Below are 88188 nucleotides of genomic sequence, written 5' to 3' on the forward strand. Positions count from 1 at the left end.
CACAAAATCTCGTTGGGGGGGGGGCTCTGGGGGGGGCACTTATGGTGGGGGGGGGGGGGGGCCCCCCCCCGGGGGGGGGCCGGGCCCGGTTGCGCGGGGCCGGGCCCCCACCGCGTACGGCCGTGACGGCGGCCGCTCCGGTGTGTGAACGGGTCAGATCCCGCGACGCGGCCCCGGGGGCAGCGCCGGCCGGTCGGTCCTGGCCATGTGCTGCTGGCGGGGATCCCGCTGCCAGGACCCCGGGTAGTGCGTCTGCGCGGGACCGAAACCGCTGTGGCCGCCGTAGACGTGGTGGGGTCCGTGCAGCCCGGTGCCGAACGCCGTGAAGCCGAGGTTCTCCTCGTTGCTCCGGTCGCCCGGCAGCGCTCTGAAGGACCTGCGGAACTCGGAGTAGAGCGCGTCGTAGATCGGGGTCGTCGAGAACCCGTCCGCTCCGTCCTGCGCCGGGCGCATCGAAGGGATCTGGCTCTGGTACTGCGGGCGCGAGGGGTCGTATGAGTGCACGTACGTGCCAACGACCCCGCCGTCCGTCGGATGCGGGCTGCCCGGGGAATTCGCCGGCCCCGGGAAGGGGCGCAGCCGGCGGGTGGGGCGCGTGGCCTCGTTCACGTGCCGGCCAGCGGCATCAGGGCGGCGACCAGGTTCCCGTTGGCGGCGGCCTTCTCCAGGGCGTCGCGCAGCAGGTCCTCGCGGGGCTGCTGGCCGATGGACCCGACCGGCGCGGCGAAGACCAGCACGCGCTGCGACTTGTTGGCCGCCGTCCGCCACCCCTCCGTGACCTGGAGCGGCTGGTGGGCCTGCCACCAGGCGGTCGGGGAGCCGCCGCCGGTACCGGGCTGGAGCACGGCGTGGAGCTGGCCCATGGCGAGCAGCACCGACCAGCCCGGGTTCTGCGCGGGCACCGACTCCAGGGTGTTGACCGGCTGGAAGCCCTGCTCGATCAGGAGCGACAGGAACTCGTCGGTGGCCGAGTCGGAGCCCGGCCGGGCGATCGGGGCCGTCGGCTCGACGACGAGGGCGGGGTGCAGGTCGTCCTCCAGCAGCACCAGACCGCTGGTGACACCGAGTACGGCCTGCCCGGGAGCGGCGCTGGGGGCGGCGGCCCGGGACGGCTGGGGCTGCTCGCCGCCGGTGATCGACCGGACGGCGCCCTGGAGCTGGTCCTCGGCGACCTGGACGACCTGGGAGGGGATGCAGGTGGCGTGGGCGAAGGCGAGAACCGCGGTCTCCTCGCCCACGAACAGAACGGTGCTGGTCCGCTCCTGTTCGGAGTCGCCGGGGGTCCGGCAGGAGGTGCAGTCGTAACTGCCCGGGGAGTTCTCGCCGGCGAGCAGCCGGTCGGCTTCCTCGTCGCCGATCTCGGCGCGGACGTCCTCGCTGACATCGAGCATGCGCGGCACGGGTGGCTCCTCGAACTCGGTGCGTGGGCCGGGCTGTTCCCGGCTCGTACAGAGACAACGGGTGAGCCGTGGCCCGGGTCACGCGCCCAGGCGTACAGAATCGAACCGTCCGGCGCGCCGCCCTGGCGGGTGGCCGGAACCGGTACGCCCCGGCCGGACCGGGTTACCGGCACGCCCGTACCCCGGTCCGGACAGCTCCCAGGTCAGTGCGTGGATGAGTCGACAAGTCGGGATGGCGGTGCGTCGTGGTGGTGGCCGGATCCTGTTGCTGCTTCCGGTGGCCTCCGCGGCCACGGGCCCCGGCCGGGCGTGGGCCGGGCGGGCAGCGGGCGCCGGCCGGGCACGGGGCGGCTCGCGTGCGGGGGGTGCGGGGAAATCGTGAATTCGTCCGGCATGCCCATGGCGCCCCCATTGTGTAACGCCGGTTTGTGCCCCTCTTATTGAGAGGAATTCACGGAGCGAAATTCATGCGATCTTCAGGGCTTCGGAATTATCGACGCGTGCGAGGTGACTGGTCCGTAAGAGTGAAGCCGTTCACGCTCGGAGAGTGTCGGGAACCTGTGACACAAGCGTGACCGCCGGGCGACGCGCACGTTCCTCTCCCGGTATCGGACGGCTTCCGGTCACCTTCCGTTCCGCTTCCTTCGGGGCTCCCCGGCGCCTACGGTGAGTGGTATGGCACCCATACCGACTCCCCCCCGACAGCCCGACGACGCACCCGAGTCCTATGTCGGACTCGACGCCGAGAGCGCCGAGCGGCAGGCTCGCGGGCGCGGCTGGACCCATCTCAGGGCGCTGCCCCCGGGCTCGATCATCACGATGGAGTTCGTCGTCGGCCGGCTCAACTTCGAGGTCGACGGCGGCAAGGTCGTCCGCTGCTGGGCCGGCTGAGCGCCACGGACCCACCGGTACGACGAAGCCCCGGCCTGAGCCGGGGCTTCGTCGCGTCGCGGGGGAGACGGCCTGTGCGTACCGCCCCCGTGAGGGCTCTCAGCCGCCCGTCAGGGGCCGGGAGCGGGGTGGGCGGCGGCTGCCGCCCACCGGGGTGACCGGGGTCCGCTCCGAGCGCACCGCGTGCTGCCGGGGCTGGGCGGTGGTGAGCTGTACGGTGCTCCGGCCGCCCGTGGTCCGGCCACCGTGAGCCGGTCCGATCGTCTCGCAGGGCGTGCCCTCCACGGCCTGCTGCGCGCCCTGGGGCACCGTCTCGGGGCGCCTGGGCAGCCCGGTCTCCGTGCCCGGTCCCGTCACGGGGGCGGTCGGGGTCGGGCCCCGGCGCACGCGCCAGCGCTCGCGGACCGCGAAGACCGCCTGCTCGGCGCGGCCGATCAGCGGCTCCGCCCACGGCAGCCCCAGCAGGATCAGCAGACCGGCGGCCCAGCCGAGGAGCACATCGCTCAGCCAGTGCGTACCGAGGTAGACGGTCGTCGCGCCGACCCCGAGCGCCACCAGCGACGACATGACCGAGAGATAGCGTCTGGCCCGGGGCGTGGTGGCCAGATAGGCCAGGATTCCCCAGGTCACCACGGCGTTCGCGGTGTGGCCCGAAGGAAATATATCGCCGCCCGCGAAGAGTTCGGCCGAGCCGATCTGCGTCGCGTAGTGGGGGCCGAGCCGCCCGAGGCCGAGCTTGACCGCGCCGACGGTCACGTTGAGCAGCAGCAGCGCGGCGCCGAGGGTCAGCAGCGGGCGCAGGGTGTGCTGGCGCCAGGAGCGCCAGCCCAGCCAGGCCGCGATCATCACGGCCGTCGGGCCGCGCTGGCCGAGCACCACGAAGTAGTCCAGGTAGGGGTGCACGGCCGGCCACTGCTGGTAGGGCCGGAAGAGCATGATCTTCCAGTCGATGATCACCAGCGAGGACGAGACGAGCACGGCGATGACGATGGCGAGATAGAACGCCAAGGTCCCGCCGAAGAGAACCTTACGAGTGCGGCTCATCCGCGGGATCTCTATCTTCGGCGGTTCCGGCTCCCGGTCCAGGCGGGCAAAGATGTCGGTACGCACGTAAAAGACGTTACAGCGAGTGAGTGTGTGACCCGGCCGATCCGGTCCCTTCGTGATGACGATGTGATGTGGACTATGTCTCGGATCACATTTCCGCAGGAGTCGTTCCTGAAATCGCCAGGGCCCTTCGGCCCTATTCATCGGGACGCCGTTCCGGGGAGTGTCTTTCCGCGGAACCGAATTAGTTCACCGAGGCGTCGCGCGGAATTTCCCTCACGCTCGTGTCGCGCCCGGGGCCCCCTCCTGGCGCGGGCGACGTGGCGTACGCCACACTCCCTGGTCAGAGCGGTGAGAGATGCACCACGCGCCACGCGGGAACACTCGCGTACGCTGACGGCTCACTCGCCCGTCGATGCCGGGCCACCCCGAGGGACCCGTGTCCCCGTTGGCCCGCCGAGCGCGAGGGACGCATTGGGAGGTACGCAGATGTCCGGGACCACCACGGCCGGAGCGCGGGCGCGTGCGGCCGGTGGCGGTGCGAACCGCTGGATCGTCCTGCTGATCCTGTGCGTCAGCCTGCTGCTGGTCGCGCTGGACGCGACCGTGCTGCACGTCGCCGTACCGGCCGTCACCGCCGATCTCCGCCCGAGCGGGGTCGAGCTGCTGTGGATCGTGGACGCCTACCCGCTCGTCTGCGCGGCGCTGCTGATCCTCTTCGGCACCCTCGGCGACCGGATCGGGCGCCGGCGGGTCCTGTTGACGGGATACGCGCTCTTCGGGGTCGCCTCGGCGCTCGCCGCCTTCGCCGACACCCCACTGATGCTGATCGGGGCGCGCGCCCTGCTCGGGGTCGGCGGCGCGATGATCATGCCGGCCACCCTCTCCATCCTGCGCGCGGTCTTCCCCGACCGGCGTGAACGGGCCATGGCCATCGGGATCTGGACGGCGGTCGCCGCCGTCGGGGCCGCGGTCGGCCCGGTGCTGGGCGGCTTCCTCGTCGAACACTTCTGGTGGGGCTCCGTCTTCCTGGTAAACCTCCCGCTGCTGGCGCTCCTGCTGCCGCTCGGCCGCTTCGTACTGCCGGAGTCCAAGGGCGCCGGTGACGGCCCCTGGGACGTCCTCGGCGCGCTGACGGCCGCGGCCGGGGTGCTCGGGGTGGTCTTCGGCGTGAAGCGGCTCGGTGCGGGGGAGGGGCCGCTCGGGCCGATGACGCTCGCCCCGCTCTGCGTCGGGGTCGCGCTCCTCGTCCTCTTCGTCCGGCGGCAGCGGCGCAGGGCCCATCCGCTGATCGACGTCCGGATGTTCGCCAGGCCCACGTTCTCCACCTCCGTCGGCTGCATCGTCCTCGCCATGCTCGCGCTGGTCGGCCTGGAACTGATCGCCGTCCAGTACCTCCAGCTCGTGCTGGGACTCAGCCCGCTGGAGACCGGGCTGCGGCTGCTGCCCCTCACCTTCGCCGCCATGGCCGCCGGGGTCACCGGCTCCGTCACCCTGCGCCGGGTGGGGCCGCGCCGGATGGTGGCCTGGGGGTTCGTCCTCACCGCCGTCGCCGTCCTGCTGCTGGTCATGATGGGCCAGCACGACCGGCCCGCGCTGCTGACCACCGGGTTCGTGCTGCTCGGCTTCGGGCTCCAGACCACGCTCTTCGGGGCGTACGAATCGATGCTCAGCGAGGCCCCGCCGGAACAGGCGGGCGGCGCGGCGGCGATCGGCGAGACCTCGTACCAACTGGGCGCGGGCATCGGGATCGCTCTGCTCGGCAGCGTGATGAACGCGGTGTACGCGCCCGCGGTGACATCGCTGAAGGGCGTCCCGCCGGCCGCGAGCACGGCCGCGTCGGACTCGCTCGGCGAGGCGTACCAGGTGGCCACCCGGCTGGGCGGGCCCGCGGGGCAGGCGCTGCGGGCGGCGGCGCGCGAGTCGTTCGTCCACGGTCTCCATGTGACGCTGCTGGTCAGCGCCGGTCTGCTGCTGCTCGGCGCGCTGGCGGCGCTGCGGCTGCCACGGGCCATGGAGTGCCCGGCGCCCGCCACCGCCGAGAAGAAGGCCGCCGAGGAGCAGGCCGGCAAGGAGAGGGCGGACAAGGGGGAAGGCACGCACGCCGTGGCCTCCGGGCCCGCCGCGTCCTCCGCGCCCGAGGGGCGCCCGCCCGCGCGCGGCGCCGAGCGGCCCCGGCCGGCCGATCACCGCCCGCCCCGCATGCGCACCTCACCCGAGACGGGCGTGCCGGCGGGCCGGGGACCCGCCCGGGCCGGGTCTGGACGGGCTCCACGCTGAGCCGTAACGTTCGGCGCCGATGCGGTGTGTCGTGATCGACTCACCGTCCGTTCCGTGCGAGCCGCCGGAGGCGTGCCATGTCCGTACCGTCAGCCGCCGAGCCGCCGCCCTTCGACCCGGGCGACCCCCTCGGTCTCGACGATCTGCTCGATCCGGAGGAGCGGGCGATCCGGGACACCGTGCGCGCCTGGGCCGCCGACCGGGTACTGCCGCACGTCGCCGGGTGGTACGAACGCGGCGAGCTGCCCGGCGTCCGTGAACTGGCCGAGGAACTCGGCTCCCTCGGCGCGCTCGGCATGTCCCTGACGGGGTACGGCTGCGCGGGTGCGAGCGCCGTCCAGTACGGACTGGCCTGCCTGGAGCTGGAGGCGGCCGACTCCGGCATCCGCTCCCTGGTCTCCGTCCAGGGCTCGCTCGCCATGTACGCGATCCACCGCTACGGCTCCGAGGAGCAGAAGGAGCGGTGGCTGCCCGGGATGGCGGCGGGCACGACCATCGGCTGCTTCGGCCTCACCGAGCCCGACCACGGCTCCGACCCGTCGGGCATGCGGACGTACGCCCGGCGCGACGGCAGCGACTGGGTGCTCGACGGACGCAAGATGTGGATCACCAACGGCTCGGTGGCGGGCGTCGCCGTCGTCTGGGCGCGGACCGGCCCCGAGGGTGACGACGGCGGGAACGGCGCCGGAGGCGGCGGGGTCAGAGGGTTTCTCGTGCCGGCCGGCACCCCCGGTTTCTCCGCCCCCGAGATCCGTCACAAGTGGTCGCTGCGCGCCTCGGTCACCAGCGAACTGGTCCTGGACGGCGTACGGCTGCCCGCCGACGCCGTACTCCCCGGGGTGACCGGGCTGCGCGGGCCGCTGAGCTGTCTGAGCCACGCGCGCTACGGCATCGTCTGGGGCTCCATGGGCGCCGCGCGCGCCAGTTTCGAGGCCGCGCTCGGCTACGCGCGGACACGGGAGCAGTTCGGCCGGCCGATCGGCGGCTTCCAGCTCACCCAGGCCAAACTCGCCGACATGGCGCTCGAACTGCACAAGGGGATCCTGCTCGCCCACCATCTGGGGCGGCGGATGGACGCGGGCCGGCTCCAGGCCGAACAGGTCAGCTTCGGCAAGCTGAACAACGTACGGGAGGCGATCGAGATCTGCCGGACCGCGCGGACGATTCTCGGCGCCAACGGGATCTCGCTCGAATACCCCGTGATGCGCCACGCGACCAACCTCGAATCGGTGCTCACCTACGAGGGCACCGTCGAGATGCATCAGCTCGTGCTGGGCAAGGCGCTCACCGGCCTCGACGCGTTCCGGTGAGCCGCCCTGCTCAGCTCTGGTTGAAGAAGCCGTCCTGCGGGCGGCCGACGGCGTCACCGGTGACGATCTCGGTGTCGGCCGGGCTGAGCAGGAAGACCCGGGTGGCGACCCGGTCGATCGAACCGCGCAGACCGAAGATCAGTCCCGCGGCGAAGTCCACGACGCGCTTGGCGTCGCCGGCGTCCATGGAGGTGAGGTTCATGATGACCGGGGTGCCGGCCCGGAAGAGTTCGCCGATGGCCCGGGCGTCCCGGAAGGACTCCGGGGAGACCGTGGCGATTCTGCGGTCCTGCTCCTGGGCGGGAGACTCGGGGGCGACCCGCATACGGGGCTCGCTCCGCCAGGTCTCGCCGTTCTCCGAACCTTCGGCGTACTCGTCGTCGTAGTAACGCTCGTCGTTGTCCTCAACGAGGCCCAGCCAGGCACTCGCCTTGCGCACCGATCCCATGGACGCCTCCTTTCACCGCGGTCACTTGAAGTTCCCTATCCCTATCGTCGTCCATCATGCGGATCGTGCGCCAAGGGGATAGTCGGCGCGCAGGCGATTCGTGACGGTACTGGTGCAGAAGATGTGGCGATTCGTCAAGGTTCTTCCAGGATACGGGCCCTGAGATGGTGCAAAATATTACGTTCCGGCCAGATGGGTGACGTTGACGTCGTCCGGGTGAACGGGCCGCTCGATGCGATGCTTCGCGCACAGCGGAACGGCACCCGGGGGAACGTCGTGTTCGGAATCGTCGGGCCCCGCACGCATCGGCTCGGCAACGGTCTCAAAGCGGAGTGGACGGCCCATCTCTGTGGACTCTGCCTGGCACTTCGCGCCGATCACGGGCGGCTCTCCCGGGTCGTCACCCACGACGACGGCCTGATCGTCCCGGTCCTGACGGAGGCTCAGACCGGTCCGGCCCCGGAGCCGCGCCGCACCGCCGGGCCCTGTCCGCCGCGCGGCACGCGGACCGCGCCGGTCGCGCGGGGCGAGGGCGCGCGGCTCGCCGCCGCCGTCTCGCGCGTGCCGGCCTCGGCGAAGATACGGGACCACGTCGCCGACGGGGACGGGCCGTTGCGGCGCGGGCCGCCGGCCGCCGCCGCGCGCCGGGTCGCCACCTGGACCGGGCGGGCGCGCGGACCGGCGCGGAGCTCGGCTTCGACACCGCCGTCCTGGTCGACGCCGTCGACCGGCAGCCGGGCATCGAGGCCCTGGCCCGCCCCGGCACCCCGCTGCTCACCGTGACCGAGCCGGCCGAGACCGCGACCGCCGCGGCCTTCGCGTACACCGCCGTCCTGGCCGGGCGGCCGGGGAACAGGGCGCCGCCGGCCGAGGCGGGGCGGCTCTTCGGGCGGCTCGCGCACCTCCTGGACGCCGTGGAGATCAGAGAACTGACGCGGTATCAGGCGCGTGGAACCCGCTCACCGCGACCGGCGCCTCGCGCGCGCGGGCCCGCCGGCTCGCCGACGACGCCGTGCACGGCATCCGGCTCGCGCTGCGCGACGCGGAGTTCACCGACGACCGCCTGGCGCACGTCCTGCTCACGCACGAACTGCGCGCCTCGGTCGACCGCGCCTTCGGCACGACACGGTGCGCGCACACCGGGAGCGGCGCCCCGCACGACGCCCCGGGCGGGCTCCCGCCGGGTTTCCCCGAGGGCCCCGGGAAGCCGCCCGGGAAGCGCGGGTTCCCGGCCGGCTGCGCGGTCTTCACCGGGCTTCTCCGCACCTGCCGGATGTGCTGCGCGAAGGAGTACGAGGGTCCCTGGTCGCGGCGGAAGCGCGAAGGTTCCTGCCGCGACGCCGATCGCTGTGAGTGCTGCGACTGCTGTGAAGGGTGCGGTAACTGCTGTGAGACCTGCGGGAACTTCTGTGGCTGCTGCGACCGCGGGGGCGTCTGACGGCACCTGAGGGCGCGCGTCGGACGACCGTACGGGCGGGCACGAGGGGAGGGGAGGAGCCTGGAGCGCTGCGTGTGAAGGCACGCGGAAAACGGCGCGGCGAGCGCCGGGAGAACACGGGGCGGAGCAGGGCGTCAGCTCAACAGGAAGAGGACCACACGCGACCGAAGTCGATGTGGGAGCGCTTGACCAGCCACTGCTGCGAGTACATGAACCCAAGTGGAACAGGCATCCGTTTCCGAGTCAACCGGCCCCGTGCCGGGCTGAGACGGTTGGCTCACAGTACGGACAGGCTTGACAACAGGCCGTACGGGCCGCATAGCCTCATCCCCGCAGACGGACCCCGCTGAGGGGCTCGGTCCGTCCGCGTTCCGCGTGAAGGCACCTCCCGTGTTCGATCTCTGCATCCACGGAGCCTTCCCATGCCCGCGTCACCGGATCCGGACCCCGTCCGCACACCTCCCGTCACCCCGTCCGTCGTCGTGGTCGGCGCGGGCCCGCGCGGCACCGGCTTCCTGGAGCGGATCGCCGCCAACGCGCCGTCCCTGTACGGCGGTCTGCCGCTGGACATCCATCTCGTCGACCCGTTCCCGCCCGGCGCGGGGCGGATCTGGCGTCGCGACCAGTCCCCGCTGCTCTGGATGAACTCCATGGCCGAGGACGTGACGATGTTCACCGACGACTCGGTCGTGCTGGAGGGCCCCGTACGCCCCGGCCCCGCCCTCGACGCGTGGGCCCGCGACATCACGGCGGGCCGCACCCGCCTCGCCGTAGCGCCCCCGGCCGATGCCGCCGTGTCCCCGTCCGAGGACGGCGGGGGCCGGGCCGGGCTCCTCGCCGAGATCGCCGCCCTCACCGGGCAGAGCTTCCCCAGCCGCCGGGTCCAGAGCGCCTATCTGAGCTGGGTGTACGAGCGGACGGTGGCCGCCCTGCCACCCGGCGTCCGGGTCCATCTCCACCCCACCCACGCGCTGCGCGTCTCCGGGGAGCGCGGCGGCCGTCAGCGCGTGCTGCTCGCCGGGCGGGCCGCACCGCTGGAGGCCGATCTCGTCGTCCTGACCCTCGGCCATCTTGACGCCGAACCCGACCCGGAACAGGTGGAGCTGGCCGGATTCGCACGCCGCCACGGGCTGCTCCACCTGCCGCCGGACTTCACGGCCGACAGCGACCTCTCCGCGCTGCCCGCCGGTGAGCCCGTCCTCGTGCGCGGCTTCGGGCTCGCCTTCGTCGATCTGATGGTGCTGCTCACCGAAGGGCGCGGCGGCCACTACACGGGCGGCGACGCCCCGTCCGACGAGCTGGTCTACCACCCCTCCGGGCGCGAACCCGTCCTGCACGTCGGCTCGCGGCGCGGCGTCCCGTACCACTCCAAGATCGGTTACGGGCTGGCCGGTGACCGCCCCCCGCTGCCGCGTTTCCTCGGACCCGCGCAGATCGACGCCCTGCTGGCACGGACCGAGCGGCCCGACTACGCCCGCGACATCCGGCCCCTGGTCGAGAAGGAACTCGGCTTCGCCCACTACCACCGGCTCTTCACCGCCCACCCCGGGCGCACCCTCGTCGGCTGGGCCGACTTCGAGGAGAAGTACGCGGCGGCCGACCCCGGGAGCCCCGAACTGGACGCCCTGGTCGGCGCGGCCGTCCCCGACCCCGCCGACCGGCTCGACCTCGCCGCGCTCGACCGGCCGCTGGACGGGGCGCGCTTCGCCTCGTACGACACGCTCCAGGGCGGCCTGCGCACCTACATCACCGGTGACCTGGCCCGCCGGCACGACCCGGCCCACAGCGCGGACCTCGGGGTCTTCCTCGGGCTGCTCTCCGTCTACGGCCAGCTCGTCCGCCTCGGCGACCTCGGCGACCCCGGCGGGCGGTGGCACGGCTTCTTCAGCCATCTCGCCTCGGGACCGCCGGGGCCCCGGCTGCGGCAGCTCCTCGCGCTCTCCCGGGCCGGCGTCGTCCGCTTCCTCGGCGCCGGCACCACCGTCGAGGCCGACGAGCGCCAGGGGCTCTTCCGGGCCGGCAGCGCCTCCGTACCGGGGGAGTACGTCGAAGCCCGCGCCCTGGTCGAGGCCCGGCTCCCCGACCCCTCGCCGGAGCGCACCCTCAGCCCGCTGCTGCGCGCCCTGTACGACGAGGGGGCCGCCGCGATCTCCCCGGGCGGGCTGGTGCGGGTCGACCCCGGGGACGGCCGGCTCGTGGAACGCGACGGCCGCCCGCACCCGCGCCGCTTCTCGCTCGGCCCGTACACCACGGCGCGCTCCAGCGGGGCGTTCACCCGGCCGCGTACCGGCGGGCCCGCGTTCCGCCAGAACGACGCCACCGCGCGGACCGTCCTCACCCTGCTCGCCGAGGCGTCCGCCGGCCCGGTCCGCGCGCCCTCCCCGGACGCCGCGCGCCGTCCCCTCACTCGACGGACGGGCCCGACCAGCCCGTCGGAAGCCGGAAGGTAGGCCCGTCATGACCGCCACCCGCCCCCTGCACCTCGCCGCCGAGATCGGTGGCCCGCCCCGGTACGACGCCGCGTCGTACGTGGACCTCGCCCGGCTCGCCGAGCGCGGCTCCCTCGACTTCGTGACCCTCAGGGACTCCTTCGAGCGGCCGGGCCCCGACGCGCTCGCCGTGCTCGCGCGGGTCGCCCCCGCCACCGAACGCGTCGGCCTCGTCCCCACCGTCACCACCACCCACACCGAGCCGTTCCACCTCTCCACGGCCCTCGCCACCCTGGACTGGGTGAGCCACGGCCGCGCGGGATGGCTTGTCGACGTGTCGACCAACACCGCGCAGGCCCGGCTCTTCGGCCGCCGGCCCGCCGCGCCCCCGTCCGAGCTGTGGCGGGAGGCGGGCGAGGTCGCCGACGTGGCCGCCCGGCTCTGGGACAGCTGGGAGGACGACGCCGAGATCCGCGACACATCGACAGGACGCTTCGTCGACCGCGACAAGCTGCACCATGTCGACTTCCAGGGCGCCACGTTCACCGTGCGCGGCCCGTCCATCGTGCCGAGGCCGCCGCAGGGGCACCCCGTCACCGTGGTCGACATAGCGACCGGACGCGCCCCCGCCCTCACCGAGACCGCCGCCCGGCACGCCGACGTCGTCCTGATCAGGGCGGGCCGGCCCGGGGAGGCGGCGGCCCTCCGCGAACGGCTGCGGGCCCGCGCAGCCCTCCACGGCCGTGACCCCTCCACCCTGCGGGTTCTGGCCGCGCTCACCCTCGACTTCCACGACGGCGAACACCCGCGGGAAGCGGGCCCCGCGAACGGGGCGCACACCGCCGCCGGCGCGGCGGGCGCGCACTACCGGGGCGGGCCCGTCGACCTCGCCGACCTCATCACCCGCTGGCACGGCGGCGGCGCCGTCGACGGCTTCCACCTGACCCCCGTCGAACCCCACCGCGACCTCGAACGCCTGGTCAACGGCACCGTCGCGGTCCTCCAGCACCGCAGCCTCTTCCGTACCTTCCACCCGGGCGGCACCCTCCGCGAACACCTGGGCCTCGCCCGGCCCGCCAACCAGTACACGACCGCCGGGGGAGCGTCATGACCACAGAGCCGACCACGCCGACCGGGGCGACCACGCCGACCGGGGTGACGCCGCCGACCGGGACCACCACGCAGCCGACCGGGACCACCGCCCCGGCCTCGCCCGCGCGCCCCGGGGCGCGCAAGCGGATCCATCTCGCCGCGCACTTCCCCGGCGTCAACAGCACCACCGTCTGGGCCGACCCCCGCTCCCGCTCCCAGATCGACTTCTCCTCCTTCGAAGCGCTGGCCAGGACCGCCGAACGCGGCACCTTCGACTTCTTCTTCCTCGCCGAGGGGCTGCGGCTGCGCGAACACAACGGCCTCATCCACGATCTGGACGTCGTCGGACGCCCCGAATCGCTCACCGTCCTGAACGCGCTGGCCGCCGTCACCGACCGGCTCGGCCTCGCCGCCACCGTGAACGCCACCTTCAACGAGCCCTTCGAACTGGCCCGCAGGCTCGCCACCCTCGACCACCTCAGCGCCGGCCGCGCCGCCTGGAACGTGGTCACCTCCTCGGACGCCTTCACCGGGGAGAACTTCCGGCGCGGCGGCTACCTCGACCGGGCCGACCGCTACACCCGGGCCGCCGAGTTCGTCCGTACCGCCCGCGAGCTGTGGGACTCCTGGACGCCGCCCGCGCCGGGCGCCCCGTACGGCACGCCCCGGCCCTTCGCGCACTCCGGGCCGCAGTTCGAGATCGCGGGCGAGTTCACCGTCCCTCGCTCCCCGCAGGGCCACCCCGTGATCATCCAGGCGGGCGACTCCGACGAGGGCCGGGAGTTCGCCGCCTCCGCCGCCGACGTGATCTTCACCCGGCACGGCACACTGGACGCGGGCCGCGCCTTCTACGCCGACACCAAGGCCCGGCTGGCCGCGTACGGCAGGAAGCCGGACGACCTCAAGATCATGCCCGGGGTCACCGTCGTCCTCGGCGACACCGACGCCGAGGCGCGCGAGCACGCCGCCGAGATCCGCGCACAACAGGTCTCCCCGCAGAACGCGCTGCTCGCCCTGGAGCAGGTCTGGGGCCGCGACCTCTCCGGGTACGACCCGGACGGGCCGCTCCCCGCGATCGACCCCGACCCCGACTCCTCCCTGGTCCAGGGCCGGGTACGGGTCGGTGACCCGCTCGCGGTGGCCGCCAGGTGGCGGGCGCTGTCCGAGGCCAAGGGGCTCTCCATCCGCCGGACCGTCATCGAGACCACGGCCCGGCAGTCCTTCGTCGGCGCGCCGGAGACCGTCGCGCGGGAGATGGACACCTTCGTCTCCTCCGACGCGGCCGACGGCTTCATCCTCGTACCCCATCTCACCCCGGGCGGGCTCGACGACTTCGTCGACCGGGTGGTCCCGCTGCTCCGGGAGCGCGGAGCCTTCCGCACGGAATACGAAGGCACCACCCTGCGCTCCCATCTCGGGCTCCCCGACCCGGTATGGAAAGGTTGAACAGCATGACAACGGAAAACCCGCCCGTACCCGCCCAGGAGTGGGCGAGCTGGCACGAACACCGCACCGCCACGGTCTCCGCCCCGTACGGACCGCTCGCCCTCACCGGCACCCACTGGCTCGCCGACCACTCCGACGGCGCCCTCCCCGGCCTCCCGGGGAGGTGGCGCGAGGACGGCGACACGATCGTGCTGAGCGCGGCGGCCGGGGACGGACTGACCGCCGACGGCGAACCCCTCACCGGTGAGATCGGGCTCGGCGCCGACACCGGCCCCTTCGCGGAGTCCCGGATCGCGGCCGGACCGCGCAGGCTGGTCGTGCTGCGCCGCGAAGGACTGTGGGCCGTAAGGGACTTCGATCCGGAGTCGGCCGCGCGCCGCGCTTTCCGCGCCATCGACGCCACCCCGTACGACCCGGCCTGGACGCTGCCGGGCCGCTTCCGGCCGTACGAGGCGAGCCGCACCGTACGGGTCGAGAACGCCGACGGCCGGGAGCGGGGGCTCGGCCTCGGCGGGGAGATCGCCTTCACCGCCGGCGGTACGGAACACACACTCCAGGTCGCGGTGGAGCCGGACGGCGCGCTGTGGGCGGTCTTCGCGGACGCCACCAGCGGCCACGGCGGCTTCCCCTTCCGCTTCCTGCGCCCCGCGGCCCCGGCCGCCGACGGGACGGTCACGGTCGACTTCAACCGGTCGCTGCTCCCGCCCTGCGCCTTCGCCGACCACTTCATCTGCCCCTTCCCGCCGCCCGGCAACACCCTTCCCATCGCCGTTCCCGCGGGCGAGCGCGCGGTCCTCACGGACTGACACCGGCGTGTGTCCGCCGCCCGGGTGCCGCACCCCACGCGGCGCCCGGGCACCGTACGCCCCACTGGTCATCCGAGCGGCCAAAAGCCGCCCTTGCGGGGGGAGTTGAGGCCGCCAATACTCCCGTGCAGCGCCGGTCGAGGCGCGGCGCGTCCCGGGGATCGCCCCGGACGTCCCGCGCCGCCGACCGCGCCTCACGGGCCCCTGAACCCCACCAACGGGCCCCCGATTCCCTTCGGGAGGAACGACCAGTGAGGATCAAGCGCACCAACCCCCTCAACGGCGTGGCAAGACGCATACGTCTGATCGCCGTCACCACCGGAATAGCCGCCGCGGCGGCCCTCGCGATACCCACCGCGAACGCCGCCCAGGCCACCACGTTCAGCGCGAGCCAGCTCACCGCGGCGAGCGAGGCCGTCCTGGAGGCCGATGTCGCGGGCACCGCCTGGGCCGTCGACCCGGCGAGCAACTCCCTCGTCGTCCAGGCCGACTCCACCGTCACCCAGGCCGGGATCGACTCCCTGAAGCGGGCCGCAGGCGCCAACGCGGGCGCGCTGCGCGTCGAGCGCACCACGGGCACGCTCTCCAAGCTCATCTCGGGCGGTGACGCCGTCTACGCCACGAGCTGGCGCTGCTCGGCCGGGTTCAACGTCCGCAGCGGCAGTACGTACTACTTCCTGACGGCGGGCCACTGCACCGAGGGCCTGCCGGCCTGGTACACCAGCTCCGCGCACACCACGAGCATCGGCCCGTCGGCCGGCACCAGCTTCCCCGGCAACGACTACGGCCTCGTGCGTTACTCGAACACCGCGCTGGCCCACCCGGGCACCGTGGGCAGTGTCACCATCACGGGCGCGGCCAACGCGACCACCGGGATGTCCGTCACACGCCGCGGCTCCACGACCGGCATCCACAGCGGTTCGGTGACGGGCCTCAACTACACGGTGAACTACGGCAGCGGCGACGTCGTGAGCGGCCTGATCCGTACCACCGTCTGTGCCGAGCCGGGTGACAGCGGCGGGTCGCTCTACTCGGGCTCGCTCGCCATCGGGCTGACCTCGGGCGGCAGCGGTAACTGCACCTCCGGCGGTACGACGTACTTCCAGCCGGTGACGGAGGCCCTGAGCGCCTACGGGGTCACACTCGTGTAGACGACACGCTCGTCCAAGCGCGGGGCGAGTCTCCGTCCGGTCGCCGGACGGGGGCTCGCCCCCTGTCTCTGAGAGAATGCCAGGGTGTGCGCCGCAGAGGGACCGGGGGGGCCGTGAAGCAGTGAAACGCATCGGAGTGACCGGCCACCGGAACATCCCGGCCGAGGCGTACGCGCACATCAGGGGCGCCATCGCGGCCGTACTGCACGGCCAGGGGGGATCCATGGAGGCGCTCTCCAGCCTCGCGGTGGGCGCGGACCAGCTCTTCGCCGTTCTCGCGCTGGACCACGGCGCCGAGCTGACCGTGGTCATCCCCAGCGGCGACTACGAGGACGATTTCGAGGACCCGGCCGAACTCGACGGCTACCGGCGGCTCAAGGACCGGGCCACCCTGGAGGTCCGGATGGCCTACCCGCACTCCACCGACGAGGCGTACTACGCGGCGGGCACCTACATCGCCGACAACTGCGACCGGCTGCTCGCGGTCTGGGACGGCCGCCCGGCCCGCGGTCCCGGTGGTACGGGCGACATCGTGCGCTACGCGCGCGAGCGCGGGAAGCCGGTCACGGTGATCTGGTGCGAGGGCGTGGAGCGGGCCTGAGGCGACCTGCTCCACGCCTTCGCCCCGGGTTCAACTCCGGTGGCGTACGAGCCAGTCGGTGTGCTGCGGGGAGACGATGCGCTCGGTCTCGTACACCGCGTTCGCCCACTGCTCCTCGGTGACCATCGTCTCCATCGCCGTGTGCATCGCCGCCAGGTCCTCCTCCACCAACGAGTGGGCGGAGATGAGGGGCTGGTGCCGGCGGATCTCGCTCCACGCCAGACAGGCCGCCGCCGACGCCGACAACAGTCCCAGTACCGCACCGGAGTCGGTGACCGAGAACGTCCGCAGGACGGTGAGCAGCAGGGCCAGCAGGGTCAGCAGCGCGATGGTGGCCGACCAGAGGGTGGTGGCCCGGCGCGAGACGACCGTTCTGCGGTGGTACCAGTTCCGCTGCTCGATCAGCCGGTCCCTGACATACGTCTCCTTGCGGGCGCCGAAGGGCTTGTTCCGCAGCATCCGCATCGCGGGTGTGATCAGGTCCCCGGCGGCGCCCCGCCCGGAATCCGCCGCCTCCGGCGGGCTCTCCCGGGGGTCCTCCCAGCCCACCTTCCGCAACTCCGCGAGCCCCGCCTCCATACGGCCGGCGAACAGTTCGGCGGCTCCGGCGACCCCGGAGTCGAAGGGCGCGCCGTGCACCGCGTACCGCCAGGAGAGGGACTTGATGAACTCCGCCGCCGAGCGGTTGAGTTGCCAATGCGACTTTGCTCGCTGGCCCGCGGAGCGGAACGTGACCAGAAGCACACCCGCGTACGCCAACGCGCCGAAGGCGCTCACGAGTTGGAATGAACCACCGATCTTCCCCTGCCAGGGCAGCGACGTCAGCAGCGCACCCAGTACCAGCAGCAGGAGCTGGCGGCGGGTGGCGTTGACCGCTTCGCGCTGGCGGCGGATGGCGATCGCGTCCGCGTGATGGAAGAGAACCGGCAGATCAGCGTTTCGGAAGACCATGCTGTGCAGTGGTCCGCGTAAGTCGGCCATGCGCGCCCCCGTCTGCTGTTTTGTTGTCACTCGATCAGGTGTCACTCGATCAGCGGAACGGTCGGTCCCGCACCCGTTCGTGAACCCCCGGCAACGCTTTCGTCTCGTCCCCACGCGCCGAGTTGCCGCACGAGTTCATGAGAGTAAAGTCGAGCCGCTGACACTGCAACGGTGCGGTGTCTCCTGTACGACCGACATGACCAAGGACGGCCGCCGTGACCTCTCAGACCTCTGTCGTCTTCGCCACCGCGAAGAAGATCCGTGTCCCTCTCGCAGAGATCGATGTACGCGACGCCGGTGTCGCCAAGAAGCTCGGCCGTGTACTGCCCATGCCCAGCGGCCGTGTCGCGCGTGTGTCGAGCTTCAACTCGGCGCTCTAGTCGGCTCACTGACGGCGCTTCCGGCGGCGCTCCCGACTACGGAACGCGCTCTAGACTGGCGGAATGACAGGACCCCTGGTCCCCTTCCGCGAGATCGTTCTGAAGGTCCACAGCAGGTGCGATCTTGCGTGCGACCACTGCTACATCTATGAACACGCGGATCAGAGCTGGCGTACCCGCCCCAAAGCGATCTCTGACGAAGCGATGACCCGGACAGCTCAGCGACTGGCCGAGCATGCCACCACCCACGCCCTGCCCTCCGTGTCAGTGATCCTGCACGGAGGGGAGCCACTGCTCGCCGGCCCCGCCCGGCTCAGGCGCGTGTGCGAGGAACTGACCGCCGCCCTCGACGGCGTCGCCGACCTCGACCTGCGCATCCACACCAACGGTCTCCAGCTCTCCCCCCGCTACCTCGACCTCTTCGCGGAGTTCGGCGTCCGGGTGGGCATCTCCCTCGACGGCGACCGCGCGGCCAACGACCGGCACCGCAGGTTCGCGGACGGCCGCAGCAGCCACCCCCTGGTCCTCAAGGCCGTCGAACTCCTCCGGCAGGACCGCTACCGCCCCCTCGACCTCGGCCTGCTCTGCACGATCGACGTCGCCAACGACCCCGTCACCGTGTACGACGCGCTGGCCGCGCTCGATCCGCCGCGCATCGACTTCCTGCTGCCGCACGCCACCTGGGAGGAGCCGCCGCCGCGCCCGGACGGCTCGCCCACCGCGTACGCCGACTGGCTGCTCGCCGTCTTCGACCGCTGGGACGCACAGGGCCGGCCGATGCCCGTACGCCTCTTCGACTCCGTGCTCTCCACCCTGACCGGCGGCCCGAGCCTCACCGAATCGCTCGGCCTCGCCCCCACCGATCTCGTCGTCGTCGAGACCGACGGCACCCTGGAGCAGGTCGACTCCCTCAAGAGCGCCTACGAGGGCGCCGCCGCCACCGGGTTCGACGTCTTCACCCACACCCTCGACGAGGTCGCCGCCCACCCCGGCGTACGGAGCAGACAGCTCGGGCTCGCGGGCGTGAGCGAGGAGTGCCGGCGGTGCCCGGTCGTCCGCTCCTGCGGCGGCGGCCTCTACACCCACCGCTACCGGCCGGGGCCCGGGGCGGCCCCCGGCGGCTTCGACAACCCCTCCGTGTACTGCGCCGACCTGACGGCCCTCATCGGCGGGATCGAGGCACGGACCCGCGCCGAGACCGTCTCGCCCGCCCTCGGCCACCCCGCCGAACTGGTCGACGCGCAGCACGAGTTGACCCGTTCGATGCTGGCCGAGCTGCACGCCGCGCTGGACGGCCGGGGCGGCGGGCCCTGGCAGGAGGCGTGGGAGCTGGCCAACGCCGTCGAACGGTGCTCCGACGGGCTCGACGCGGTCTTCGCCCACCCCTACACCCGCACCTGGCTGGCCGAGGCGATCGCCGCCGCGCGCGACGGGCGGCCCGACGCGCCCGGCCTCGCGCACCAGGCGCGGAGGTACGTCGCCGCCGCGGTCCTCCGGGGCGGCCTGGACACACCCGTACGCGTCCACCACCGGGACGGCGTCCTCGTCCTGCCCACGCTCGGCGCGCTGCGGCTCGGCCCGCCCGGCGCCGACGGCGAGGCCGAGGTGCGCCTCGCCGAGAAGGGGTTCGTGGTGCGTACCGGCACCGCGGAGCTGCGGGTCGTCCGCGCCGACGAGACCACCGGGCCCTGGCGGCCCGTGCGCCGCCTCGGCCGGGACGGGGCGCCCGACCTCGCCCTGGACGACATCGACCCGTACCGCGACACCTTCGACGCCCCCGCCCACCCGGGGCTCGGCCGGGGCGAGGCCGCCGACTGGAGCGGCCGGCTCGCGGCGGCCTGGTCGCTGCTGCGCGACGCCGTCCCCGACCAGGCCGCGCAGGCCGCCGTCACACTGACCACACTGACGCCCCTCGGGCCGCCCGCGCCCACCCGGCGCCGGACACGCGCGGGGAGGCCCGCGTACGGCTACGGGGCCCTGGGCGTCCCCGTGGCGGGCGAACCCGGGGACCTGGCGCCCGTACTGCTGCGCGGCTTCCGCCGGGCCACCCTGCGGGCGCTGACCGAGGTCACCGACCTCTACGCGCTGGACGGCGCGTGGCACCGCCCCGCGCCCTGGCAGGAGAGAACGGTGCCCCTCTCCGAACTGCTGGCCGGGGCCCACGAACGCGTGGGCCTCGCGGCCTACGACCGCCGCTACCGTGACCACGCCCTGCGGGCGCTGGACACCCTTCAGGACGCGGCGGAACTCACGGTCGGCGGGAAGAGCCTGCTGACCACCTTGCACGCGGAGGCCGACCGTGTCTGACACCCCCCGTGATACGGAACCCCGTCCCACCGCCGAGGAACTGGCCCGCGAGCTGGCCACCCTCGGGGTCGTCCCCGGGACGACCCTGCTCGTCCACGCCTCCCTGCGGGGCACCGGTCTGGACGCCGACACCCTGCGCACCGCCCTGCTGACGGCGCTCGGGGAGGACGGCACCCTGGTCGTACCGGCCTTCACCGAGGAGAACTCCGACTCCTCCACCGCCCACCGGGCGCGGATCGCCGGACTGAGCCGCCACCAGGCCGCGGAGTTCCGCTCCCACATGCCGGCCTTCGACGCGCGGACCACCCCCTCCACGGGGATGGGCCGACTGGCCGAGTCCGTACGCACCAGCGAGGGAGCCGTACGGAGCACCCACCCGCAGAGCTCCTTCGCCGCGCTCGGGGCGCGCGCGGCCGAACTGCTGGCGGACCACCCGCTGCACAGCCACCTCGGCCCGGAATCCCCGCTCGGCGCGCTGGCCGAGGCCGACGCGCGGGTGCTGCTGGTCAACGTGGGGTACGGCGCCTGCACCGCGTTCCATCTCGCCGAATACCGGCCCGGCGCGACCACACGTTCTTATCACTGTGTGGTGAAAGCGCCGGACGGATCACCGCGCTGGGTGGAATATGAGGATGTGCACCTCGACGACAGTGATTTCGGGGCGATTGGAGCCGCGTTCCCTTGGGGACTTGAGCAGAAGGGACAACTGGGAGGTGCGGTCGGGCGCCTTTTCCCGATGAAGGACGCGGTGGCGCACGCCACGGTGTGGATGGCCGCAAAAAGGCGTTGAACGACGTGGGTGTTCACCACAGGACGGGGGTCGTGTGCACGCGTCACCGCAGCAGCGAGCGGCCGACCATCGGCCGTATTTCTTCCTGAGCTACGCGCATACACCCAGGGACGGCGCCTCCGGAGCCGACCCGGACATGTGGGTGCAGAAGCTCTTCCGGGACCTGTCCGAGCACGTGATGGCCATGACGGACCTGCCGGCCGGGGCCCAGGCCGGGTTCATCGACCGGGAGATGCGGTCGGGGGAGGGCTGGTCGGAGCGGCTCGCCGATGTGCTCGCCACCTGCCGGGTGTTCGTGCCGCTGTTCTCGCCGCGCTACTTCGCCAGCGAGATGTGCGGCAAGGAGTGGTACGCCTTCGCCCAGCGCGTCATCTACGAGCAGGCCAAGAACAACACCACGGCCGAGGCGATCGTCCCGGCCCTCTGGGTGCCCGTACCGGCCCGCCAACTCCCTGGCCCCGCCGAGCGGTTGCAGTTCAACCACCGGGACTTCGGGGACCGCTACGTCACCGACGGGCTCTACGGGCTGATCAAACTCCGGATCTTCGAGGACGAGTACCAGCGGGCCGTCTACGAACTCGCCAAACGCATCGTCAGCGTCGCCGACACCGCCGCGATAGGCCCCGGGCGCCCCGTCGACTACCGCAGCGCGCCCAGCGCCTTCGGTGCCAGCGGCGGACCCCGCCCGATGCAGGTCACCGTGGCCGCGCCCACCCGGCACGGCCTGCCGGAGGGCCGTACGGCCGACTACTACGGGGGCATGGCCCAGGACTGGAACCCCTACCACCCCGACTCGGCGAGGCCGTTGGCGTATGTCGCCCGGGACCTGGTGCGCTCCCTCAACTACCAGGCGGACATCGTCTCGTTCGACGAGGTCTCCGTACCCCACGAAGGCAAACAGGCCCCCGTACGGCCGGAGATACTGCTGGTCGACCGGTGGGCCCTGAACGACGAGGAACAGCGCGAGCGGCTCGCCGCGTTCGACGCCGAACACCGGCCCTGGGTGAGCGTCGTCGTCCCGTGGAACCGCGAGGACGAACAGAGCCGTGCGGCCCAGGCCGAGTTGAGCGAGAAACTCGAACGGACCATGCCCAAGAAGATGGGGCAGGGCCGCGCCGCCTGCCGGGCCGCCGCCAAAGGCGTACCCAGCATGGAGGCCTTCGGCCAGATCCTGCCCCAGGTCGTCGAAGCGGCGGCCCAGCAGTACCTGCGGCACGCGGAGGTCTATCCGCCGGCCGGCGGCAGCCACATCGAACGGCCGCGGCTGCGCGGCCCGATGGCCGCCGAGTACGCCACGACGCACTACGTTCCCCAGACGCACGACCTGGCGCCCGATGCGGAGGACACGGATGACAGCACGTCGTGACGGACGCATCGTCACCTTCTACTCGTACAAGGGCGGTACGGGCCGCACCATGGCCCTGGCCAACACGGCCTGGATCCTGGCCGCCAACGGAAAGCGCGTCCTCGCGGTCGACTGGGACCTCGAAGCGCCCGGCCTGCACCGCTTCTTCCACCCCTTCCTCGACCCCTCGACCCTCGGCGCGACCACCGGGGTCATCGACGTGATCACCGAGTACGCCTGGGCCGCGACCAGCCCGGCGGAGCGCCCCGACGACTGGCACCGCGCGTACGCGCGGATCCAGCCGCACGCCGTCTCGCTCACCCCGGAACACCTCGGCTGGGAGTTCCCCGACGGCGGCACCCTCGACTTCGTCTCCGCGGGACGGCAGAACCGCGAGTACTCCGCGACCGTCTCCACCTTCGACTGGGACAACTTCTACGACCGGCTCGGCGGCGGCCACTTCTTCGACGCGCTGCGCGAGGACATGAAGGCCCACTACGACTACGTCCTCATCGACAGCCGCACCGGCCTCAGCGACATCGCCGACATCTGCACCGTCCACCTGCCCGACGTCCTCGTCGACTGCTTCACCCTCAGCGACCAGTCCATCGACGGCGCCGCCGCCGTGGCCCGCCAGATCGACGAGCGGTACGCCGGCCGGGGCATCCGGATCTTCCCCGTACCGATGCGCATCGACGAGGGCGAGAAGGAGAAGGCGGACGCCGGACGCGCCCTGGCCCGGCTGAAGTTCGACCGGTTCCCCACCGGGCTCACCGGGGAACGTCTCACCGCCTACTGGGGCGCGGTGGAGATCCCGTACCGCCCCTACTACGCGTACGAGGAGACCCTGGCGACCTTCGGGGACGAGGCGGGGCTCTCCAACTCCCTGCTCTCCGCCTTCGAACGGCTCACCGCCTACGTCACCGAGGGCGCCGTCACCACGATGCCCGCCGTCGGCGACGAGGCCAGGCTGCGGATCAGGGACGCCTTCACCCGGCGCAGGCCCGCGCTCCCCGCCGATCTCCACCTCAGCTACGTGGCCGAGAACCGGATGTGGGCCGACTGGATCGAATCCGTCCTCAGCCGGGCCGGGTTCCGCGTCGTACCGCGCGACGTCTCCGCCGAACCGCCCGCCGCGCCCCGGGCCGGCGACACGGGATCGCTCTCGATCCACCACGACAGCGCCAGCCGTACGGTCGTCCTGCTCTCCGCCGCCTACCTCAAGTCCGCCCGCGCCGTGGAGGTCTTCTCGCGCTCCGCCTCCGAGGACCCCGGCGGCGCCCGGCGCCGGCTGCTGCCGGTGCGCGTCGGTGACGTACGGCTCACCGCCCCGTACATCGACCGCAACCCCGTGGACCTCTTCCGCCTGGACGAGACGCAGGCGACTACAGCGCTGCTGCGCGCCCTGGAACGCCCCGTCCAGCTCGCCGACGCCGTCGCGCCGGGGCCGCGCTTCCCCGGCACCGTCCCCAAGATCTGGAACGCGCCGGCCCGCAACCCCGGCTTCACCGGACGCTCCGCCGTACTGGAGCGGATGCGCGACCAGCTCGGCGGCGGCATGGCCGTCGTCCTGCCGCAGCCGCAGACCCTGTACGGGCTCGGCGGCATCGGCAAGACCCAGGTGGCGCTGGAGTACGTGCACCGCTTCATGGCCGACTACGACCTGGTGTGGTGGATCTCCTCGGAGCAGACCGCCGACGTGGTCGCCTCCCTCGCGGAGCTGGCCGTACGGCTCGGCGCGCGGGGCGGCGACGACATGGCGGCCGCCTCGATGGAGGCCGTCGACCTGCTGCGGCGCGGAGTGCCCTCCACCCGCTGGCTGCTGGTGTTCGACAACGCGGACGACCCCGAACTGGTCCAGCGCTACTTCCCGCCCGGCGGGCCAGGCCACGTCCTGGTCACCTCCCGCAACCAGACCTGGTCCCAGTACGGTGACGCGCTGCCCGTCGACGTGTTCCTGCGCGAGGAGTCCGTCGAACACCTCCAGCGGCGCGCCCCCGGGCTGAACCTCGTGGACGCCGACAAGGTGGCCACCGCGGTCGGGGACCTGCCGCTCGCCGTCGAACAGGCCGCCGCGTGGATCGCGGAGACCGCCACACCCGTCTCCGAGTACCTGGACCAACTGGGCCAGCAGGCGGCCGGGGTACTGGCGCTCAACCAGCCGGCCGGCTACCCGGAGCCCGTCGCCGCGACCTGGAACATCTCCATCGACCGGCTCAAGGAGCGCTCACCGGCCGCGGTGCGGCTGCTCCAGCTCTGCGCCTTCTTCGCCCCCGAGCCGATCTCCGCGAACCTCCTCTACAGCAAGGAGATGATCGAGGCGCTCAAGCCGTACGACGTCTCGCTCCAGGAGACACTGGTGCTGGGCCGGGTCATCCGGGAGATCGGCCGGTTCGCGCTGGCCAAGGTGGACCAGGTCGGCAACAGCATCCAGGTGCACCGGCTGGTCCAGGCGATCATCCGGGCCCAGCTCACCGAGGAGGAGCAGCGGGACGCCCGGCACGCCGTCCACCGGATCCTCGCGGGCGCGCGCCCCGACGGCGACGAGCCGATCGACAACCCCGGCACCTGGGACCGGTTCCAGACGATCTGGCCGCACCTCATCACCTCGGAGGCGAGCCTGTGCCGGCGCCCCGAGACCCGCAGGCTGCTGATCGACCGGGTGCGCTACCTGTGGAAGCGCGGCGATCTCCCCGCCGCCTTCGAACTCGCCGGCGAGCTGCGCGAACTGTGGCGCGAGACGCTCGGCAACGACGACCCGCAGTATCTGTACCTGCGTTTCCATCTCTCCAACATCTTCCGCTCGCAAGGCCGTTACGTGGAGGCCCGGGAGCTGGACGAGGAGACCCTGACCCGGCAGCGCAGGGTGCTCGGGGCGACCCATCCGCACACGTACATGACCACCAGCGGACTCGCGATGGACCTCGGCACGCTCGGCGAGTACGCCAAGGCGATGGAGCTGGCGACCGAGGCCCACGAGGGGTTCAGCGGGATCTTCCACGAGTCCCACCCGAGGACGCTCGCCGCCGCCAACAACCGGGCGCTGAACCTGCGCATGGTCGGCCGGTACGCCCAGGCGCGCGAGATGGACCAGGAGGTCTTCGACCGGCGGACCGAGGTGCTGGGCCCCGAGCACCCGTACACACTCTCCTCCGCCACCAGCCTCGGGCGCGACCTGCGGGAGATCGGCCGGTACGAGGACTCGGTCGCGGTGCTCAGCCGGACGTACGCCCTCTACAAGGAGCGGATGGGGCGGGCGTTCCCCGGCACCCTCGCGGCGGCCAAGAGCCTGGCGGTGTCGCTGCGCAGGGCGGGGCTGCTGGAGGACGCGCGGCGGCTGACCACGGCCACCAGGAACCGCTACCGGGCCAAGTACGGCGCGGACACCAACCCGGACACCCTCGCCTGCGATCTCAACATGGCCGCCGACCACTTCGCCGCCGGGGAGCCGGTGGCGGCCAGGGACCTGACGCAGGAGGTCGTCGACCAGTACCTGCGGGTGCCGGGCGCCCGGCACCCGTACACCCTCGCCGCGATCAACAACCTCGGCGTCTTCCACTGGGGGTGCGGGGCACCGGAGTTGGCGCAGCAGCTGCTCCTCGGAGCGCTGCGGACGATGCGGGAGGTGCTGGGCGACGAACATCCGCACACGCTCTTCTGCAGGGTCAACCTCGCCAACGCCAAGGCGGACCTGGGCGAGTTGGACGAGGCGCTGGTGACCGAGCGGAGCGCGGTGGCGGGGCTGCGCGTCTCGCTGGGCGCCCGCCATCCGGAGACGCTGGCCGTCACCTCCAACATGTGTGTCACGCTCGGCGCGTTGGGCCGCAAGGGCGAGGCGGCGCAGCTCCGGGTGGAGACCGTGGAGGAACTGGTCAGGCTGCTGGGCGAGGAGCACGCGCTGACCCGCTTCGCGCGGGACGACCGGCGGGTCTACCGGGACCTGGAGCCGCTGGCGGTGTGAGGCGTACGGGTACGAGTACGGTGCCGGGCCCGCGCCCGGCACCGTACCGGCGGCTCCTCAGTCGGCCAGGAGCCAGGTGAGGCTTCTGGGCAGGGCGTGCAGGGAGGCGAAGTGCGCCGCGGCCGGCTCCAGGACGACCGTCGCGCCCGGGATGCGCTCCCCGAGCCAGCGGGCGTGGCCGACCGGCGAGAAGACGTCCTTCTCGCCGTGCCACAGCAGCACCGGCGTGCGGATGTCGGCGGGGTCGAACCCCCACGGGCTGGCGAAGGCCACCGCGTCGTCGATCCAGCCGTACGCCGAATCGCTCAGCCCCTCCTGGTAGTTGCGCAGCAGCATCCTTCTGAGCCCGGCGTCCGAGACGACCATGCGGTCCGAGTCGGTCAGCTCCCTGCGCAGATCGTCCAGCAGCTGTACCGGGTTCGCACGGATGGCGTCCGCGCGCGGGATGAGCCGGGCCGCCACGCCCGCCGGGTCCTTGGCCGCGGTGGTGTACGCCGCGACGTTGGAGGCGGCCATGCCCTCGAACCAGTCGAGGCCGTCCGCGTCCCACGGCGCGAGCGGCACCAGCGCGGCCGTACGGGTCACCCGGTCCGGCAGCAGCGCCGCGCACGCCAGGGCGTGCGGGGCCCCGCCGGAGCGGCCCGCGACGGCGAACCGGTCGAGGCCGAGGGCGTCGGCGATCGTCGCCACGTCCTGGGCCACATCGGCCACACTGCGCCCTTCGAGCCGGTCGGAACCGCCGTAACCCGGCCGGTCGTAGGCGATGAGCTGCATGCCCCGCTGGTACAGCACCATGCCACGCGGCGCGGGGCCGAGCCTGCTGCCCGGCGTGCCGTGCAACAGGAAGACCGGTCTGCCGCGCGGGTCCCCCAGACGCTCCACCATCAGATGCCGCCCGTCCGCCGCGCGCACCCGACGTCGCAACCCCCTGCCCCTCTCTTCCGGCGTGCTCCGATGTACATGCCCCATGCAGGCACCGTGACCCTGCATTCCCCGCCGTTGTGGTGCTTACCCCTCGGCGGGCCATGACCGGCTCGAATCCTCCGTAGGAGAGCCCGGTTCAGGACGATTGTCCCGGGTCGGAGCTGATTGCGTAAGGGCGGCCTGAGCGAACGCGCCGGTGGTACCGGCGCGTTCGGCGCACGGGTGGCGCGGGAGCCGTTTCGGTGGGACGGGAGCTGTTTCCAGACAGGTCCAGACCTTATCCATGGGTGATATGGGGGTTGCGTCAGGTGTTCGCGAAACGGAACGGGGAGGCCGGGGCATATGTCATGCCCCTGCCATAGAGCGTCCATGCCCACGCGCGCGCGCGACGCCGTTGACCGCGCATTCGGCCATGGCCGAATGCGCCGGAGTGCGATGTGTCGGTCATGTGAGCGTCCTGAAGTCGACCTTGTGTGCGACTGGTGGCTCTAGGAATAGTGGGCGGCTCGTCCTCCGTGCCAGGACACCCCACATGTACCGGCACGGTCCCCACAGGAGGTTGACGTTGAACCATCGGCGCATGTCCAGGAAGCGCACCACGATCGCGGGCGGCGCGGCGATCGCCGTGATCGCCGCGGGATTCACCTTGCAGAATGCGAACGCCAGCGAGGGCACTCCGGAGTTCACCGTGAAGACCCTCACGGCGACGGCGGCCGGAAACCTCGGCTCGACCCTCGGCAAGGACCTCGGTGACGCCGCGGCCGGCTCGTACTACGACGCCGCCACCAAGGCGCTCGTCGTGAACGTCGTCGACGAGCGGGCTGCCGACAGCGTCCGTCAGGCGGGCGGCAAGGCGAGACTGGTCCAGAACACCCTCGCCGACCTGAAGAGCGCCCGGCAGACCCTCACCGCCGACGCGTCCGTCCCGGGCACGTCGTGGTCGGTCGACCCGGTGGCCAACAAGGTGGTCGTCACGGCCGACCGTACGGTCAAGGGCGCGTCCTGGGAGAAGCTCGGCGGCGTTGTGGAGAAGCTCGGCGCCAAGGCCGAACTGAAGCGGACGGCGGGGGAGTTCAAGCCCCTCGTCGCGGGCGGCGACGCCATCACGGGCGGCGGCTCGCGCTGCTCGCTCGGCTTCAACGTGGTCAAGGACGGCGAGCCGTACTTCGTGACCGCCGGGCACTGCACGGAGTCCATCCAGAGCTGGTCCGACACCGGTGGCGCGCAGATCGGGACGACGGAGGAATCCACCTTCCCGGGCAGCGACTTCGGCCTGGTCAAGTACACCGCCGACGTGGACCACCCGAGCGAGGTGAACCTGTACGACGGCAGCAGCCAGCAGATCACCGGCGCGGGCGACGCGACGGTCGGCCAGGAGGTCGTCCGCAGCGGCTCCACGACCCAGGTGCACGACGGTGAGGTCACCGGGCTCGACGCCACCGTGAACTACGGCAACGGCGACATAGTCAACGGCCTCATAGAGACCACCGTCTGCGCCGAGCCGGGCGACAGCGGCGGCTCGCTCTTCGCCGGGGAGACCGCGCTCGGCCTCACCTCGGGCGGCAGCGGCGACTGCTCCTCGGGCGGCCAGACGTTCTTCCAGCCGGTGACGGCGGCGCTCGCCGAGTACGGCGCCGAGATCGGCTGACCGTACGGCACCGCACAGCACGGCCTGTCGGAGGGCCCGGCGCACCGGAGGGTGCGCCGGGCCCTCCCGCTTTCGGTCAGGCGGAGGCTGACGGCCCGGCGGGGCTCGCGCCCTCGGTGCCGGTGCCGGTGCCGGTCCTTGGGGCGGTGCCTGGTCCGGAGCCAGGGCGGGCGCCGGTGCCCGGTCGTCCTTCCGGGCGGTCCTTCGTACGGAACGCCGACCTGACCAGTGTGACCGCCGTACCGGCCACGGCCCAGGCGGAGAGCACCAGCAGCGGCGCCGTGACCGCGTTGCCCCGGAAGTACGCGATCGACCGCGCGACCCAGGTGGCGGCGCCCGGCGGCAGCGCGGGGCTGATCGCCCGCCAGAAGTCCGGCAGCATCGGCGCCGGGTAGGCGCCGCCCGAGCTCGGATTCCCGGCGATCACCACGATCAGGACGGCCAGCCCGATCCCGACCACACCGCAGAGCGCCTGGAGGGCCAGGGTGAGCGCGCCGACCGCGAAGACGGTGAGCGCGCCGAGCCCCCACAAGGCCGCCACACTGCCGGGCAGCGCCCCCAGCACCGGACCGGTGATCACCGCGCCGAGCAGCCCGCCGACGATCGCGTACACCGCCAGCAGGGCCAGCCGGATCACGGCCCTGCTGAGGTTGGCCGGCCGGGCCCCGTGGCTGATCGCGAGGGCGGCGGCGCAGAGATAGCCGCCGACGCACCAGCCGATCACCAGGTAGAAGGACGAGAGGCTGCCCGCGTCCCGGACGGAGGCCGGCGCGATGTCCGTGAGCCTCAGGGAACGCTGCTGCTGCGACTCCAGGGCCTCGAAGATGTTCACCAGGGCCCGGGTCTCGTTGGTCCCCTGGCCGGTGGCGACCAGCAGGGTGTCGCTGATCGACCTCGGCCGCACGATGAGCGCGGCGTCGATGTCGCGGTGGAGCATCTGCTTCCGCGCGGTCTTCTCGTCGGGGAGTGTGCGCGGGGACAGCGGTGTGCCCGGCAGCCCCTTCAGCGCGGTGGTGAGCTGGGCGGCGCTCTGACCGGGAGCGACGACGGCGACCTTGATCTCCGTGGGCTTCGGGCTGTGCAGCGCGCCCACGTAGGACGTGATGAACAGGAGCTGCAGCGCGAGCACCCCGAGGACGAGCAGGGCGGCCCGTACGGAGACGGCGTTCTTCACCTCGTCGACGAAAGTCATGCCCTCACGCTCCGGGCCCGGCGGGGTGCGCGCAGGCGGGAGGGGGCTGAATGGCCGAGGGCCGGGCCGGCGGCCGGGACGCCGTGCCGAACGGGCGGAAGGCGCGGGCGGCGGTGCGGACGGAAGGCACCGGCGAATGGCGTGGACGGAAGGCGCGGGTGGCGGTGCGGACGCCGCTGCGGACGGCGCCGCGGGCGGCGGTCTGGTGCGCCGTCATCTTTTACTGACGCGTAACTTCCTTCTTCACCTTACTCCTGCGTAACTTGACGGTAGTTCACCCCTCAGTGTGGTCCGGGCCACAGGGCTGACAGTCTCGCCATTCCCTTGAGCCGCAAGGAGATCGCCCGATGCTGCCCTGGAAACGCTTGTTCGGACCGCTGGCCACGCTGCTGCTGGCCGCGACCGTCACGGTCACCCCCGCCGTGGCCGCCACCCCCACCGCCGTACCCGCTGCCGCCGCCGTCAGCAGTGGCTGGAACGACTACGCGTGCAAGCCCTCCGCCGCCCATCCCCGCCCCGTCGTCCTCGTCCACGGCACGTTCGCGAACTCCGTCGACAACTGGCTCGGACTCGCCCCGTACCTGGTGAACCGCGGATACTGCGTCTTCTCGCTCGACTACGGCCAACTCCCCGGCATACCGGTGCTCAACGGCCTGGGCCCCATCGACGCCTCGGCCGCACAGCTCGCCACGTACGTCGACAAGGTGCTCGCGGCCACCGGCGCGCCGAAGGCCGATCTCGTCGGCCACTCCCAGGGCGGCATGATGCCGCGCTACTACCTGAAGTTCCTGGGCGGCGCGGCGAAGGTGAACGCCCTCGTCGGGATCGCGCCCTCCAACCGGGGCACCACCCTGCTCGGGCTGACCAAACTGCTGGAGTACTTCCCGGGCGCGGCCGACCTGCTGACCGAGAAGACCCCCGCGCTCGCCGACCAGATCGTCGGATCGCCCTTCCTCACCAAGCTCAACGCGGGCGGCGACACGGTGCCCGGAGTCCGCTACACCGTCATCTCCACGCGGTACGACGAGATCGTCACGCCGTACCGGTCCCAGTTCCTGACCGGCCCCGACGTACGCAATGTGCTGATCCAGGACCTGTGCGCGGTCGACGTGTCCGAGCACGCGACGCTCGGACTGGTCGACCGGATCGCCTTCCACGAGGTGGTCAACGCACTGGACCCGGCCCGCGCGACCCCGACCACCTGCGCCTCCGTGCTCGGCTGACCTCGTCACCCGTACGTTCGGTACGGGCGGGCGGTCCGGCGGTACGGAGGCGCGGGCGGTACGGGCAGTGGCTCAGCGGCCGTGTCGTCCGGGCGTGGCCGTCCGGCGCCGCACCGTACCGAACGTCACCGCGGCGCCGAGGGCGAGGGCCGCCGCTCCGCCGACCGCGAGGTACGGGGTGGCGGTGCTGCCGCCGGTCTCGGCGAGGTTCTCCTGGCCGCCCGCGGGCTGTTCGGCCGACTGGGCGGACGGGGCGCCGGCGGCCTTCACCTCGGGGGCGTCGTCGGCGTCGTCGGAGTCCGCCTGCCCGGCCCCGTCAGCTGCGGCCTCGGTGGCCGGGGCGGCGGCGTCCTGGGCGGGCGCCTTCTCGGGGGCGGCGGTGTGACCGGCGTCCCCGCCATGGCCGTTGTGGTCGACGGTGGACTTGCCCGTACCCTCCTCGATCGTCGCGTCCGTCGGCGCGGAAGCGGCCGGGGCGGCGGTGGGGGCGGTGCCTGCCGCGCCGCCGTTGTCCTGGCCGAAGACCACGTCGGAGCAGGTGTAGAACGCCTCCGGGCTGTCCGAGCGCTGCCACACGGAGTAGAGGAGGTGGCGGCCCGACCGGTTCGGTACGACACCGTCGAAGACGTAGGCGCCGTCCTCCAGCTTCGGGTCGGTGACCGTCAGGAAGGGCTTCTCCTCCAGGTCCGACCACTTCAGCGGCTGCGTGGGGTCGTAACCGTCCTTGGTGAGGTACAGCTCGAAGGAGCCCTTGTGCGGTGCGGTGGCCTTGTAACGGAAGGTGCGGTTGCCCGCGTTCACCGGGGACGACGGCCAGTCGGCGCGTGCCAGGTCGAGCCCCTTGTACTTGTCGCGGCCCGCGGAACACAGCTTGCCGTCCGGGATGATCTGCTGGTGGTTCCCGGCGGCGTCCGCGATGTTGACCTCGTTCCAGTCGTAGAACGCCTGCGTCCCACTGGCCGCGACAGCCGCCTTGCACGCCTCGGACCGCGGACTCTCGGGCCCCTCGGCGAAACACGCGGCGACCCGGCTCACCGGATCCGTCATCGAACCGTGGGCGGCGGCCGGTGCGGCGGTGAGACCGGCCAGCGCGAGCGGGGCGAGGCCGAGGACGACGATCCCGGTGGCCGTGCGTCGAGCGGTCATGGATGGATCTCCTTCAAAGGGGGACGAGCGTGAGACCGCCGGAGCGGCAGGCGGCCTCCCCGCCCCCGTGCCGCTCCAGCGCTCAGCAAGCTAGCCGCTCGAAACCCCGGAATCGCCGGTGAGAGGGGCACGGAGCCCATCCTTATGCCGCAATTAAGGTGCGGCTAAGAGGGGCCTGAGAAAGAGCCCCCGCGCATCCCCGCGCGGCCCGGGGCCGCCTCGGGTAGGGTGACCGACGCACACAGTGACGTACCCGTCGACCACCGAAGGAGGCGAGACCCATCACCGCTGTACCAGGTCGGGCGCTCCTCTCCCACGGCCGTGCGGTCCATCAGGCATAGGTGACCGCCGGGAGTGCCCATCGGCATCCCGAAAGGCTCCCCGTGTCCACTGCCGCTTCCTCCGCTTCCGCTTCCCCGGCGTCCTCCGCTTCCCCGGCGTCTTCCGTCGTCCCGCCGTCCGACGTCGTCGCCAGGCTCCGGGCCGCCGGCTGTGTCTTCGCCGAGGACGAGGCGCTGCTGCTCGTCTCCGCCGCGCGTACCCCGGACGACCTCGCCGCCCTGGTCGACCGCCGGGCCGGCGGGCTGCCGCTGGAACACGTCCTCGGCTGGGCGGAGTTCCACGGGCTGCGGGTCGCCGTCGACCCCGGGGTGTTCGTGCCCCGCCGCCGTACGGAGTTCCTCGTCGACCGGGCCGCCGCGCTCGCCCCGCCCGGTGCGGTCGTCGTCGACCTGTGCTGCGGATCGGGCGCGCTCGGCGCGGCACTGGCCGCCGTGCTCGACGGGGCCGAGCTGTACGCCGCCGACATCGACCCCGCCGCCGTACGGTGCGCGCGGCGCAATGTGCCCGCAGGGGCCCGGGTGTACGAGGGTGATCTCTACGCGCCGCTGCCCGCCGCGCTGCGCGGCCGGGTCGACGTCCTCCTCGCCAATGTGCCGTACGTCCCCACCGAGGAGGTCGGACTGCTGCCCCCGGAGGCCCGGATACACGAGGCGCGGGTGGCGCTCGACGGCGGCGCGGACGGGCTCGACGTGCTGCGCCGGGTCACGGCTCGGGCGCCCGGCTGGCTGGCCCCCGGCGGCTCCCTGCTGGTCGAGACGAGTGAGCGCCAGGCGGCCGGCGCCGCCCGGACGTTCGCCGGGAGCGGGCTGGTCCCGCGGGTGGCCACCTCGGAGGAGCTGTACGCCACCGTGGTCATCGGGACCCGGCCGTAGGCCCCTCGCACGGCGGCTGTGAACCATCGGCGGCGGATACGGGCCCGCCCAGTATCCGCCGCTCACCTGTGGTGGAGGTCCGCTCAGCGCAGCTTTCCGGCGCCCGCCCCGGAGTCGACCACGCGCGGCACCGCGCGCGGGGAGTCCACGGCGGTGCGCAGGGTGGGCGTCCAGCCCGCGTCGGGGCGCAGGGTCTCCTCGGGGATCCCCGCGTTGTGCACGGCGAGGAGGTCCACCGGCCGCCCGTTGACGTGGTTGTCCGCGGTGGTGACCGGCGCGTCGCTCCACTTCTTCAGGATCTTCGCCGGGTTCACGCCCGCCGCCAGCGTGAACGCGTTCTTCTCCGCGACCAGTTGGGACTCGAAGCCGACACCGAAGGAGTAGCCGTAGTCCGCCGGCTTCTCGGCGACGTAGTGGTTGTTGTACGTGTCCACCTGGCCGAAGCGGACCCGGGGCGCCCGTTCGGTCACATTCCTGAACTGGTTGTGGTGCAGGGTGACCTTGAGCTTGCCCCGGTCGGTGGCCGCCGCTCCGTCGCTGTTGCCGATCAGCATGGTCTTGTCGTGGTCGGTGAAGACGTTCCACGAGACGGTGACCAGATCGGCGCCCCGGACGATGTCCAGCTCCCCGTCGTGCTGCTGGTACAACCGGCCGAAGTAACGGGGCTGTTCGCTGTCCGGGTGGCGGCCGTCCGTGAAGGTGTTGTGGTCCACCCAGACGTGTGTGGTGCCGTACACCACCATGTTGTCGTACTCGGAGTTCCACTCGCCGACATCGCCGTCGGTCGGGTCCCACTGCGGGAAGCAGTCGTAGGTGTCCTCGAAGGTCAGATTGCGGACGATGACGTTGTCGACGTTCCTGACCTGGAGGCTGCCGCCGAGGATCCGGGCGTCCTTGCCGACACCGATCACGGTCGTGTCGGCCGGGACGTACGCCATGATCTGCGCCGACTGCCGCTTGGCGGACGCGGCCCGCAGATCCTCCTGCTCGCCGCTCACCGGGTTCTCGTAACCCCAGACCGCCGGATCGTAGTCGGCGAGGTACTGGTCGAAGGAGTAGCCGGGCGCCGCGTAGTCGGCGCAGGTACGGGCGTTGCCCTGCTCGTCCGAGAGCGCGTCGAGGGTGCCCTTGACCCGGATGATCGACGGGGCGTCGGCGGCCTTCGCCAGCGCCGCTCTGAACTGGGCCCAGGTGGTGACGGTGTAGACGTGCTCGGCGTCGGCGGCCCGGCCGCCGGTGGTGCCGGAGCCGGTGGAGGCCCAGCCGTCACCCGGGGCGAGGGCCGCGCGCTCCGCGGAGCGGCCCGCCGGGCCGCCCGTTCCCGTGCCGGCCTGCGCCGGTGCGGCGAGCGTGGCCAGGGCCAGGGTCGTACCGCACACCGCGGCGGTGGCGGCGAGCCGTGCATGACGTCCAAAGGTGCGCATCACTGCTTCTCCTCGATCGGGGCCATGTCAGTCAGGTTCAGGTCGAGTGGTGGGGCCGGGCTCAGTCGTCGAGCCAGGTGAGCCAGGATTCGGGGACCTCCTCGTGGAGGCGGCGCACCTCGCGGGGCGCCAGCACCCGCTCGTCCCGCAGCGCGCGGGCCACCAGACGGGCCACCGCGACGGCGCCGCGCGGCCGGAAGTGGGTGTTGTCCGACACCCCGTCGGGGTAGTTCGGGGACTCGCCCGGGGCGAGCCAGTTGAAGTGCGGCTTCGTACCCTCCACGCCGAGGCGCTGCCACAGCGCCAGCGTCGCGGCCTGGAGGTCCAGCAGCGGCACCCGCTCGGCTGCCGCCAGCGCACGCACCGCGGCCGGGTAATCCCCGTGCGTGGGAACGGAGTTGCCCGCCGCGTCGAACCTGCGGCGTTCCACGGACGTGAGCAGCACGGCCCGCGCCCCGGCCGCCTCCGCGCCCGTCACGTAACGCCGCAGGCACTCCTGGTAGGTGGACCAGGGCTCGGTGTGGCGCGTGGGGTCGGTGACCTTCTCGTCGTTGTGCCCGAACTGGACGAGGAGCAGATCGCCGGGGCGCAGGGCTTCGAGGATCGGTGTCAGTCGCCCCTCGTCGAGGAAACTCTTGGAACTGCGGCCGTTCACCGCGTGGTTGGCGACCGTGAGGTGCTTGCCGAGGAAGAACGGGAGGGCCGTGCCCCAGCCGCTCTCGGGGGCGGCGCCGAGGTATTTGTCCGCGGCGGTGGAGTCGCCCGCGAGGTGGACGGCCCGGCGGCGGTCGGGGTGGGGAGTACGGGACTCCCCGGCCGCCGACGGCGTGGCGGCGGCGGTCCGGGGGAGGGCGGCCAGCGGGAGGACGGAGAGGGCCGCCGCGGCCTGTCTCCTGGAGATCGGCATGACGGTGTGCCTCGCTTTCCTGGTGCGGAAGAGTCCGTGCGGAAGAGGGGGAGGCGGTCGGCGGCGGGGCCGGTGGGTGAACGCGCCCCACCGCCGGACCGGTTGCCGGCTCGGCGGCCGTGTCTCAGCTCCTGCCCTGCTCCTTCCACTCCGCCTGGGCGTCGTTCAGCTCCTTGGCGATCTTGTCCGCGAACTCCTTCGCGGTCATGTCACCGAGCAGCACCTTCTGGAAGTTCGGCTCGTTGCCGCTCTTGCTGATGGTGTTCCAGTCCGGCAGGTAGTACGGCAGGTTGACGAGCTTGGTCGAGCCGTCGCTGAGCGCCTTCATCGCGGTGGCCGTCGGCACGGCGTCCTTGATCCAGGCGTCGTTGGCGGCGTCGGTGTTCGCCGGGATGGAGCCCGCCGACGAGTTCCACGCGCTGTTCGACTTGTGGGACGCGGCGAACTCGATGAACTTCCAGGCCGCCGCCTTGTTCTTGCTGCCCTTGAACAGCCCAAGGCCGTCAACGGGGTTGGACACCTGGACACGCGTGCCGTCCTCCTGCGCCGGGTAGGGCAGCCCCTTGAACTTCTCGTTGCCGAGCGCCTTCACATGGTCCTGGTACGAGGCCAGGTTGTGGGTCAGCATCCCGATCGAGCCGTTGTCCCACTGCGCGACCATCTTGATGAAGTCGTTGTTGACGTCGGCCGACGGCGTCACCTTCTTGTACAGGGCGACGTACTTCTCCAGCGCGGCCACGTTCTTCGGGTCGTTGACCGTGGTCCTGTCACCGTCCCAGAAGGAAGTGATGCCGGACTGCCCGTACATCGCGTCCATCGCCGGCGCGATGGACCCCGCGCCGCCACGGATGGTGTAGCCGAACCGGTTCTTGTCGGCCTTGGTCAGCTTCTCCGCCGCTTCGTAGAACGTCGCCCAGGTGGTGGGCGGTTGCAGACCGGCGGCCGAGAACAGGTCGGTGCGGTACCAGAGCGTGCCGTTGTTGGTGGAGGTCGGTACGGAGTACATGCCGTCCCGGCCGCCCGCCGCCTTGACGCTGTCCACCATGGCCGGGACGAGCTTGCCCTTGAGCGCGCCGCCGTCGATGCGCTGGTCGACCGGGTCCAGGACATCGCGTACCACCAGGTTGGAGAGGTACGCCGTACCCACCCCGCCGACGTCCGGGAGTCCGCCGCCGTCGATCGCCGTGTCGTACTTCGCCTGGACCTGGTCGATCGGGAGACCGACGTACTTGACCTCGATGTCCGGGTTCTGCGCCTCGAAGTCCTTGATGATCTGCGCCCAGATGTCCCGGCGCTCACCGGTGTTGTTGTCCCAGAGGGTGATCTCACCCTTGCCCGAGCCCTCGTCGCCGCTGCCGCCGCCGTCGTCGCCGCACGCCGTCGCCGTCAGGGCGAGTACGGCGGTCAGGGCCACGGCGGCGGAGGTCCGTCCTCTGCCGCCGGATGCCAGGGGGATTCTCATGTCAGGCTCTTCTCTCTCGTCGTTGAGCGGAGGATGGAGGGTGGAGTTCAGTGCCGCGTCGGCAGCGGGGTCCGGTGCGGCGCCCAGCCGTCCTGCCCCGCGAGATAGTCGGCGACCTGGTGGCGGGCCGCGTCGGCGTCCGGCATCTGCGGACGGTCCGGTGTGACGGCAGCTCCAGGACCGTAGGTGTGGTACTCGGAGAAGCGGGCGTCCTTCCACGGGAAGCCGCTCATGTCCGTCCAGGGCGAGGACTTGATCGCCGCGGGCAGCTCGGTGTCCCTGATCAGCACCTGCGCGATCGCGTCCGGCTCCCCGCCCGGGTGCCAGGGCCGGCCGAGGTGGAAGGACTGCGCGGGGGCGTCGCTGACGATCCGGCTGCCGGTGATGAGGAAGCCGTACGGATTGCCCTTCCACGTCGAAGCGGCCGTCACATAGCCGTTGTTGGTGGCGGAGCCCCGGCTGAGCGCCCGGATCAGGGAACGCTCGATGACGGTGGTGGCCCGTCCGTAGATGAAGTCCACATCGCCCTCGATGTAGCTGTCACGGACGTAGACCCTGCTGATCCGCGTCAGTTGGGGACTGTCCGTCATCAGGGTGTCCTGGTTGCCCTTGAAGGCGGTGTTCTCGAAGACGATCCGGTCGCCGGTCGTCTTCATCGCCAGCGCCTGCTCGCTGTTCAGCTCGTGCGCCGCCTCGTCGAAGTCGTTGACGAAGGTCAGGTTGCGGGCCGTGACGTCGTCGGCGGCGATCAGGACCGTGGCGCTGCCGCTCGAACCGCCGTACTCGTTCGGGGTGTCGTGGACGATCACCGCCTTGGACCGGTCGCTCCCCGTGCCCTGGAAGACCAGCAGGGGCTTGGTCGCCGGCACCCGGACCTGCTCCCGGTAGGTACCGGGGGCGACGGCCACGGTGATCCGGCCGTCGTTGCCCGCGGGGACGGCGTCCACGGCCGACTGTACGGTCCGGTAGTCGGCGGGCACGTTCAGCACGGTGTCCGTACCGATGGACGCCTGCGGTCCCGCGTACTTCTTCACCAGCGACGGCACGGCCGCCGCCGGGTCCAGCCGGTACGGGTAGAAGTCGCGCGGCCGGAAGGCGGCGCCCCACGCGTCCCGGCGGCCCGTCGTGTTCCTGAGGATGGAGCCGCGCTGCACCAACTCGGCGGTGGCATCAGCCTGGTAGGGGTGCTGGACGTCCTCGTAGAAGCTGTTCTCGATCACCATCTTCGTCCGGCCGCGCGCCCAGTTGCCGTAACTCCACACCGGGTCGCCGTCGGCCACCTGCGCGGAGAGGTAGTTGTTGTAGAGGTGGGCGTAGGCGCAGTTGTCGGCGGACGGGTTGCGCTGCTTCGTGCCGCTGAACCAGTTGTGGTCGATGGTGATCTGGGTCTTCGCGTTCTCGGTCCAGCCGATCCCGAACGCCTTGTTGTGGTGGTCGAAGCGGTTGGAGGAGACGGTGATGTACTCGCTGTCCTTGCGGATGTCGAGCAGCCCGTCGCCCATGTGCGTGAACCGGTTGTGGTCGATCCAGACGTGGTGGACGGAGTCCATCTGGATGCCGTCGAAGTCCTGGGTCTTGCCGTCCCAGTCGCCCTCGACGTACGAGTCCCTGATGGTGAGGTTCCGGATGATCACGTTGTGGGTGCCCGGCTTCAGACGCAGCTCGCCGTGGACGATCTCGCCGGCCGTCCCGACCCCGACGATCGTCTTGTCGGAGGCGACGACGACGTCCGAGCCGAAGGGCGCGACCTCGATCGCCCCGGCGACCCGGATGATGTACGGCTCCGCCGCGGCGGCGTAGCGGGCCAGGTCGGCCTGGGTCCGCACGGTGACGACCTGGCCGCCCCGGCCGCCCGTGGTGGAGCCCGCGAGGGAGGCGAAGCCGTGCGGCTCCTCGGAGAGCCGGTCCGAAACCCGGCCGAGGGCGCCGGGGGAGGGGGCTCCGGGGACGGCGGCGGGCGTCGCGACGGCGGGGGCCGTGGCGACCCCCGCGAACAGGGTGAGCAGGGCGGACGCGAAGGCGGCTGCCCCGATGCGAAAGCGCTTACGGCGGTGCGTCATGTGCGGCTCTCTCCTCACGGGCTTGCGTCGGAAGGCGGATCGGGCGGATCAGATGCGTCAGGCGGTTCAGACGGTTCAGGCGGTTCAGACGGTTCAGGCGGATCGGGCTGTTCAGGTGCGTCGGGCGGTTCGGGCGGTTCGGGCGGTTCGTGCGGGTCAGGCGGTGGTGCGGAACGCGGAGAAGGCGGCTGTCCCGGCCGGTCCCGCTCCGGAGGCCGTGGCCGGGGCCGTGGCGAACAGTCCCAGCAGCGCGCCCACCCAGCGCCAGGGCGTGGCCGCGAAGACCTGGCCCGACGGGCGGAATCCGTCCCCCGTATCGGCGGCGAACCGGCAGCGCGCGCCGGGGCCGACCTCGATCCGCAGCGTGGCACGTGCGCCGGGCGCCGGGCGCGGGGCGGCGGCGTCCCGTTCGTGGGGCGCGCCCGTCTCCGCGAAGCGGTGCACCAGCGCGACCGCGCCGTCCGCGCCGCGTTCGAGACCGATCCAGGAGAAGGCGTCGCCGAGCACGGCGAGCCCCGCCTTCGCTCCGGACCCGGCGCCGGCGGCGTCCTCCGTAACCTCCAGGGAGAGCGCGACGGTGACGGTGAACGACTCGGCCGGCAGCCGCTGCACCAGCACGCTGGGAAGCAGCCGCAGATCGTGCGCGTCCGCCGTCCGCAGGCAGGCCAGCCGCAGCCCGTCACCCGGGTGCGGGAGCGTCCAGCCGGACCCCGGGTTCGCGGTCCACTGCCACTGCGGCCCGAAGCGACCGCCGGGGAAGTCGTCGTCGGTGGCGGGCGCCCGTACCGCCGGCGGGTGCGTACGGGCGGGGACGGCGGGCTTCGGGTGGACGGGGACGGGCTCGCCGTCGGCCCCCACGACCGGCCAGCCGTCGTCGTCCCAGCGCATCGGCTGGAGGTGCACGACCCGTCCGTACGCGCCGCGCTCCTGGAAGTGCAGGAACCAGTCGCCGTCGCCCGTGGCATCCGTCACCCAGGCGCCCTGGTGCGGCCCGTTGATCTCCGTACGGCCCTGGGCGAGGACGACCCGCTCCTCGTAGGGTCCGAAGAACTCCCGTGCCCGGAACGCTCCTTGCCAACCCGTGGTGACGCTTCCGGCGGGCGCGAGGATCCAGAACCAGCCGTCGCGCTGGTAGAGCTTGGGCCCCTCCAGGGTGAACCAGCCGGGCAGCAGGTCCCCGTCCACCACCGTCCGGCCGTCGTCGAGCAGTTCCCGCCCGTCGGGGCTCATCCGGTGTCCGGTCAGCCGGTTCTTCACCCCGGAGCGGGACTTGGCCCAGGCGTGCACGAGATACGCCTCGCCGGTGGCCTCGTCCCACAGCGGGCAGGCGTCGATCAGGCCCTTGCCCGCCTTGAGGAGGTACGGGCTGCTCCAAGGTCCGTCAATACCCGGCGAGTTGATCTGGAAGATGCCGTGGTCCGGATCTCCCCAGAAGATCCAGAACCGGCCGTCGTGGTGCCGGAGCGCGGGCGCCCACACCCCGCAGTCGTGCCGGGGCACGGCGAACGCCTCGGCCGGTTCCAACCGCTCCAACGCATGCCCCAGCAGCGACCAGTTGACGAGATCGCGGGAGTGCAGCAGCGGCAGTCCCGGAACCCGGCCGAAGCTGGAGGCGGTGAGGTAGTAGTCGTCCCCGACCCGGATCGCGTCCGGGTCGGACCAGTCGGAGGCCAGCACCGGGTTGCGGTACGTGCCGTCGCCGAGGTCGGCGGTCCACGGCAGGCTCATGCCGCCACCGCCTTGCGGGCCAGGGCCGCCGCGTCCCGGCGGCCGAGCCGGCCGTCCGCGACGACCGTGACGATCCGCCGCGACAGACTGCCGCCCGCGGCCAGCGGCAGCCGCCGCCCCCAGGCCAGCGAGGAACCCACCCCGGGGTACTGGCCGGTGCGGACGAACCAGGGGTCCTGCCGGGTCTCCTCGTTGGCCCCGGCGAAGACCAGCGTCCACTCCCGTCCCGCGAGCGCCACCCACTCCGCGGTGGTCCCGTGCACCGCGGCCTCCCCGGTCGCGGCCCGGGTGAACACCTCGGGCTCCGGGTCCGCCGCGTCCTCCTTCGGAGCCCGCCAGAAGAAGCCGCCGTACCCCGCCCCCGGACGCCCGTTGGTGGCCGGGCTGCCGAACGAGAGGTCCCCGCCGGACACATTGGTCAGCGCCGAGGTGAAGTCGAGGGCCCACGCGTCGGCGGAGAGCGCCAGCACACTGATCGTGCGCCGCTCCTTGAGGAGTTCGCGCCCCTCCCGCTTCCAGGACAGCTCCTGCACACAGCCGTCCGGGTCACGCAGCAGCCAGCCCGTGTGTTCCTGCGCGCCGTGGTTGTCGAGCGCCACCGGGCCCTGGTCGCGTACGTACGTCCGCCCGCCCCAGAAGTTGACGCCCGACACGTCCGGTACGGCCATCGACACCCCGAGGTGGTGTGCGTGGTCGGCGGGGCGCAGCTCGGTGACGGTGACACCGCCGAGGGTCCGTACGGGATGCAGGTACGGGCGGGGCGCGAGCGCCGCCGGCAGCGCCCCGGGACGGTGGTGGTAGCCGGCCACCGGGCGGGCGTCACACCGCAGTGTGGTGACCGCCGGGGCGCGGGAGACCTGTGGCTCGCTCATCGGGGGCGCACCTCCGTCGGCGGCGCGGCCCAGCCGGCGCCCAGTTCGGAAAAGGTGGAGAGGGTGTCCGCACTCGCCGCGACCAGCGCGTCGATGCCCTTGACGACCCGGCGCGGTGCCTTCTCGCCCGGCACGCCGTACCAGGCGTCCGCCGGCAGGGGGGTGGGCAGCGGGCCGGTCCTGATGGCCTCGACGATCCGCATGAAGGCGCCGGTGCGCGGCGCCGGTACGAGCAGTTCCGCACCGTCCCGCAGATGTGCGACCAGGTTCTCCAGCAGGTCCGTACGGCCGTGGACGGACCCGGCCGCGTCCATGGTGTCCGCGCCCGTCCGGCCGTCCGCGCCGCTGTCCGCGTTCTCGCCGCTGTCCGCGTCCGCGTCGCCGTTCCCGTCCGCGCCACCGTCCGTGCGCTCCACGAGGACCCGGTCCTCCTTGTACCAGAAGGTGATCCGGCCCCGGCTGCCGTGCACCACGACGTACGGCTCCCCGGCCTGCTCCGCGCAGAGCGTGACGGCGACCGTGATCCGGGTCCCCCTGGCCGTCCGTACCCGCAGACAGCTCGTGTCGTCGGCCTCGATGTCGTTGGCCCGGAACTGCTCCAGCTCGATCTCCGCGATGTCCTCGGCCCGTTCGCTGCCGTCGAGGCGCAGCGCGGTGGCGACGGCGTGGGCGAGCGGGTTGGTGAGCACCCCGTCCACGACGTCCCGCCCGTTCAGGGAGCGCCGCCCGGCCCACGGCACCCGGCGGTAGTACGCGTCGTCGCGCACCCACGCCCCTGCCGCGCCGATCCCGCGTACGGCACCGATCGCGCCGTCCGCGACGAGGTGGCCGATGGCGTCGAGGGCGTGCGAGCCGAGCGACTGGAACCCGACCTGGCAGGCGGTGCCCCGCTCGGCCAGCCCGGCGAGGAGCCGCTCGTACTCCCCGTACGACGGTGTGGTCGGCTTCTCCAGCAGGGTGTGCACCCCGTGGTCGGCGGCGACGAGGGCGAGTTCGGTGTGCGTGTGGATGGGGGTGCACAGCACGGCGATCCGCGCGCCCGTGCGCTCCAGCAGCCCGGCGAAGTCGTCGGACTGCTCGGGGGTGCCGAACCCGGCCAGCTCCTCCTCGCTCAGCGGCTTCAGCTCGCAGATGCCCACGAGCCTTACCAGACCTGCCTGTTCGAGCCGGCGGATGTTGACGAGATGGGTACGGCCGTGGCCGCGCGCGCCGGCCAGTACGACGGGCAGCGGGACCAGCGGCGGGGGTGCGGGGTGGCTCATCCCTTCACCGCCCCCGCGCTGAAGCCGCTGATCAGCCACTTCTGGATGAACGCGAAGACGATGACCACCGGCACGGCCGAGATCACACCGCCCGCCGCCAGCGCGCCGAAGTCCACACTGTCCGAACCGATGAGGGTGGAGAGCCCGACCGGGATCGTCTGCTTGTCCTGTTCCATCAGGAACATCAGCGCGAACAGGAAGTGGTTCCAGCTGTGCACGAAGGCGAAGGAGCCGACCGCGATCAGCCCCGGCCGCAGCATCGGCAGCACGACGATACGGAACGCCTGGAGCCGTGAGCAGCCGTCCACCCAGGCCGCCTCCTCCAGGGAGTACGGGACGTTCTTGATGAACCCGCTGATCAGGATGATCGACAGCGGGAGCTGGAAGACCGTCTCCGCGATGACCACACTCACGGGTGAGTTGATGAGCTGGAGGTTCTTGAAGATCTGGAAGAGCGGTACGAGCATCAGCGCGCCCGGGATGAACTGCGAGCAGAGCAGCGCCAGCATGAAGCCCTGCTTGATGCGGAAGTCGAAGCGGGCCAGGGCGTAACCGCCGGCCAGCGCGACCCCCGTCGTGAAGATCAGGGTGAAGACGCCGATCAGCGCGCTGTTCTGGAAGAAGACGGAGAAGCTGCGCTCGTTCCAGACCTTCTCGAAGTGGTCGAAGGTCATCGGCCACGGCACCAGGGAGGTGGATCCGGCGGGCCGCAGTGAGAACAGCACCATCCAGTAGAACGGCACGAGGGTGAAGAGGAGGTAGAGGCCGAGCGGCAGGTAGATCTGCCACCGGGGGACCTCGTCGAACCGGCGCTCGCGGCGCCGGCGCCGGGAGGGCGGGGGCACAGGGCCGTCACTCGCGGACACGTCGCTCAGGCCTTTCTCGGCGATGGCGGTGGTCACTTGTGATCGCCTCCGAACTTGCTCAGGCGCAGATAGAGAATCGAGCAGAAGAGGAGGATCGCGAAGGCGACGGTGGTCAGCGCGGTGGCGTAGCCGAAGTCGTGTGCCTCGAACCCGGTGACCGCGACGTACAGCGGCAGTGTGGTGGTGGCACCGGCGGGACCGCCCTTGGTGAGGGTGAGCAGCAGGTCCACGTTGTTGAACTCCCACACCGCCCTGAGCAGGGTGGAGAGGATGATCGCGTCCCTGAGGTGGGGCAGTGTGATGTGGGTGAACTGCTGGAACCGGTTGGCGCCGTCGACCGAGGCGGCTTCGTACAGATCCCCCGGGATGGACTGGAGGTCCGCCAGGATGAGGATCGCGAAGAACGGTACGCCGCGCCAGAGTTCGGCGAGGACGGCCGCCCAGAAGACGGTGCCGGTGTCGGAGAGCACGGACGAGCCGTAGTCGCCGATGCCCGCGTCCGCGAGGTAACGCCCCACGCCCGTCGAGGGGTTGTAGAGCAGCAGCCAGATCGTGGTGGTCAGGACGCCCGAGACCGCCCACGGTGAGAAGACCAGCGCACGGGCCGCGGCCCGGCCCAGGAACGTCTGGTTGACCAGCAGCGCCAGGATCAGACCGAAGGCCAGTTGGAGAGTGACCTCGGTGACGACCCACTTGCCGCTGAAGATCAGGCTGTCCCAGAACAGCGGGTCCTCGGTGAAGATCCGCCGGAAGTTGTCGAGGCCCGCGAAACCGTTCCGCCAGGGCTTGGTGGCGTTGTAGTTCTGCAGGCTGTAGTAGAAGACGCTGAGCATCGGATAGGCGATGAAGCCCAGCATCAGCAGTACGGCGGGGGCGATCAGCAGATAGGGGAGGCGGCGTGGTGTCGCTCCCGTACGGCGTCCCGGCTTACGGGGCCGGGGGGCCTGGGGCGGCGCCCCTGAGTCCTGCGCCACAGCAGAGGCCATGACTTGCTTCTCCGTTCGGTGGGTGAAGCGCTTCGCAGACCGGGGCCGACGGATCGGACCCGGCGGTGTGCGGGGAGGGTCGCGCGAGGCGACGTGGTGGCCGGCTCGGAGTCACCCGGCCGGCTCTCAGCCGACGTACGGGTCGGGCACCTCGCCCGGCCTGGCGAGGAAGGCGAAGTCGCAGCCGGTGTCGGCCTGCGTGATCTGCTCGTCGTAGAGGGCGCCGTAACCGCGCTGGAAGCGGGGCTCGGGCGCGGTCCACTCGGCCCGGCGCCGCGTCAACTCCTCTTCCGGCACGTCCAGATGGAGGCTGCGGGCTTCGACGTCCAGAGTGATGGTGTCGCCGGTGCGGACCAGGGCGAGCGGCCCGCCGACGTACGACTCGGGTGCGATGTGCAGGACACAGGCGCCGTAACTCGTGCCGCTCATCCGGGCGTCGGAGAGCCGCACCATGTCCCGTACACCCTGCTTGAGCAGGTAGTCGGGGATCGGCAGCATCCCGTACTCGGGCATCCCCGGGCCGCCCTTGGGCCCGGAGTTGCGCAGCACCAGCACATGGTCGGGGGTGATCGCGAGCGCGGGGTCGTTGATGGTCCGCTGCATGGTCCGGTAGTCGTCGAAGACCACGGCGGGACCGGTGTGCCGGAGCAGTCGCGGCTCGGCGGCGATGTGTTTGATGACCGCCCCGTCGGGGCAGAGATTGCCTCGCAGCACCGCCACCCCGCCCTCGGACGCGAGCGGCTTCTCCCGGGGGCGGATCACCTCCGGATCGTGGACGAGCGCGCCGGCGAGCTGTTCCCGCAGTGTGGCGTGGGCGACGGTCGGCCGGTCCAGGTGCAGGACGTCGGTGAGCCGGCTCAGGAAGGCGGGCAGCCCGCCCGCGAAGTGGAAGTCCTCCATCAGGTACTGGCCGCCCGGCCGGAGGTTCGCGAGCACCGGTACGGTCCTGGCGATCCGGTCGAAGTCGTCGAGGGTGAGCCGCAGTCCCGAGCGGCCCGCCATCGCGATGAGATGGATCACGGCGTTCGTGGAGCCGCCCAGCGCGAGCACCGTGGCGACCGCGTCCTCGTACGCCTCCCGGGTCAGCAGCTTCGACAGCCGCAGACCGCTGCGGACCAGTTCGACGATCTGCCGCCCGGAGGCGGCGGCCATCCGGTCGTGCCCGGAGTCGACGGCCGGGATCGAGGAGGCCCCCGGCATCGTCACCCCGAGCGCCTCGGCGGCGGCGGTCAGTGTGGAGGCGGTGCCCATCGTCATACAGGTGCCGGGGGAGCGGGCGAGCCCGTTCTCCAGCTCGGCCATCTCGGCGTCGCCGATCAGCCCGGCCCGCTTGTCGTCCCAGTACTTCCACATGTCCGTGCCGGAGCCCAGGACTTCGTTGCGCCAGTGCCCCGGCAGCATCGGCCCCGCCGGGACGAACACGGCCGGCAGATCCACACTCGCCGCGCCCATCAGCAGCGCGGGCGTCGACTTGTCGCAGCCGCCGAGCAGCACCGCGCCGTCGACGGGGTAGGAGCGCAGCAGCTCCTCCGTCTCCATGGCGAGCATGTTGCGGTAGAGCATCGGCGTCGGCTTCTGGAACGTCTCGGAGAGCGTCGCGACGGGGAACTCCAGCGGGAAGCCGCCCGCCTGCCACACCCCGCGCTTCACCGCCTGGGCGCGGTCCCGCAGATGGACATGGCACGGGTTGATGTCGGACCAGGTGTTGAGGATCGCGACCACCGGCTTGCCCAGGTGTTCCTCGGGGAGGTAGCCGAGCTGGCGGGTACGGGCGCGGTGGCTGAACGAGCGGAGCCCGTCCGTCCCCCACCACTGGTGACTGCGCAGCTCATCGGGGCGTACGACGGCGGCTTCCCCGGCCGGTTCCCCGACGGCTTCCCCGGGGACGGGTCCGTTTCCGCGTGTCATATCGCCCACCCCGCGACCAGGGAGGCGACCGCCGCGCGCCGCTCCTCGGGCAGGGCCCGGCTCGGCGGGCGGATGTCGCGCCGGCACAGGCCCAGCGCGGCCAGCGCCTCCTTGACGACGGTCACGTTGTCGGCGGACTGGTGCGCGGCCCGCAGGTCCTCGAAGGGCCTGATCTGTTCCCAGACCTTCATGGCGCCCGCGTAGTCCCCGGCGCGCAGCGCCTCCAGCATCCCCAGCGAGACCGCCGGGGCGACATTGACGAGGCCGGAGGTGAAGCCGGTCGCGCCGCCCGCGAAGTACGAGGGGGCGTACAGCTCGGCGAGGCCCGCGACCCACACGAAGCGTTCGAGCCCGGCGTCGCGGGCGAAGGCGGCGAACCGCGCCGCGTCCGGCACCGCGTACTTCGCACCGATGACATTGGGGCACAACTCCCCGAGTCTCGCGAGGGTTTCGCCGCTGAGCAGCGGATTGCGGATGTACGGTACGACGCCCAGCTCCGGTACGGCGTCGGCGATCGCGCGGTGGTAGTCGATCCAGCCGTCCTGCGAGACGTAGGGGTGCACGGGCTGGTGGACCATCACCATTCCGGCGCCCGCGGCCCGCGCGTGTTCGGCGGCGGCCACGGCGGTGGGCACTTCGAGGCCGATGCCGACGAGGATCGCGGCCTCGCCCGCGGCCTCCTCGATGGTCAGCTCCGTGACGGCGCGCCGTTCGTCGGGGCTGAGCGCGTAGTACTCGCCGGTGTTGCCGTTCGGTGTGAGGGTGCGGACGCCGCCGTCGAGCAGCCTGCGGAGCAGGGCGCGGTGTGCGGCGGTGTCGATGGTGTCGTCGGCGGTGAACGGTGTCACGGGGATCGCCACGACATCGGCGAGCGCGTCCCGTGACGATGTGAGATCAGGGCTCTTCATGCGTGGTCTCTCCTTCGGGGAACGCCCGGTGCAGGAACGAGGCGATGTGGTCGTGGAGGGCGCCGGCCGCGCCGTCGATGTCACCGGCGAGGGCGAGCCGCAGGATCTCGCGGTGCTCGCCCGCCTCCCGCTCCCAGGACGGGACGGTGGCCCAGGCCACCGTCGAGACGAGGGCCGCCTGGTCGCGCACCTCGTCGAGCATCCTGGCCAGCAGCGGATTTCCGCAGGGCAGATAGAGGGACCGGTGGAACTCCCGGTTGGCCAGGGAGCGTTCGGCCCGGTCGGCCGCCTGGTCCGCGCGCAGGAGGGCTTCCCTGGCGGGCTCCAGCGAGGCGCCCCGGCCCAGGGAGCGCCGTAGCGCCGCCGGTTCCAGCAGCAGCCGTACGTCGTAGACCTCGTGGGCCATCGCGGCGTCGACCGTGCGGACGGTGGCGCCCTTGTACTGGCTCATGACGACCAGGCCCGTGCCGGCCAGGGTCTTGAGCGCTTCCCGCACCGGTGTCTTCGACACCCCGAACCGCGCGGCCAGTTCGGTCTCGACCAGGGCCTGACCTGGACTGAGCCCGCCGGTGAGGATGGCGTGCTTGATCGCTTCCTGGACGTACTGGGTGCGGGAGGGGATCGGACTCGGGGCGAAGGCCATGGGCGCTCTCAGATCTCGCGTCTCATATATGACGTACGAAGTACGACGCGATGAAGCTAGAGCGGTCGTTCATGTTTCGTCAATGCTTCGGACCGAAGTGGAAAGCGCTTCGACAGATGTCGTCCGAACCATTGACGTGCGGCCCACAGGTCCCTAATTTCTAGCGGCAAGCGCTTACCTAAAACGATTCAATTCCGGAGTGAGGGGCGAGCTATGCCTACGTCGGGGAGCGTCGACAGACGCGGCCTGCTCAAGATCGCGGGTGGCTCACTCGCCGCACTCGGCCTGACCGCGGCGGGCTGCGGCTCCGGAAGTGGATCGAGTGGCGGGAACGTCACCCTGCGGTACGCGTGGTGGGGGTCCGAGGACCGCGCGAAGCGGATCAACCGGACCATCGCCCTCTTCGAGGAGAAGTACCCGAAGATCAAGATCAAGACGGACTTCCAGCCCTACGCCGACTTCTGGAAGAAGTTCAACACCCAGGCCTCCGGCGGCAATCCGCCCGACGTCTTCCAGAACGCCGTCGGCTTCCTGCGCAAGTACGACCAGAAGAACGTCCTGCTCGACCTGAAGGGGCAGGTGAGCGCGGGCAACCTCAGCATGGACGGCTTCCGGGCCGGCCTCGCCACCTTCGGCGAGGTGGACGGCAAGCTGCTCGGGGTGCCGGTCGGCAGCAACTCCATGGCGCTGGTCATCGACGAGAAGGTGTACGAGAAGGCAGGCGTCGCCCCGAAGCCGGGGTGGACCTGGGACGACTTCGACGCGGCGATGCGCAGGATCCACGACACCCAGGGCGTGGCGGGCGACAGCGGGATGTACGGCGTCATGTACCTCTACGACCTCTACCTCCGCCAGCACGGCAAGGCGTTCTTCACCGCGGACGGGCTCGGCTTCACCGAGGCCGACCTCACCCAGTGGTGGACCAAGGCGCATGCCGGGGTGAAGTCGGGCGTCTACACGGACCCGAAGAAGATCGCGCAGGTCAGGCCCAAGTCCGCGGTGGCCGCCGAGATCGCCGCCGGCGAGTTCACCTGGGACAACTTCACCGTCCGCTACACCGCCGAGGGCAAGAGCGCCTACGGCCTCGCGCCGATCCCGACCACCGACGGCAGGAAGACGGGCCAGTACCTCGGCTCGCTGATGCTGAGCGGTTCCCGGCGGACCCGGCATCCGGCGGAAGTCGCCCAGTTCATCGACTTCATGGTGCACGAGCCCGAGGTCGCCAGGATCATGGGTTACGACCGGGGTGTGCCCACGACCACCGCCCAGTACGAGGCGTTCAAGCCCACCGACGAGGTGAACCGGCAGATCGCCGCCTACGAGCAGCGGCTCGTCGACACCGGTGTGCTGGAGCCGATCACCCCGCATCCGGCCGGCGCGGACGTCGCCGAGTCGGCCTTCCTGCGGATCGCCGAGGAACTCGCCCTGGACAAGCGGTCCGTGGACGACGCGGTGAAGCAGTTCTTCACCGAGTCGAAGACCGCGCTCGGCTCCTGATGGTCCCCACGGCGGTGAGCGAGGCACCCACCGCGGGGGAGCCCCGTGCGAGGGGCGCCACCCCGGGAGCCGGCCAGGACCGCCCCGGACCCCCCGCCGCCGGACGGCGGGGCCGCCGGGAGAACCTGGCCGGCTATCTCTTCATGTCGCCCTGGATCGCGGGCTTCCTGATCCTCACCGCGGGGCCGATGATCGCCTCGCTCTACTTCGCCTTCACCGACTACAACCTCTTCGACACGCCGAAGTGGATCGGGTTCGACAACTTCACCGAGATGTTCGGGGATTCCCGCTGGCGCCACTCGGTCTCCCTGACGCTCTGGTACGTGGTCGTCGGCACCCCGCTCAAGCTGGCGGCGGCGCTCGGGGTCGCGCTGCTGCTCAGCCAGAAACGCCGCGGACAGGCCTTCTACCGGGCCGCGTTCTACGCCCCGTCCCTGATCGGGGCGAGCGTCTCCATCGCCATCGTCTGGAAGGCGATCTTCTCCGACGACGCCGTGGTCGACCGGGCGCAGCGGCTCTTCGGCCTTCCGGCGGGCGGCTGGGTCGGCGACCCGGACATGATCGTATACAGCCTGGTGGCCCTCACCGTCTGGCAGTTCGGCGCACCCATGGTCATCTTCCTCGCGGGGCTGAAGCAGGTACCGGTCTCGCTCCACGAGGCGGCGGAGGTCGACGGCGCGGGACCACTGCGCCGGTTCTGGAACATCACCCTGCCGATGATCTCGCCGGTGCTCTTCTTCAACGTCCTGCTGGAGACCATCCATTCGTTCCAGATCTTCGGCTCGGCGTACATCCTCGGCGGAGCGGGCGGCACCTGCGGCCCGGCCGACGGCACGCTCGTCTACACCTGTTACCTCTACATCCAGGGCTTCGAGAACAGCCGGATGGGGATGGCCTCGGCCATGGCCTGGATGCTGCTGCTCGCCGTCGGACTGGTGACCGCGGTGCTGTTCTGGTCCCAGAGACGCTGGGTGCACTACGAGGAGGCGACCCGATGAGCAGGGAGCGTACGCAGTCCTCCCCGGCACCGGCGGCCGGGCCGCCCGTACCGGCGCCGGTACGGCTCCCGGACCCGGCCGGGGCGGTACGGGCCGCCTTCCGCCGCCGGAGCGCCGGCTCGCTGGCCTGGCACCTCGGCTCGCTTGCCGTCCTCGCGGTCGTCCTCTACCCGGTGTTCTGGGTGATCGGCGGCTCGTTCAAGCCGAACGACCAGATCGTGGGCAGCCTGGACCTCTTCCCGGTGGCCCCCATCACCGAGAACTACACCCGCCTCGCCGACGGCATCGCGGACATCCCGATCACCACCTTCTTCGTCAACTCGACCGTGCTGGCGCTGGGTTCGGTGGCCGGGGTGCTGATCTCGTGCTCGCTGGCGGCCTACGCCTTCGCCCGGATCCGGTTCGCGGGGCGCAATCTGCTCTTCGCGCTCATGATCGGGACGCTGCTGCTGCCGTACCACGTCCTGCTGATCCCGCAGTACGTGCTCTTCCAGAAGCTCGAACTCATCAACACCTACACGCCGTTGCTGCTGGGCAAGTATCTGGCCACGGACGCCTTCTTCGTCTTCCTGATGATGCAGTTCATGCGGAATCTGCCGAGGGAGCTGGACGAGGCGGCGCGGCTGGACGGCTGCGGGCACGCGCGGATCTACTGGTCGATCGTGCTGCCGCTGTGCCGTCCCGCCCTGATCACCAGCGCGATCTTCACCTTCATCAACGCGTGGAACGACTTCATGGGCCCGCTGATCTATCTCAACGAGCCCGAGAAGTACACGGTTTCCCTCGGGCTGAAGATGTTCGTCGACCAGGACGGGGTCGCCAACTACGGCGGCATGATCGCGATGTCGCTCATCGCCCTGCTGCCCGTGCTGCTCTTCTTCCTCGCGTTCCAGCGCTATCTGATCGACGGCATGGCGACCTCCGGACTGAAGGGCTGAGCCGCTGCGATGAGCCAGACCGCCAACCTCGCCGAGGCCAGGGCCGAGCGGCGCCGTGCGGCCCGGCAGGACTCCTCCTTCCTGCGGGCGTTCACCGTGTTCGCCGAGGCCCTGCTCACCGGCGTGTGGATCGCGCTGGCCTCGCTGCCCCTGCTCACCTTCCCCGCGGCGTTCGCCGCCGGCGCCGCGCATCTGCGCCGGACGCTGGACCACGAGGTCGCCACCTGGCGGGAGTTCCTGGCGGACCTGCGCTCCGCCGCCCGGCGCGGCTGGCTCGTCGGGGCGGCCGGCTGGGCGGCCCTCTGGCTGCTCCGGGCGGACCTCACCGTCGTACGGGCCGGGCTGCCCGGCGGCGCCTTCGCCGGCACGGTCGGGGTGCTCGCCTTCCTCGGCGTGTGCGTCGCCGGGCTGCGGGCCGCCGCGTGCTGGCGGCCCGGGGCGTCGTGGCGGATTCTGCTGCGTGCGGCGGCCCGCCGCACGGTCGCGGACCCCGCCGGGTCGCTGCTGCTGGTCTGCGGTCTCGCCGTCGTACCGGCCTCGGCGTGGTTCGCCACCCCACTGGCGGCGCCCGCGCTCGGCGTGGTGGCGGCCTCGGCGCTGGCCGTGGAGCGCCGCCACCGTACCGACTGACGCTCCGCCGTACCGAGTGACGCTCCGCCGCATCCGGGCCCGCACCCGCGCCCGGCCGTCGCGGGGCGCGCCTCCTTTCATGTCATGTGCATGTAAATGCTTGCAGGTAAATACCGAGGAAGGGTTGCCGATGTCACCGATCCCCCGCAGGTCCCTGCTCAAGGCCGCCGCCGTCGCGGGCGCGGCCACGCAGTTCAGTTGGGCGCTCGGCCGGGACCAGGCCCAGGCCGCCGACGCCACCACCGCCGCGGCCGACGCCCCCGTCACGGTCCGCTGGCTGGAGGACGAGGGCCCCGGGGCCGCGCCCGGCTCCACCTTCGGCGTGCCGTGGCCCCGCGGCGCCCACCCCGCCGGTACGGCGTTCGCCCTGGCCACCGGGGACGGCGAGGCCGTCCCGGTACAGACCTGGCCCACCGCCCACTGGCCCGACGGCTCCCTCAAGTGGACGGCCCACGCCGTCGGCATCGAGTCCACGGGCACCGGCGCGGTCGCCGCCGCCGAGAGCTTCACCCTCACCGCCGGCCGGCCCGCCGCCCCCGCGAAGAGGGTCACCGTCACCGAGACCCGGCGGAAGATCACCGTGGACACCGGTGTCGTCAAGGTGGTCATCCGCAGGGACGGCGACCAGCTCGTCGAGTCCCTGACCCGGGGCGCCACCCGGATCGCCACCGACGGCCGCCTCGTGTTGCTGCGCCAGGGTGAACTCGACGAGGACGACGCGGGCAGCGCCAAGTGGGAGCGGTTCGACGGCGAGATCGGCGGCGCCGAGGTCGAACAGGACGGTCCCGTCAGGGCGGTGGTCCGCATCGACGGCAAACACCGCCGAGGCAGTCGCAGTTGGCTTCCCTTCAGTGTCCGGCTCTACTTCTATGCCAACGCCGACTCCTTCCGGATGGTCCACACCATCACCTATGACGGCGAGCAGACCCCGGGCCGCGCGAAGGGCGACTTCATCCGCGGCCTCGGTGTCCGCTTCTCCGTACCGATGCGCGACGCCGCCTACGACCGCCACATCCGGATCGCCGGCGAGGACAAGGGCTTCCTCACCGAAGCCGTCCAGGGCATCACCGGACTGCGCCGCGACCCCGGCGCCGCCGTCAGGGCCGCGCAGGTCAAGGGCGAGAAGCTGGCCGACCCCGCGACCTGGGACCAGCGGGTCACCACCCGCCTCCAGTACATTCCCACGTGGGGCGACTACACCCTCTCCCAGCTCTCCGCCGACGGCTTCACCCTGCGCAAGCGCACCAAGCCGGGCCACGGCTGGATCACGGCGGGCGGCGGCGGCCGGGCGTCGGGCTTCGGCTACGTCGGCGGGGCGAGCGGCGGACTCTCCTTCGGGCTACGCGACTTCTGGCAGAAGCACCCCGCGCAGCTCGACATCCGGGGCGCGGCGGGCGACGAGGCCGAGGTCACCCTCTGGCTCTGGTCGCCCGAGGCCCGCCCCATGGACCTGCGCTTCTACCACGACGGCATGGGTCAGGACACCTACCCGGAACAGATCGAGGGCCTCAACATCACGTACGAGGACCACGAGCCCGGGTTCGGCACCCCGTACGGCATCGCCCGCACCAGCGAGCTGATGTTCTGGGCCAACGCGGCCACCCCCACCGCCGCCGAACTCGTCGCCCAGTCCCAGGCCGTACGCACCCCGCCACAGCTCGCGACGACCGCCGAAGTCCTCAGCGGGGCAGGCGTGTTCGGCGGACTGTTCGCCCCTGTCGACCGCTCGGTCCCCGCGAAGGCGAAGATCGAGGACCAGCTCGACTTCCTCTTCACCTACTACCAGGAGCAGGTCGAGCAGCGCCGCTGGTACGGCTTCTGGGACTACGGCGACTTCATGCACAGCTACGACGAGAACCGCCACCAGTGGCGGTACGACGTCGGCGGCTACGCCTGGGACAACTCCGAACTCTCGCCCGACCTCTGGCTCTGGTACGCCTATCTGCGCTCCGGCCGCGCCGACATCTTCCGCTTCGCCGAGGCGCTGACCCGGCACACCGGCGAGGTCGACGTCTACCACCTCGGCCAGTGGGCCGGCCTCGGTACCCGCCACGGCGTACAGCACTACGCGGACAGCGCCAAGCAGCAGCGCATCTCCACCGCCGTCTACCGGCGCCCGTACTACTACCTCACGGCGGACGAACGGGTCGGCGACCTGATGCGCGCGCAGGTCGACTCCGACGAGACCTTCCTCGTCCTCGACCCCATCCGCAAGATCCGCACCGAGCCGTACGAACCGGACCGCAACGCCCTGTCGATCGGCTTCGGCACCGACTGGAGCGGGCTCGCGGCGGGCTGGCTCACGGAGTGGGAACGCGGGGGCCCGCAGGCCGCCAAGGCCGAGGCACGGCTGCGCTCCACCATGGAGACGATCGCCGCGCAGCCCAACGGCTTCGTCCAGGGCTCGGGGCTCTACGACCTGGACACCGGGAAGTTCGCGGTCTCCGCCACACCCGTGGTCAGCGTCTCCCACCTCTCCTCGATGTTCGGCCTGGTCGAGATGTGCGCGGAGCTGATCGGCCTCATCGACCTCCCGGCGTTCGAGGACGCCTGGCTGGACTACTGCCGCTACTTCAACGCGACCAAGGCCGAACAGCGCGAACGGTACGGCTCCGACTTCGGCAGCCTGCTCCTCTTCCAGGGGCACTCGCGCCAGGACGCCTACGCGGCGGCCCGGTCCGGCGACGAGGAGCTGGCGGCGCGCGCCTGGCAGAAGTTCTACGACAGCGACGCGTACACCTCGGCGATGGTCTGGGACAAGAAGCGCATCGAGGGCCCGGACGTGCTCGAACCGGGCTGGGAGAACCTGCGGATCAACAGCAACGAGACAGCCCTCTTCGGGCTGGCCGCGATCCAGAACCTGGCGCTGGTGGGCGACAGCATCCCGAAGAAGTAGGGGGAAGCGCACCATGGAACAGGAACAGGAACAGGGACGCGAGCGAGCGGGGAGGCGCGGCGTCCTCGCCCGGCACACCGGGGCGGTGGTGCTGGCGGCCCTCACGGCGGCGACGGCCCTGTCGTCCCCGGCGCACGCCCGCCCGCAGCGCCTGCCCGCCGGGTGCGCGGGCACCGCCCCGGTGGTCTGCCACCTCGACGTGGCGCCGGGTACGTACGAGGTGTCGGCCCTGCTCGGCGGCGCCACGGCGGGCTCCACCGGCGTCTCGGCGGAGACCCGCCGTACGATGCTGGCCGAGACGGCGACCGCGGCGGGGCGGACCGTACGGCGCGGCTTCACCGTCAACGTACGCGAGCCCGAGGGCGAACCCACGGGCCCGGCCGGCAGCCCCGGTCTCGACCTGCGCTTCGACGGCGCGGCGCCCCTCCTGGCGGGACTCCGGGTCACCCCGGCGCCCCGCACGCCCCAGCTCTTCCTGGCCGGTGACTCGACGGTCTGCGACCAGGCGGGCGAACCGTACACGGGATGGGGCCAGCAGCTCCCGCAGTACCTCCGCAGTGGTATCTCCGTCGCCAACTACTCCGATTCGGGGGAGGGTTCGCAGTCCTTCCTGGACACGCCCGCGCTCTTCCCAGCCGTCGAGTCCCGGGTGGGCCGCGGCGACCTGGTGCTCATCCAGCTCGCGCACAACGACAAACAGACCTCGGCCGACGTCTACCGCGCCAACCTCACGGCGATGACCGACCGGGTACGGGCGCGCGGCGGCCGGCCCGTCCTGGTCACCCCGATCGTCCGCCGCTGGTTCAACGCCGACGGAACGCTCGACAACGGCACGGCCCTGAACGTGAACGGCCTGGGCGTCGACCTCCCGGCCGAGATGCGCGCGCTCGCCAGGGACCGGCACCTCCCCCTCGTCGACCTCACGGCGCTCACCAAGCACCGGGTGGAGGAACTGGGCCCCGAGCCGTCCAAGGCGCTCTTCCTCTACGACGAGAAGCGCGACAACACGCACACCTCGGTCAGGGGAGCCACGGAGTTCTCCTCCCTGGTCCTCGGAGAGTTGCGCGCGCGGCGGCTGATCCCGGGCCGGGTGGTGCGCTGACCACTGCCGTCCTGATCCACCGCGCGCATACCCGACAGAAGGTGTCGGGTATGCGCGCCATCATCGTGCTGACGCCGTTCGCGGAGGCGTCGGCACGGCAGATGGACGGACACGGAAGGACGCACATGTCAGTAACGCTGGACGGCAAGGTCGCTCTCGTCGCGGGAGCGACCCGGGGAGCGGGCCGGGGCATCGCGGTCGAACTCGGCGCGGCCGGTGCCACGGTCTACGTGACCGGCCGCAGCACCCGGAAGCAACGCTCGGAGTACGACCGCCCCGAGACCATCGAGGACACCGCCGACCTGGTCACCGAGGCGGGAGGCCACGGCATCGCCGTCCCGACCGACCATCTGGATCCCTCCCAGGTCCGCGCCCTGGTGGACCGTATCGCCACCGAACAGGGCCGGCTCGACCTGCTCGTCAACGACATCTGGGGCGGCGAAGCCCTCTTCGAGTGGGAGGTTCCCGTATGGGAACACGACCTCGACAAGGGGCTGCGGCTGCTCCGGCTCGCGGTGGAGACCCACGCGATCACCAGCCACCACGCCCTTCCCCTCCTCCTGCGGAACGAGGGCGGACTGGTGGTCGAGATGACCGACGGCACCGCCGAGTACAACCGCGACACCTACCGGAACTCCTTCTTCTACGACCTCGCCAAGGCCGCCGTCCTCCGGATGGCCTTCTCGCTGGGCCACGAGCTGGGATCACGCGGCGGTACGGCGGTTGCCCTGACGCCCGGGTGGATGCGTTCGGAGATCATGCTGGACCAGTTCGGTGTGGCCGAGGAGACGTGGCGCGACGCGCTGGAGAGCGAACCGCACTTCTGCGTCTCCGAGACCCCGCGCTACGTCGGACGGGCCGTGACCGCCCTGACCGCCGACCCCCGGGTGGGCCGGTGGAACGGACAGTCCCTGTCGAGCGGTCAACTCGCGCGGGTCTACGGCTTCACGGACGTCGACGGCAGCCGGCCGGACGCCTGGCGCTACCTCGTCGAGGTGCAGGACGCCGGCAAGCCCGCCGACGCGAGCGGATACCGCTGAGCGGACCCGTACGCCCTGGCCGTCAGGCGCCGCCGATCATGGCGCGCACCACCGAGTCGACCAGGGCGTCGGCCTGTCCGGGGGTGGGATCCCCGAGCCGGCCGTCGAGCAGGAGCAGGCTGAGCCCGTGCACGAGGGCCCAGACGCCGATCTTGAGGGTGTCGCGGTGCTCGGGAGCGGCGAGCGGGGCGATCCGCGCGGTCACGACGGCCTGCGCCGCGTCGGAGGCGGCGATCACCTCAGGCCCGCCGACGCACGGATTCCCGAACATCAGGCGGAAGAGGCCGGGGTGGTCGAGGGCGTAGCGCACGGCGGCGCGCGCCATCGGCGCCATCGCCTGCCCGAGGTCCGCCGGGGTGCTGCCGCCCTCCGCGCTTCCGGCCGCCTCCAGGCGCTCCCCGAGTTCGGCGAAACCGTGCGCGGCCAGCGCCGCGAGCAGCGCGTCCTTGTCCCGGTAGTGGCGGTAGGGGGCGTTGGCGGAGACACCTGCGTGCCGGGCCACCGCACGCAGGGACAGCGCGTCCACGCCGTCGACGTCCAGCAGGCCCAGCGCGGACCGCAGCAGGGCGTCCCGCAGATCACCGTGGTGGTAGCTCCGCCGTTCCAATGTTGACACTGTCCACTTCCTTGCGTGATTGTTGACGCCGTACACATTGTGCGCCGCTTCCCGCGGCGCGTTTCCCATGCCCTCGCCGATCACCCCTCACCGATCTCCGTATCCCTGACCGAAGGATCCCGCCCAGCGCATGTACACCTACCGCGGCACCACCACCCTGGTCACCGGAGCGTCCAAAGGGCTCGGCAGGGCCTACGCGCGGGAGCTCGGCCGACGGGGCTCGCATCTGGTCCTCGTGGCCCGCTCCGCCCCGGCGCTCGACCGGCTCGCCGCCGAGATCCGCACGGAACACCAGGTGGAGGTCCAGGTGATCGGCGCGGACCTCGCGGACCCGGCCGCCGTCACGGCCCTCGTCGACGCACTGCGCGCCCGGGGCACCGGCGTCGATCTCCTGCTGAACAACGCGGGGATGGGGTCCATCGGCCCCTTCTTCGACCGGCCCTTCGACCAGAGCCTGCGGTCGGTCGAGGTCAACATCACCGGTCTGATGCGGATGACCCGCCTGATCGGCGAGGACATGCTCGCGCGCGGTTCGGGCGGGATCATCAACGTCGGATCGACCGCCGCCTTCCAGCCCATGCCGTACCAGGCGAGTTACGCCGCGACCAAGGCGTTCGTCCTCTTCTTCACCGAGGCCCTCGCGGTGGAACTGCGGTCCACCGGGGTGCGCGTCATGGCCGCCCATCCCGGCGCGACCGACACCGGCTTCTTCGACCGCACCACCGCCGTCATGGACCCCCGGGTGACGGACGCCCCCGAGGCGGTCGCCGCGAAGACACTGGACGACTTCGCGCGCGGCAGGGCGGCCTCGTACCCCGGCCGGGCACTCCACCGCGCGTCCACCTGGGCCGCGCGCCTGCTGCCCCGTACGACCGTCACCGGCCTCGTCGCGCGCGTCAACCGCACCGCGGGCTTCCACGACGTCCAGGACACGATCGCCGGCTGATCCCTCACCCCGTCCAGCGGTAGCGGCGCTCCGGGCGCCCCGTACCGCCGTAACGGAGCGAGATCTCCGCGCGCCCCGTGGTCGCGAAGTACTCCAGATAGCGGCGGGCGCTCACCCGGGACAGGGTTCCCGCCGCGGCGCACTCCGCGGCGGAGAGCCCCGCGGTGTTCTCCCGCAGGACGCGTTCCACCAGCTCCGCCGTGTGCGCGGCCAGGCCCTTCGGGAGGCCGCGGCTGCCCGGCGGGCGGGTGCCGAAGATGTGGTCGACGTCCTCCTGGCGCGCCTCGCCCAGACCGGCCAGCCGGCTCCGCAGGGACGCCACGTGCCGAAGCTGCTCCTGGAGCGCCGTCCGGTGGAACGGCTTGATCAGATAGTGCAGCGCGCCCGCGCGCAGCGCCGCGCGGATCAGCTCCGCGTCCCGCGCCGCCGTGATGAACAGCGCGTCGACACTGACGGCCCGGCCTTCCCGCTCCTCGGCGGCGCGCAACTCCCGCAGGACCGCGATCCCGTCCATGTCGGGCAGGTAGATGTCGAGCAGCACCAGATCGGGCCGGAGCCGTTCGGCCGCGCGCAGCGCCTCGGCGCCGCTGTGCGCCACGCCGACGACCGTAAAGCCGTCCATCGCGGACACATAGCGGCTGTGCAGCTTGGCGACCATGAAGTCGTCGTCCACCACCAGCACTTTCATCACGCGCACACGCCAGGGTCTGCTCCGGGTTTCCCCGCGGCGTCGCGAAGCCTGGTGCGCACGCTCGCGGCGTTGCCGAAACGCGCACGTAGCTCCGCTACGAGGACGCTCCAGCGCCTTGCGGTCGCACGCACCTGACACCGCTCCTTCTCCCATGGGGAAACCCGGAACAGACCCTAAGCCGCGACCACAACGACCACAACGTCCGTTGATTCCGGAAGAGAGACAGCTTGTTAACGCACAGGCAACATGTGGCCCACTTCACACCACCTTCCGAAGGGCGGCACACGTGCGATTGCGCACCCCCCTGGCCCTGCTCGGGTCGGCACTCCTGGTGCTGGTGGGGCCACCGCTGCTCACCTCGGGCAGTGGTACCGACACCGGTACGCAGATACCCGGCCTGCGTTTCATGGTCCCCAACACCCCCGGCGGCGGTTACGACATCACGGCCCGCACGATGGCCAAGAACGCCGAGGACGCCGAACTCACCCACAACATCGAGGTGTTCAACCTGCCCGGCGCGGGCGGCACCGTAGGGCTCACCCGGCTCGTCGGCGAGCACGGCAACGGCAAGCTCGCCCTGTCCATGGGCCTCGGGGTCGTCGGCGCCGTCCACACCAACAAGTCGCCCAAGACCCTCGCCGACACCACTCCGATCGCCCGGATCACCGAGGAGTCGGACATCGTCGTCGTCTCCAAGGACTCCCCGTACCGGACCCTGGACGACCTGGTCACGGCGTGGAAGGCCGACCCCGCCAAGGTCCCGGTCGGCGGCGGCTCCTCGCCCGGCGGGCCCGACCACCTTGCCCCGATGCTGATGGCGAAGGCCGCCGGCATCCCGCCGAAGACCGTCAACTACGTGCCGTTCGACGGTGGTGGCGAACTCCTCGCCTCCATCCTCGGCAACAAGGTCGCCTTCGGGGTCTCCGGCGTCGGCGAATACCTCGACCAGATCGAGTCCGGGGAACTGCGGCTCCTCGCCGTCACCGGACCCGAGCGGCTGCCAGGACTGGACGCCCCCACGCTCCGCGAGGCCGGCCTCGACACCGACTTCACCAACTGGCGCGGCATCGTCGCCCCGCCCGGCCTCTCCGGCGCCGAACGCGCCAAGCTGCTCGCCTTCTTCGAGAAGCTGCACGACTCGCCCCAGTGGCGGGAATCGCTCAAGAAGAACGGCTGGGCCGACGCCTTCCTCACCGGCGACGCGTTCGGTGACTTCCTCGCGAAGGAAGACCGGCGCGTCGACTCCGTTCTCAAGGAGCTGGGACTGTGACACCGCCGACCGAAACCCCTGACACCCCCAGCACCCCTGACACCGCGGCCCCGGCAGGGCCCCGCGACGCCCGCTCCTGGCTCCGCGAACACTCCGAGATCGGCGTCGGCCTGCTGCTGCTCGCCCTCGGCGTCCTCGTCCTCACCGACGCCCTCACCATGACCGTCGACCTCACCCAGCGCGGCCCCGTCGGCCCGAAGACCGTCCCCGTCGTCGTCGGCACCGGACTGCTCGTCGTCGCCGTACTCCTCACCCTCGACGTACTGCGCGGCGGCCGGGGCGAGGCCGAGGGCGGCGAGGACGTCGACCTCGCCGCACCCGGCGACTGGCGGACCGTCCTGCTGCTCGCGGGGGTCTTCCTCGCCAACGCCGTCCTCATCGGCCCGCTCGGCTTCCCCATCTCGGGCGCCCTGCTCTTCTGGGGCTCGGCGTACGCGCTGGGCAGCCGCCACTACGACCGCGACCCGCTGATCGCCGCAGGCCTCTCGCTCCTCACCTACTTCGTCTTCAACAACCTGCTCGGTGTCCCCCTCCCCGGTGGCCCGCTGATGGGGGTGGCGTAACCGATGGACTCCCTCAACTCCCTCATCGACGGCTTCGGCACGGCACTCACGCCGATGAACCTGCTCTGGGCCGCGATCGGTGTGCTGCTCGGCACCGCGATCGGCGTCCTGCCCGGCATCGGCCCCGCCATGGCGGTCGCGCTGCTGCTCCCGGTGACGTACGGGCTCGAACCGACCGGCGCGTTCATCATGTTCGCCGGGATCTACTACGGCGCGATGTTCGGCGGCTCCACCACCTCCATCCTGCTCAACACCCCGGGGGAGAGCGCCGCCGTCGTGGCGGCGATCGAAGGCAACCCCATGGCCAAGGCGGGCCGCGGGGCCCAGGCGCTCGCCGCGGCGGCCGGCGGGCACTTCGCCGGCGGCATGATCGGCACGATCCTGCTGGTCGTCCTCGCCCCGACCGTCGCCTCGCTCGCCGTCGACATCGGCGCCCCCGACTACTTCGCGATCATGGTGCTCGCCTTCATCGCCGTGACGTCCGTCCTCGGCTCCTCCCGGATCCGCGGCCTCGCCTCCCTCCTCATCGGCCTCACGCTCGGACTGGTCGGGCTCGACCAGATGACCGGCCAGCAGCGGCTCACCTTCGGCACGCTCCAACTCGCCGACGGCATCGACGTGGTGATCGTCGCGGTCGGGCTCTTCGCGATCGGCGAGGCCCTGTGGGTCGCCGCCCATCTGCGCCGCACCTCGGGCGAGGCGATCCCGGTCGGCCGTCCCTGGCTGGCGAAGAAGGACCTCCGCCGCACCTGGCGGCCGTGGCTGCGCGGACCGCTCATCGGCTTCCCGTTCGGCGCGATCCCGGCGGGCGGCGCGGAGATCCCCACCTTCCTCTCCTACGTCACCGAGAAGCGGCTCTCGAAGCACAAGGACGAGTTCGGCAAGGGCGCCATCGAAGGCGTGGCGGGCCCCGAGTCGGCCGCCTCCGCCTCGGCGGCCGGCACGCTGGTCTCGATGCTCACCCTCGGCCTGCCCACGACGGCCGTCGCCGCCGTGATGCTCGCCGCTTTCCAGCAGTACGGCATCCAGCCGGGCCCGCTGCTCTTCGAACGCGAACCCGACCTGGTCTGGGGGCTGATCGCCTCCCTCTTCGTCGGCATGGTGCTGCTGCTCGCGCTCAACCTGCCGCTCGCCCCGGTCTGGGCCAAACTCCTGCGCATCCCGCGCCCGTACCTCTACGCGGGGATCCTCTTCTTCGCGGCGGTCGGCGCGTACGCGGTCGGCGGCGAGGCCCTCGACCTGGTCATCCTGCTGATCATCGGCCTGATCGGTTTCGGGATGCGCCGGTACGGCCTGCCCGTACTGCCCGCGGTCATCGGCGTCATCCTGGGCCCGGCCGCCGAACAGCAGTTGCGGCGCGCGCTCCAGATCAGCGACGGAAGCGCGACCGGGCTGGTCAACACCCCGTTCTCGGTAACGGTGTACGCGGTGATCGTGCTGCTCCTGGCCTGGCCGGGCATCCGGAAGCTGATCGCGCTGCGGCGCGGCCCGCGCGCGGAGGGGTAGGCCCCGAGGCGGCGGGTGGCGGCGGCGGACCCGTTGTCAGTGGTGGCTGGCACCATCGGAACATGACCACGACCGACTGGGACGCCGCCGCCGACACCTTCGACCAGGAGCCCGACCACGGGCTCCTGGACCCCGCCGTGCGCGCCGCCTGGGCGGCCAGGATGGCGCGGTGGCTGCCCGCCACGCCGTCCCAGGTGCTCGACCTCGGATGCGGTACGGGGAGCCTCGCCCTGCTCGCCGCCGAGCGGGGACACCGGGTGACGGCCGTCGATCTCTCCCCGCGGATGACGGCCCTCGCCGGCGCCAAGCTGGCCGGCACCGACGCGGAGGTCCTGACCGGCGACGCGGCCCGGCCGCCGGTGGGGGAGCGGCGCTTCGACGTGGTGCTGGCCCGTCATGTGCTCTGGCTGCTGCCCGATCCCGAGGAGACCCTGCGGCACTGGACATCGCTGCTGCGGCCCGGGGGCCGGCTCGTCCTGGTCGAGGGGGTCTGGTCCGGGACCGGCCTGCCCGCCGCACGCCTGACCACGGCCCTGGCCGCGCTCACCGGACGCGTCCGGTACGAACGGCTCTCCGCGGACCCCGCGCTCTGGGGCCGCCCGGTCGACGACGAGCGGTACGCGCTGATCGCGACGCCCGCGCCGGCCGGCCGGCACCGCGAAGTGGTCGACGTCCATCTCGTCCTGCGCCGGGGCGACGAGGTGCTGCTCGCCCGCAGGGCCGGGACGGGGTACGCGGACGGGCTGCTCAACTGCCCTTCCGGCCATGTGGAGTCCGGCGAGGATGTCCGTACGGCCATGATCCGGGAGGCGGCCGAGGAGATCGGCGTCGCGCTCGGCCCCGACGATCTGCGGGTCGCGCTGGTCATGCAGCACCGTGGGCCGGGGGGCGCGCCGCGGATCGGGTGGTTCTTCGAGGCGGCGTACGGTGCGGGCGGCGAGCCGTACAACCGGGAGCCGGAGAAGTGCTCCGGCCTTTCCTGGCACCCCCTGTCCGGGCTCCCGGACGACCTGGTCGCGTACTGCAGGGCGGGGCTCGACGCCTACCGCGAGGGCGAGCGCTTCGTTCTGCACTGGCACGAGGACGACGACCCGATCGCCCACACCACGGAGACCGACCGCTCCGTCGTGCTGCCCGCGACGCGCTGAGAGGGGAGTCAGACCGGGGGCCGGACCAGGTCGCGGACGTGGCGTACCTCGGACGCGCAGATCTCGTAGCCGAACCACCGGTTCACGGCCAGCATCGGGCCGTTGCCCGCGTCGTTCGCGGTGAACGCCTCCCGGTATCCGGCCGCACGGGCGCGCCGCAGCGAGTCCGTCTTGGCGAGTTTCGCCAGGCCGCGGCCCCGGAAGGCGCGCCGCGTGCCGGTCATGGCCGTCAGATAGCGCGTGGCGCCGTCGGTGTGAGCGGCCGTGAACGCGGCGACCCGGCCGTCCACCTCCACCACCGTCGTCAGTTCGCGGTCCAGACACGGATGGTTCCAGGTGTGATTCAGCCAGTCCTCGTAGTCGTCCATGTCCATGCTGATGTCGCCCGGCTCGTCGGCCGTCACCTCCGCGTCCGCGTCGAACAGCGGGCGGGGATCGGCCGCGTACGCCGCCGCGGTGCGCAGCACCACCCCCGAGGGGAGCTCGGCCGGCAGCTCGGGCAGGGCGCCCGCGGCCAGATCGAGACGCTGGAAGTGCGCCGGGCGCTTCGGGAGGTACCCGTGGCGCTCGGCGAAGGCGAGGCTGGACGGCTCGTCCAGCGCCCAGGAGTAGACGCTGGTCGCGCCGTTGGCCGCGAGATGTTCCTCGGCGGTACGGAGGATCAGCGACCCCGCGCCCCGCCCCCGCCGCCCGGGAAGGACCTGCGGGGTGACCGAGGACTGACCCGGCACCTCGCTGTCGTACGCGATCCCGACATGCGCCGTTCCGATCATCTCCCCGTCCTCCTCGGCCACCAGGAGGCGGTACTTCTTGGCCGGATTGGCGGTCGCCACCTCGAAGAGGACGGCCTCCTCGGTCACGATGAGGAACGGAACGCAGGCACGGCGCAGCGCGACGACGGCCGCGGCGTCCTCGGTGCGGAAATCACGGACAGTCACAGTCATGGTGTGCGACCCTACGTGCGTCCGCCGCCGGTCCGCCTCTTCTTTTTCCCGTCGCGTTCCGGCCAGCTCTGCCGCGTGTCACACGGCGCCCACGGCTCGTGGGGGAGAATCGCTCCGTGACGTTGAAGATCGTGATCGACCCGGCCTCCGTGACCGCTCCGTACGAACAACTGCGTACCCAGATCTCCGCGAAGGCCCGCTCAGGTCTGCTGCCGGTCGGGTACAAGCTCCCCACCGTACGGGGGCTCGCCGAGGAGCTGGGACTGGCCGCCAATACCGTCGCCAAGGCCTACCGCGCGCTGGAGACGGACGGGGTCATCGAGACCCGCGGCAGGAACGGTACGTTCGTCGCCGCGGCCGGCGAGGCCGCCGACCGTGAGGCCGCGTCGGCCGCCCGCGCGTACGCGGAGCGTGCCCGGCGGCTCGGGCTCGGCAGGGGCGCCGCGCTCGCCGCGGCCGAGGAAGCCGTACGGGCCGTTTACGCGAAGTGACCGCGCCGGCGGGCCTCCGGGGCCCGGCAGGTCTCCGGGCCCCGGTGGCTACGCGGGGGCCCCGACGGGCGCGCAGGCCTCGGTGGCTACGCGGCCCCCGCGGGTGCGCGGGCCCCGACAGGTACGCGGTCCCTGGCGGGTACGCGGGCCCAGGCGAGCGTCCCGGCCCTGGCTCCGGCCCCGGCCTCGGTTCACAGGTACAGGCCCGCCTCCTGGCCCGTGTGCTGGGCCGGCACCGACGCCGGGCCCGTGCCCCGGCGCAGCGCGTACAGCTCCGCCAGCGTGGCGCCTTCCCTGCCCACCGACGCCTGCCCTTCGCCGTCCTCCCCGCCCAGCCAGGAAATCGCCTCCGCGCGGGTCAGCGAGCCGACCTCGATCCTCGCCAGACAGCGGCCGGGACGGACCACCGCCGGATGCAGCCGCTCCAGATCCTCGTTGGTCGTCACCCCCACCAGGACGTTCCTGCCCTGCCCGAGCAGACCGTCCGTCAGATTGAGCAGCCGCGACAGTGCCTGGCCCGCCGTGTGTTTGGCCTCGCCGCGGATCAGCTCGTCGCAGTCCTCCAGGAGCAGCAGCCGCCACCGGCCCTTGGCCGAGCCGTCGTCCTCGCCGATCGCGATGTCCATCAGATAGCCGACGTCGTTGAAGAGCCGCTCCGGGTCCAGCACGCAGTCGACCTGGCACCAGTCGCGCCACGAACGGGCCAGCGTGCGCAGCGCGGAGGTCTTGCCGGTGCCCGGCGGGCCGTGCAACAGCAGCAGCCGGCCCGCGATGTCGTCCGGCGTCACCTTCATCAGCCGGTCCATCGCCTCGGCCACCGGCGCGGTGTAGTTGGGCCTGACCTCGTCCCACGTACCCGCGGAGATCTGCCGCGTCGTACGGTGCGGGCCGCGCCGCGGCGAGACGTACCAGAACCCCATCGTCACGTTCTCGGGCTGCGGCTCCGGATCGTCGCGCGCGCCGTCCGTGGCCTGCCGGTGGATCTCCTCCGCCAGCTCGGCGCTGACGGCGGTCACCGTCACGTCGGCGCCACGGTTCCAGCGGGACACCAGCAGTGTCCAGCCGTCGCCCTCGGCGAGGGTCGCGCTCCGGTCGTCGTCGCGGGCGAGACGCAGCACGGTGGCACCGGGCGGCAGCAGGCCCGCGCCCGGCTTGACCCGGTCGATGGTGGAGCTGTGGGAGTACGGCTGCTCGCCCGTAGCGAAGCGGCCGAGGAACAGCGCGTCGACCACATCCGAGGGCGAATCGCTGTCGTCGACGGTGAGCCGGATCGGCAGGGCGTCCTGAGGCTTGGGGGACATGTCGCCCATGATCCGGCACGGGGACGGCCACCGCACGGTGTTTTGGCCCCTGCCCCCTCCGGCGCGTCGCCCGCTGACGGCGGAGCGCGGCGCCGCGTCCGGGTCACCCGGTGTCCGCCACGCCACCCCCGTACCGTCCGCCGCGCACCGCCCCGCGCGCCACGGCCACGGCCCGGCGGGCGCGCCGCACCAGTGCGTAGCCCCGGGTCAGCGCCCGGTCCCCGGCGAAGGCGCGGGCGAGCCCCCGGCCCTCCACCAGTCGGCCGAACTCCTCGACCCCGGTGGTCCGCCGTACGGTCACCCGCCGCAGCGCGTACGGGCCCTGGCCCCGGCGCGCCGTCGTGTTGCCCACGGCCAGCGCCTGGCTGAACCCGGCCGTGCGGACGGCGTGGCGCACCCGCCGGCTGGAGTAGCCGTACGGATAGGCGAAGGAGACGGGCTCCGCGCCCAGTTCCTCGGCCAGGATCTCCCGGCAGCGCCCGGTCTCGAAGCGCAGCCGCCCGTCGTCGAGCTGGTCGAGCTGCGGATGGGTGTGGCTGTGACCACCGATCTCCGTGCCCGCGGCGGCCAGTTCCCGTACCTGGTCCCAGTCGAGCATGGTGTCCAGCGCGCCCCCCTCGTCGTACGCACCGCGCAGCCACGCCGTCGAGACGAAGAGCGTCGCCGCGAAGGAGCGCTCGGCGAGGACGGGGAGCGCGTGCCGGTGCACCCCCGCGTACCCGTCGTCGAACGTGATCAGCACGGGGCGCTCCGGCAGCGGCTTCCCGGTGCGCCAGGCGTCGGCGAGCCGCGCCGTGGTGACCGGGGTGAAGCCGCGCGCGCCGAGCAGCGCCATCTGCGCCGTGAACGCCTCGGGCGTGACGGAGAGCGCGCGGGTGGCGGGCGCGGGCCGGTGCGCGACGGCGTGGTACATCAGGATCGGCACGGCGCCGCCGACACCGCCGCCGCCCGCGCACCCGTCCGCGTCCGGTGCGGCCGAGGGGCCGGAGGGGCCCGGTGCGCGTCGCGCCGGCCCCCTCCCTCCCGTCGTCATACGGCCGCCTCCCACCGGCCGCGCGACTCCTCCCGCCCGCCGGGACCGCTCCGTACGATCGGGCCCGACGCGAACGCCACGTCCCCGCCCCGGGTACGGAAGCGGCCCACCAGATAGCCGGCCGTCGTCAGGGCCGTCCCGGCCACGATCGCCCCGGCGCGGCCCAGCCCGGCCGGCCGGCCCCGTACCGCGTCGCGCAGGCCGCGCGCGACGCCCACCGGAAGCACGCGGGTGGTGTAACGGCGCTCGGACGCGAGCCCCTTGTCCGCCCCCACGCTCCTGGCGACCAGCGCCTTCGACAGGCCTTCGGCGTACGTCCGCGTACGGAAGTAGCCGAACCGTTCGCGGGCCGCGGGGACCCGGTGGTGGATGACCGCGCGGTCGTCGATCAGCAGCACCGCGTCCGGTACGGCCTCGGTGAGCCGGATGCACAGCTCCGTCTCCTCGCAGCCGAGCGGCCGCTTGTCGCCGTCGCGCCCGATGCCCGTCGCGAACCCCCCTGCCGTGTCGAACGCGGTACGCCGGAACGACGCGTTGCCGCCGAGGACGTTGCGTACCCGTACCACCCCCTGCGGCAGCCCCCGGTACGTACAGCCGACGACCCAGTCGAACTCCTCGGGGAACCAGGCGGGTCTGCCTCCCGAGGCCCACGCGGGCATCGTCCGTCCGCCCACGGCCAGGATCCGCGGATCGTCCCCGTACGTCTCGTCGAAGCGGCGCAGCCAGTCGCGCTCGGCCACCGCGTCGTCGTCGAGGAACGCCACGAACGCGCCGCGGGCCGCGGCGATCCCGGTGTTGCGGCCCGCGGAGAGCCCGCGCGGGCCCGCGTTGGCGAGCACCCGCACCTCGCCGCGCGCGGTGTGTTCCGCGTACCGGGCGGCGAGCCGCGCCAGCAGGGCCGGGTTGTGGTCGACCACGAGCAGCGTCTCCAGGGCGGGCAGGGACTGCCCGGCCACCGAGTCGACCGCCGCGAGGATGTCCTCCCAGCGGTCCTCGGTGTAGACGCAGACGACCACCGTGAACGGCCGGTGACGTGAAGGCGCCGTGTTCCCGTGCGCCGGACGTCCGGTCACGACGCTTCCCCGCGCGGCCCCGCCGGGACGCTGATCCGCAGGGCGACCGGCCGGCGGCGGGTCGAGCGGGGCACGCCCCGTTCGCGCAGGATCACCTTCAGGACGCGCAGGCCGTCCCGGACGGCTCTGAGGTTGCTGACCCCGTGGATCCGGTCGTACTCGTGGCTCGGGATCTCCTGCACCTTCAGCCCGGCCTTGACGACCCGGATGTTCATCAGGGTCTCCACCTCGAAGCCGGTGCAGTCGAGCGTGATCTCGTCCAGGCAGTGGCGCCAGAAGGCGTTGTAGCCGTAGCAGAGGTCGGTGTAGCGGGCGCCGAACTTGGCGTTGACGACGGCGCAGAGCACCCGGTTGCCGAGCTTGCGGATCGCCGTCATGTCGTCCGTACCGCCGCCGTTGGCGAACCGCGAGCCCTTGGCGAAGTCGGCGCCGGAGACCAGGGCCGACACGTAGGAGACGATCTCCTGACCGTCGGCCGAGCCGTCCGCGTCGACCATCACGATGATGTCGCCGGTGCACGCGGCGAACCCGCTGATCAGGGCGTCCCCCTTGCCCTTGCCGCGCTGGGCGACGACCTTGACGTCCGGCCGTAACGCGCGGGCGACCTCGACCGTGCCGTCGGTGGAGTCACCGTCCACCAGGACGACTTCGTGGATCCACTCGGGCAGGGTCCTGAAGACGTACGGAAGGTTCTGTGCCTCGTTCATCGCCGGTATCACCACACTCACCGGCGGAGTGATCGCGAGGTGCGAGGAGATCGGCCGGTACGCCGGCAGCTCCTGGCCCTGCCGGCCGATGTCCTGCCGGCCGATGTCCTGCCGGCCGATGTCCTGATGGTCCGTGCCTTGAAGGTCCGTGCCGTGATGGTCCGTGGCTTGAAGGTCGGTCGTGGTCTGTGCCGGAAGGTCCAACGGATCGTCGCCCGGTATCGCCGGGCGCAGAAAAGCGCTCACGGGTCTCATTCCCTCTCGTCCGGTGGGCCGCCCACCCCCGGGCGGCCGCGCTGTGTTTCCGGTTCGAAAGGGGGGTTCTCACCCCGCCGTGACGGCATGGCACATGAACATGGAACTCCGTGCCGGCCGGGTGAGCTGTGGAGCTGGTCGCGCGGCACGCGACTCGGCAGCGCGGAACGCGGTCACCGAGCGCGGCACCCCCCTACCGCGCCCCGCCCCGGGAGCCATCGCGACGCTTGAGCCCTCCCCTGGAGCCGCTTGCATGATGGACCGATGCGGGTGGATGTATGACGGTATTGATGAGGGGGACTGTATGGCAAGAGGTAGAACCTCCGCGCGGTTTTCTGCTTCTTTGGCCGTACTTAGTCGGTCGAATCCGGAACATCACCGATCGGTTCTGCTCAATTTCGCATCCTTCATGCACTGATATCGATCCTGGAGAATCTCTCACCGAACGTTCTTGGCATGAACACTTCCGGTGAACTGTCCGCCCTGGTACGACGGTTGTGGCAGAAATCCTGCTAAGGAGAGGTTCTATGAAACTGGCCCGGATCACGGCATTCTCGTCCTCGCTCCTCCTTGGTGCGGTCCTCGCCCTCACCGGGGCATCGGCGGTCTCGGCCACCGAATCGGCCGCCGCCGTCGACTATGTGGCGCTCGGTGACTCGTACTCCTCCGGAGTCGGCTCCGGTGGGTACGACAGCGCCAGTGGCAGTTGTAAGCGCACGCCCAGGGCCTATCCGGCACTCTGGGCCGCGGCGCACTCGCCCGCCACGTTCGCGTTCACCGCGTGCGCGGGCGCGCGCACGGGTGATGTGACCGCGAGCCAGCTCGGGCCGCTCAGCTCCGCCACCGACCTCGTCAGCGTCTCCATCGGCGGCAACGACGCGGGATTCTCCGACGTCATGACGGTCTGCGTCCTCCAGTCGGAGAGCGCCTGCCTCAACCGGATCGCGCAGGCCCGCGCGTTCGTCGACTCCACCCTGCCCGGCAACCTCGACACCGTGTACACGGCGATCAGATCCAGAGCGCCGTCGGCCCGGGTCGTCGTCCTCGGCTATCCCCGCTTCTACCAGCTCAAGGGAACGTGTGTCGCGGGGCTCAGCGAGGCGAAGCGCACCGCGATCAACAACGCCTCCGACTACCTCAACGACGCCACCGCCAAGCGCGCCGCCGACCACGGCTTCACCTTCGCCGGTGTCGCCGGAACCTTCACCGGTCACGAGATCTGCTCCAGCGCCTCCTGGCTCAACAGCCTGAACGTGCTGGACATCGGGGAGTCGTACCACCCCACGGCCACCGGCCAGACCATGGGTTACCTGCCGGTCTTCACGTCGGCCGCATAGGTTCTTCACGGACGGGCGAACTGTCCAACTCGCCCTGAAATCACACAGATCGAGCCGTGACCATTCCTCCCCGTACGAGTGTGGTTCCGCCCGGAGGCGGGATACACGGGTGTCCTGAAGGGGCGATAGGGTTAACCTGCCCGGACCGGGTGCCCTCGTACGGGTGGGGAGTGGAATGGAACAGATAACGATGCACAGCAGGGCGCGAATCCCTGCGATCACCTGCGGGAGCAGCGCGACCAGTTCGCGCCTCGACCGCCATCTCTCGGTGCTCGGCGGTCCCGCCGTGCCGCGCCGGGAGACGGTCGAGGCGACGTTGCTGATGCGCGAGCTGACCGCACGGGACAGGTCGAGGACGCATCGGAACAGGGGTGCGCGGGTCTCGCTCTTCGCGCCGCTCCGGCGGCTGCGTCGCACGCTCTTCGGCAGCCGCCGCTGACGGTTCAGGCTCCCCGCGGCACCCCCGCGCTCGGACCGCCCACACCCGTTCGGTGGGCCGGCCGAGTGCACGCCGCCGTGTTCGCGTCCCCTTCTCCGTCCCCTCCGCGGCGGCCCGGCCGGTGAGTCCACTCCCCGACACCGGCCCTGGCCGGCCGCGGCCCCGTCGTCACCGCCGGACCGTGCCGGCCGGTCGCCCGTACGGTCTCACTCCCCGCCCCTGGCGTACCGCCGGACCGCCAGCGGTACGAACAGGCAGAGCAGCGCCAGCGACCACAGCAACGATCCGGCCACCGGATGCGCGGTCGGCCAGGCGGCGTCCGCCGCGGGCGCCGCGTTCCCGCACAGGTCCCTGACCGCCGCGGCGATCGCGCTGATCGGGTTCCACTCGGCGACCGTACGCAGCCAGCCGGGCAGCCCCTCCGCCGGGATGTACGCGTTCGACAGCAGCGGCAGGACGAACGTCGCGGCGCCGAGCTGACCCGCGATCTCCTCGTTGCGGACGAGCAGCCCGACGTACGTGCCGATCCACGCGGCCGCGAACCGGAAGAGCAGCAGCAGCCCCACCGCGCCGAGCGCGCCGGCCACCCCGCTCTCGATCCGCCAGCCCACCGCGAGCCCCACGAGCAGCAGGGGCACGATCCCCACGAGCGTGGTCAGCAGATCCGCCAGGGTCTGTCCCAGCGGTACGGCGACCCGGCTCATCGGCAGCGTCAGGAACCGGTCGGTGACGCCGCGCTGCACGTCGTACGACGCCTGGAACATCCCCGTCATCAGGCCGCCGGCGGCGGTCGCCGCGAGCAGCCCGGGCACGAGGTACGCGCGGTACTCCTCGCCCGGCATCGCCAGCGCGCTGCCGAAGACGTAGCCGAAGAACAGCAGCATGTTGATCGGCATGGTCTGGGTGAGGATCACGATGCCCGGCGCGTGCCTGATCCGCTGGAGGTGCCGGCCCAGGACGGCGCCGCTGTCGTACGCGAGTGTGCTCATGCGATCTGCTCCTCGGTGAGAGGACCGCCCGTGCGGTCGGTCAGGGGGAGGGAACCGGCTGTGCGGTCGGTCAGGCGGAGGAACACCTCGTCCAGCGTCGGAGGCCGCAGGCTCACGTCGATCACCGGGACCCCCGCCGCGTCCAGTTCCCGGACGATCCGGGGCAGGGTCAGCGTGGGGTCCGTGGTCACGGCGCCGACCGCGCGCCGCTCCCGGTCGAACACCGGCTCGGCGCCGGTGAGCTGGTCGAGCACGCCCGCCGCCGAGAGGAGCGCCGCCTCCGCCGCGTCCGCCGTCGCCTCCTCGGCGAGGACCGCCTCCGCGTACGAGCCGATCCGTGACTTGAGTTCGGCGGGGGAGCCGCGGTGGGCGGCCCTGCCCCGGTCGATCAGGACGATGTCGTCGGCGAGCCGGTCGGCCTCCTCCAGGTACTGCGTGGTCAGCAGGACGGTGGTGCCCTCGGCCGCGAGCGCGCGCACGGCGGCCCAGATCTGGTTGCGGCTGTGCGGGTCGAGCCCGGTGGTCGGCTCGTCCAGGAAGAGCACCCGGGGGCGGGTCAGCAGGCTGACGGCCAGGTCGAGGCGGCGCCGCATCCCGCCCGAGTAGGTCCGTGCGGGCCGGCCGGCGGCGTCCGCCAGTTCGAAGCGTTCCAGCAGCTCGTCGGCGCGCGACCGGCCGGCCGCGCCCCGGAGGCCGAGCAGCCTGGCGAAGAGCCGGAGGTTCTCCCGGCCCGTCAACTCGCCGTCGACCGCGGCGTACTGACCGGTGACCCCGATCGCGCGGCGGACCGCTCCCGGCGCGCGCACGATGTCGTGGCCCGCCACCCGGGCGCTGCCCGCGTCCGGCGCGCTGAGGGTGGTCAGTACCCGTACGGCGGTGGTCTTGCCCGCGCCGTTCGGCCCGAGCACCCCGCAGACGGTGCCCTCGGCCACGGCCAGATCCAGCCCGCTCAGGGCGGTCACGCCACCGGCGCCGCCGAAGCGCTTCTCCAGACCTTCACTAAGTACAGCGTACGTAGTTGTCATGTGGCCACCGTAGCGCACTACGTACGGTGTACGTAACTACGATGGTGGGCGAGGTGATGATCCATGGCGGGGCGACCTGCTGAACCCGAAGTGATCTGGGCCCGCCCCGAGCGGGCGGGGCGCGGGCCGAAGGCTGCCTACAGCCGCGCCGACATCGCGTCCGCCGCCGTCCGGATCGCCGACGCGGGCGGTATCGGCGCCGTGACCATGCGGCACGTGGCGGGCGAGCTGGGCTGCGGCACGATGTCGCTCTACAACTACATCCCGCGCAAGGAGGACCTGTACGAGCTGATGGCCGACGCGGTCGCGGGCGCCTACCCGCTGCCCGAGGCACCGTCCGGCGACTGGCGCGCCGACCTGACCCATCTCGCGTACCGCGCCCGCACGATGATGCGGGAACACCCCTGGATGGCGGGGCTGATGTCGAGCGCCTACGGATTCAGCCCGAACGTGATCGGCTTCCTCGAATACAGCCTGCACTGCCTGGACGCGCTCGACATCCCCTACGGCGAGAAGATGGAGCTGGTCGCGATGGTCAACGGGGTGGTGACCACGTACATGGCCAACGAACTCCACACCGCGGAGCGCGTGCGGTCACTGCCCTGGTCCGCGGAGCGCGAGCACGAGGTCCGGATCGCGTACATGGTGGGCGAACTGGCCTCGGGCCGGTATCCGCGGGTGTCGGCGGCGGTCGCGGAGGGCTCTGGCCCCGTCGACATGGACGCGGTCTTCGACCGGGCGCTGAGCCGGGTGCTCGACTCGTTCGTACCGGCGGCGGAGCGGACGAGCGGCCGGCGGTCCTGAGGCTTTGAGGGGACCGAGGACCCCAGTTCCCGAGGGCTCAGGGCGCCCCCGAGCCCTGGCCCCGGAGCCCTGGACCCCGCCCCCTGGCCCCCGAGCCCTAGACGAGGGCGAACTGCCCGTCCGGGCCCTCCTCGTGGTGGTCGAGCACCGACGCGGGTCGGCGGGCCGCCGCCCGGACCGGCAGGACGCCGGCCGTACGCAGCTCGGCCCGCCCGACCGCCGCCGCGGCTGCGGCTTCGGCGAGCAGCCTCCGCCGGAGCGGCCGGACTTCCGCGAGCAGCGCCAGGACCGTGATCAGCTCCAGCAGCTCCGAGGTCCACTCCTGGGGCCAGCCGGCCGGCCGGATCGCCTCCAGCGTGCCCGGCTCCGGTGGGTCCGCGCGGCGGGCGCGGCGCTCGAACCACAGCTCCAGCACCCGCACCCCGCCGACCGTGAAGTCCCACGCCTCCGCCGGTACGGGCGAGATGCGGCCCGTGCCGACACCGAGCGCCTCGTCCGCCGCGTCGTACGTCAGTGACTCGGGCCGGTCCGGCACGGCGGCGCGTACGTACGGGCGGCGCCCGCCGGGCAGCCGGGGGCGTTCGCCGCCGCGCGCCCCACGGAGCTGGATCCCGGTCATCCGTCGCCCCAGCTCCACCCCGGTGGCCCAGACGCCGGGGTCGGCCGTGAGCGGCACCACGCACCCGGCGGGCGAGGGGACGGCGGCGGCGACGGCCCACGCCAGCACGTCCTCGGCGCCGACCTCCCGGCCCAGGCGCGCGGCCAGCAGCTCCGTCAGCCCGGGGGCGAGGTTGGGCTCCCTGCCGCCGGGACGCCGGTAGAGCGGCCTGATCCGGCCCGGCCGCCCGGCGGGGGAGTGGCCGTCCGGGAGCACGGCGCTGACCAGCAGCGCGGGCTCCATGCCGGCCTGGGCCGCCCCGGCCTTCGGCACGTACCCCTGCTCCACGGCGAAGATCTGGCGGGCGTCGGCGACGCGCCACAGCTCGGGGCGCGCCGCGTCGATCAGCCGGTGGTCGGGGATCAGCCACTGTTCGTCGAACGGTCCGTGCGCCACCCGCAGCGGCTCCGGACAGCGCCCCGTCTCCCGTGCGAACCGCCCGGTGCCGGTGGCCTGCCCGGGCAGCGCCGCGACCGCGCTGCGCGGGGTACGGGCCCGGGTCGCCCCGAACAGCGCCTCGCGTTCGGCGTCCCCGGCCCGTACGAGCCGGTCCCAGCGGGCCGTCAGCGAGCCGGAGTCCGGCGCGAGCACCCACGGCCGCCCGAGCCGCAGCGGCGGCGTCGACCACGGCATCACCTCGCCGAGCGGCGGGGCGTCCCCGAACGCCGCGTCGGCCCGCGTCGCAGCCATCCCGGACACCCTCCCCGTCGCCCTCGCTCCGTGCGCCGTCGGCGAAAGCCTAACGGCCCGGTCAGCGCGGTGGTGGTTCACCCGTGAGGCCGGTGTCCGTCTCCACGGTGACGGAGAAGGAGAACCGGTCGCCCCGGTAGCGGATCCTGGCCACGTCCACCACCCGGCCGCTCTCGTCGTACGTCACCCCCGTGTAGTGCAGGATCGGGCTCAGCAGCGGCACCCCCAGCAGCTCCGCCGTCGCCGGGTCCGCCAGCCGGGCCTCGACCGTGTCGGTGATCCTGCTGATCCGTATCCCCCGGGTGTCGCGCAGCACCTTCGTCATCGGCCAGCGCTCCAGGTCCGCGACGTCGATACCCGCGGCGACCTCGGGACGCACCGCGTTCTCCGCCCAGTTGACCGGCTCGCCGCTCTCGCCGTCGCGGCGCAGCCTGCGGTACGCGACCACCTCGTCCAGCCCGGGGAAGTACTCGGCGAGTTCACCGGGGACCGGGGCCGGACCGTGGCCCAGGACGGTCGTCAGCTCGCCCGACTGCTGCGCCACGATCGCGTCGACCGAGCCGAGGAGGCGGCGCGGGGCGCCGCGCCGCACGCCCGGCTCGATGAAGGTGCCGCGCCGCCGGTGGCGGTTGATCAGCCCCTCCTGCTCCAGCTCCTTGAGCGCCTGGCGCATGGTCAGCACGCTGACGCCGTAGTGCGCGGCGAGCTGTTCCTCCGTGGGCAGCCGCAGAGGATCGTGCGGACGGCGGCCCAGTATCGAGGCGCGCAGGGACTGCGAGACCTGATACCAGAGCGGCAGCTTGCGGTTCAGGACCAGCGAGTCGGGGGCGAAGGCGGTCACCGGTTACTCCCAGGACGAGTCAGGGCCTGAAGTGGCGCTCAAGACCCTGCCACACGTCGTCGTACCCCTGCTGGAGATGTGCCGCCCCGGCCGCCTGCCCGGACAGCGTCACCGGCCAGCGGGTCTCGAACATGAACGCCAGACCGTCGTCGATCTTCTGCGGGCGCAGCTCGGCGGCGCTCGCCCGGTCGAAGGTCTCCCGGTCGGGGCCGTGCGCCGACATCATGTTGTGCAGCGAGCCGCCGCCCGGCACGAATCCGCCCTCACCGGCGGTCTTCGCGTCGTACGCGCCCTCGATCAGGCCCATGTACTCGCTCATCACGTTGCGGTGGAAGTACGGCGGCCGGAACGTGTCCTCCCCGACCAGCCAGCGCGGCGCGAACACCACGAAGTCGACGCCCGCGAGGCCCGGGGTGTCGGACGGCGAGGTCAGCACGGTGAAGATCGACGGGTCGGGGTGGTCGTAGCTGATGGACCCGATCACATTGAAGCGACGCAGGTCGTAGACGTACGGCACATGGTTGCCGTGCCAGGCGACGACATCGAGCGGCGAGTGGTCGTAGGTGGCGGACCACAGGTTCCCGCAGTACTTGTTGATCACCTGGGTCGGCCGCTCGATGTCCTCGTACGCGGCGACGGGCGCGAGGAAGTCCCGCGCGTTGGCCAGGCCGTTGGCGCCGATCGGGCCGAGGTCGGGCAGTACGAACGGACGCCCGTGGTTCTCGCAGACGTACCCGCGCACGACGTCGTCCAGCGGCTCGACCCGGAACCGCACCCCGCGCGGGATCAGCGCCACCTCGCCGGGGCGGGCGGCGAGCAGCCCCAGTTCCGTACGGAGCAGCAGCCCGCCGTGCTCGGGCACGATCAGCAGTTCGCCGTCCGCGTCACTGAACACCCGGTCCGTCATGGGGGCGTTGGCGTGGTACAGGTGCACCGCCATGCCCGAGCGCTGCCCCGCGTCCCCGTTGCCGCCCAGCGTCCAGAGGCCGGCCAGGAAGTCGGTGCCCGGCGGCGGTTCGGGCAGCGGGTTCCAGCGCAGCCGGTTGGGGTCGGGGAGGACTTCCGTGAACGGCGCGCCGCGCACCGCGCCGCTGTCGATCCGTACGAACGGCGGATGCGCCGCCGAGGGGCGGATGCGGTAGAGCCACGAGCGGCGGTTGTGGGCCCGGGGCTCGGTGAAGGCGCTGCCGCTGAGCTGCTCCGCGTAGAGCCCGAGCGGCGCGCGCTGCGGGGCGTTGCGGCCGTGCGGCAGCGCCCCGGGCACCGCCTCGGAACTGTGCTCGTTGCCGAAGCCGGGGGAGTGGCCGAGGTCGGTGGCCGCCTTCCGTGCCCGCTCGATGCCGCTCATCGTCCGCTCCCTGGTCGAAGGGTCCCCGGGACCTCGCGAACCCCGGAGTCAATCCTATGGACAACCGTAGGATTGACTCCCCGGCACGTCAACGGGGCCGCGCGGCATCATGGGGCCCGTGTCACGCGACCGTACGAACCCGCAGCCCGCCGCCGTCCCCGTACCCCTCTCCGAGGCCGGCGCCGACGGCGTGGGCCCTGACGGCACGGGTGCCGGCGCCGACGGCGCCGCGCTGCGCCGGGTCCCCGTCCAGCGCCGGAGCACGGAGCGGCTCGCCCGGATCCTCGACGCCTGCGCCGTACTCCTCGACGAGACGGGGTACGAACAGCTCTCCACCCGCGCCGTCGCCGCCCGCGCCGGCGTCCCCATCGGCTCCGTCTACCGCTTCTTCGGCAACAAGCGCGCCATGGCGGACGCCCTCGCCCGCCGCAATCTGGACCGCTACGCCGCGCACATCACCGACCGCCTCGCCCGGCTCGACGCGGGGGACTGGCGCGGGGCCGTCGACGCGCTGCTGGACGAGTACCTGGCCATGAAGCGCACCGTGCCCGGCTTCTCCCTCGTCGACTTCGGCGCTCAGCTCCCGGTCGGCGTCCGCCGCCCCGCGCCCGCCCCCGACCGGGACGACCCGGACTCCGAACCCAACCACCGGGTCGCCCGCCGCCTCACCGGGCTGCTCGCCACGCACCTCGGCCGCACCCCGGACGCGGCGCTGCACCGAACGGTCCTGGTCGCCGTCGAGGCGACCGACGCGCTCCTCCAACTCGCCTTCCGCACGGACGCCGCGGGGGAACCGGGGATCGTCGCGGAGACCAGGGAACTGCTGCGCGGCTATCTCGCGAAGACGCTCGACTGAACGGGCCGCACGCCCGACCGGACGGGCCGCGCCGTCGCCGGGGAGCCGTCCCGCACGACCCCTTCCGTCATCCGTACCGGTCGGTATGCTGAGGGGCGCGCCGTCCGGCAGAGCGCCGCCCGCGCGTCACCCCGCCGCCCCCGGAGGAACCATGGCCCGTACGGCACCGCGCATCTGCCCCCTCTGCGAAGCCACCTGCGGACTGACCCTCACCATCGAGGGCACCACGGTCACCGGCGCGCGCGGCGACCGCGACGACATCTTCAGCCGGGGCTTCATCTGCCCCAAGGGAGCCTCCTTCGGAGAGCTGGACGCCGACCCCGACCGGCTGCGCCTCCCCCTCGTACGCCGGTACGGCCCCGACGGTTCCCGCGGCGAGCTGCGGGAGGCGAGCTGGCGGGAGGCGTACGACCTGATCGCCGCCCGGCTGCCCCCGCTCGCCGCCGAGCACGGCCCGGACTCCGTCGGCGTCGTCCTCGGCAATCCCAACGTCCACACCGTCGCCGGAGCCCTCTATCCGCCGCTCCTGCTGGGCGCGGTGCGCACCCGTAACCTCTTCACCGCCAGCACCCTCGACCAGATGCCCAAGCACGTCTCCAGCGGGCTGCTCTTCGGGGACCCGTTCGCCATCCCCGTCCCCGACCTGGACCGTACGGACCACCTGCTGCTCCTCGGCGCCAACCCCCTGGAGTCCAACGGCAGCCTCTGCACCGCGCCCGACTTCCCCGGCAGACTCAGGGCGCTGCGCGCCCGGGGCGGCACGCTCACCGTCGTCGACCCGCGCCGCACCAGGACCGCGCGCCTCGCCGACCGGCACCTGGCGATCCGCCCCGGCACGGACGCCCTGCTGCTCGCCGCCCTCGCCCAGGTCCTCTTCGAGGAGAAGCTCACCGACCCGGGACCGCTCGCGGAGCTGGCCGAGGGGATGGACGACCTCCGGGAGGCCGTACGCGACTTCACCCCGGAGGCCGTCGCCCCGGCCTGCGACCTGACCGCCGAGGACATCCGGGCACTCGCCCGGGAGCTGGCCGCGGCGCCCACCGCCGCCGTCTACGGCCGGATCGGAAGCTGCACGGTCGAGCACGGCACCCTGGCGAGCTGGCTCGTCGACGTGCTGAACATCCTCACCGGCAACCTCGACCGGCCCGGGGGCGCGCTCTTCCCCCTCTCCGCCACCGACCGCGCGCCCCGTCCGCCGGGTCCCGGCAAGGGGTTCGCGCTCGGCCGCTGGGCCAGCAGGGTCGCCGGGCACCCGGAGGCCAAGGGGGAGCTGCCCCTGGCCGCGCTCGCCGAGGAGATCGAGACCCCGGGGGAGGGCCGGATCCGCGCCGTGATCGCCCTCGCCGCCAACCCCGTGCTCTCCGCGCCCGACGGCGACCGGCTCGACCGGGCCCTGGCCGGGCTGGACTTCATGGTCAGCGTCGACCCGTACCTCAACGAGACCTCACGCCACGCCGATGTCGTCCTGCCCCCACCACCACCCGCCCGGAGCGCACACTTCGACTTCGCCTTCAACGGCTTCGCCGTACACAACCAGGTCCGCTACACCCGGGCCGCCGTCCCGCCGGCGGAGGGGCAGCTCGACGAGAGCGAGATACACGCCCGGCTGATCCTCGCGGTGAGCGGGGCGCACGGCGCGGACCCCGCCACCGTGGACGACCTGGCGATCGCCCGGGAGCTGGGCAAGGCCGTCGCCGACCCGCACTCACCGGTCCACGGACGCGACCCGGGCGAACTGGCCGTCCTCCTCACCGGGCAGAGCGGACCGGAGCGCCGGCTCGACCTGAAGCTGCGCCTCGGCCCGTACGGTGACGGCTTCCGCGCCGGTACGCCGGAGACGGACGGTGGTACCGGGGAGGCCGGCGCCGGTACGGCGGGGCTCAGCCTGGCGCGGCTGCTGGAGCATCCGCACGGCATCGACCTCGGCCCGCTGCGGCCACGTCTGCCGGGACCGCTGCGCACCCGCGGCGGACGGATCGAACTGCTGCCCGCGCCGATCGCCGCCGATCTGCCCCGGCTGCGCGCGGCCCTGGCCGGGCGGCCCGCCGGGCTCGTCCTGGTCGGGCGGCGCCATCTCCGCTCCAACAACAGCTGGCTGCACAACGTCGGCGTGCTGAACGGCGGTTCCAACCGCTGCACCCTCCAGATCCACCCCGAGGACGCCGCCAGGATCGGACTCCACGACGGCGCCCTCGCCCGGATCACCGCCGACGGGGGCGAGCTGGAGGCGCCGGTGGAGATCACCGACGCCGTACGGACCGGTGTGGTGAGCCTGCCGCACGGCTGGGGCCACGACCGGCCCGGCACCAGGACGTCCGTGGCGAGCGGACACCCCGGCGTCAACGTCAATCAGCTCCTCGACGGCTCCCGGCTCGACCCGCTCTCCGGTACGGCCGTACTCAACGGCTTCCCCGTCGAACTGGCGCCCGTGGCGCCCCCGGCCCCTGTCGCCCCGGGTGCGCGCTGACGGGCGTTGCCCTACCACCCCCGTCGTGACCTGGGGTTCTGCTCGTATTGCTCGCTTGTCAACATCTTGTTAACGCGCGGAACCGCGCCCTAACGTCATCCGCACCGCCGCCCCCGGCGGCAGTTCAAAGGTGAACGTGAGGGGCCTCCCAATGCTGACCATCCTCGGCTTCGTCATGATTGCCACCTTCTTGGTGCTGATCATGATGAAGAAGATGTCGCCCATCGCGGCGCTGGTGCTCATACCAGCACTCTTCTGCGTCATAGTCGGACAGGGCGCGCAGTTGGGCGACTACGTCATCAAAGGCGTCGGCGACCTCGCGCCCACCGCCGCGATGCTGATGTTCGCCATCGTCTACTTCGGTGTGATGATCGATGTCGGACTCTTCGACCCGATCGTCCGGGGCATCCTGCGGTTCTGCAAGGCGGACCCGATGCGGATCGTCGTCGGCACGGCGGTGCTCGCCTCGATCGTGTCGCTGGACGGCGACGGCTCGACCACCTTCATGATCACCGTCTCCGCGATGTACCCGCTGTACAAGCGGCTCGGGATGAGCCGGGTCGTGATGACCGGCGTCGCCGCCACCGCCAACGGCGTGATGAACACCCTCCCCTGGGGCGGCCCGACGGCCCGCGCCGCCACCGCGCTCAAGGTGGACGCGGGCGACGTGTTCGTCCCGATGATCCCGGCGCTCGCCGTCGGACTGCTCTGCGTACTGATCCTCGCGTACGTGCTCGGCATCCGGGAGCGCAAGCGGCTGGGCGTGCTGACGCTGGACGAGGCGCTGAAGACCGGCACGGTCACCGAGACGCCGGACGAGACGTCCGGGACGAAGACCGAGCAGCTTCTCGTGAAGACCGGTGGCGGCAACGGCAAGGGCGCAAGCGCCGCTTCGGGTACGGGTACGGGCTCAGGACCGGGCACGGGCTCGGGCGCCGGTGGTGCCCCCGCGGCCGGTACCACCGGTACGGACGGCAGCGCCGACAAGGCGGACGAGGCCGACGACGACGGCTTCCAGGGGCTCGACCCCCACCGCGCCACCCTGCGGCCCCGCCTCTACTGGTTCAACGCCGGGCTGACCCTCGTCCTCCTCACCACCATGATCATGCAACTGATGCCGATCCCGGTGCTCTTCCTCCTCGGCGCGGCCCTCGCCCTCACGGTCAACTACCCCAACATGGCCGAGCAGAAGGCCCGTATCGCCGCCCACGCCGACAACGTCCTCAACGTGGCGGGCATGGTCTTCGCCGCCGCGGTCTTCACCGGCGTCCTCACCGGCACCGGGATGGTCCAGAACATGGCCGACTGGCTCGTGAGCGCCATCCCCGACGGCATGGGCCCGCACATGGCGATCGTCACCGGCGTGCTGAGCCTGCCGCTCACCTACTTCATGTCCAACGACGGCTTCTACTTCGGCGTCCTGCCCGTCCTCGCCGAGGCCGGCGCCGCGCACGGCGTCTCCCCGCTGGAGATCGCCCGCGCCTCCCTCGTCGGCCAGCCGCTGCACATGTCGTCCCCGCTCGTCCCCGCCGTCTACGTCCTGGTCGGCATGGCGAAGGTCGAGTTCGGTGACCACACCCGCTTCACCGTCAAATGGGCCGCGCTCACCGCGCTCGTCGTTCTCGCCGCCGGGGTAGTCTTCGGCATCATCTGATGATCAAAGCCTCCGCACACGATGTGCTGCCCGGTGGGAGAAGCTGGCTCCTGCGCCTCGTCATCGCTTTCGGGTTCGCCCAGGGCGCGGTGTCGATGGCGCGGCCGGCGGTCTCCTACCGGGCGCTGTCGGTCGGCGCCGACGAGCGCGCCATCGGCGTGATCACCGCCGTGTACGCGCTGCTGCCGCTCTTCGCCGCCGTACCCCTCGGCCGCAGGACCGACCACGGACGCTGCCTCCCACTGCTCGTCAGCGGTGTCGTCCTCATCTCCGCGGGGTGCGCCCTCAGCGGTCTGGCGGGCTCCCTCACCGAACTCGCGGCCTGGAGCGGGGTGATGGGCCTCGGCCACCTCTGTTTCGTCATCGGCGCCCAGTCGATCGTCGCCCGCCGCAGCGCGCCCGCCGAACAGGACCGCAACTTCGGCCACTTCACCATCGGCGCCTCCCTCGGCCAGCTCGCGGGACCCGCCGCGGCCGGCCTCGTCGTCTCCGGCCAGGGCGGCGCGATGGCCCGTACCAGCGCGCTGGCGCTGCTCGTCGCCGCCGCCGCTGCCGCGGTCTCCTTCTCCGCGCTGTGGCGCGTCGAGCCCCGTACCCCCGTCGCCACGCCGGACCGGACCCGCGGCCCGGCCCCCGTCCACCGCATCCTGCGCACCAGGGGCGTGCCCGCCGGGATCTTCATCAGCCTGGCCGTGCTCTCCACCACCGACATCCTCACCGCCTATCTGCCGGTCGTCGGCGAGGAGCGGGGCATCGCGCCCGCCGTGATCGGCGCCCTGCTCAGCCTGCGCGCCGCCGCCACCATCGCCTGCCGCCTCGTGATGCCCCCGATGCTCCGCCTGGTCGGCCGCACGGTCCTGCTCACCGCCACCTGCCTGCTCGGCGGCCTGCTGTGCGCGGGCATCGCCCTGCCCGTACCGGTGTGGGGGCTCGCGCTGATGCTCGCCGCGCTCGGCTTCTGCCTGGGCGTCGGCCAGCCGCTGTCGATGACGACCGTCGTACGGGCCGCCCCCGAGGGCGCGCGCTCCACCGCGCTCGCCCTGCGCCTCACCGGCAACCGCCTCGGGCAGGTCGCCGCGCCTGCCTCGGCCGGTCTGGTCGCGGGCGTCGCGGGCACGGGCGCGCCGTTCCTGATGCTCGGCGCGCTGCTGGTGGGCGCGGCCGCCCTCGGGCCGCGGAAACCGGATGCGGCACGGAAACCGGATGCGGCGGGGAACGGAGAGGGGAGCACCAGCGGGAGTGGTGCTGAGAGTGCGAGCGGGAGTGGTGGGGGGAGCGGAAGCGGGAGTGGCGGTGCGAGTGGTCGTGGGAGTGGAGTGGAACCTTCGCGCGAATCATTCCCTGACCGCGCGTAGTCGGCTAACTTCAGGCGTTCGCAGCCCGCTCCATCTTCCTCTTCCGGGCGGAACCATTCATGACTCGCGCCATTTCCCTGCACAGCGTCAGCAAGGCATACGGACGGACGGCCCGGGCGGTCGACCGGTTCTCGCTCGATATCGCGCCTGGCGAGTTCCTGGTGCTCCTCGGCCCCTCAGGGTGCGGGAAATCGACGGTGCTCCGTATGATCGCCGGTCTGGAGGACATCACCGACGGAGATCTCTTCCTCGACGGTGAATATGCCAATCACATGCCACCGCGTGAACGCCGTATGGCCATGGTGTTCCAGAACTTCGCGCTCTATCCGTCCATGACCAACCGCGACAACATCGGTTTTCCGCTCCGGCTGGAGAACCCGAACGAGGACCGCACCGCCCGGGTCGAGGCCACCGCCAGGATGCTCGGCATCGAGAGCGTCCTCGACCGCTATCCGAACCAGCTCTCCGGTGGCGAGCGTCAGCGCGTCGCGATGGGACGGGCCATCTCCCGCCGCCCCTCGGCCTTCCTGATGGACGAACCGCTCTCCAACCTCGACGCCAAGCTGCGCAGCCATCTGCGGGCCGAGATAGCCCAGCTCACCGCCGAACTCGGCGTCACCACCGTCTATGTGACGCATGACCAGGCGGAGGCGATGTCCCTCGGGGACCGGGTGGCGGTGATGCGGGGCGGGGTGCTCCAGCAGGTCAGCGCGCCGCGCCAGGTGTACGCCCTGCCGGAGAACGTGTTCGTCGCCGCGTTCATCGGTACCCCGCGGATCAATCTGCTCCAGGCCGTCGTCCACGCGCCGCTCGACGGCCGGATGTCGATCGACCTCGGCCGCCAGCGGCTGCCGCTGCCCGAACCCCTCAGCTCCGACCATCAGTTGCTCCGTATCCAGCAGGGACGGCAGATCATCGTCGGCCTGCGCTCCGAGGCGGCCAGGATCGCCCCGCCGAGCCAGGCCCGGTCGGGCGAGGTGGCGCTGAGCGGCATCGTCGAGCACATGGAGTACCAGGGGCACGAGGCGCTCGTCCATCTCGACATCGGCTCGCGGCCCGCCGTGGTCTCCGATCTGGAATCGCCCCGCCCCAGGTCCGCCGTACGACGCCGCCGGAGCGGCCCCGGCCTGCTGGACCGGCTGCGCGGCCGGGCGGTCGGCGGCAACAGCAAGGGCAACAGCGACGGCCATGGCCCCGACAACGGTGGCGGCGTGGCCGTGGACGAGCCGAGCACCCCGCCGGAGCCCGCCCCGCACAGCCCCGAACGCGCCGCCATCGCCGCGAGCGACCTGGTCGTCCGTACCGGCCCCGACATGCGGTTGCGTACGGGCGCGCAGGTGCCGCTCCTGGTCGACCTGGCGCACCTCTACGTCTTCGACGACTTCGGCCGGCGGATCTGCCCCGCCCCGAGGGATCAGCCCGGACTCGGCGCCTGACGCGTTCGGGCCCGGCGGAGTTGTTCAGGCGCTGTCAGGACCTCTCCACGGGGGGCGCGGGGCTCGGCTCCGGCTCCGCGGCCCCGTCGCCGGCCGCGACGAGCGTGGTGCGGCGGCGCGGTCGCGAGCGCGCCACCGCGACCCCGGCGAGACAGAGCGCACCGCCGCCCAGCGTCATCGGCCCCGGGACCTCGTCCAGGACGAGCCAGGCCATCAGCACGACCAGCGCGGGGACGGCGTACGTCGTGGCGCCCATCCGTCCGGCCGTCGTACGGGCCAGGGCGTACGCCCAGGTCGTGAACGCCAGCGCGGTCGGGAACACACCCAGATAGACCATGTTGAGCGTCGCCGACAGCGGCGCGTCCGCCGCGTCGTGGACGAGCTGCCCCGCGAACGGCAGACAGGCGACCGCGCCCGTCAGGCAGCCGAAGGTGGTCACCTGGAGCGCGCTCCCGTGCGCCAGCGCCGGCTTCTGGGCCACCACCCCGCCCGCGTACGCGACCGCCGCCAGCACGCACAGCGCCACCCCGAGCACCGAGGCGTGCCCCTCGCCCGACATCGAGAGACCCACGGCCACCGCGCCCGCGAACGACACCGCCATGCCGGCCAGCAGCCGGGGCGGCACGCTCTCACCGAGCAGCCGGCCGCCGAGCAGCGCGATGAGGACCGGGCCGATGTTGACCACCATCGCGGCCGTCCCCGCGTCGACCTCCTGCTCGCCCCAGTTGAGCACCACCATGTAGACGCCGAACCAGAGCAGCCCCGACACGGCGATCCCGGGCCACGCGGCCCGTGGCGGCAGCCCCTCGCGCCGTACGAGCCAGACCAGACCGAGCACCAGCGCCCCGGCCAGCAGGCGGCCGAGCGCCAGCGACCCGGGCGCGTACGCCGTGCCCGCACTGCGGATCGAGACGAAGGCCGAAGCCCAGAGGAGGACCGTCACCCCCGCCGCGGCGAGCGGCAGCCAGGGCAGCCGGGACGGGGGAGGGGCGGACGGGCCGGAGGAACCGGGCGAGCCGGGCGCAGACGTCATGCGGGCAACGTACGCCGACAGGCCTCCGGCTCTCACCGCGATATCGGGTCCGTATCGCGCCGGTGGGAACCCGGGCCCTGAGTACCGGCTCTGAGTACGTGTACGGATGTGGCCCGCGCCACGGCGGCGGAAGCTGTGCCGCATGACCGACACACCCGTCAAGCAGCAGATCACCCCGGCCTATTACGTGCAGGCCGTCGTCTCCTTCGGCCTCGCCCTCGTGGCCATGACCGTCGGGATCGTCAAGCTCGACGCCAGCGCCTGGGTGCGGGGCTTCCTCGGTGTCACCGTCCTCTACCTCACCACCTCGGCGTTCACTCTCGCCAAGGTGATCAGGGACCGTCAGGAGGCCGGGCAGCTCGTCAGCCGCGTCGACCAGGCCAGGCTGGAGAAGATCCTGGCCGAGCACGACCCCTTCCAGAAGCTCTAAGCGCTTGCTCACCGCCGGGGTATGGTGTGCGTCCTGTCGAATGGACGGCCGAACGGAAGGGGCGTGCGATGCGCACGGCGGAGCAGGCGGCGGACGGCGAGAACACGCCGTGGGGCGAGGTCACCCCTGAGGCGGCCAGGAAGCTGCTGGTCGCCGCCGTCGAGGCGTTCGCCGAGCGCGGCTACCACGCCACCACCACCCGCGACATCGCGGGACGCGCGGGGATGAGCCCCGCGGCGCTCTACATCCACTACAAGACGAAGGAAGAACTGCTCCACCGCATCAGCCGCATCGGCCACGACAGCGCCCTGGAGCTGCTGACGACGGCGGCGGACGGCGAGGGTACGGCGGCACAGCGGCTCTCCGAGGCCGTACGCACCTTCGTCCGCTGGCACGCGGAGCGGCACACCACGGCGCGCGTCGTCCAGTACGAGCTGGACGCGCTCGGCGCCGAACACCGCGCGGAGATCGTCGAGCTGCGGCGCAGCAGCAACGCGGCGATACGGCGGATCCTCGTCGACGGCGTACGGGACGGGGAGTTCGACGTCCCCGACGTGCCCGGGACGACGCTCGCGGTGCTCTCGCTCTGCATCGACGTGGCGCGCTGGTTCAACGCGGCGGGTCCCCGGACGCCCGACGAGGTCGGCGCGCTCTACGCCGACCTCGTGCTGCGCATGGTCTCCGTGCGGAGGGCCGGGTAGACCC

General features: G+C 72.1%; 74 protein-coding genes and 1 pseudogene. 41 read left to right on the plus strand and 34 right to left on the minus strand.

Annotated elements, in window-relative coordinates; translation table 11 throughout:
* Nucleotides 1-153: 153 nt before the first annotated feature.
* Nucleotides 154-453: a hypothetical protein gene (locus ACFXPL_RS18980; protein WP_384920316.1), complete on the minus strand. Its 300-nt coding sequence runs from the start codon at nucleotides 451-453 to the stop codon at nucleotides 154-156.
* Nucleotides 454-605: 152 nt separating this feature from the next.
* Nucleotides 606-1400: a hypothetical protein gene (locus ACFXPL_RS18985; RefSeq protein WP_384920318.1), complete on the minus strand. Its 795-nt coding sequence runs from the start codon at nucleotides 1398-1400 to the stop codon at nucleotides 606-608.
* A gap of 675 nt (nucleotides 1401-2075) precedes the next feature.
* Here ACFXPL_RS18985 and ACFXPL_RS18990 point away from each other — a divergent pair.
* Nucleotides 2076-2291 carry an I78 family peptidase inhibitor gene (locus tag ACFXPL_RS18990; protein WP_384920321.1) on the plus strand — a complete coding sequence of 72 codons (216 nt, stop codon included), beginning with the start codon at nucleotides 2076-2078 and terminating at the stop codon, nucleotides 2289-2291.
* A gap of 99 nt (nucleotides 2292-2390) precedes the next feature.
* On the opposite strand, the gene ACFXPL_RS18995 is transcribed toward ACFXPL_RS18990, so the two are convergent.
* Entirely contained in the window at nucleotides 2391-3401 is a 1011-nt protein-coding gene (locus tag ACFXPL_RS18995; protein ID WP_384920324.1) for a phosphatase PAP2 family protein, read from the minus strand.
* Nucleotides 3402-3827: 426 nt separating this feature from the next.
* Here ACFXPL_RS18995 and ACFXPL_RS19000 point away from each other — a divergent pair, with 426 nt between their 5' ends.
* On the plus strand, nucleotides 3828-5618 hold the full coding sequence (locus ACFXPL_RS19000) for an MFS transporter (RefSeq protein ID WP_384920327.1): 1791 nt from the start codon (nucleotides 3828-3830) through the stop codon (nucleotides 5616-5618).
* Nucleotides 5619-5695: 77 nt separating this feature from the next.
* The gene (locus ACFXPL_RS19005) at nucleotides 5696-6928 is read left to right on the plus strand and encodes an acyl-CoA dehydrogenase family protein (RefSeq protein WP_384920330.1); all 1233 of its coding nucleotides are present in this window, start codon (nucleotides 5696-5698) and stop codon (nucleotides 6926-6928) included.
* A 10-nt stretch (nucleotides 6929-6938) separates the two neighbouring features.
* Here ACFXPL_RS19005 and ACFXPL_RS19010 read toward each other — a convergent pair whose 3' ends face one another.
* Nucleotides 6939-7376: a cell division protein SepF gene (locus ACFXPL_RS19010; RefSeq protein ID WP_384920333.1), complete on the minus strand. Its 438-nt coding sequence runs from the start codon at nucleotides 7374-7376 to the stop codon at nucleotides 6939-6941.
* Nucleotides 7377-7553: 177 nt separating this feature from the next.
* On the minus strand, nucleotides 7554-7757 hold the full coding sequence (locus ACFXPL_RS19015) for a hypothetical protein (RefSeq protein WP_384920529.1): 204 nt from the start codon (nucleotides 7755-7757) through the stop codon (nucleotides 7554-7556).
* A gap of 51 nt (nucleotides 7758-7808) precedes the next feature.
* Here ACFXPL_RS19015 and ACFXPL_RS19020 point away from each other — a divergent pair.
* The 7 genes and pseudogenes from ACFXPL_RS19020 (at nucleotide 7809) to ACFXPL_RS19050 (ending at nucleotide 16339) form a co-directional block, all read left to right on the plus strand.
* Nucleotides 7809-8814 (plus strand): annotated as a pseudogene (locus ACFXPL_RS19020) (hypothetical protein).
* A gap of 422 nt (nucleotides 8815-9236) precedes the next feature.
* Nucleotides 9237-11264: an FAD/NAD(P)-binding protein gene (locus tag ACFXPL_RS19025; RefSeq protein WP_384920336.1), complete on the plus strand. Its 2028-nt coding sequence runs from the start codon at nucleotides 9237-9239 to the stop codon at nucleotides 11262-11264.
* Nucleotides 11265-11271: 7 nt separating this feature from the next.
* On the plus strand, nucleotides 11272-12354 hold the full coding sequence (locus tag ACFXPL_RS19030; protein ID WP_384920339.1) for an LLM class flavin-dependent oxidoreductase: 1083 nt from the start codon (nucleotides 11272-11274) through the stop codon (nucleotides 12352-12354).
* A 128-nt stretch (nucleotides 12355-12482) separates the two neighbouring features.
* Nucleotides 12483-13781: an NtaA/DmoA family FMN-dependent monooxygenase gene (locus ACFXPL_RS19035; RefSeq protein WP_384920512.1), complete on the plus strand. Its 1299-nt coding sequence runs from the start codon at nucleotides 12483-12485 to the stop codon at nucleotides 13779-13781.
* Nucleotides 13782-13786: 5 nt separating this feature from the next.
* Entirely contained in the window at nucleotides 13787-14587 is an 801-nt protein-coding gene (locus tag ACFXPL_RS19040) for a DUF1684 domain-containing protein (RefSeq protein ID WP_384920342.1), read from the plus strand.
* Nucleotides 14588-14838: 251 nt separating this feature from the next.
* Nucleotides 14839-15738, plus strand: coding sequence for a S1 family peptidase (locus tag ACFXPL_RS19045; protein ID WP_384920345.1), 900 nt, complete (start codon nucleotides 14839-14841; stop codon nucleotides 15736-15738).
* A gap of 121 nt (nucleotides 15739-15859) precedes the next feature.
* Nucleotides 15860-16339: a hypothetical protein gene (locus ACFXPL_RS19050; RefSeq protein WP_384920347.1), complete on the plus strand. Its 480-nt coding sequence runs from the start codon at nucleotides 15860-15862 to the stop codon at nucleotides 16337-16339.
* A 30-nt stretch (nucleotides 16340-16369) separates the two neighbouring features.
* Here ACFXPL_RS19050 and ACFXPL_RS19055 read toward each other — a convergent pair whose 3' ends face one another.
* On the minus strand, nucleotides 16370-17290 hold the full coding sequence (locus ACFXPL_RS19055; RefSeq protein ID WP_384920350.1) for a DUF4231 domain-containing protein: 921 nt from the start codon (nucleotides 17288-17290) through the stop codon (nucleotides 16370-16372).
* 245 nt (nucleotides 17291-17535) lie between these two features.
* On the opposite strand from ACFXPL_RS19055, the gene ACFXPL_RS19060 reads away from it, so the two are divergent.
* From ACFXPL_RS19060 to fxsT, 5 genes are all read left to right on the plus strand, one after another.
* Entirely contained in the window at nucleotides 17536-17700 is a 165-nt protein-coding gene (locus ACFXPL_RS19060) for an FXSXX-COOH protein (protein ID WP_384920353.1), read from the plus strand.
* A 63-nt stretch (nucleotides 17701-17763) separates the two neighbouring features.
* On the plus strand, nucleotides 17764-20007 hold the full coding sequence (fxsBH, locus tag ACFXPL_RS19065; RefSeq protein ID WP_384920356.1) for a radical SAM/SPASM protein FxsBH, inactivated beta-hydroxylase extension form: 2244 nt from the start codon (nucleotides 17764-17766) through the stop codon (nucleotides 20005-20007).
* Nucleotides 20000-20797 (plus strand): aminoglycoside N(3)-acetyltransferase, encoded by a 798-nt coding sequence (locus ACFXPL_RS19070; protein ID WP_384920358.1) that lies wholly within the window; start codon nucleotides 20000-20002, stop codon nucleotides 20795-20797. Before fxsBH ends, ACFXPL_RS19070 begins: the two co-directional genes overlap by 8 nt.
* Before the next feature lie 34 nt (nucleotides 20798-20831).
* Complete coding sequence (gene fsxC, locus ACFXPL_RS19075) at nucleotides 20832-22163, plus strand: FxsC protein (protein WP_384920361.1); 1332 nt, start codon at nucleotides 20832-20834, stop codon at nucleotides 22161-22163.
* Complete coding sequence (fxsT, locus tag ACFXPL_RS19080) at nucleotides 22147-26103, plus strand: FxSxx-COOH system tetratricopeptide repeat protein (protein WP_384920364.1); 3957 nt, start codon at nucleotides 22147-22149, stop codon at nucleotides 26101-26103. The genes fsxC and fxsT overlap by 17 nt, the downstream gene beginning before the upstream one ends.
* A 57-nt stretch (nucleotides 26104-26160) precedes the next feature.
* On the opposite strand, the gene ACFXPL_RS19085 is transcribed toward fxsT, so the two are convergent.
* A complete protein-coding gene (locus ACFXPL_RS19085) occupies nucleotides 26161-27027 on the minus strand; it encodes an alpha/beta fold hydrolase (protein WP_384920367.1) in 867 nt (288 codons plus the stop codon).
* 532 nt (nucleotides 27028-27559) lie between these two features.
* Between ACFXPL_RS19085 and ACFXPL_RS19090 the strand changes: the two genes are divergently transcribed.
* Entirely contained in the window at nucleotides 27560-28675 is a 1116-nt protein-coding gene (locus ACFXPL_RS19090; protein ID WP_384920370.1) for a S1 family peptidase, read from the plus strand.
* 76 nt (nucleotides 28676-28751) lie between these two features.
* On the opposite strand, the gene ACFXPL_RS19095 is transcribed toward ACFXPL_RS19090, so the two are convergent.
* The gene (locus ACFXPL_RS19095; protein WP_384920373.1) at nucleotides 28752-29867 is read right to left on the minus strand and encodes an ABC transporter permease; all 1116 of its coding nucleotides are present in this window, start codon (nucleotides 29865-29867) and stop codon (nucleotides 28752-28754) included.
* A gap of 347 nt (nucleotides 29868-30214) precedes the next feature.
* Here ACFXPL_RS19095 and ACFXPL_RS19100 point away from each other — a divergent pair, with 347 nt between their 5' ends.
* The gene (locus ACFXPL_RS19100; protein ID WP_384920375.1) at nucleotides 30215-31090 is read left to right on the plus strand and encodes an esterase/lipase family protein; all 876 of its coding nucleotides are present in this window, start codon (nucleotides 30215-30217) and stop codon (nucleotides 31088-31090) included.
* A gap of 72 nt (nucleotides 31091-31162) precedes the next feature.
* Here ACFXPL_RS19100 and ACFXPL_RS19105 read toward each other — a convergent pair whose 3' ends face one another.
* Nucleotides 31163-32236, minus strand: a complete 1074-nt coding sequence (locus tag ACFXPL_RS19105) for a lytic polysaccharide monooxygenase (RefSeq protein ID WP_384920378.1) — start codon at nucleotides 32234-32236, stop codon at nucleotides 31163-31165.
* 383 nt (nucleotides 32237-32619) lie between these two features.
* Between ACFXPL_RS19105 and ACFXPL_RS19110 the strand changes: the two genes are divergently transcribed.
* Entirely contained in the window at nucleotides 32620-33450 is an 831-nt protein-coding gene (locus tag ACFXPL_RS19110; protein WP_384920382.1) for a putative protein N(5)-glutamine methyltransferase, read from the plus strand.
* 83 nt (nucleotides 33451-33533) lie between these two features.
* Here the strand turns inward: ACFXPL_RS19110 and ACFXPL_RS19115 are convergent, their stop codons facing one another.
* The 12 genes from ACFXPL_RS19115 to ACFXPL_RS19170 form a co-directional block, all read right to left on the minus strand.
* Complete coding sequence (locus ACFXPL_RS19115; protein ID WP_384920385.1) at nucleotides 33534-34874, minus strand: polysaccharide lyase family 1 protein; 1341 nt, start codon at nucleotides 34872-34874, stop codon at nucleotides 33534-33536.
* Between the two features lie 61 nt (nucleotides 34875-34935).
* Nucleotides 34936-35781 carry a rhamnogalacturonan acetylesterase gene (locus tag ACFXPL_RS19120; protein ID WP_384920388.1) on the minus strand — a complete coding sequence of 282 codons (846 nt, stop codon included), beginning with the start codon at nucleotides 35779-35781 and terminating at the stop codon, nucleotides 34936-34938.
* Between the two features lie 124 nt (nucleotides 35782-35905).
* Nucleotides 35906-37237, minus strand: coding sequence for an ABC transporter substrate-binding protein (locus tag ACFXPL_RS19125; protein ID WP_384920515.1), 1332 nt, complete (start codon nucleotides 37235-37237; stop codon nucleotides 35906-35908).
* Nucleotides 37238-37290: 53 nt separating this feature from the next.
* Complete coding sequence (locus ACFXPL_RS19130) at nucleotides 37291-39303, minus strand: pectinesterase family protein (RefSeq protein ID WP_384920391.1); 2013 nt, start codon at nucleotides 39301-39303, stop codon at nucleotides 37291-37293.
* A gap of 156 nt (nucleotides 39304-39459) precedes the next feature.
* Entirely contained in the window at nucleotides 39460-41031 is a 1572-nt protein-coding gene (locus ACFXPL_RS19135; RefSeq protein ID WP_384920394.1) for a family 43 glycosylhydrolase, read from the minus strand.
* The gene (locus ACFXPL_RS19140; RefSeq protein ID WP_384920397.1) at nucleotides 41028-41903 is read right to left on the minus strand and encodes a PmoA family protein; all 876 of its coding nucleotides are present in this window, start codon (nucleotides 41901-41903) and stop codon (nucleotides 41028-41030) included. Before ACFXPL_RS19140 ends, ACFXPL_RS19135 begins: the two co-directional genes overlap by 4 nt.
* Nucleotides 41900-43165 carry a Gfo/Idh/MocA family oxidoreductase gene (locus ACFXPL_RS19145; RefSeq protein WP_384920400.1) on the minus strand — a complete coding sequence of 422 codons (1266 nt, stop codon included), beginning with the start codon at nucleotides 43163-43165 and terminating at the stop codon, nucleotides 41900-41902. The genes ACFXPL_RS19140 and ACFXPL_RS19145 overlap by 4 nt, the downstream gene beginning before the upstream one ends.
* Nucleotides 43162-44067 carry a carbohydrate ABC transporter permease gene (locus tag ACFXPL_RS19150; protein ID WP_384920403.1) on the minus strand — a complete coding sequence of 302 codons (906 nt, stop codon included), beginning with the start codon at nucleotides 44065-44067 and terminating at the stop codon, nucleotides 43162-43164. Before ACFXPL_RS19150 ends, ACFXPL_RS19145 begins: the two co-directional genes overlap by 4 nt.
* On the minus strand, nucleotides 44064-45017 hold the full coding sequence (locus tag ACFXPL_RS19155) for a carbohydrate ABC transporter permease (RefSeq protein WP_384920407.1): 954 nt from the start codon (nucleotides 45015-45017) through the stop codon (nucleotides 44064-44066). The genes ACFXPL_RS19150 and ACFXPL_RS19155 overlap by 4 nt, the downstream gene beginning before the upstream one ends.
* Nucleotides 45018-45143: 126 nt before the next feature.
* On the minus strand, nucleotides 45144-46925 hold the full coding sequence (araD, locus tag ACFXPL_RS19160; protein ID WP_384920410.1) for an L-arabinonate dehydratase: 1782 nt from the start codon (nucleotides 46923-46925) through the stop codon (nucleotides 45144-45146).
* Nucleotides 46922-47833, minus strand: a complete 912-nt coding sequence (locus ACFXPL_RS19165) for a dihydrodipicolinate synthase family protein (protein ID WP_384920413.1) — start codon at nucleotides 47831-47833, stop codon at nucleotides 46922-46924. The genes araD and ACFXPL_RS19165 overlap by 4 nt, the downstream gene beginning before the upstream one ends.
* Nucleotides 47820-48476 (minus strand): GntR family transcriptional regulator, encoded by a 657-nt coding sequence (locus ACFXPL_RS19170; RefSeq protein ID WP_384920416.1) that lies wholly within the window; start codon nucleotides 48474-48476, stop codon nucleotides 47820-47822. The genes ACFXPL_RS19165 and ACFXPL_RS19170 overlap by 14 nt, the downstream gene beginning before the upstream one ends.
* A 213-nt stretch (nucleotides 48477-48689) precedes the next feature.
* Here ACFXPL_RS19170 and ACFXPL_RS19175 point away from each other — a divergent pair, with 213 nt between their 5' ends.
* From ACFXPL_RS19175 to ACFXPL_RS19205, 7 genes are all read left to right on the plus strand, one after another.
* A complete protein-coding gene (locus tag ACFXPL_RS19175; protein ID WP_384920419.1) occupies nucleotides 48690-49973 on the plus strand; it encodes an ABC transporter substrate-binding protein in 1284 nt (427 codons plus the stop codon).
* Complete coding sequence (locus tag ACFXPL_RS19180; RefSeq protein ID WP_384920422.1) at nucleotides 49973-50971, plus strand: carbohydrate ABC transporter permease; 999 nt, start codon at nucleotides 49973-49975, stop codon at nucleotides 50969-50971. The genes ACFXPL_RS19175 and ACFXPL_RS19180 overlap by 1 nt, the downstream gene beginning before the upstream one ends.
* Nucleotides 50968-51909, plus strand: a complete 942-nt coding sequence (locus tag ACFXPL_RS19185; RefSeq protein ID WP_384920425.1) for a carbohydrate ABC transporter permease — start codon at nucleotides 50968-50970, stop codon at nucleotides 51907-51909. Before ACFXPL_RS19180 ends, ACFXPL_RS19185 begins: the two co-directional genes overlap by 4 nt.
* 9 nt (nucleotides 51910-51918) lie before the next feature.
* Nucleotides 51919-52539 carry a hypothetical protein gene (locus ACFXPL_RS19190; protein ID WP_384920428.1) on the plus strand — a complete coding sequence of 207 codons (621 nt, stop codon included), beginning with the start codon at nucleotides 51919-51921 and terminating at the stop codon, nucleotides 52537-52539.
* A 130-nt stretch (nucleotides 52540-52669) separates the two neighbouring features.
* Complete coding sequence (locus ACFXPL_RS19195) at nucleotides 52670-55435, plus strand: Tat pathway signal sequence domain protein (RefSeq protein ID WP_384920431.1); 2766 nt, start codon at nucleotides 52670-52672, stop codon at nucleotides 55433-55435.
* Nucleotides 55436-55448: 13 nt separating this feature from the next.
* Nucleotides 55449-56537, plus strand: coding sequence for a rhamnogalacturonan acetylesterase (locus ACFXPL_RS19200; RefSeq protein ID WP_384920434.1), 1089 nt, complete (start codon nucleotides 55449-55451; stop codon nucleotides 56535-56537).
* Between the two features lie 125 nt (nucleotides 56538-56662).
* A complete protein-coding gene (locus ACFXPL_RS19205; RefSeq protein ID WP_384920518.1) occupies nucleotides 56663-57577 on the plus strand; it encodes an SDR family oxidoreductase in 915 nt (304 codons plus the stop codon).
* Between the two features lie 22 nt (nucleotides 57578-57599).
* Here ACFXPL_RS19205 and ACFXPL_RS19210 read toward each other — a convergent pair whose 3' ends face one another.
* Nucleotides 57600-58193, minus strand: a complete 594-nt coding sequence (locus ACFXPL_RS19210) for a TetR/AcrR family transcriptional regulator (protein ID WP_384920437.1) — start codon at nucleotides 58191-58193, stop codon at nucleotides 57600-57602.
* Between the two features lie 130 nt (nucleotides 58194-58323).
* On the opposite strand from ACFXPL_RS19210, the gene ACFXPL_RS19215 reads away from it, so the two are divergent.
* Nucleotides 58324-59139, plus strand: a complete 816-nt coding sequence (locus ACFXPL_RS19215; RefSeq protein WP_384920440.1) for an SDR family NAD(P)-dependent oxidoreductase — start codon at nucleotides 58324-58326, stop codon at nucleotides 59137-59139.
* A gap of 4 nt (nucleotides 59140-59143) precedes the next feature.
* On the opposite strand, the gene ACFXPL_RS19220 is transcribed toward ACFXPL_RS19215, so the two are convergent.
* A complete protein-coding gene (locus tag ACFXPL_RS19220) occupies nucleotides 59144-59827 on the minus strand; it encodes a response regulator (protein ID WP_384920521.1) in 684 nt (227 codons plus the stop codon).
* A 289-nt stretch (nucleotides 59828-60116) separates the two neighbouring features.
* Here ACFXPL_RS19220 and ACFXPL_RS19225 point away from each other — a divergent pair, with 289 nt between their 5' ends.
* From ACFXPL_RS19225 to ACFXPL_RS19240, 4 genes are all read left to right on the plus strand, one after another.
* A complete protein-coding gene (locus tag ACFXPL_RS19225) occupies nucleotides 60117-61100 on the plus strand; it encodes a Bug family tripartite tricarboxylate transporter substrate binding protein (RefSeq protein ID WP_384920443.1) in 984 nt (327 codons plus the stop codon).
* Nucleotides 61097-61663, plus strand: a complete 567-nt coding sequence (locus ACFXPL_RS19230) for a tripartite tricarboxylate transporter TctB family protein (protein ID WP_384920446.1) — start codon at nucleotides 61097-61099, stop codon at nucleotides 61661-61663. The genes ACFXPL_RS19225 and ACFXPL_RS19230 overlap by 4 nt, the downstream gene beginning before the upstream one ends.
* Nucleotides 61664-61666: 3 nt before the next feature.
* Nucleotides 61667-63169: a tripartite tricarboxylate transporter permease gene (locus tag ACFXPL_RS19235; protein WP_384920449.1), complete on the plus strand. Its 1503-nt coding sequence runs from the start codon at nucleotides 61667-61669 to the stop codon at nucleotides 63167-63169.
* 62 nt (nucleotides 63170-63231) lie between these two features.
* Entirely contained in the window at nucleotides 63232-64317 is a 1086-nt protein-coding gene (locus tag ACFXPL_RS19240) for a methyltransferase domain-containing protein (protein WP_384920451.1), read from the plus strand.
* Nucleotides 64318-64325: 8 nt separating this feature from the next.
* Here ACFXPL_RS19240 and ACFXPL_RS19245 read toward each other — a convergent pair whose 3' ends face one another.
* The gene (locus ACFXPL_RS19245) at nucleotides 64326-65261 is read right to left on the minus strand and encodes a GNAT family N-acetyltransferase (protein ID WP_384920454.1); all 936 of its coding nucleotides are present in this window, start codon (nucleotides 65259-65261) and stop codon (nucleotides 64326-64328) included.
* Nucleotides 65262-65377: 116 nt separating this feature from the next.
* Here ACFXPL_RS19245 and ACFXPL_RS19250 point away from each other — a divergent pair, with 116 nt between their 5' ends.
* Nucleotides 65378-65752 carry a GntR family transcriptional regulator gene (locus tag ACFXPL_RS19250; protein ID WP_384920457.1) on the plus strand — a complete coding sequence of 125 codons (375 nt, stop codon included), beginning with the start codon at nucleotides 65378-65380 and terminating at the stop codon, nucleotides 65750-65752.
* A gap of 191 nt (nucleotides 65753-65943) precedes the next feature.
* On the opposite strand, the gene ACFXPL_RS19255 is transcribed toward ACFXPL_RS19250, so the two are convergent.
* From ACFXPL_RS19255 to ACFXPL_RS19270, 4 genes are all read right to left on the minus strand, one after another.
* Entirely contained in the window at nucleotides 65944-67053 is a 1110-nt protein-coding gene (locus tag ACFXPL_RS19255; RefSeq protein ID WP_384920460.1) for a DUF5925 domain-containing protein, read from the minus strand.
* A gap of 103 nt (nucleotides 67054-67156) precedes the next feature.
* A complete protein-coding gene (locus tag ACFXPL_RS19260; RefSeq protein WP_384920524.1) occupies nucleotides 67157-67966 on the minus strand; it encodes a polysaccharide deacetylase family protein in 810 nt (269 codons plus the stop codon).
* Between the two features lie 116 nt (nucleotides 67967-68082).
* Nucleotides 68083-69159 (minus strand): glycosyltransferase family 2 protein, encoded by a 1077-nt coding sequence (locus ACFXPL_RS19265; RefSeq protein WP_384920463.1) that lies wholly within the window; start codon nucleotides 69157-69159, stop codon nucleotides 68083-68085.
* The gene (locus ACFXPL_RS19270) at nucleotides 69156-69986 is read right to left on the minus strand and encodes a glycosyltransferase family 2 protein (RefSeq protein ID WP_384920527.1); all 831 of its coding nucleotides are present in this window, start codon (nucleotides 69984-69986) and stop codon (nucleotides 69156-69158) included. Before ACFXPL_RS19270 ends, ACFXPL_RS19265 begins: the two co-directional genes overlap by 4 nt.
* Before the next feature lie 662 nt (nucleotides 69987-70648).
* On the opposite strand from ACFXPL_RS19270, the gene ACFXPL_RS19275 reads away from it, so the two are divergent.
* Together ACFXPL_RS19275 and ACFXPL_RS19280 are read left to right on the plus strand one after the other, a co-directional pair.
* On the plus strand, nucleotides 70649-71458 hold the full coding sequence (locus ACFXPL_RS19275; protein WP_384920465.1) for an SGNH/GDSL hydrolase family protein: 810 nt from the start codon (nucleotides 70649-70651) through the stop codon (nucleotides 71456-71458).
* Nucleotides 71459-71633: 175 nt separating this feature from the next.
* Entirely contained in the window at nucleotides 71634-71897 is a 264-nt protein-coding gene (locus ACFXPL_RS19280; protein WP_384920468.1) for a hypothetical protein, read from the plus strand.
* 206 nt (nucleotides 71898-72103) lie between these two features.
* Here ACFXPL_RS19280 and ACFXPL_RS19285 read toward each other — a convergent pair whose 3' ends face one another.
* The gene (locus ACFXPL_RS19285; protein WP_384920471.1) at nucleotides 72104-72886 is read right to left on the minus strand and encodes an ABC transporter permease; all 783 of its coding nucleotides are present in this window, start codon (nucleotides 72884-72886) and stop codon (nucleotides 72104-72106) included.
* Entirely contained in the window at nucleotides 72883-73911 is a 1029-nt protein-coding gene (locus ACFXPL_RS19290) for an ATP-binding cassette domain-containing protein (protein ID WP_384920474.1), read from the minus strand. Before ACFXPL_RS19290 ends, ACFXPL_RS19285 begins: the two co-directional genes overlap by 4 nt.
* Before the next feature lie 63 nt (nucleotides 73912-73974).
* Between ACFXPL_RS19290 and ACFXPL_RS19295 the strand changes: the two genes are divergently transcribed.
* Complete coding sequence (locus ACFXPL_RS19295; protein ID WP_384920477.1) at nucleotides 73975-74715, plus strand: TetR/AcrR family transcriptional regulator; 741 nt, start codon at nucleotides 73975-73977, stop codon at nucleotides 74713-74715.
* A 97-nt stretch (nucleotides 74716-74812) separates the two neighbouring features.
* On the opposite strand, the gene ACFXPL_RS19300 is transcribed toward ACFXPL_RS19295, so the two are convergent.
* From ACFXPL_RS19300 to hmgA, 3 genes are all read right to left on the minus strand, one after another.
* The gene (locus ACFXPL_RS19300; RefSeq protein WP_384920480.1) at nucleotides 74813-76063 is read right to left on the minus strand and encodes a type ISP restriction/modification enzyme; all 1251 of its coding nucleotides are present in this window, start codon (nucleotides 76061-76063) and stop codon (nucleotides 74813-74815) included.
* 61 nt (nucleotides 76064-76124) lie between these two features.
* Nucleotides 76125-76904: a GntR family transcriptional regulator gene (locus tag ACFXPL_RS19305; RefSeq protein WP_384920482.1), complete on the minus strand. Its 780-nt coding sequence runs from the start codon at nucleotides 76902-76904 to the stop codon at nucleotides 76125-76127.
* Nucleotides 76905-76923: 19 nt separating this feature from the next.
* Nucleotides 76924-78252, minus strand: a complete 1329-nt coding sequence (gene hmgA, locus ACFXPL_RS19310) for a homogentisate 1,2-dioxygenase (RefSeq protein WP_384920485.1) — start codon at nucleotides 78250-78252, stop codon at nucleotides 76924-76926.
* A 109-nt stretch (nucleotides 78253-78361) separates the two neighbouring features.
* Here hmgA and ACFXPL_RS19315 point away from each other — a divergent pair, with 109 nt between their 5' ends.
* The 5 genes from ACFXPL_RS19315 (at nucleotide 78362) to ACFXPL_RS19335 (ending at nucleotide 86020) form a co-directional block, all read left to right on the plus strand.
* A complete protein-coding gene (locus ACFXPL_RS19315; RefSeq protein ID WP_384920488.1) occupies nucleotides 78362-79108 on the plus strand; it encodes a TetR family transcriptional regulator in 747 nt (248 codons plus the stop codon).
* A gap of 151 nt (nucleotides 79109-79259) precedes the next feature.
* Nucleotides 79260-81575, plus strand: a complete 2316-nt coding sequence (locus tag ACFXPL_RS19320) for a molybdopterin-dependent oxidoreductase (protein WP_384920491.1) — start codon at nucleotides 79260-79262, stop codon at nucleotides 81573-81575.
* 151 nt (nucleotides 81576-81726) lie between these two features.
* Nucleotides 81727-83229 carry a CitMHS family transporter gene (locus tag ACFXPL_RS19325; RefSeq protein ID WP_384920494.1) on the plus strand — a complete coding sequence of 501 codons (1503 nt, stop codon included), beginning with the start codon at nucleotides 81727-81729 and terminating at the stop codon, nucleotides 83227-83229.
* Complete coding sequence (locus ACFXPL_RS19330) at nucleotides 83229-84584, plus strand: MFS transporter (protein WP_384920497.1); 1356 nt, start codon at nucleotides 83229-83231, stop codon at nucleotides 84582-84584. Before ACFXPL_RS19325 ends, ACFXPL_RS19330 begins: the two co-directional genes overlap by 1 nt.
* 59 nt (nucleotides 84585-84643) lie before the next feature.
* Nucleotides 84644-86020 carry an ABC transporter ATP-binding protein gene (locus ACFXPL_RS19335; protein WP_384920500.1) on the plus strand — a complete coding sequence of 459 codons (1377 nt, stop codon included), beginning with the start codon at nucleotides 84644-84646 and terminating at the stop codon, nucleotides 86018-86020.
* Between the two features lie 34 nt (nucleotides 86021-86054).
* Here the strand turns inward: ACFXPL_RS19335 and ACFXPL_RS19340 are convergent, their stop codons facing one another.
* The gene (locus ACFXPL_RS19340) at nucleotides 86055-87053 is read right to left on the minus strand and encodes a DMT family transporter (RefSeq protein WP_384920503.1); all 999 of its coding nucleotides are present in this window, start codon (nucleotides 87051-87053) and stop codon (nucleotides 86055-86057) included.
* Nucleotides 87054-87195: 142 nt separating this feature from the next.
* On the opposite strand from ACFXPL_RS19340, the gene ACFXPL_RS19345 reads away from it, so the two are divergent.
* Both ACFXPL_RS19345 and ACFXPL_RS19350 read left to right on the plus strand, forming a co-directional pair.
* Nucleotides 87196-87483: a YiaA/YiaB family inner membrane protein gene (locus tag ACFXPL_RS19345; protein ID WP_384920506.1), complete on the plus strand. Its 288-nt coding sequence runs from the start codon at nucleotides 87196-87198 to the stop codon at nucleotides 87481-87483.
* Between the two features lie 68 nt (nucleotides 87484-87551).
* Nucleotides 87552-88184: a TetR/AcrR family transcriptional regulator gene (locus ACFXPL_RS19350; protein WP_384920509.1), complete on the plus strand. Its 633-nt coding sequence runs from the start codon at nucleotides 87552-87554 to the stop codon at nucleotides 88182-88184.
* Nucleotides 88185-88188: the final 4 nt, after the last annotated feature.

It is taken from the genome of Streptomyces sp. NPDC059092 (genome assembly GCF_042756365.1).
GTDB lineage: Bacteria > Actinomycetota > Actinomycetes > Streptomycetales > Streptomycetaceae > Streptomyces.

Coding starts and splice junctions, on each gene's coding strand:
- ACFXPL_RS18980 (WP_384920316.1), bottom strand. CDS start 453: ATGCGCCCGGCGCAGGACGGAGCGGACGGGTTCTCGACGACCCCGATC.
- ACFXPL_RS18990 (WP_384920321.1), top strand. CDS start 2,076: ATGGCACCCATACCGACTCCCCCCCGACAGCCCGACGACGCACCCGAG.
- ACFXPL_RS19000 (WP_384920327.1), top strand. CDS start 3,828: ATGTCCGGGACCACCACGGCCGGAGCGCGGGCGCGTGCGGCCGGTGGC.
- ACFXPL_RS19005 (WP_384920330.1), top strand. CDS start 5,696: ATGTCCGTACCGTCAGCCGCCGAGCCGCCGCCCTTCGACCCGGGCGAC.
- ACFXPL_RS19010 (WP_384920333.1), bottom strand. CDS start 7,376: ATGGGATCGGTGCGCAAGGCGAGTGCCTGGCTGGGCCTCGTTGAGGAC.
- ACFXPL_RS19025 (WP_384920336.1), top strand. CDS start 9,237: ATGCCCGCGTCACCGGATCCGGACCCCGTCCGCACACCTCCCGTCACC.
- ACFXPL_RS19030 (WP_384920339.1), top strand. CDS start 11,272: ATGACCGCCACCCGCCCCCTGCACCTCGCCGCCGAGATCGGTGGCCCG.
- ACFXPL_RS19040 (WP_384920342.1), top strand. CDS start 13,787: ATGACAACGGAAAACCCGCCCGTACCCGCCCAGGAGTGGGCGAGCTGG.
- ACFXPL_RS19055 (WP_384920350.1), bottom strand. CDS start 17,290: ATGGTCTTCCGAAACGCTGATCTGCCGGTTCTCTTCCATCACGCGGAC.
- fxsBH (WP_384920356.1), top strand. CDS start 17,764: ATGACAGGACCCCTGGTCCCCTTCCGCGAGATCGTTCTGAAGGTCCAC.
- fxsT (WP_384920364.1), top strand. CDS start 22,147: ATGACAGCACGTCGTGACGGACGCATCGTCACCTTCTACTCGTACAAG.
- ACFXPL_RS19090 (WP_384920370.1), top strand. CDS start 27,560: ATGTACCGGCACGGTCCCCACAGGAGGTTGACGTTGAACCATCGGCGC.
- ACFXPL_RS19095 (WP_384920373.1), bottom strand. CDS start 29,867: ATGACTTTCGTCGACGAGGTGAAGAACGCCGTCTCCGTACGGGCCGCC.
- ACFXPL_RS19100 (WP_384920375.1), top strand. CDS start 30,215: ATGCTGCCCTGGAAACGCTTGTTCGGACCGCTGGCCACGCTGCTGCTG.
- ACFXPL_RS19105 (WP_384920378.1), bottom strand. CDS start 32,236: ATGACCGCTCGACGCACGGCCACCGGGATCGTCGTCCTCGGCCTCGCC.
- ACFXPL_RS19115 (WP_384920385.1), bottom strand. CDS start 34,874: ATGCGCACCTTTGGACGTCATGCACGGCTCGCCGCCACCGCCGCGGTG.
- ACFXPL_RS19120 (WP_384920388.1), bottom strand. CDS start 35,781: ATGCCGATCTCCAGGAGACAGGCCGCGGCGGCCCTCTCCGTCCTCCCG.
- ACFXPL_RS19130 (WP_384920391.1), bottom strand. CDS start 39,303: ATGACGCACCGCCGTAAGCGCTTTCGCATCGGGGCAGCCGCCTTCGCG.
- ACFXPL_RS19135 (WP_384920394.1), bottom strand. CDS start 41,031: ATGAGCCTGCCGTGGACCGCCGACCTCGGCGACGGCACGTACCGCAAC.
- ACFXPL_RS19140 (WP_384920397.1), bottom strand. CDS start 41,903: ATGAGCGAGCCACAGGTCTCCCGCGCCCCGGCGGTCACCACACTGCGG.
- ACFXPL_RS19145 (WP_384920400.1), bottom strand. CDS start 43,165: ATGAGCCACCCCGCACCCCCGCCGCTGGTCCCGCTGCCCGTCGTACTG.
- ACFXPL_RS19155 (WP_384920407.1), bottom strand. CDS start 45,017: ATGGCCTCTGCTGTGGCGCAGGACTCAGGGGCGCCGCCCCAGGCCCCC.
- araD (WP_384920410.1), bottom strand. CDS start 46,925: ATGACACGCGGAAACGGACCCGTCCCCGGGGAAGCCGTCGGGGAACCG.
- ACFXPL_RS19165 (WP_384920413.1), bottom strand. CDS start 47,833: ATGAAGAGCCCTGATCTCACATCGTCACGGGACGCGCTCGCCGATGTC.
- ACFXPL_RS19170 (WP_384920416.1), bottom strand. CDS start 48,476: ATGGCCTTCGCCCCGAGTCCGATCCCCTCCCGCACCCAGTACGTCCAG.
- ACFXPL_RS19175 (WP_384920419.1), top strand. CDS start 48,690: ATGCCTACGTCGGGGAGCGTCGACAGACGCGGCCTGCTCAAGATCGCG.
- ACFXPL_RS19180 (WP_384920422.1), top strand. CDS start 49,973: ATGGTCCCCACGGCGGTGAGCGAGGCACCCACCGCGGGGGAGCCCCGT.
- ACFXPL_RS19185 (WP_384920425.1), top strand. CDS start 50,968: ATGAGCAGGGAGCGTACGCAGTCCTCCCCGGCACCGGCGGCCGGGCCG.
- ACFXPL_RS19190 (WP_384920428.1), top strand. CDS start 51,919: ATGAGCCAGACCGCCAACCTCGCCGAGGCCAGGGCCGAGCGGCGCCGT.
- ACFXPL_RS19195 (WP_384920431.1), top strand. CDS start 52,670: ATGTCACCGATCCCCCGCAGGTCCCTGCTCAAGGCCGCCGCCGTCGCG.
- ACFXPL_RS19200 (WP_384920434.1), top strand. CDS start 55,449: ATGGAACAGGAACAGGAACAGGGACGCGAGCGAGCGGGGAGGCGCGGC.
- ACFXPL_RS19205 (WP_384920518.1), top strand. CDS start 56,663: ATGTCAGTAACGCTGGACGGCAAGGTCGCTCTCGTCGCGGGAGCGACC.
- ACFXPL_RS19215 (WP_384920440.1), top strand. CDS start 58,324: ATGTACACCTACCGCGGCACCACCACCCTGGTCACCGGAGCGTCCAAA.
- ACFXPL_RS19220 (WP_384920521.1), bottom strand. CDS start 59,827: ATGAAAGTGCTGGTGGTGGACGACGACTTCATGGTCGCCAAGCTGCAC.
- ACFXPL_RS19235 (WP_384920449.1), top strand. CDS start 61,667: ATGGACTCCCTCAACTCCCTCATCGACGGCTTCGGCACGGCACTCACG.
- ACFXPL_RS19240 (WP_384920451.1), top strand. CDS start 63,232: ATGACCACGACCGACTGGGACGCCGCCGCCGACACCTTCGACCAGGAG.
- ACFXPL_RS19245 (WP_384920454.1), bottom strand. CDS start 65,261: ATGACTGTGACTGTCCGTGATTTCCGCACCGAGGACGCCGCGGCCGTC.
- ACFXPL_RS19255 (WP_384920460.1), bottom strand. CDS start 67,053: ATGTCCCCCAAGCCTCAGGACGCCCTGCCGATCCGGCTCACCGTCGAC.
- ACFXPL_RS19260 (WP_384920524.1), bottom strand. CDS start 67,966: ATGTACCACGCCGTCGCGCACCGGCCCGCGCCCGCCACCCGCGCGCTC.
- ACFXPL_RS19275 (WP_384920465.1), top strand. CDS start 70,649: ATGAAACTGGCCCGGATCACGGCATTCTCGTCCTCGCTCCTCCTTGGT.
- ACFXPL_RS19280 (WP_384920468.1), top strand. CDS start 71,634: ATGGAACAGATAACGATGCACAGCAGGGCGCGAATCCCTGCGATCACC.
- ACFXPL_RS19285 (WP_384920471.1), bottom strand. CDS start 72,886: ATGAGCACACTCGCGTACGACAGCGGCGCCGTCCTGGGCCGGCACCTC.
- ACFXPL_RS19290 (WP_384920474.1), bottom strand. CDS start 73,911: ATGACAACTACGTACGCTGTACTTAGTGAAGGTCTGGAGAAGCGCTTC.
- ACFXPL_RS19295 (WP_384920477.1), top strand. CDS start 73,975: ATGGCGGGGCGACCTGCTGAACCCGAAGTGATCTGGGCCCGCCCCGAG.
- ACFXPL_RS19300 (WP_384920480.1), bottom strand. CDS start 76,063: ATGGCTGCGACGCGGGCCGACGCGGCGTTCGGGGACGCCCCGCCGCTC.
- hmgA (WP_384920485.1), bottom strand. CDS start 78,252: ATGAGCGGCATCGAGCGGGCACGGAAGGCGGCCACCGACCTCGGCCAC.
- ACFXPL_RS19315 (WP_384920488.1), top strand. CDS start 78,362: ATGGGGCCCGTGTCACGCGACCGTACGAACCCGCAGCCCGCCGCCGTC.
- ACFXPL_RS19320 (WP_384920491.1), top strand. CDS start 79,260: ATGGCCCGTACGGCACCGCGCATCTGCCCCCTCTGCGAAGCCACCTGC.
- ACFXPL_RS19325 (WP_384920494.1), top strand. CDS start 81,727: ATGCTGACCATCCTCGGCTTCGTCATGATTGCCACCTTCTTGGTGCTG.
- ACFXPL_RS19330 (WP_384920497.1), top strand. CDS start 83,229: ATGATCAAAGCCTCCGCACACGATGTGCTGCCCGGTGGGAGAAGCTGG.
- ACFXPL_RS19335 (WP_384920500.1), top strand. CDS start 84,644: ATGACTCGCGCCATTTCCCTGCACAGCGTCAGCAAGGCATACGGACGG.
- ACFXPL_RS19340 (WP_384920503.1), bottom strand. CDS start 87,053: ATGACGTCTGCGCCCGGCTCGCCCGGTTCCTCCGGCCCGTCCGCCCCT.
- ACFXPL_RS19345 (WP_384920506.1), top strand. CDS start 87,196: ATGACCGACACACCCGTCAAGCAGCAGATCACCCCGGCCTATTACGTG.
- ACFXPL_RS19350 (WP_384920509.1), top strand. CDS start 87,552: ATGCGCACGGCGGAGCAGGCGGCGGACGGCGAGAACACGCCGTGGGGC.